Annotated in this window: 72 protein-coding genes, 1 tRNA gene, 1 other RNA gene and 1 pseudogene; 65 read left to right on the top strand and 10 right to left on the bottom strand. The window is 45.2% G+C overall.

Going from position 1 to position 80,843, the window contains the following annotated elements:
• Window positions 1–341 precede the first annotated feature (341 nt).
• The 3 genes from OKX56_RS07630 (at window position 342) to OKX56_RS07620 (ending at window position 1,476) form a co-directional block, all read left to right on the top strand.
• A complete protein-coding gene (locus OKX56_RS07630) occupies window positions 342–617 on the top strand; it encodes an AbrB/MazE/SpoVT family DNA-binding domain-containing protein (RefSeq protein WP_019225914.1) in 276 nt (91 codons plus the stop codon).
• Window positions 601–999, top strand: a complete 399-nt coding sequence (locus OKX56_RS07625; RefSeq protein WP_019225915.1) for a putative toxin-antitoxin system toxin component, PIN family — start codon at window positions 601–603, stop codon at window positions 997–999. Before OKX56_RS07630 ends, OKX56_RS07625 begins: the two co-directional genes overlap by 17 nt.
• A 213-nt stretch (window positions 1,000–1,212) precedes the next feature.
• Complete coding sequence (locus OKX56_RS07620; RefSeq protein WP_019225916.1) at window positions 1,213–1,476, top strand: hypothetical protein; 264 nt, start codon at window positions 1,213–1,215, stop codon at window positions 1,474–1,476.
• A 162-nt stretch (window positions 1,477–1,638) separates the two neighbouring features.
• Here OKX56_RS07620 and OKX56_RS07615 read toward each other — a convergent pair whose 3' ends face one another.
• On the bottom strand, window positions 1,639–2,202 hold the full coding sequence (locus OKX56_RS07615) for a DUF4352 domain-containing protein (protein ID WP_019225917.1): 564 nt from the start codon (window positions 2,200–2,202) through the stop codon (window positions 1,639–1,641).
• 486 nt (window positions 2,203–2,688) lie between these two features.
• Here OKX56_RS07615 and arr point away from each other — a divergent pair, with 486 nt between their 5' ends.
• The 16 genes from arr to OKX56_RS07535 all read left to right on the top strand — a co-directional run bounded on the left by arr (window position 2,689) and on the right by OKX56_RS07535 (window position 25,588).
• Window positions 2,689–3,123, top strand: coding sequence for an NAD(+)--rifampin ADP-ribosyltransferase (arr, locus tag OKX56_RS07610; protein ID WP_019225919.1), 435 nt, complete (start codon window positions 2,689–2,691; stop codon window positions 3,121–3,123).
• A 783-nt stretch (window positions 3,124–3,906) separates the two neighbouring features.
• Window positions 3,907–4,758 (top strand): undecaprenyl-diphosphate phosphatase, encoded by an 852-nt coding sequence (locus tag OKX56_RS07605; RefSeq protein ID WP_019225921.1) that lies wholly within the window; start codon window positions 3,907–3,909, stop codon window positions 4,756–4,758.
• Window positions 4,759–5,246: 488 nt separating this feature from the next.
• Window positions 5,247–6,062 (top strand): pyrroline-5-carboxylate reductase, encoded by an 816-nt coding sequence (gene proC, locus OKX56_RS07600; protein WP_336570669.1) that lies wholly within the window; start codon window positions 5,247–5,249, stop codon window positions 6,060–6,062.
• Window positions 6,063–7,178, top strand: coding sequence for a glutamate 5-kinase (gene proB, locus OKX56_RS07595; protein WP_019225924.1), 1,116 nt, complete (start codon window positions 6,063–6,065; stop codon window positions 7,176–7,178).
• Window positions 7,179–7,313: 135 nt separating this feature from the next.
• Window positions 7,314–8,567, top strand: a complete 1,254-nt coding sequence (locus OKX56_RS07590; RefSeq protein WP_019225925.1) for a glutamate-5-semialdehyde dehydrogenase — start codon at window positions 7,314–7,316, stop codon at window positions 8,565–8,567.
• Between the two features lie 547 nt (window positions 8,568–9,114).
• Window positions 9,115–9,624 (top strand): NADH-quinone oxidoreductase subunit NuoE, encoded by a 510-nt coding sequence (nuoE, locus tag OKX56_RS07585; protein WP_287896084.1) that lies wholly within the window; start codon window positions 9,115–9,117, stop codon window positions 9,622–9,624.
• A gap of 27 nt (window positions 9,625–9,651) precedes the next feature.
• Window positions 9,652–12,738 carry an NADH-quinone oxidoreductase subunit NuoF gene (gene nuoF / locus OKX56_RS07580; RefSeq protein WP_287896083.1) on the top strand — a complete coding sequence of 1,029 codons (3,087 nt, stop codon included), beginning with the start codon at window positions 9,652–9,654 and terminating at the stop codon, window positions 12,736–12,738.
• A 9-nt stretch (window positions 12,739–12,747) separates the two neighbouring features.
• Complete coding sequence (locus tag OKX56_RS07575; RefSeq protein ID WP_019225928.1) at window positions 12,748–14,535, top strand: NADH-dependent [FeFe] hydrogenase, group A6; 1,788 nt, start codon at window positions 12,748–12,750, stop codon at window positions 14,533–14,535.
• A gap of 234 nt (window positions 14,536–14,769) precedes the next feature.
• Window positions 14,770–15,606 carry an ABC transporter permease gene (locus OKX56_RS07570; protein WP_019225929.1) on the top strand — a complete coding sequence of 279 codons (837 nt, stop codon included), beginning with the start codon at window positions 14,770–14,772 and terminating at the stop codon, window positions 15,604–15,606.
• The gene (locus OKX56_RS07565) at window positions 15,603–16,346 is read left to right on the top strand and encodes an ABC transporter ATP-binding protein (RefSeq protein WP_019225930.1); all 744 of its coding nucleotides are present in this window, start codon (window positions 15,603–15,605) and stop codon (window positions 16,344–16,346) included. Before OKX56_RS07570 ends, OKX56_RS07565 begins: the two co-directional genes overlap by 4 nt.
• Window positions 16,347–16,388: 42 nt before the next feature.
• Window positions 16,389–17,381, top strand: coding sequence for an ABC transporter substrate-binding protein (locus OKX56_RS07560; RefSeq protein WP_019225931.1), 993 nt, complete (start codon window positions 16,389–16,391; stop codon window positions 17,379–17,381).
• A 62-nt stretch (window positions 17,382–17,443) separates the two neighbouring features.
• Window positions 17,444–19,936: a carbamoyltransferase HypF gene (hypF, locus tag OKX56_RS07555; RefSeq protein ID WP_019225932.1), complete on the top strand. Its 2,493-nt coding sequence runs from the start codon at window positions 17,444–17,446 to the stop codon at window positions 19,934–19,936.
• A gap of 303 nt (window positions 19,937–20,239) precedes the next feature.
• A complete protein-coding gene (gene fdnG, locus OKX56_RS07550; RefSeq protein ID WP_287896082.1) occupies window positions 20,240–23,287 on the top strand; it encodes a formate dehydrogenase-N subunit alpha in 3,048 nt (1,015 codons plus the stop codon).
• Window positions 23,288–23,289: 2 nt separating this feature from the next.
• Window positions 23,290–24,105 (top strand): 4Fe-4S dicluster domain-containing protein, encoded by an 816-nt coding sequence (locus tag OKX56_RS07545; protein WP_019225933.1) that lies wholly within the window; start codon window positions 23,290–23,292, stop codon window positions 24,103–24,105.
• Window positions 24,105–24,785, top strand: a complete 681-nt coding sequence (locus tag OKX56_RS07540) for a formate dehydrogenase subunit gamma (protein WP_019225934.1) — start codon at window positions 24,105–24,107, stop codon at window positions 24,783–24,785. The genes OKX56_RS07545 and OKX56_RS07540 overlap by 1 nt, the downstream gene beginning before the upstream one ends.
• Before the next feature lie 59 nt (window positions 24,786–24,844).
• The gene (locus tag OKX56_RS07535; RefSeq protein ID WP_051008276.1) at window positions 24,845–25,588 is read left to right on the top strand and encodes a formate dehydrogenase accessory protein FdhE domain-containing protein; all 744 of its coding nucleotides are present in this window, start codon (window positions 24,845–24,847) and stop codon (window positions 25,586–25,588) included.
• 104 nt (window positions 25,589–25,692) lie between these two features.
• On the opposite strand, the gene OKX56_RS07530 is transcribed toward OKX56_RS07535, so the two are convergent.
• Window positions 25,693–25,791, bottom strand: a complete 99-nt coding sequence (locus OKX56_RS07530; protein WP_287896081.1) for a hypothetical protein — start codon at window positions 25,789–25,791, stop codon at window positions 25,693–25,695.
• A gap of 299 nt (window positions 25,792–26,090) precedes the next feature.
• Between OKX56_RS07530 and OKX56_RS07525 the strand changes: the two genes are divergently transcribed.
• The 27 genes and pseudogenes from OKX56_RS07525 to trxA all read left to right on the top strand — a co-directional run bounded on the left by OKX56_RS07525 (window position 26,091) and on the right by trxA (window position 55,854).
• Window positions 26,091–26,855, top strand: a complete 765-nt coding sequence (locus OKX56_RS07525) for a SurA N-terminal domain-containing protein (protein WP_287896079.1) — start codon at window positions 26,091–26,093, stop codon at window positions 26,853–26,855.
• A gap of 12 nt (window positions 26,856–26,867) precedes the next feature.
• Window positions 26,868–27,380 (top strand): hypothetical protein, encoded by a 513-nt coding sequence (locus tag OKX56_RS07520; RefSeq protein WP_287896078.1) that lies wholly within the window; start codon window positions 26,868–26,870, stop codon window positions 27,378–27,380.
• A gap of 569 nt (window positions 27,381–27,949) precedes the next feature.
• Complete coding sequence (locus OKX56_RS07515; RefSeq protein ID WP_019225936.1) at window positions 27,950–28,705, top strand: YebC/PmpR family DNA-binding transcriptional regulator; 756 nt, start codon at window positions 27,950–27,952, stop codon at window positions 28,703–28,705.
• A 125-nt stretch (window positions 28,706–28,830) separates the two neighbouring features.
• Entirely contained in the window at window positions 28,831–29,328 is a 498-nt protein-coding gene (gene ruvC, locus OKX56_RS07510; protein WP_019225937.1) for a crossover junction endodeoxyribonuclease RuvC, read from the top strand.
• Window positions 29,325–29,924 (top strand): Holliday junction branch migration protein RuvA, encoded by a 600-nt coding sequence (ruvA, locus tag OKX56_RS07505; protein ID WP_019225938.1) that lies wholly within the window; start codon window positions 29,325–29,327, stop codon window positions 29,922–29,924. Before ruvC ends, ruvA begins: the two co-directional genes overlap by 4 nt.
• 581 nt (window positions 29,925–30,505) lie before the next feature.
• Window positions 30,506–31,537: a Holliday junction branch migration DNA helicase RuvB gene (ruvB, locus tag OKX56_RS07500; protein WP_019225939.1), complete on the top strand. Its 1,032-nt coding sequence runs from the start codon at window positions 30,506–30,508 to the stop codon at window positions 31,535–31,537.
• Between the two features lie 150 nt (window positions 31,538–31,687).
• Window positions 31,688–33,046, top strand: coding sequence for a SpoIID/LytB domain-containing protein (locus tag OKX56_RS07495; protein ID WP_019225940.1), 1,359 nt, complete (start codon window positions 31,688–31,690; stop codon window positions 33,044–33,046).
• A 6-nt stretch (window positions 33,047–33,052) separates the two neighbouring features.
• Window positions 33,053–34,093 (top strand): tRNA preQ1(34) S-adenosylmethionine ribosyltransferase-isomerase QueA, encoded by a 1,041-nt coding sequence (queA, locus tag OKX56_RS07490; protein ID WP_019225941.1) that lies wholly within the window; start codon window positions 33,053–33,055, stop codon window positions 34,091–34,093.
• Between the two features lie 92 nt (window positions 34,094–34,185).
• A complete protein-coding gene (gene tgt / locus OKX56_RS07485) occupies window positions 34,186–35,307 on the top strand; it encodes a tRNA guanosine(34) transglycosylase Tgt (RefSeq protein ID WP_019225942.1) in 1,122 nt (373 codons plus the stop codon).
• Between the two features lie 185 nt (window positions 35,308–35,492).
• Window positions 35,493–35,858, top strand: coding sequence for a preprotein translocase subunit YajC (gene yajC / locus OKX56_RS07480; RefSeq protein WP_019225943.1), 366 nt, complete (start codon window positions 35,493–35,495; stop codon window positions 35,856–35,858).
• 193 nt (window positions 35,859–36,051) lie between these two features.
• Window positions 36,052–37,293: a protein translocase subunit SecD gene (secD, locus tag OKX56_RS07475; protein WP_019225944.1), complete on the top strand. Its 1,242-nt coding sequence runs from the start codon at window positions 36,052–36,054 to the stop codon at window positions 37,291–37,293.
• Window positions 37,294–38,292, top strand: coding sequence for a protein translocase subunit SecF (gene secF / locus OKX56_RS07470; RefSeq protein ID WP_287896075.1), 999 nt, complete (start codon window positions 37,294–37,296; stop codon window positions 38,290–38,292).
• A gap of 293 nt (window positions 38,293–38,585) precedes the next feature.
• A complete protein-coding gene (locus tag OKX56_RS07465; RefSeq protein ID WP_019225946.1) occupies window positions 38,586–39,317 on the top strand; it encodes an MBL fold metallo-hydrolase in 732 nt (243 codons plus the stop codon).
• Between the two features lie 150 nt (window positions 39,318–39,467).
• Entirely contained in the window at window positions 39,468–41,159 is a 1,692-nt protein-coding gene (gene ilvB, locus OKX56_RS07460; protein ID WP_019225947.1) for a biosynthetic-type acetolactate synthase large subunit, read from the top strand.
• Between the two features lie 2 nt (window positions 41,160–41,161).
• The gene (gene ilvN / locus OKX56_RS07455; protein ID WP_019225948.1) at window positions 41,162–41,659 is read left to right on the top strand and encodes an acetolactate synthase small subunit; all 498 of its coding nucleotides are present in this window, start codon (window positions 41,162–41,164) and stop codon (window positions 41,657–41,659) included.
• 177 nt (window positions 41,660–41,836) lie between these two features.
• Window positions 41,837–43,708, top strand: a complete 1,872-nt coding sequence (locus OKX56_RS07450) for a DUF4153 domain-containing protein (RefSeq protein ID WP_019225949.1) — start codon at window positions 41,837–41,839, stop codon at window positions 43,706–43,708.
• Between the two features lie 180 nt (window positions 43,709–43,888).
• Window positions 43,889–44,329: a hypothetical protein gene (locus OKX56_RS07445; protein ID WP_019225950.1), complete on the top strand. Its 441-nt coding sequence runs from the start codon at window positions 43,889–43,891 to the stop codon at window positions 44,327–44,329.
• 34 nt (window positions 44,330–44,363) lie between these two features.
• Window positions 44,364–44,711, top strand: coding sequence for a LapA family protein (locus OKX56_RS07440; RefSeq protein ID WP_287896073.1), 348 nt, complete (start codon window positions 44,364–44,366; stop codon window positions 44,709–44,711).
• A 9-nt stretch (window positions 44,712–44,720) separates the two neighbouring features.
• Window positions 44,721–46,778: a single-stranded-DNA-specific exonuclease RecJ gene (gene recJ, locus OKX56_RS07435; RefSeq protein WP_287896071.1), complete on the top strand. Its 2,058-nt coding sequence runs from the start codon at window positions 44,721–44,723 to the stop codon at window positions 46,776–46,778.
• A gap of 18 nt (window positions 46,779–46,796) precedes the next feature.
• A complete protein-coding gene (locus OKX56_RS07430; protein ID WP_019225953.1) occupies window positions 46,797–48,965 on the top strand; it encodes a RelA/SpoT family protein in 2,169 nt (722 codons plus the stop codon).
• Window positions 48,965–49,395: pseudogene (gene dtd / locus OKX56_RS07425) on the top strand (D-aminoacyl-tRNA deacylase). The gene OKX56_RS07430 and the pseudogene dtd overlap by 1 nt, the downstream one beginning before the upstream one ends.
• Before the next feature lie 97 nt (window positions 49,396–49,492).
• Window positions 49,493–50,122, top strand: coding sequence for an MBL fold metallo-hydrolase (locus OKX56_RS07420; protein WP_287896069.1), 630 nt, complete (start codon window positions 49,493–49,495; stop codon window positions 50,120–50,122).
• Complete coding sequence (gene hemZ, locus OKX56_RS07415; RefSeq protein WP_287896068.1) at window positions 50,122–51,750, top strand: coproporphyrinogen dehydrogenase HemZ; 1,629 nt, start codon at window positions 50,122–50,124, stop codon at window positions 51,748–51,750. Before OKX56_RS07420 ends, hemZ begins: the two co-directional genes overlap by 1 nt.
• Window positions 51,751–51,868: 118 nt before the next feature.
• Window positions 51,869–53,140, top strand: coding sequence for a histidine--tRNA ligase (hisS, locus tag OKX56_RS07410; protein WP_287896067.1), 1,272 nt, complete (start codon window positions 51,869–51,871; stop codon window positions 53,138–53,140).
• Window positions 53,141–53,144: 4 nt separating this feature from the next.
• The gene (gene aspS, locus OKX56_RS07405; protein ID WP_287896065.1) at window positions 53,145–54,932 is read left to right on the top strand and encodes an aspartate--tRNA ligase; all 1,788 of its coding nucleotides are present in this window, start codon (window positions 53,145–53,147) and stop codon (window positions 54,930–54,932) included.
• A 257-nt stretch (window positions 54,933–55,189) separates the two neighbouring features.
• Window positions 55,190–55,465: a metal-sensitive transcriptional regulator gene (locus tag OKX56_RS07400; RefSeq protein ID WP_019225960.1), complete on the top strand. Its 276-nt coding sequence runs from the start codon at window positions 55,190–55,192 to the stop codon at window positions 55,463–55,465.
• Window positions 55,466–55,524: 59 nt separating this feature from the next.
• On the top strand, window positions 55,525–55,854 hold the full coding sequence (gene trxA / locus OKX56_RS07395) for a thioredoxin (RefSeq protein ID WP_287896064.1): 330 nt from the start codon (window positions 55,525–55,527) through the stop codon (window positions 55,852–55,854).
• A 116-nt stretch (window positions 55,855–55,970) separates the two neighbouring features.
• Here the strand turns inward: trxA and OKX56_RS07390 are convergent, their stop codons facing one another.
• Window positions 55,971–56,480: a flavin reductase family protein gene (locus tag OKX56_RS07390; RefSeq protein WP_287896063.1), complete on the bottom strand. Its 510-nt coding sequence runs from the start codon at window positions 56,478–56,480 to the stop codon at window positions 55,971–55,973.
• 249 nt (window positions 56,481–56,729) lie between these two features.
• Window positions 56,730–57,011, bottom strand: coding sequence for a hypothetical protein (locus OKX56_RS07385; protein ID WP_083221878.1), 282 nt, complete (start codon window positions 57,009–57,011; stop codon window positions 56,730–56,732).
• Between the two features lie 74 nt (window positions 57,012–57,085).
• Between OKX56_RS07385 and OKX56_RS07380 the strand changes: the two genes are divergently transcribed.
• Both OKX56_RS07380 and OKX56_RS07375 read left to right on the top strand, forming a co-directional pair.
• Window positions 57,086–58,516, top strand: a complete 1,431-nt coding sequence (locus tag OKX56_RS07380) for a TP0910 N-terminal domain-containing protein (RefSeq protein WP_287896062.1) — start codon at window positions 57,086–57,088, stop codon at window positions 58,514–58,516.
• Window positions 58,513–58,815, top strand: coding sequence for an EscU/YscU/HrcU family type III secretion system export apparatus switch protein (locus OKX56_RS07375; RefSeq protein WP_019225965.1), 303 nt, complete (start codon window positions 58,513–58,515; stop codon window positions 58,813–58,815). Before OKX56_RS07380 ends, OKX56_RS07375 begins: the two co-directional genes overlap by 4 nt.
• Here the strand turns inward: OKX56_RS07375 and OKX56_RS07370 are convergent.
• Window positions 58,812–59,126, bottom strand: coding sequence for a hypothetical protein (locus tag OKX56_RS07370; RefSeq protein ID WP_019225966.1), 315 nt, complete (start codon window positions 59,124–59,126; stop codon window positions 58,812–58,814). The genes OKX56_RS07375 and OKX56_RS07370 overlap by 4 nt on opposite strands.
• A gap of 143 nt (window positions 59,127–59,269) precedes the next feature.
• Here OKX56_RS07370 and OKX56_RS07365 point away from each other — a divergent pair, with 143 nt between their 5' ends.
• The 6 genes from OKX56_RS07365 (at window position 59,270) to tmk (ending at window position 65,145) form a co-directional block, all read left to right on the top strand.
• Window positions 59,270–61,987 (top strand): ATP-dependent DNA helicase, encoded by a 2,718-nt coding sequence (locus tag OKX56_RS07365; protein WP_287896060.1) that lies wholly within the window; start codon window positions 59,270–59,272, stop codon window positions 61,985–61,987.
• Between the two features lie 88 nt (window positions 61,988–62,075).
• Window positions 62,076–62,423 carry a hypothetical protein gene (locus OKX56_RS07360; protein WP_019225968.1) on the top strand — a complete coding sequence of 116 codons (348 nt, stop codon included), beginning with the start codon at window positions 62,076–62,078 and terminating at the stop codon, window positions 62,421–62,423.
• Window positions 62,424–62,616: 193 nt separating this feature from the next.
• Window positions 62,617–63,036 (top strand): hypothetical protein, encoded by a 420-nt coding sequence (locus OKX56_RS07355; protein WP_019225969.1) that lies wholly within the window; start codon window positions 62,617–62,619, stop codon window positions 63,034–63,036.
• A gap of 82 nt (window positions 63,037–63,118) precedes the next feature.
• Window positions 63,119–63,307, top strand: coding sequence for a ferredoxin (locus tag OKX56_RS07350; protein WP_019225970.1), 189 nt, complete (start codon window positions 63,119–63,121; stop codon window positions 63,305–63,307).
• A 290-nt stretch (window positions 63,308–63,597) separates the two neighbouring features.
• Entirely contained in the window at window positions 63,598–64,392 is a 795-nt protein-coding gene (gene spo0A / locus OKX56_RS07345; RefSeq protein ID WP_025205791.1) for a sporulation transcription factor Spo0A, read from the top strand.
• Window positions 64,393–64,524: 132 nt separating this feature from the next.
• Window positions 64,525–65,145, top strand: coding sequence for a dTMP kinase (gene tmk / locus OKX56_RS07340; RefSeq protein WP_025205789.1), 621 nt, complete (start codon window positions 64,525–64,527; stop codon window positions 65,143–65,145).
• A 107-nt stretch (window positions 65,146–65,252) separates the two neighbouring features.
• On the opposite strand, the gene OKX56_RS07335 is transcribed toward tmk, so the two are convergent.
• Complete coding sequence (locus OKX56_RS07335; RefSeq protein WP_019225973.1) at window positions 65,253–65,789, bottom strand: spore coat protein; 537 nt, start codon at window positions 65,787–65,789, stop codon at window positions 65,253–65,255.
• Window positions 65,790–65,921: 132 nt separating this feature from the next.
• Window positions 65,922–65,997, bottom strand: a tRNA-Arg gene (locus tag OKX56_RS07330).
• Window positions 65,998–66,133: 136 nt separating this feature from the next.
• Between OKX56_RS07330 and OKX56_RS07325 the strand changes: the two genes are divergently transcribed.
• The gene (locus tag OKX56_RS07325) at window positions 66,134–66,991 is read left to right on the top strand and encodes a YitT family protein (protein ID WP_019225974.1); all 858 of its coding nucleotides are present in this window, start codon (window positions 66,134–66,136) and stop codon (window positions 66,989–66,991) included.
• A gap of 245 nt (window positions 66,992–67,236) precedes the next feature.
• On the opposite strand, the gene pdaB is transcribed toward OKX56_RS07325, so the two are convergent.
• Window positions 67,237–68,001, bottom strand: a complete 765-nt coding sequence (pdaB, locus tag OKX56_RS07320) for a polysaccharide deacetylase family sporulation protein PdaB (RefSeq protein ID WP_019225975.1) — start codon at window positions 67,999–68,001, stop codon at window positions 67,237–67,239.
• 140 nt (window positions 68,002–68,141) lie between these two features.
• On the bottom strand, window positions 68,142–68,393 hold the full coding sequence (locus tag OKX56_RS07315) for a hypothetical protein (protein WP_019225976.1): 252 nt from the start codon (window positions 68,391–68,393) through the stop codon (window positions 68,142–68,144).
• 193 nt (window positions 68,394–68,586) lie between these two features.
• On the opposite strand from OKX56_RS07315, the gene OKX56_RS07310 reads away from it, so the two are divergent.
• The 6 genes from OKX56_RS07310 (at window position 68,587) to OKX56_RS07285 (ending at window position 76,233) form a co-directional block, all read left to right on the top strand.
• Entirely contained in the window at window positions 68,587–69,867 is a 1,281-nt protein-coding gene (locus tag OKX56_RS07310; RefSeq protein WP_019225977.1) for a tetratricopeptide repeat protein, read from the top strand.
• Window positions 69,868–69,985: 118 nt separating this feature from the next.
• The gene (locus OKX56_RS07305; protein ID WP_019225978.1) at window positions 69,986–70,519 is read left to right on the top strand and encodes a hypothetical protein; all 534 of its coding nucleotides are present in this window, start codon (window positions 69,986–69,988) and stop codon (window positions 70,517–70,519) included.
• A 78-nt stretch (window positions 70,520–70,597) separates the two neighbouring features.
• Window positions 70,598–71,926 (top strand): type I glutamate--ammonia ligase, encoded by a 1,329-nt coding sequence (gene glnA / locus OKX56_RS07300; RefSeq protein ID WP_019225979.1) that lies wholly within the window; start codon window positions 70,598–70,600, stop codon window positions 71,924–71,926.
• Window positions 71,927–72,130: 204 nt separating this feature from the next.
• On the top strand, window positions 72,131–73,105 hold the full coding sequence (locus OKX56_RS07295) for a DnaA ATPase domain-containing protein (RefSeq protein ID WP_019225980.1): 975 nt from the start codon (window positions 72,131–72,133) through the stop codon (window positions 73,103–73,105).
• Window positions 73,092–74,060, top strand: coding sequence for a 6-phosphofructokinase (gene pfkA, locus OKX56_RS07290; RefSeq protein WP_019225981.1), 969 nt, complete (start codon window positions 73,092–73,094; stop codon window positions 74,058–74,060). Before OKX56_RS07295 ends, pfkA begins: the two co-directional genes overlap by 14 nt.
• Before the next feature lie 31 nt (window positions 74,061–74,091).
• Window positions 74,092–76,233, top strand: coding sequence for a cell division protein FtsA (locus OKX56_RS07285; RefSeq protein WP_019225982.1), 2,142 nt, complete (start codon window positions 74,092–74,094; stop codon window positions 76,231–76,233).
• Window positions 76,234–76,411: 178 nt separating this feature from the next.
• On the opposite strand, the gene OKX56_RS07280 is transcribed toward OKX56_RS07285, so the two are convergent.
• Window positions 76,412–76,780 (bottom strand): TIGR04086 family membrane protein, encoded by a 369-nt coding sequence (locus tag OKX56_RS07280; protein WP_019225983.1) that lies wholly within the window; start codon window positions 76,778–76,780, stop codon window positions 76,412–76,414.
• Window positions 76,781–76,897: 117 nt separating this feature from the next.
• On the opposite strand from OKX56_RS07280, the gene panB reads away from it, so the two are divergent.
• The 4 genes from panB (at window position 76,898) to OKX56_RS07260 (ending at window position 80,691) form a co-directional block, all read left to right on the top strand.
• Window positions 76,898–77,722, top strand: a complete 825-nt coding sequence (gene panB / locus OKX56_RS07275; RefSeq protein ID WP_019225984.1) for a 3-methyl-2-oxobutanoate hydroxymethyltransferase — start codon at window positions 76,898–76,900, stop codon at window positions 77,720–77,722.
• 163 nt (window positions 77,723–77,885) lie between these two features.
• The gene (locus OKX56_RS07270; RefSeq protein ID WP_019225985.1) at window positions 77,886–78,320 is read left to right on the top strand and encodes a hypothetical protein; all 435 of its coding nucleotides are present in this window, start codon (window positions 77,886–77,888) and stop codon (window positions 78,318–78,320) included.
• Between the two features lie 61 nt (window positions 78,321–78,381).
• A non-coding RNA gene (gene ssrS / locus OKX56_RS07265) (6S RNA) lies at window positions 78,382–78,562 on the top strand.
• Window positions 78,563–78,615: 53 nt separating this feature from the next.
• Complete coding sequence (locus OKX56_RS07260) at window positions 78,616–80,691, top strand: LTA synthase family protein (protein ID WP_242871505.1); 2,076 nt, start codon at window positions 78,616–78,618, stop codon at window positions 80,689–80,691.
• The last annotated feature ends 152 nt before the right edge of the window (window positions 80,692–80,843 follow it).

Genomic DNA, 80,843 nt, shown 5'->3' with positions numbered 1-80,843 from the left:
AATTGATTGAAGTACTGGGGTAAAAGACCTTTGTATTTTTATATTTGTAGTACAACAAGAGCAATTATTGGTAAATCAATTTTATAACTGTAAATTAAGGATGAGTTTTTACACGGTCTGTCCATGGTCGTCTCTGAATATGGGGGCAGGTCCGTCGCCTAACAACGAATTTGCAAAATCTGAGAGAATATGAATGTAATAACCAGACTTCGGCAATTCGCAGAACGTTACTGTGAAATACCATGCAAAAGTGTTTTGGAAGAAGATGTAAACAACTGGTTGATAACGCATAATATGTGGTATAATAAGAAGTAAGGAAAGTAAGGAATGGAGTGATTGTAATGGAACTTGCTAGGATAACCTCAAAAGGACAAATTACAATACCAATAGGAATAAGGAAGAAACTCAACTTAAAAGAAGGGGATAAAGTTATCTTCATTGAAGAAGGCGATAAGATAGTCTTTGCTAATTCCTCCATGATAGCATTGAAAGAAATACAAGAAGGAATGCAAGGGGTAGCTGAAAAGCAGGGTATTTATTCTGAAGATGATGTTAATAACTTAGTTAAAGATATAAGAAAAGAGATTTGGGAGAAGAAATATGAGAATCATGATTGATACCAATGTGCTTATTTCGGCTATTCTTTTCCCAAAATCTCAGCTCACTATAGTAATTCAAAGTGTAACGGAAGCTCACACCCTTGTACTCTGTTCACATATTATTGAAGAACTTAATGAGATTTTTAAAAAGAAATTTAGAGAGAAAAGTCATTTGCTTGATAAGTTTTTGAGTAAGGTTGCATTTGAGCTAGTTTACACACCTGCTGATATTAATTCCGCAAACTATCCTGATATAAGGGATAAGGGGGATTTGCCGATTTTAGTATCAGCTTTATTGTCGGATGTAGATATTCTAATTACCGGGGATAAAGACTTTTTTGAAGTGGAAATTGATAAACCGGAAATTGTTTCACCTAGAGAATATTTAGAAAGATATTAATTTAGTCAGTCTTTGGGGCGCATGGTACTTCATACGAACAGCGAATTGCCAACACTTAGGAAAGATGCATCAAGTCGAGAAGCGTCGGCAATTCACGGAACGTTAAGCGACAGACCATGCGGAACCGGGCATCCTTGCACGGATCTGAAAAGTTTTGTGTGTGCTTGAATTAATGCGCATCTGTAGGATATCAAGGACAAGGAGGATATATTGATGTTCCAAAAACAAACAAAAGCACTCATTTCTATAGTTACCTTGTTTTTGGGTGGCGTTCTATTTGTATATGTAGGATTTTTTAGAGGTCGTGATATAGCAATAAGTGTATCAAGACCAGAGGGTGCAAATGGATGGACAACATCCCAAGAATTAATTTCAAGTTGTATATATTTTCCGATAATAATAGGAGTGTCCTTAATTTTACTATCAATAATCTTTTCTTCTGTATTATTTATCCACTGGATTAATAAATCTAATTAATTCGATTCTTTGTTTGTATACCATGTTGTACAAAGGGTACATTAGGCAAAAGGAGCGATAGCCATTAAAGCTATTGCTCCCATAAAATATTTAGCCTTGTTTTACATCAATTTTGGAGTTTACACAGAATTTGGGATACACCCAATCTATACTTTTCCAAGCCTATTGACCAAGGTTTATTATCTGGTACTGTCCACCAGACCATCCTAAACCACTTGAAACTTGTAATTTTAAACCTTTTAGGTTTTTAGGAATTTCAAATACAATATATCCACTTTTGCTTGTTCCCGGGTTTACCTGGGCTAGAAAGAAACTATTATCGGCGTTTACATACATGTCTGCTTCAGCCATAGCAGAATATTCTTTGCCTTCAGCATCTTTTAACTTAAATAAACTAGTATCAATGGTACGAGTCTCTTTATCATTGTTTGATACCTTTACTTTTATTAGTAAATATTCATTTTCGGTTGTTTTTTGCAAATATTCATTTTGCCCGATTTTAGTGCTCCTTTTTACCTCGCTTGCAGAATACCCAATATTTCCTGCCTTAACCTCATCATTTAGCTTATATTCCTGGGGAGTGGAAGTTTGAGGGGTAGACGAATTTGGAGCGGGAGTTGGAGCAGGGGTAGACTGACCGCCACTACATGCTTGGACAAGTATGATAATTACTATGATACATAATAGCCAAAACCACCATCGCCTATATATGGATTTATTTACCATTATATTGCCCCCTAACATTAATTTGTAATATTTATTATTTCTCAAAACATTCTTTTTGATTCAGAAACAATATATCTTGGTTCCAGCCTAAATTATGCAAAGCATTTTGTAATTATTCTAAATAAGCTGGTTATAGAAAAATATATGAATATTATTAGCTAAGCAGTTTATCTTTGAAAATAATGTTGAGGTGCAATACTATGGACAAATATACAAGTGAAGAATTAGAAGAAGCTCTACAAATTGTTTCTTCAGCTATCAGTAGATGTGAAAAAATACAGCCAAAATTTGTTGAGGGTACCTCTCAGTACACACTTCTTAAGAACAGGATAAATGCATTGTGTATTTCAAAATCATTGATAACAGATGAAATTAGTAAAAGAGGTTGCAATAACAATCGTATAAAGTTATTTACCAATGAATTATGATATTCGAGGAGTGGGTAATGGAAACAACCTGTTTCCCACGGGGAGGTAAGGATAGGAAATGAATATGAAGAACGAGCGGACGCCGTCTAAAACATTGGATCACGGACCTTTCTACCACGGCACAAAAGCCGACCTGAAGGCGAGAGACATGCTGGAACCTGGCAATAGCTCTAATTATGGCGAGAGAAAGAAGGCCAACTACGTCTATCTGACTGCCACATTGGATGCGGCAACGTGGGGAGCGGAACTGGCAGTGGGCGACGGACCCGGTCGAATCTATCGTGTAGAGCCCACAGGTCCCATCGAGGATGATCCTAATCTGACGGACAAGAAGTTTCCGGGGAATCCAACGAGGTCCTACCGAACCCAACACCCACTACGAGTAATGGGCGAGGTTTTGGACTGGAAGGGGCACTCTCCGGAGGAGCTCAAAAACATGCGAGATCACCTCGACAAGCTTAAACGGCTCGGAATCGAGGCAATCAACGATTGACTGCGTGATACTAACCTTTCTTTTTCCTTTCAGAGTAACATAATAAAAAAAACGAGCTCCTTAATTTTTAATCAGGAACTCGTTTTCACTCACTTAAGGTTTGGCTATATGAAATTAGCATCATTTTTCATCACGCCCCTTTTTAGGAGATTTTTTTGAGGACATTCTTTGACTCAGAAGCTTTTAAAGATTCAAGCCCAACTGAAGCGAGAATTTCTTCAATTATATTAATTTGTTTCTTGCTCAAATGCACACCCCCTTTCATAAAACCTAATGATACCATAGAATATATAATTTGACAAGATAAATTTATTCGCTAGACAAGTTAAATGAGCGTTAAATGAAATTGATTGCAAGGGCCGCGCCGTTCTGGCGCAAAAAAAGTGACCTCCAGCTCCCCAATTTTGGAAGGCGATTTTGATAGGTTTATACTCAAGCCTTCACCATCCGAAGCCCGTCTACGTATGCTGTAATTAAAGCTACCAAAAAGGCGGGAATCAAAATGGCAGCTCAAATTCGTCAGCGCTGACGAATTTAACCTACTACCAGGCTCTCCTCCTTCTGTGGATTATATAACCGTCAAAAAACCGGCAAACCAAAAAGTGTGGCCAGACTTGATCCGGCGGTGAAGGAAAAATGCAATAAAGACGCGAGCCGGCTTGCAAAGGTGAGTGTAAAGGAGTTTTATAACCTAAGGTTGACAGACAGCCTGTATAAGTGCCAAAATAGACCAGGTAAGAAAAAAGGGAATACATAGATCAAGATCACAGATAAGGAGACCATATGGCAACCATTCAATTTATTCTTCAATCCATTATTTTAGGCATCGTGGAAGGGATCACGGAGTTCCTGCCGGTCTCATCGACAGGCCATTTGATTATTTTTCAAAATTTAATCAACTTTCAGGGTACCAATCCGCATTATGTGGAAATGTATACGTATGTGATTCAGCTTGGAGCGATTTTGGCGGTCATTGTACTCTATTGGAAGAAGATCAAACAGACGTTGGTGGATTTCTTCCCGTCAAGGGTCGGCTACCAGGAATCCGGACTGAAATTCTGGCTGATGATTGTGCTGGCGTGCATTCCTGGCGCTACGATCGGGATTCTGTTTGACAATACCGCGGAAAAATACCTGTTTTTCCCGATTCCCGTGGCGATAACGCTTTTCCTCGGCGCAATCTTAATGATCTACGCCGAGAATAAGCTTAGAACAAAGGCACCGGTTGGACGGGACCGGGACTTGAATGTTTCCCCAAGACAGGCGGTTATGATCGGCTTATTTCAATGTTTGGCCGTTATTCCGGGGATGTCCCGTTCGGCATCGACGATTATTGGCGGATGGGTAGCCGGGCTGCCGACGGTAGCCGCCACGGAATTTTCGTTCTTTCTGGCGATTCCGGTGATGATTGGGATGAGCCTGCTGAAGGTTGTAAAAATTGGCGGTCTGGCTATACTTACTTCGCAGGAAATTTTGTCTTTGGCTGTCGGCTTCATTGTATCCTTCCTGGTTGCAGTCATCGTCATCCAGAAATTTATTTCGTATTTACAAAGAAAACCGATGCGGATTTTTGCAATCTACAGAATGATATTTGCCGTGTTCGTGCTGGCAGCTGGATTAGCCGGTTTATTCTAAATCAGCTTGTTTTATCCGAATATCATCCTGAAATCTATCAGACAACCAAATATCCGGCCAGTATTTTGGGGATATCCATCATCGAACATTCAAGTTGTTTCCGGGTATTTTTTGTGCTAGAATAAATAGGAATTGGAAAATTAAAGCTGATGATCAACCCAGTATGTTAATGGGTCATACAGAGAGGGGAACTGCGTACACGTGTGTACAAAGCTGGAAGTTCTCTTGATAGTTAACAGAAACCCAGTTGTGAAGTGAGATGAATAATCCTACGGCTGTCTCACCGTTATCTGAGCTTGAAGCGGCGTATTCGCAATTAAGGTGGTACCGCGGAAGATATACTTCTTTCGTCCTTAGATGGACAGAGAAGTATTTATTTTTTTCTGCAGAAAGTATTCTTTAATGAATCAAAATGATTTGAAAGATATCAAGGGAAAAACTTACAGGAAAAAATGGTCAAAATATTAAAATAAGAAATTAAGGATAGAATGGAGCGTGTAAATGTGCAGACAATCGGATTTATTGGAACAGGCAATCTGGCTTCGTCCGTGATTAAGGGGTTATCTCAGCAGGACACGGATTTCCGGATCATGGCCTATGATGTATTTCAGGAGAAAGCGGAACTCCTGGCCCAAACGTATGGTGTTGCGAGCGCTTCTTTTGCAGAAACTATTCAGGGATCAGATGTTATATTTCTGGCGGTAAAGCCTAAAGATATCAAAGGTCTTCTTGACCAGCTCGCTCAGTTCAATCTTACAGGAAAGCTTATTATTACGGTAGTAGCAGGAATAGGGCTGTCTGTTTACGAGCAGGCGCTTCCGGGCATTGCCGTGATCAGGGTCATGCCCAACACGTCCAGTGCGGTTCTGCAGGCTGTATCCGGATTGGCCAGAGGACGCTGTGTCACGGACGGACAGGCAAAAACGGCTGAGGCTATCTTTGCTGTTTTAGGAAAATTCCTGTGGATTAGCGACAGCAAAATGAATGCGCTGACTGCCGTCAGCGGCAGTGGCCCGGCCTATTTCTATTTCTTAACGGAACTGATGGCTCTGGCCGGTGAGAAGCTTGGCCTGACGAGGGACGAAGCTGAATTTCTGGCCGCAGAGACCATGGTCGGTGCAGGGAAAATGCTTGCGGAGAGCGGCAAAACCTCGCTGGAATTAAGAGAAGCTGTTACATCGCCGAACGGAACGACCTACGCGGCGCTGGAGAGCTTCCGGCAAGCCGGGTTGGCAGATATCGTCTATCAGGCTATGGAGGCGTGTGCCAAACGGGCTGAAGAGATGGAAGGAGAGTATGTTTGAATGAATACCCTGAAAAGGGCGGTTTTAAAAATAGGCAGCAACAGCTTAAGCCTCGCGGAAGGCGGCATTGATGAAACGGTCATCGATCAACTGGCCGGGGTCATTGCTGAACTGAAAAAGCAGGGAACAGACTGCATCCTGGTTACCTCCGGCGCTGTTGCTGCCGGGATGGCCAAGATGAAGCTGAAGGAACGTCCGAAGGATATTGTCGGCAAGCAGGCCACGGCGGCTGTTGGGCAGGGAATATTGATTGAAAGGTATTCGTACTATTTTGAGAAATATGGCATGAGCTGTGCCCAGGTCCTTCTTTCCCGGATCGACTTGGTTGAAGCCGAACATTACCGGAATGCCAAGAATACCTTGGAAAAACTGCTGAACTTCGGAGTTGTTCCGATCATCAATGAAAATGATACCGTGGTCTTCGAAGAATTATGCTTCGGGGATAATGACAGGTTATCCGCGCTGGTGGCGGGAATGATCAACGCAGATCTATTGGTCCTTCTTACGGACGTCGACGGTTTGTTTACAGCCAATCCAGTGAATAACCGGGAGGCTGTACTGATTCCGAAAGTAGAGAATGTGGCAGAGGTAAAAAATCTGGCCGACGGCACAGGGTCTGCGGTTGGGACCGGAGGCATGGTCACCAAATTAAAGGCTGCTGAAATGGCAACACGGTTCGGGACGCCGACCTTTCTGATGAATGCGTCAAGAATTGCCCAGATCAAAGACATTGTCGAAGGAAACTATCCCTTAGGGACCTATTTTCCGCCGTTGAAGCATAAGCTTAATGGAAAAAAACGCTGGATGGCTTATGCAGCATTATCGATGGGCACGGTTATCATTGACGCTGGTGCCGAAAAGGCCCTGCTTCATGACGGCAAGAGCCTGCTCGCTTCCGGAGTAACCGGGATCGAAGGATTTTGGGAGCGCAAAGATCTGATTAAAATTGTGAATAACCGCGGAGAAGAAATTGCCCGTGGTATTACCGAATTCAGCAGTGAAGAAACTGAAAAAGTCAAAGGATTCCACTCCGAGGAGATACGCAGGCTGATTCCGGAAATTAAAGCAGAGGAACTGGTTCACAGGGATAACCTGACGATTACGCAGGAATACTGATCAAGAAAGTCAAATAATTCATTGGGCGTCGGCAAAAGAATAATCTTGGATAGCAATGTAATTAAATATATGAGATATTGAATAAAAGAGATATTGAATAGGATGTACGGGAGATTGACAGGAGGTTGTTGAATCATGGATTTTGCTGAAGATCTTATCATGATTGGCCAACGGGCCAAAAATGCGGCACGCAAATTAGCTTTTACGGGTACGGAGACAAAAAATAAAGCACTGTTGGCAATGGCCCAGGCACTTCTTGATAATCAGGACGCAATTCTGGAAGCCAATGTGCTGGATATTACGGCAGCGGAGGAAAAGGGCCTCAAGAAAAGCTTAATCAACCGTCTCCGCCTTACCAGCGCCGGAATTGCGGATATCAGCAATGCGATCAAGGAAGTGGTCGGGCTGCCCGACCCTGTCGGCGGCGGAGAACTGTGGAAAAGGCCAAACGGTCTGGTTATTCAGAAGACGATGGTTCCGCTCGGTGTTGTGGCGATGATTTATGAAGCCCGGCCGAATGTGACGGTAGACGCAGCGGCACTGTGTTTAAAATCCGGCAATGCCTGCATCTTACGCGGAGGCTCGGAAGCGATTGAAAGCAATAAAGTACTGGCCAGGGTGATCTCTGAAGCCGCTGAACAGAATGGAATTCCGGAAGGTGCGATTCAGCTTATACCGAAGACGGATAGAGCGTATGCCCTACAGCTGATGCGCATGAATAAATATATCGATGTGATCATTCCGCGGGGCGGGGCGGGACTGATCCGGACAGTGGTTGAAAATTCCACCGTTCCGGTGATTGAGACCGGTACAGGGGTCTGTCATGCCTATGTTGATCTCGATGCTGATTATGAAAAGGCAGTATCGGTAGTCTTTAACGCCAAAACCCAAAAACCCGGCGTCTGCAATGCGCTGGAAACCTTGCTCGTTCATGAGGCGGTGGCGGAAGAGTACCTGCCGATGATTGGAAAAAAATTTAAAGCGTACGGTGTTGAGATCCGCGGCTGTGATAGAGTCAGAAAGATTTTGGATTATGCTGTTCCGGCAACGGAAGAAGATTGGTCGACGGAGTACCTTGATTTGATTATCAGCGTTAAGGTTGTCAACAGTATTGACGAAGCGCTGGATCATATTTATACGTATAGCACGAAGCATTCTGAGACGATCATTACCGAAAACTACACGGCCTCTCAGCGTTTTTTAAATGAAATCGATGCGGCTGCGGTTTATGTCAATGCTTCAACGCGTTTTACCGATGGCGGAAGGTTCGGTTTTGGCGCTGAAATTGGCATTAGCACGCAAAAGCTGCATGCCCGCGGTCCGATGGCTTTGCCGGAACTGACGACCATCAAATATATTGTTTATGGAAACGGCCATATTGTGGAATAGCATCCATGACGCAGACCAAATTTAGGGGAATATATATAGATACTCCAAGTTCTGGTATGAATGCTTATAGGTTTCTTTGTGTATCTTTGTGTTGCGGTCAAATCTAGCGGGTGCTATAATTTTTCAAGGGATATCTTATATTTATTCTGATGGATATTTAGGATTATGAAATAAATATTGACGGTTGTTTTTTACATATTTGTGTTATCGCTGCATACTTTTTACTGTACCGGGACGGCTTTGGGAGATTTCTTTTCCCCGTTTTGATGATCTGTACGTAAAAGGTATGAGACCTTGAACGATTCCATTGGAGGGTGTCAGCACAGTTTGTGTTATACCATAGATAAGTTTCAATGACAGGGGGGCGATATTTTTTGTTTTTTGGGTTTGTGATTGTTGGGACAAAGGCCAATAAGTAACGAAGTTTTTTGGTATATCAAAAAAGTTTAGTGTTTTTTGATATATTAAGAAATGTAGGGAGGAATTCTTTTTTTTTGGACACTGATTGCGAATTTGAACACGAATAGGTACCCTAAGGAGGTAAACAATGAGCAACAAAGTTGAGAATTGTCAATGTTGCTGTAGCGAAGAAACTGACCAACAAAAATTGGACATGATTGCTGAAGTAATAGAAAAATACAAGAATAGAGAAGGAAGCCTGATTCAAGTTCTTCATATGGCTCAGAATATTTATGGATATTTGCCTCTGAAAATCCAGAGATTTATTGCAGAAAGCATGAACATGCCTTTGTCGGAGGTATCGGGCGTTGTTACTTTTTACTCTTTCTTTTCGACTCAGCCCAGAGGAAAGCACATTATCCGTGTTTGCCTTGGTACGGCTTGCTACGTAAGGGGTGGCAAGAAAATTATCGACCGTCTGGAACAGATCCTGAACATAGAAGTTGGCGGAACAACGAAAGACAGGCTCTTCACTTTTGAGGTAGCCCGTTGTATCGGTGCCTGTGGACTGGCTCCGGCGATGATGATCGACGATGTCGTGTATAAGCAGGTTAACCCGGATAAGCTTGATAGTATCCTGAATAAATATAGAAATTAGGGTAGGGCTGGAGGTGAAATAAAGCGCATGAAAATCAATCGTGTTGCTGATTTGGATCAAATTAAAAAGGAATACAGTGAAAAACTGTCCAAGTATAATTATCAAATCCTTGTATGCGGAGGCGCAGGTTGTGTATCCTCCAACTGCGGTGAAGTATCCGCTGCGCTTGTGAAATATCTGGAAGAATACGAGCTTCAGGACAAGGTTGCAGTTAGTGAGACAGGCTGTATGGGAACTTGTGCTGTCGGTCCTGTCCTTCTTATTCTGCCTGATGAGACTTTTTATACGGATGTTAATCCCGAAAAAATGGCCGAGATCGTAAAATCCCACATTATCAACGGTACGGTGCTGGAAAAGTATACATTCTACGATCAGACGCTTGGCAAACACGTTCCAAATATTAAGGATATTGATTTTTTCAAAGACCAGGTCAAAATTGCGCTCAGAAATTGCGGACAGATCGAATACGCTTCGATTGACGCTTATATAGCCAAAGACGGTTATTATGCGATTGCCAAAGCTGTGGGTGGCATGAAGCAGCAGGATGTTGTCGATGAAGTTAAAAAGTCCGGCATCAGAGGCCGTGGCGGTGCCGGGTTCCCTACAGGCATCAAATGGGAAGCTGGAATGAAATCAACGAGCGATCAGAAATTCATGGTCTGCAATGCTGACGAAGGAGACCCTGGTGCGTTCATGGACAGAAGCGTCATCGAAGGTGACCCGCACAGTGTCATTGAAGGGATGATGCTCGGTGGTTATGCGATTGGTGCAAGCATGGGCTATGTCTATATCCGGGCGGAGTATCCGATTGCCGTTGAACGTCTGGGTGCCGCGATTGAAGAAGCCCGCGAGTGCGGCCTGCTCGGAGCGAAACTGTTTGGTTCGGATTTTGAGTTTAACCTGGAAATCCGGATTGGCGCAGGCGCTTTTGTCTGCGGTGAAGAAACATCCTTGATGGCTTCGATCGAGGGCAAACGCGGAGAACCCAAGCAAAAACCACCGTTCCCGTTCGAACGCGGTTTGTTTGGCAAACCGACCATTATCAACAACGTAGAAACCCTTGCCTGCATTCCTCCGATTATTCTGAAGGGTTCGCACTGGTATTCGCAGTTTGGCACTGAAAAGAGCAAAGGCACCAAGGTCTTCGCACTGGCCGGAGATATCGTCAATACAGGTATCGTCGAAGTCCCGATGGGCATGAGCCTTGGCAATATTTTGTTCAATATTGGCGGGGGCATTCCCGGAGGTAAAAACTTCAAGGCTGCCCAGGCCGGCGGCCCTTCCGGCGGCTGTATCACGAAGGAATATCTGAATACGCCGATGGATTATGAAAATATTAGCAAGATCGGTGCCATTATGGGATCCGGCGGACTGGTCGTCATGAATGAGGATACCTGTATGGTCGATACCGCCAGGTACTTCATGGATTTCATCCAGGATGAGTCCTGCGGAAAATGCGTTCCTTGCCGTGTGGGAACCAAGAGAATGCTCGAGATCCTGGAACGCATTACCAAGGGAGAAGGCCAGGAAGGTGATATCGAACTTCTCGAAGAGCTCGGCGCTCAGATCAAAGAAACCGCCATGTGCGGCTTGGGCCAGACGGCTCCGAATCCAGTTTTGAGCACCATCCGGTATTTCCGTGACGAATACGAAGAGCATATTAAGAACAAATACTGCCGCGCCGGCGTATGTTCGGATTTGTTCCTTTCGCCGTGTGAGAATGCCTGCCCGGCAAGCGTCAATGTACCCGGATATATGGGCTTGATCTCGGCAGGAAGATATATCGATGCTTACAACCTTATCAGACAGGAAAATCCGTTTCCGGCTATTTGCGGAAGAATTTGCACGCACCCGTGCGAAAGCAAATGCCGCAGGGCGCAGCTGGACGAAGCGATCTCGATTTCCGATCTGAAACGGTTCGTGGCGGATTATGCGTTCAAGCATGAAGAAGAATTCACGAAAGACATTGTCTTCCCGAAAAACGGCAAGAGCGTCGGCATTATCGGCGCAGGTCCTTCAGGCTTGACTTGCGGCTATTACCTGGCAAGACTCGGCTATGAGGTCGATGTTTATGAAGCAGCGCCTGTGGCAGGAGGCCTACTTGCATTTGGTATTCCGGAATACAGGCTGCCCAAAGACGTGCTCAAGCATGAAATCAAACTGATTGAGCAAGTGGGGGTCAAGATCCATCTGAATACCGAAGTAGGCAATGACGTCAGCTTCGCCGGGCTGCGCAAAAAACATCATTCCATTTATATTGCAACAGGAACCCAGCTGTCCAACAAGATCAATATCCCAGGCGAAGACCTCGAGGGGGTTGTTCACGGCTTGAATTTCCTGCGCAATGTGAACCTCGGACAGGATGTGAAGATCGGTGAAACCGTAGCGATTATCGGCGGCGGCAATACTGCGATTGATGCAGCCAGAACGGCTCTAAGGTTAGGCGCTAAGAAAGTCAATGTTTTGTATAGAAGGACTATTCAAGATATGCCTGCTGATGCCAGAGAAATCTGCGATATGATTGAAGAAGGCATTGAAATTATTCCGCTGGTTGCCCCGACCCGTTTTATTGGCAAAGACAAAATCGAAGCAATTGAATGCGTCAGAATGAAGGTGAGCGGCTTTGATTCTGCCGGCAGAAGAAAACCAAAAATTGAAGAAGGGTCCAATTTCACCCTGAAGGTCGATATGGTCATCCCGGCGGTCAGCCAGTCTTCGGATCTGCCGTTTGTCGGAATGGATGATGTTGAATTAACAGACTGGGGAACTTTTATTACGGATAAAGACACCTTGATGACCACGATGGATGGCGTATTTGCCGGCGGTGACGTTGCCAGAGGTTCCGATGTCGCGATCACGGCAATTGCGGACGGTAAGAAGGCGGCATCTTCCATTGACCTCTACCTGGGCGGCAAAGGCGTGCTGAATAAAGGCGAAAAGATCGAAATTCCTGCGCCGGCAGATCAGGACGAACTCGTTGAGCATGCCAGATTCCCAATGGAAGTTCTTGACCCTGAAAAGAGAAAAGACTGCTTCTGCGAGGTGGCTCAAGGGTACCACAAGCTCAATGCAATTGCAGAATCTATGCGCTGTTTACGCTGTGACAGGAGGTAGGGTAAAGGCATGGTAAATTTAAGAATTAATAACAAAAGTGTTTCCGCTTTGGAGGGCGCGACTATCCTGGAAGCCGCGAAACAGAACAATATTCATATTCCTAACTTGTGCTATTTGGAAGGCGTTCATAAGTTTGGTTCCTGCAGACTGTGCGTTGTTGAAGTCGAAGGGGCCAAGAGCCTTCAGCCTTCCTGCATGGTTACGGTCAGAGAAGGAATGGTTGTTAAAACCAACACCGAAAAAGTCCGGAAGGCCCGAAAAGTCCTTTATGAACTGATTCTGTCCGACCATCCGAAAGACTGCCTAAACTGCGAACGCAATCAAAGCTGCGAGCTGCAGGAAATGGGTAATATGCTCGGCGTCAGTGAAGCCCGTTTTGAAGGAAAACGTTCAGCCGGCTGCATCGACAAATCCCCTTCCATTACCCGGGATATGTCCAAATGCATTCTTTGTCGCAGATGTATCACTGTCTGCAACGAAATTCAGCAGGTTGGTATTCTGAATGCACAAAACCGCGGATTTAAGACGGTTGTCGGTCCGGCTATGGATCTGCCGATCAATTCCGTAAACTGTGCTTACTGCGGACAGTGTACGGTGGTCTGCCCGGTAGGCGCGCTGAAGGAAACCGATGCGATCCAGGATGTCTGGCAGGCGATCAATGATCCCAATAAACGCGTTGTTGTTCAGGTTGCCCCTGCGATTAGGGCTGCAATCGGTGAAGAGTTCGGGCTGGAACCTGGGACACTCGTTACCGGTAAACTCGCTTCTGCTTTGAGAGAACTTGGCTTCGACGATGTGTTCGACACCAACTTTACGGCTGACCTGACCATTATGGAAGAAGGCACTGAATTCTTGACCAGGGTGAAAAATGTGCTGACCGGCGGCCAGGCTGCCCTGCCGATGATTACAAGCTGCAGCCCGGGCTGGATCAAATATGTTGAGCATGCCTATCCGGAAGAACTTGACCATCTCTCGACCTGTAAATCCCCGCATACCATGCTTGGGGCGCTGGCGAAGTCCTATTATGCCGACAAGATCGAAGTGGATCCGAAGGACATGTATGTTGTATCGATCATGCCCTGTACGGCCAAGAAGTTCGAAATTTCCAGACCGGAAATGCAGAACAATGGCGTACCGAATGTCGATGCCGTACTGACGACCAGAGAACTTGCCAAGATGATTAAGGAAGCCGGCATTGATTTTGTAAACCTCGAAGACAGCAAATTTGACAATCCGCTGGGTCTTTCCTCCGGTGCTGCCGATATCTTCGGTGTTACCGGCGGTGTTATGGAAGCTGCCCTGCGTACGGTTTACGAAGTGGTTACGGGACGGGAACTGCCGTTTGATAAGCTCCATGTTACTCCGATCGTTGGCCTGGAACAGATTAAGACAGCGGATGTGATCATCGAGAATCCTGTTGAGGCTTATAAGTTCCTCGATGGAGTTACGGTAAAAGTTGCTGTAACCAGTGGTCTGGCAGGAGCGAAGATCCTTCTGGACCAAATTGCCAAAGGTGAATCCCCCTATCACTTTATCGAAGTGATGGGATGCCCCGGCGGCTGCATCAGCGGCGGTGGACAGCCCAGACCGACCACACCGGAGATTCGTCAGAAACGTCTCCAGGCTATTTATAAGGAAGATGAAGGCAAACAGCTCAGGAAATCTCATGAGAATGAGGATGTCATGAAACTGTATGCCGAGTTCCTGAAAGAACCCAATGGCCATAAGTCGCATGAACTGCTGCACACGTATTATACGCAGCGCGGCAAGTTTAACGAATATCTCTGCAAGTCGTAATCTTGCTATCACAACCAGATTTCTCAATATTTTTGCTGATTTCTTCAAATTATTGCATTCTTGCACAAAATTATTTCGTGCGAGGGATGCAACTTCCCTAGAAAACACCTCGTCAAGAAAGAGCCTAATGCGTAGAATGCTTAGGCTCTTTCTTTTTCTTTCCGAATGTTGTAGTATTAATTCCCAAGGAAACAGTGCAGCTTTAATTCGAGCTAAGGGTAGGTACACCACTTGATGCAAATCAATCAGGAAAAAACGGAAAAAAGGTTTGACCGGCATGGAAATCCACATAACCGGACAAAGCTTCTGAATATACTCAGAGGGGCGGTTTTCCCATCAGCTGTGATTGTAGTTTGGGAATTAGCGGCACGCAGCAGTCTGGTTAATACCTACATCTTGCCTCCGCCAAGTGAGATTTTAAAAACATTTCTGCATATGCTTGCAACCGGGATTTGGGAAGAACATCTGCTGGCAAGTTTGCGGAGATTGGTGTACGGGTTCTTTTTGACGGTTGTTTTTGCAGTTCCGATGGGTATTCTGGTAGGCAAAGTCAGAGGGTTCAGGCATTGGGTGAATCCTACGCTGCATTTTTTGCAGCAGATCCCGCCAATCGCTTGGATCCCGATTTTTATGCTTCTGCTCGGGATTGATGAAGCCTCAAAAGTTGCAGTGATTGTGTATGCCTCATTTTTTCCGGTTTTCCTGAATACGGTGCAGGGCGTCACCAGTGTAGATCCGAAGCTGATTGAAGTTGGCCATGCCTATATGCTTACTCCGTGGGAAATGGTCAAAAAGGTGTATATTCCTTCGGCGGCTATGTCGATTTTTGTGGGTCTGAGGCTGGGGTTAAGTAATTGCTGGCGGGCATTGGTCGGAGCTGAACTGCTGGGTGCATCCTCAGGGATAGGCTATCTGATTATTGAAGGCAGGCAATTAGCTCAGTCCGATAAGATATTTGTCGCGATGTTTACCATCGGAGCTGCCGGGATGCTGATCGACTTTTTCCTCAGAAAGATTGAAAATAAACTGATGCCGTGGAAAAAGATGTATCAGGCAGGTGAGCGCAAATGAATAAGGTTTTAGTCGAAGTCCGTGATGTCGGTAAGGTTTTCCACAGCGACTGGGGAAGTATTGAAGCCCTGAAAGAGGTCAATTTCCGGTGCAACCAATCAGAATTTGTCAGTATTGTCGGAGCCAGCGGGTGCGGCAAAACTACGTTACTCCGGATTATTGCAGGCTTGGAACCCCCGAGCAGCGGAGAAGTGCTGATTGATGGAGAAAACATTGACGGGCCCGGTTATGGGCGTGCCGTCGTATTTCAGGAACCGCGGCTCTTTCCGTGGCTGACCGTTGAAAAAAATACCGCGCTGGGTATCCAAGGAGTAGAGAAACAAGACGAAGTTGAGAAAATTGTCGCCAGCTCGCTTCAGTTAGTAGGGTTAACACAGTTCAGCAAAGCGTATCCTTACGAACTGTCCGGCGGAATGGCCCAAAGGGTGTCTTTGGCGCGAGCGCTTACTTTTAAACCGAAAGTATTCTTGATGGATGAGCCGTTTTCGGCCCTTGATGCCCAGACCAGGGCCAGAATGCAGGAAGAAATCATTGATCTTTGGCAGAAAACCGGAAAAACGGTTATCCTTGTCACCCATGATATCGAAGAAGCACTGACTGTCAGTCAAAAAATCATGATTATGTCGCCGTCTCCCGGTACGATCAAAGAGGTACTGGAAGTACCTTTTGCTTATCCAAGAAATCCTGATAGGTTAGAATTTATCAACATGAGGAAAACTATACTAGAGGCCATTCGCTAAGTGAATCAAATGTTTTCGATAAGTATTAGTAGGAGGATTATCATGAAGAAGTATCTTAAAATTTGTATTACTGTATTATTATCATTATTGCTGCTGATTTCGGTGACAGGCTGTCAGCCGAATACGGCCAAACAGCAGGAAAAACCAAAAATTATTAATATATCGTATTCGACGAAGCCTTTGAACGCCCCGGCAATTGTAGCACTGGAGAAAAAGATGTTTGAAGACGAATTTGCGAAGGATGAAATTCAGGTGAAGTGGTACGAATTGGAAGGTCCGGCAACAACGGAAGCCCTTGCTGGCAAATCAATTGATTTTGCCACATCACTGAATTATGTTTCGGCCATCATTTCGAATGCGAACGGCAACGATATTAAGATTCTTTCAAGCTATTCCAAGTTTCCGAAGGGGATCGGCCTGGTTGCAGCTAAAGGTGGCGAAATTGCATCCGTAGCGGATCTGAAGGGAAAAAAGGTCGCCCTGCAGAAGGGAACGATGCTGCATGAAATGCTGATCAAAGCGCTTGCCGAGGCAGGCATGTCTGCCAATGACGTAGAAATAATCAGCATGGCCTCAGCTGACGCGCTAAACGCGTTGCTGCAAAAACAAGTGGATGCTGCGGTCATCCCCGATCCGCTGCTGACCAAAGGGATTGCTTCCCAAAAAATCACCCTGATCCGGAATGCTGAAGGCCTTATCCTGGGTCAGGCTGTAATCGCCGCGCGAACAGAGTTTATTCAGAAGTACCCTGAAACAACAAAGCGTTTTCTGGAAATTCATCAGCAAATATTGGACTGGATCCAGGAAAATCAGGATGAGGCTTTGCGAATGACGACTGACGCCAATGGAATGGAGCTTAAAGCAGTAACTGCTTTATATCCGAAATTTGATTTTACAATGCCGATTGACAGTCAGGACATTGAAAAACTTAAAGAATCTGCTGAATTTCTCAAAGCGAATGGTTTTATCAAGTCCGATGTTGATCCCGACGAGCTGATCAATCATCTGGTTGATACCGGATATCTTCCCAAATAACCTTAGAGAAAAGACCCAATGTAAAAATAAGGATGATATTTCAAACAGAAGAGTGGTAAAACGTGATAAGAGCTGTAAAAATTCTGATCAACGGCATTGTTCAGGGTGTCGGCTTCAGGCCGTTTATTTTTAAACTTGCCCGGGAGCTGGACATTAAAGGCTGGGTAAACAATTTCAGCGGCGGAGTCGAGATTCAGGCTGAAGGGGAACGGGTGGAAGACTTTATTCGCAGAATCAGAGCAGACCAGCCGGCTTTGGCTGTGATCGTTTCGCTGGAGATAACAGAGATCCCGGTTCAGCATTACCGGGAGTTCACGATCACAGAAAGCAGGGAGTCCGAAGACAAGGATGTTTTGATCTCCCCGGATGTTGCAGTATGCAGGGACTGCCTGCAGGAGATGTTTCACAGTAAGGACCGGCGCTACCTCTATCCGTTTATTAATTGTACCAATTGCGGTCCGCGCTACACAATTATTAAGGATCGGCCTTATGACCGCGAGAAAACGACCATGGCGGGTTTTCAGATGTGCCCGGAATGCCATCAGGAATATCAGGATCCGCTGGACAGGCGGTTTCATGCTCAGCCGACTGCTTGTGCGGTCTGCGGGCCAGCACTTAAACTACTGGATTGTACAGGCAATGAAATTAGCGGCAACGGGATCGGCATTAACTTGCTGCAGGAAGGCGCGATTCTGGCCGTCAAAGGTCTTGGCGGCTTTCATCTTGTCTGTGATGCCTGCAATGATGAGGCGGTCAGCAGATTGCGCCGGGTCAAAGAGCGCGGAGCAAAACCATTTGCTGTCATGGCCAGGAATATTGAAACCGCCCTCAAAGAGGTGACCATAACGGAGCTCGAAAGATCGACGCTTGCCGGTCCCTCTGCACCAATTGTCCTGCTGCCGCGAAAGAAGAATAGGAATAGCCGGATTTCTCCGCAAACGGCACCCGGCCTTCAATCACTTGGCATCATGCTGCCGTATACACCGGTTCATCATCTGCTCTTTCAGGGGACCTATGATTATCTCGTGATGACCAGCGCAAACCTGAGTGGACAGCCTTTAATCTATGACAATCAGGAAGCGTTGGCAGGACTAAGCGGAATTGCAGATTATTTTCTTCTAAACAACAGAGATATTTATCATCCGTGTGATGACTCAGTCATGCAGATGATCGGGGATCGAATGATCTTTATCCGTAGGGCCAGGGGCTATGTGCCGCTGCCGCTATTTTTAAAACAGGAGATCAAAACAACGATTGTCGGTCTGGGCGGAGAAATGAAAAATGCTTTCTGCCTTGCTTCCGGAAAGATGGCTTTCATGAGCCAGTATATTGGAGATATGCATGGATATGAAAATTTGGAACGATTTGAACAGGAGTTATACTCCTTTCAGAAAGTAACGAGCATCGTTCCGCGAAAAGCTGCTTATGATATGCATCCGGAATATTCGACGACCCGGATTGCCCGGTCGATGGATTGCCCGAAATTTCGCGTTCAGCACCATCATGCCCATCTCGTCAGCGTGATGGCTGAACATGGGATGGATGATCCGATGCTCGGCCTGATTTGCGACGGGACAGGTTATGGCGAGGACGGCAGGATCTGGGGCTTTGAGTATCTTTTCGGAAATCAGGAAGGCTATGAGCGCAAAGCACACCTTGAATACTTGCCCTTGCCCGGCGGCGATGCCGGAGCCAAATATCCGCTCAGGATTGCCTATGCTTACCTGAAGAAACTTATGACGCAAGAAGAATGGCAGCAGACGGAACCGCTTTGGACAAAATTATCTTCTCAGGAAAAGAATATCCTGGATGGCCAGCTTCGAAGCGGATTCCAGCTGTTTGAAACTTCCAGCGCAGGACGCCTCTTTGACGCGGTCAGCGGTATGCTCGGAATTTGTACAGAAGTGACATACGAGGGACAGGCAGCGATTGAACTGGAGAGTGTGGCCGAGAAATGGCTGGAAGACGGAAATACGGGTACACAAAAAAACCGGAACGAATTCCTAGAAATAACGCTGCAAGCTTCAATGAGGGTCAAGGCGTTGGCCGCTCTCTTGGACCAATACGAGAAAACCGGTCAGACAAATGCAGAGGGACGCTTGCGTCTTATTGAGCAATATAACGAAATGGCCGGCAGGACAGATGGAAGTTTCTGTCCGGACTTATATCCGGCTTTATATCCAGCCTGTCTGGAGATTTCAGGTGAACCGCAGCCCGGTGTTCTTCACGTAAAAGTGGGGAGCCTCTTAAAAGAGATCTCCAACGATGTGCTGCTTCAGAAAGACCCTGGGGAAGCTGCGCTTAGATTTCACTATTCTTTAGCGTGTCAGATGCTAGAAACGGCGTTGTTTATTGGTCTTGAAAACAAAAAACTGCCGATTGCAGGGGGTGTTTTTCAAAATAAGCTGTTGACCGAGATTCTACTGTTCTTGGCGGGAGAGATCGGGGTAGAGATCCTTTACCCGCAGAAACTCCCGTCTGGGGACGGCGGTCTTGCCTTCGGTCAGGTGCTGATTGCAAATGAGGCACTTAAGAAGGAACCAGTCAGCAATTGACCCTTATTTTACATCTTAGTCGATATTAGTCGCAAGAAAACGCTTCAAATAGAAATTTGAGGCGTTTTTTTTTGCGAACCAAGGAGACTAAAAAGCGGTGACGGCCACAGAGGAACCAAAAATGTTAAGACGTTTGACAAGTATTCGCAAAAAAAGCCCAATTCTGTTAAGTAATTAACAATACTTGATTAATTTCCTATGTCAGTTTAATATTAATGACATTGCAGGTTAGAATATTCAGAAAATTTAAAAACTTGCAAAAAGTAAAAATTGTTGTGTTAAAAAAAGTAAAGGAGGAGAAAAATGGATTTATCAAGACGTAATTTCCTGAAACTATCAGGAGCTTCCTTGGCTTCGCTGGCGCTTGGCCTTGGTTTTGATCCCGACCTCGCTCAGGCTCAGGGATATGCACTTAAGATTGAAGGTACAAAAAAAATTCCGAGCATTTGCCATTTTTGTTCCGGAGGGTGCGGCTTGCTTCTCTATATCAAAGATGAAAAGCTGGTGTATTTAGCCGGGGATCCCGATCATCCGACCAATAACGGGGCACTTTGTTCTAAGGCAGCCAGCTTGAGAGAAGTTGCCTATTCTGAGGCTCGGATTACGAAACCGATGTATCGTGCTCCGGGGGCAAATGAATGGCAGGAAATATCCTGGGACGAGGCTATCGACAAAGTAGCCAAAAAAGTCAAAGATGTCAGGGAGAAAACCTGGAAGGCTGATGCCGATGTCATTAACGCAGCTACAGGGAAGACCGAGAAACTCGCTGTCAACAGGGCTGAGGGGATTGCTGTTCTAGGATCGGCTGAAATCGATAATGAAGAATCCTACTTAGTTAAAAAACTATCAATGCTTTTAGGGACGCCCTATAACGAACATCAGGCCCGGATATGACACGCGCCCACGGTGGCAAGTTTGTCACCTTCATTTGGCCGTGGTGCCATGACCAATTCCTGGCCGGATCTGATGAATGCTGAACTATTCTTAATTGCAGGCTCAAATTGTGCCGAAAACCATCCCATTGCTATGAGGTGGATCAATAAGGCCAAGGAGCGCGGAGCAAAAGTGATTGTGGTTGATCCCCGTTTTACACGGACAGCCTCGCAGGCAGATATATTTGCTCAGATTCGCCCGGGTACAGATATTGCCTATCTGGGGGCTATCATCAATTATATATTGGAAAATGAGCTCTATGATCACGATTATGTCCTTAACTACACAAATGCTCTGTACAAAATAAGCAAGGATTTTCAATTCAAGGATGGACTATTTTCCGGATTTGACCCCGAAAAGAAAAAATACAAAACCGATAGTTGGGGTTATCAGCTAGACGAATCTAACAAACCGGTTAAAGCTCTGGTCCTTACTGATCCTGACAGCGTCTTCAGCAAATTGAAAGAGCATTATTCCCGTTATGATATGAAAACTGCTGAGAATATTACAGGGATACCTGCATCAAAAATTAAGGAAATTGCTGATGCTTTCTGCAGTGCCAAACCCGCGTCCATCCTTTATGCATTGGGGATGACCCATCACACAACGGGCGTGCAAGGTATCCGGTGTTACGGCATTATCCAGCTGTTGACGGGCAATATCGGCAAAGCGGGAGGCGGTATCAACGCTTTGCGCGGCGAGCCGAATGTCCAGGGTTCCACGGATATGGCCAATCTCTATAATAATCTGCCAGGTTATCTTCCGGCCCCCTCCCATTCCGACAAGACACTCAAAGATTATTTGGTACGAAACGGCTCCAACCGGGAAAAACATCTCGTATCGTTATTGAAGGCCTGGTTCGGAGATAAAGCGACCAAGGAAAACGACTATTGTTTCAATTATCTGCCAAAGTATGATTCCAATGTTAATTCAAGTTTGGTTCGAATTTGGGATGCGGTGAATAAAGGCCAATTCCAGATGATGTTGAATATTGGCTCCAATTCATTGGTATCCGTACCAAACCTCGAAGTGGTCCGCCAGGCTTTGCCCAAACTAGAGATGTTGGTTGTCTCTGATCTATTTGAAATTGAGACTGCCCAGTTCTGGCGGGAGCCCGGTGTTGATCCATCTAAAATTATGACGGAAGTAATCTTTTTACCGGCTGCCTTTGTCTATGAAAAAGACGGGACGCTGACGAACTCAGGCCGCTGGGTTCAGTGGAAGGATGCAGCACTCAAGCCCCTTGGCGAATGCAAACCGGATTTGGATATGCTCGATCTGTTGTATAAGCGGGTGAAAAGCTTATATGAAGGCAGTACTGATCCCAAAGACAGACCGATTCTCGATGCGCGCTGGGATTACGGCCATGAGCCGAAAGCGCTTAAGGTTTTGCAGGAATTAAACGGCTATGATGAAACAAGCGGAGAATTATTGCCGACATTAGCCGATTATCTCAAAGCACCGGTCGGGTCAGTATCTACCGGATGCTGGATTTATGCCGGTGTTACCGGGAAAGGCAATTTGGCTGCACGCCGGGGAGATGCAGATCCCTCTGGGCTTGGATTGTTCCGCGAATGGAGCTTTGCTTGGCCGGGAAATATCCGTATTTTATACAATCGTGCATCCTGTGATGCCCAGGGACAGCCTGTGGATCCCAAACGCAAATTAATTTGGTGGGATGCGGCCAAAAATGTTTGGGCCGGCAATGACGGTGCTGACGTAGTCGACAAGACCAAAGGGCCTGACACTCCGGAAGGAAAGCTGGCTTTCCGTATGAATCCGGAAGGAGTAGGGCGTTTGTTTGCAGGCAAATATACAAGCGGGATACCAACAACGCCTTCAGCAGACGGCAAACCGGTTGGCGGCGTGAATGTAGGAGGGATCTGCAACGATGGTCCGCTACCAGAGTTTTACGAGCCGGTGGAAAGCCCTGCGGAAAATATCTTCCATCCGAATGTATCAAGCAATCCGATTGTGGCAATGCCCAAAACATTGCCCGATGTTCAGAAGGTTGGTAACCGTAAAGATTATCCCTATGTGCTGACGACGTATGGCGTAAGCGAACACTTCTGTGCCGGCGGTATCACCCGCAACATTCCGATGCTGAACGAACTGATGCCGGAACCTTTTGCAGAAATCAGCAAAAACCTTGCAGCAAAAATTGGCGTACAAGATGGAGATCGCGTTGAAATATCCTCGGCACGCGGCAAGGTTGAGATTCGTTGTCTTGTCACAGACCGCATTCAGTCGTATGAGGTACATGGACAGCCGACCGAAACGATCGGTGTACCTTGGAGTTGGGGTTTTGCATCTTTAAATCCTGGATCAAGCATCAATGAAGTAACCATCGGCGTAATTGACCCGACAGCAGGAACACCCGAATATAAATGTTGTCTGGTCAATATAAGGAGGGCTTAGAGATGGCAAAAAAAATGATTTTGGTGGACGGATCCAAATGTACCGGCTGCAAAGCCTGTTCAGCAGCCTGCAAGGAATGGAATGATCTTCCGACTGAAAAAACCTCTCTCGTCAAAAGTTATCAGAGTATGGCCGGTTTTACACCAAACACCTATACGTATGTAACATTTGAGGAAAAGTATGAAAATAATAACATGCACTGGCTGATGCGCAAGGCGCAGTGTTTCCACTGCGAGGATCCCTCCTGCCTGAAAGCGTGTTCTTCAAGTGCCATATCTAAAACAGATTCCGGGTTTGTGGTCATTGATCAAGATAAATGTATTGGATGCGGGTACTGTGCGCAGTATTGTCCATTTCACGTGCCGAAGGTTGACGAAAGCACCAAAAAGGCGAACAAATGCACCGGCTGTGTTGCGAGAGTAGAAAACAATCTTTCGCCGTCTTGTGTAGCAATTTGCCAACCAGGGGCCCTGTCCTACGGTGATTATGATGCAATGATGGCTACAGCCCAGGCCCGGTTGGCTGAAGTTAAAAAGAAGTTCCCCAACGCTAATCTTTATGGTCAGAATGGGCAGGCAGGTACAACCTACCGCTATATTTTGCTCGATGCACCTGCTGCCTATGGACTGCCTGAAAATCCATCGACCGATTTATCGCTTTATCTATGGAAAGATATTATCCGGCCGATTGGCAAAATTGTGATGGGAGGCGCTGCTGCGGCAGTTGTAGCTGGAGTAGTGATTAATGCGGTCAAGGGGAATTATCAAAAAGAACCTTTTGAAGACCACCATCAAATGAAGAAGGAGGAGAAAATGTAATGGCTGTTCAAAAACCAAATTCACCTCGAGTTCCCGGCAAAATTCTACGGTTTACCAAAGGGGAAAGATTGAGCCATTGGGTTCATGTCGTAAGCTTTTTTGTTCTCCTCCTTACAGGGTGGGGAATATTGTCCGAATTTTTCCGGCCGACCTTAATGATATTTGGTGGCGTCGATGTTTCCCGGATCCTCCACAGGGTTTTTGCCGTGATCTTTGTGGTGGTCATTGTGGCTATGTTTTTTGTCAAAGACCCGAAATATCACTGGGAATGGCTACGTTCTGCTTTCCGGTTTACGAAAGCGGATATCCAACATATCATGGCTTTTCCTAAGGAGTTTTTTGGAGGACACGCCAACTATCCGGCCCAAGGTAAGTTCAGCGGCGGAGAAAAGATTAACTCTCTGATTACGATCCTGGGTTCCGCATTCATCATCTTGAGCGGATTTATCATGTGGTTCCCTCAGGTTTTTCCTGATCAGTTGGTCCGGATAGCTTATCCCGTTCACGATCTGGCGATGTTTATGATGGTTACAGCATTGATGGGACATCTCTATTTGGCTTTGCTCCACCCAGTATCAAGGGTTGCTCTGGAGGGTATGGTAAAGGGATACGTTCCGGAAAAATTTGCGCAGGCGCATCACGCCGCCTGGTATGAAGAGGTCAAGGAGCAAGAGAAATAGTCGAAAGCCGGAACCGGTACGGTGAAATCATTTGGACACTGTCTTAACCTTTGGGAGGGATGTACTTGGGTACTGAAAAGACCGATGGAGGACAAGCAACAAGTTTGTCTGCTGTCAAAGAGAATTATTTAAAAATGAGAGCAGAGATCACTGCCTGGCAAAAAGAAAACAACCTGAAGGATTTGAAATTACCGTCGAGATCCGGGCAGTATCCATTATTCACCATCAATGATTTGCCGGAAAACGCCATCATTGATTTATGGGACAGGTTGAACATTGTTGCGGAAGAAAAGATAGACCACTCCAAACTTGCCGTTCTCCAAGATGAGTTCAGCGCAGGTCGTATTCAAGGAAACGAACCTCTTTTCAGCCGTCTGAGCTTAGCAATAGCTGGGGTAGCTCAAGCGGTATATCAGCAACTGCCTATCTCTGCAAGTGTGGATGATCAGCCAATGTGCCCATGTCCGGTTTGTGGTGAAGATAATCTTATGACAACATTGGATGCGTTGAATGGAAAACGCTTTCTACATTGTCTTGTCTGCGGAAACGAGAGGCCAATAAAAATATCGGGCTGCATACACTGCGGCAGTGAAAATTCTTCTCAACAAACGTATCTCAATTCTGCCGAGTTTCCTGGAGTGGAGGTTGTTGTCTGTTTAGATTGCGGCCAATATTTTAAAGAAATCGATTTGCGCGAACGGAGAGTCGAGGATTTAGATTGGGAGAATATACGTACACTGCCCCTTCATTACGCAGCCGAACAATGGATTTTAAAGAACAGACCGACAATGAGCTTAAACTGAATAAGCGAGACAGATAAGAGGAAAGGGAGCGTAACGAAAACTTTAATGTTTCGGTTGCGCTCCCTCATTCGTTCAATAAAAAATTCATACAGGTAGATCCTTTATCACAAGACTACCGCCATCTTTCTCATATTATGAGCGACACAGTGCAATCCACACTCAATCTTAACCTTTTCTAGCTCTTTTAATAGAAATCTTTGCATACCATGATTTCTCACCAAAGACAATTTCAAACCTTGACAGGTTTCAAGCTTCTCATATCTAATATGTTATACATCAATTAGCGTGAATTAAAAAACCAATTCCAACAAAGGCCAGTCAACATAGAAGTTGTATAATTTAGACTAACATGGAATAAAAAAAGTGAATATTGTAATTTATTGAAATTCAAAATTATTAATTTGAAATAATAAGAAAATAAAATAAGATATTACAAAATTTTCGATATTTTTAAAATTAAGTTTGATATGCTTTGATTATTAAAAAAGGAGGTATTCTATAAGTGAACAAAAAATTAATAATCATTGGTGTTTTATTAGCTGGTATCGTAGGTTCGTTTGGTTTATACAACCAACAATCTTATGCTGATGAAACAAAAAGCGCACAAAAGCTAAGTCAACTAGCCGGTGAGTATGTCAAGAATAACCCAGAGTTAATTTCAAAATCCGTAGTATCAATAGATTCATCAAATCCATCAAAAAAAGTTATCTTTGACCCCGAAGAGATAATTGCAACAATTGATTCGCTTAAAATAACAAAAGGAGAAATTGAGTTTAGGAAAGGATTAAGGATTGCTAGTGGAACAGAAAACGCAGATGATAAATCAGTTTTCAATACGCTTGTTGAAGAAAAGCTAATCATTAACTACGCAATTAAAAATGGTGTTTTTCCATCAGAAGAGAAAGTAAATAACTTTATACAATCGGAGAAAGCAATATATGAACAAGATGTTGAAAATAAACAAATGATTGATTCTTTTTGTTCAGCAGCAAATATGACGATTGATCAATACTGGGATGTTTATGAATATTACAACGCTTTTCGTATAGTGACTTTCAAAAATGCTTATGATAAAGCAATTGAATTAGCAGTAAATAATGGGGACTTACCAGCCTTAGGTAATGACAATCAAGCCAATTCTGAGATTATAAAAAAATACAAAGAATATTGGGATAACCTTAAAAAAGAACTAAAGAGTATTACTACTATAAAAGTTCAACAACAAGATTATAATCTTGTTGTTGATAAGTCGAAATTATATTTTTAAGGTGGTGTAAAAATGAAAAAACGTTTATTTTTAATTTTTATGACGTTAGTATTAAATTTACTCTTAGTAGATAATGTGTTTGCAACTATGATAAGTGCAGATGGTTATAAAATATATACTGGATGGAATGCTGACTATGGACTAAAGAGTTTTAAAATAGAAACAAGTTACGATGGAAACCAGTATACTCAATCTAATATTCAATATGTAGATGGACATCAATATATTGCCTACATGATAAATAATTATAATCCTGAAATTTTCACTGGACAAGCTTCTATGCAGAATCTACAATTAATTAACTCAAGTGGTAGTACTGTATCGACTTTAACAACGGGTAATTTTTACCCTGGATGGCTTTACTCCTATTTATTTCCAAGTAATGCCGTGATCTTTAAATCAATGTATAGCTATTCTTGGTTGCAAGGCCCAGCCGGGAACTATACGGCAAAAGTGACAACCATATATACTAATCCAGACTATGGTATAGCTGGAACATATTCATGCTCTTCCTCGACTTTTTAAACTCTTAATATTTTTTTCATAGTCTGTAAAAACAGGAAGTATTTAGCGTATAAGCCTTTGCGATATACGCTATTTTTTCTGCAGTTTCAAGATGGATTCTAAAAATCCGCTGATACATTTAAATCAAGTAATTATAGGGGGTTAAGGTGGAATCCATAGTTGAAAATCTGCAACTCTGGGAGCAACTAATAAAAGAACGCATTAAAACAGGTATGACGATCGGGAGAATGGTGTAAAAAATTGTATGGGCAAGTATCGGTCTCAACTACTGATTTCCAGATATTCTTTAAAAACAGCGTTATTGCAGGGACACGTATCATTTTGATCAGATGAGAGCTTGCTATGCTGAAGATTCCCTAATTAAAACAGCATGGTTCCGCGGTACCAGTAAAGAGTTTAATTCGATGACCGAAGAATTTGAAAGCGCTTTCAAATTCTTCAAATTCAGAAATTTTGCCGCATGGAAGATTTATAACGAAAGACTTGAGATTAATCATTGATTTTTTTTGCCTGAGTTCCCGCTACATGGTAAAATATATAGGCTATAATGTATCAGGGAGGAATTCGGAGTGTCAGGTCATTCCAAATGGGCGAATATAAAACATAAAAAAGCTAAAACCGATGCCATTAAAGGCCGGATTTTCACAAAATTAGCCAGAGAGATCATGGTGGCCGCACGTGCGGGTGGTGCAGACCCGAACGGGAACTTTAGGTTAAAAATTGCGATTGATAATGCCAAGGCAGCCAACCTGCCGAATGACAATATTCAGCGCGCGATCCAAAAAGGTGCCGGAGCAGGGGAAGGCGCTAATTATGAAGAACTGCGTTACGAAGGCTATGGTCCCGGCGGAGTAGCGATCATGGTGGAGCTGATGACGGACAACAGGAACCGGACAGCATCAGAGATGCGTCATCTTTTCTCAAAAAACGGCGGCAACCTTGGAGAAACCGGCAGTGTCAGCTGGATGTTCACAGAAAAAGGACAGCTTGATGTACCGAAAGAAGATTTAAAGATGGATGAAGATGAAATCATGCTTCTGGCGCTTGAAGCAGGTGCAGAGGATGTCGCGTCTGAAGATGAGAGCTACGAAATCTTCACCGAGCCGGACAGCATGCAGGAAGTCAGACAGGTGCTGCTGGATAGTAAGATACCGATTGAAAATGTGGCCATCAATCTGATTCCGGTCAACCGCGTCGAGATTGCCGATATTGAACAAGCGAAAAAGATCATTAAGTTGATTGATTCGTTGGAAAGCCATGATGATGTTCAGAAGGTCTATACAAACTTTGATCTTGCCGAATCACTGGAAGATGCTGATCTCTAAACCGTATCTTCCGCCTCGATAGAACGAATTTAAAATTGAACATGGTACAGGTATAGGACGATAGGTACGATAAGCTTGACAAGATACTGGAATAATGGAATGCGGATCACAGAAGGAGCAAGAAGATGTTAATTCTTGGCATTGACCCGGGAACCGCCATTATGGGGTATGGATTAATCGAAAAAAATGGCCAAAAGCTTTCCCCGGTCACTTATTCCTGCTGGCGGACTCCGTCTGACTTGCCGATGCCGGATAGGCTCAGAATGCTTTATGAATCTCTGGAGGATTTCTTGGGAGAATATTCACCTGATGTGATGGCTGTCGAAGAATTGTTTTTTAACCGCAACACTACGACGGCAATTACGGTTGGACAGGCCAGGGGAGTCATTCTGCTAAGCGCTGCCCGCCGAAATATTGAAGTATCCGAATATACACCCTTGCAGGTCAAGCAGGCTGTGGTCGGATACGGTAAAGCAGATAAAAAGCAGATACAGTATATGGTCAAGGCAATCCTGTCGCTGCAGGAAACGCCTAAGCCTGATGACACGGCTGATGCACTGGCCATCGCCATATGTCATGCGCACAGTATGGGACGTCGGATAAATGGAGGAATGTTTAAATGATCGGAATGCTGCGGGGGACTGTGTGGACGGCCGAAGCGGACCGCCTGGTACTAGATGTCGGCGGCGTAGGCTATTTACTCCATGTTCCGGTAAGTTCAATGGTAAAGATCAGGCAGGGGGAAGAGACTGTCCTGCATACCCATTTAATCATGCGGGAAGATGATTTGTCTTTGTACGGCTTTTTGACCCGGGATGAAAAAGAGCTGTTTCTGCAGCTGCTCAGCGTAACCGGGATTGGTCCAAAGGCAGCACTGAGTATTTTGTCGGCTTTTTCTGTCAGTAAGATCAAGACGGCGATCGTCTGTGAGGATGTTTCTCAATTGACCGAAGTCCCCGGAATCGGCGGCAAAACTGCGAAGAGAATCATTCTGGAACTGAAAGAAAAGATCAAGGATGTTGATATTAAAGCCGGAACGGAAGATCTAGGCTCCTTTATTCCGGCCAACGATACCCTGGAGACACTGCTGGCTTTGGGCTTTTCCCGCTATGAAGCGCGTGACGCCCTGACTAGGGCGGAAAAGAGAGGACTGTCTTCCATGGAGGATCAGCTCAAAGAAGCACTTCGCTTATTGGCAGGACCATCAGAACATATGTGATACCCTTTGATATACTCGTACATGATTCCCAAATTACTTACACAAATTGTTGCTTATCTCTATATCTAAAACCATAATCAGGGCAAGTCTGTGGGCCACAATACCGCTTTTCGGCCGTTGTGCCATCCGTGGCACGCCGCTCCTTGCCGTCCATGGCACCGCGGCATTAGGCCATCCGTGGCCGTCAAAAGGCCGCGCTCCGCATCGTGCTCCGCTCACAGCGGAACTGTGGCCCCCAGACTAATCTTAGGTTTCCAAGCAGGTTGGCATGTTGGAAAGTCAGAATGAAGCTCATTCCTGTTGTAAAATAACATTTGACTACTACAACGATTCAGAAGCATAAACTTTGAAATTAAGCTTTTACTAGCTCCAGACTAAGTCTCCGTAATGGAAGACCGGCGTCAAGCGGAGCATGGATGCGCAGCGCGGCTTTTTGACGGCCACGGATGGCCTAATGTCGCGATGCCATGGATGGCAAGGAGCGACTCGTCATGGATGGCGCAATAGCCGAAAGCGGTCTTCCATTACGGAGACTTTACCCGAGCAATTTAAAAAAACATTGATTTGAAGGAGGAGAAAATTTGGAAAGAGTCATCACTTCCCTGGAGCGTCCTGAAGACCGGGAATTCGAAGCCTTAAGACCGGGCAGGCTGATGGAATATATCGGACAGGCAAGTATCAAAGAAAACTTAAGTGTCTTTATCCAGGCGGCCCAAAACAGGGGAGAGGCTCTCGACCATGTCCTTCTCTATGGTCCGCCCGGACTCGGCAAGACCACGCTGGCCAATATCATTGCGGCCGAGATGGGGGTCAATATCCGGACGACTTCCGGACCGGCGATTGAAAGGCCGGGAGATTTGGCGGCACTTTTGACATCACTCGAACCGCGCGATGTGCTGTTTATAGATGAGATCCACCGTCTAAGCAGGACAGCGGAAGAAGTCCTGTATTCCGCGATGGAAGATAACTGTCTGGATATCGTGATCGGTAAAGGGCCAAGCGCCCGTTCTATCAGGCTGTCCCTATCTCCGTTTACGCTGATCGGTGCGACGACCAGAGCCGGGCAGCTGACGTCTCCTTTGAGGGACAGGTTCGGGGTTATCAGTCGGCTGGAATTTTATACGACGGAGGAACTGCTGCAGATCGTCGTCAGGGCTTCCCGGATTCTGAAAGTGGATTTGTCATCGGACGGAGCGGAGGAGATTGCCAAGCGTTCCAGAGGGACACCGCGGGTCGCCAACAGGTTACTTAAAAGGGTAAGGGACTATGCGCAGTTCTGGGGAAGCAGGATTGTTGATTCTCAGACGGCAGCCAAAGCAATGGATAAGCTCGAAGTTGATCCGATGGGCCTGGACAGTCTGGATCAGAAAATTCTGCTGGCCATTATCCGGAATTTTGACGGAGGACCGGTCGGTCTGGAAACGCTGGCTGCTACTGTAGGTGAAGAGGCCGAGACCCTGGAAGATGTTGTGGAACCATTTTTGCTGCAGAGAGGTTTCCTGCAGCGGACACCAAGAGGAAGAATGGTAACGAACCAGGTCTACAGCTATTTTGGATTGGATCTTCCAGCGAATGTACAGACGGGACTTTTTTGTGAATCAGAAAGTAAATAGCTTTCTTGATTCATTTAAGGGCAAAATTTAGGCTTTCGCCAGCGTCAAAAGCTTGGCGTAAGCCAAGCTTTCTATAGGAAAATTATTGAATATACTGAACGATAGTTGGGCAATCTGTTTAACAGCCGGATAGTGAAGGAGTCGATTCGAATGTTTTTCCATGGCTGCGGTGTTAAACAGAGCGCTTTTTTGTCTAAAGCTTTTTGCCTATTATTTACTGTAATGCTTTTTTTGATTACCCTGACACCGAATGCAGCGCTTGCAAGGGAGGTAACTGTGAAGCTTGTCTGGCAGTTTCCTGAAACCGGCTGGTTGGAAATTGAAGTCAGAAAGGGCAGTTATACCCTCGACTATAATGATGTTAGCGTCAGTTTAACAGCCGGGGATCGCTGCCAGATCGGACAGAGCAGTATGGCAGATTTCCTGGCTGTCGGCGACCAGTTCGTGATTCTGGAGAAAAATAAAGTTAAGTTTACTTCTCAAGATCAGGGCGTTTTCCGGGTCAGAGAACCCGAAAAGGATTGGATCAGCTACCGCGGAAATCTTTCCATTGTGAAAGAAAACGGTTGCTGGAAGCTGTATAATTCACTTGAGCAGGAAGACTACTTGAAAGGCGTCGTTCCGATAGAGATGAGCAATGCCTGGGCCGCAAAAGGTTTCGAAGCCCTGAAAGCGCAGGCGGTCGCCGCAAGGACATATTTGCTGAAAAATATAAACGGTGGTGTTATCACGGATTCACCCGATATCCATCAGGCTTACCTCGGCAGATCAGTGGAAGGGGAAGCCAGCCAGGCGGTGACAGCAACGACGGGAGAGGTCCTGACTGATCAGGATACCGGCAGACCCATTTCAATTTTCTACTCTTCACATAACGGTGGTTATATGGAGGCCCCCCAGAATGTCTGGCAGAATCAGGACGCTCATTATACGTCCACTCCAGATCCGTTTTCCAACGGCATTGGAGGCTATACCGATCACTGGAGGTTTGTAATTGCCGCGGATGTTCTTGGAGAAGCTTTTGATCTCGCCCCGGTAAGACAGGTGAAGCTGGCGAAATATGTATCGGGCCGCGTATACCGTGTCGTGCTTCAAGACTGGTTAGGCAACGAAAAATTGGTATCCGGCGGAGATTTCGTTCGCAAGTTTTATCCTGAAGGACCTCTTTCAAATGATTCTTTCCTTGGAAGACTATTTCAGGTAGAATATATCATGCCTGTACTTCAGAAAAATACCCCGGAGACTCCGGAGATTTCTTTGACTGGGAATTCTTTGGCAGGGACCTCTGCGGAAGAAGGCACTGGTCCGCTGCTCTCCAGGATCAAAAGCTCCAATGACGGTATAGCAGAAAAACCTGGGATATACGGTGTATTTGTTTTCAACGGCAGGGGCTGGGGACACGGCGTAGGGATGTCCCAATGGGGTGCCTATGATATGGCAATGCAAGGTTATTCTTATCAGGATATCCTAAACTATTACTACAAAAATATTGATTTGGTGAAAATGGAGTAGCAGAGAATGAGGTTGGAGGATTTTGATTACGACTTGCCGGAAAGGCTGATTGCCCAAACGCCGGCAGAACCGCGGGATTCATCAAGGCTGATGCTGGTGGATAAAGCCAAAGGTGAAATATTTCATTACTTATTCCAGGATATTGTACAATTCTTCAATGCGGGAGACGTACTTGTCCTGAACAAGACCAGGGTGATTCCGGCCAGATTAATTGGGCAAAAAGAAGGTACCGGAGCAAAAATTGAGGTGCTCCTGCTGAAGAGAATAGACAGGGACCGCTGGGAAGTCCTGGTTAAGCCCGGCAAAAGGTTAAAACAGGGTCAAACCGTTGTTTTCGGGGGAGGACTTTTGCGCGGAGAACTGATCGGAATTCTTGACGACGGAAACAGGATCATTCATTTTACGTATTCCGGCTTGTTTGAGGAAGTCCTGGACAGTCTCGGCGAGATGCCTCTGCCTCCATATATCACAGCAAAATTAAACGATAAAGAGCGGTATCAGACTGTTTATGCCAAAGAAAACGGTTCGGCCGCGGCACCTACTGCAGGCCTGCATTTTACGGAAGAGCTGCTGCAGAGGATTAGGGACAACGGAGTCGAGGTTCTTGAAGTCCTGCTGCATGTCGGGCTGGGAACGTTTCGGCCGGTGAAGACGGAAGAAATCACCGAACACCAAATGCACACGGAGTATTTCAGCATAGATTCTGAGACTGCCGCCAAAATCTCTCTGGCCAAAAAAGAAGGCCGCAGGGTGATTGCGGTTGGGACAACCGTAGTCCGGACGTTGGAATCCGCAGCGGGACTTTGTCAGGATGCTTCCGGGAATGTGCTGTCCGAAACTGAAGGATGGACGGATATTTTTATCTACCCCGGATATCAATTCAAAATTGTCGATGCCTTAATCACGAATTTCCACTTTCCGCGCTCGACACTGCTGATGCTGGTTAGTGCATTTGCAGGCCGGGAAATGATTTTGGAAGCGTATCAGACCGCAGTCCGTGAGAAATATCGTTTCTTCAGTTTTGGGGACGCCATGTTTTTAGTTTAACATGGGAAAAATGCACGTATTCTAGTTCCGGTTGACACATGGGGAAGACCATGTTTCCGGGTTAATTTCACAAAAAGAGAGGAAGAAATGTTTTGGCGGCCGTTAAACTGGAAATACTAAAGAAAGACACCCGTACCAAGGCCCGTCTGGGAAGACTTCATACGCCTCATGGCATGATAGAGACGCCTGTGTTTATGCCGGTGGGAACTCAGGCTACCGTAAAATCTGTCAGCCCGGAAGAACTGAAGGCGCTCGGAGCCAACATGATCTTAAGCAATACCTATCATCTGTTTTTGCGTCCGGGTCATGAACTGATTAAACGCGCAGGCGGCCTGCACAAATTTATGAACTGGGATGGCGCGATTTTGACCGACAGCGGGGGGTTTCAGGTTTTCAGTCTCGGGGATTTACGGAAAATCACCGAAGAGGGAGTGGAATTCCGATCCCATCTTGATGGCTCCAAACAATTCTTAAGTCCGGAAAAAGCGACGGAAATTCAAATCGCTCTTGGTTCGGATATTGTGATGGCTTTTGATGAGTGCACGCCGTACCCGGCAAACCGGGAGTACACGAAAAAATCCGCTGAACGGACCTTCCGCTGGTTGAAGCGCTGCAAAAATACGCTGCCGACTACAGAAAAGCAGGCACTTTTCGGCATTGTTCAGGGCGGAATGTATGAGGATCTCCGCAAACAAAGCGCTCAGGAAATTACCGAACTCGATCTGCCAGGGTACGCGCTGGGAGGCTTGAGCGTCGGCGAACCTAAAGAAATGATGTACGAAGTGCTGGATTATACCGTTCCGCTGCTGCCCGAAGCTAAACCAAGATATCTGATGGGTGTGGGTTCACCTGATGATTTAATCGAGGGTGTCATGCGCGGCATTGATATGTTTGATTGTGTGCTGCCGACGCGTATTGCCCGAAATGGGACAGCAATGACGAGGTTTGGCAAGGTTGTGGTCCGTAATGCCACATATGCCGATGATTTTACGCCGATTGATCCTACCTGCAGCTGTTATACCTGTCAGAATTATTCCCGGGCGTATATCCGGCACCTGATCAAAGCGGATGAGATTTTCGGACACCGGCTGATGACGATCCATAACTTGCACTTTCTAACCCATTTAATGAAAGAGGTCCGCCAGGCGATTGCCGAAGACCAGCTTCCGGAATACCGGAAACAATTCTTTGCGGACTATGGTTATAAAAAATAAGACAATCATATGAAATGTATGTACAGATAATAAAGTTCTGAAAACTAGCTTAGAAATTAAGTTAAAATAGAAAAATTTAAATAGAAAATAATCTGAATACATGCTGAATTTGCGGAATAAAGATGATATAATGAAATGAAGTATGCATATTTAGGTAATTTACAATTAAGGGGGATTCTTTACTTATGGATCAAACCACGACAACGATGATGTATTTTGTACTATTTGTAGTTATGATTATCTTTATGTTTGTTTTGCCGAGCAGAAAGCAGAAACAAGAGCGGCAGAAACTGATGGAGTCCATTAAAATGAAGGCTAAAGTCACAACGATTGGCGGGATATTGGGCACCATTACCAAAATAAAAGAAGATACGCTTGTCATCAAGATCGCCAATAACGTTGAAATTGAAATACTGAAGTCCGCGATCAAAAGTGCTGAAGGCGGCAAAGATACACCTGTCAAGAGTAATAAGAAGAATAAGCCTGAACCTGAAGAAGAGGTTGAAGAGACTGAAGTAATCGATGAAGACAACGATGCTGAGGTTAAATAATAAACTGCGTTAAACAACAGTTCTGATTACGGAAATTTGTTATTGGCGAAGTTTGAAATCTATTGCATAGTATCCAAATATAAGCAAGTGCTGTAACACTTGCTTATAGCTTTGAAATTGACACCTCAAATGCAAAAGGGATATAATGATGCTTGTATGGGCAAGTCCCTTTATTCTATTAGGAGGAAAAAGAATGAAACGGGGAAATACTTTAAAACTTGCAGTAACTGTCATTCTCGTTGCTGTTGTCGTTTTCTTTTCGATTCAGCCGCTGACGAATTCTGAAACCGGGATTCCGTTAGGACTTGATTTACGCGGTGGCGTTCATCTGGTTTTACAGGCTGAACCGGGTAAAGATGGCGCAGCGATTACCAACGACGATATGGATAAAGCAAGGGCTGTCATTGAAGAACGTGTTAACGGGCTCGGAGTATCCGAACCCTATATTCAGACGAACTATGATAAAAAAAGAATTATTATTGAATTGGCCGGAGTCGCTGATCCCGATGAGGCTGTTAAAGTTCTGCAAACAACCGCTAAGCTGACTTTCCGGGATCCGGATGGAAATATCCTGATGGACGGCTCCATGCTGAAGAATGCCCAGGCAGCGGTCGATACTTCCAGAGGTCGCACGGATTATGTCGTGCAAATATCGTTTACTTCTGAGGGTACCTCAAAGTTTGCGGATATCACAACGAAATATCTCGGTCAAAAGATTGGTATCTATATGGATGAGAGGAAGATCCAAGATCCGGAAGTTTCTGTGCCGATTGTGGACGGGCAAGGTCAGATCCAGGGCTATTCGTCGTTGGAAGAAGCAGCCCAGTATGCTGTTATGTTCCGTTCCGGTGCATTGCCGGTCAGCATGAGCATTGTTGAAAAAAACCAGGTGGGTGCGCTTCTAGGTGCGGATTCTTTGAATAAGAGTTTAAATGCGTGCGTCATTGCGCTTATCTTTATTTTCTTATTCATGCTGGTGCTCTATCGTTTACCAGGGTTGGTCGCTGACTTTTCGCTTATCGTTTTTTCGGTGATTGTACTCTGGGTCTTATACGGAATCGGGACGGTTCTTACTTTGCCAGGCATAGCAGGATTTGTCCTTTCTATTGGAATGGCCGTCGATTTGAATATTATTGTCTACGAAAGAATCAAGGAAGAACTAAAGCTTGGCAAATCGCTGCGGGCTGCCGTGGATGCCGGATTCAGCCGGGCCTTCATTACGGTGTTTGACTCCAATATTACGACCATTTTTGCTGCCCTGGCATTATTCCTGCTCGGGTCTGCTTCGATCAAAGGTTTTGCAATTACGTTGATCGTCGGTATTGTTGCGAGCCTGTTTACGGCCATCACGTTTACCCGCTGGGTTATGCGCTGGATTGTCGGAATCAACCCGCGAATGAGCAAATGGCTGTTTGGCGTAAAGGAGGTAAAATAAGTGGCTGACAAGTATAAAGACAAAAAAACACCTAAAAATGCGGCCCCGGTCGTTACCCCTGCCGCCAGCGAGGCCAGTTACGATGATGTCAAACAGGAACATAGATTATATTTTAATATAGTAAAAAAACGCTATATCTGGTTTGCGCTTTCTTTGCTTCTCTTGATTCCTGGTATTATTTCGCTTTGTACGCAAGGACTGAATCTCAGCATCGACTATAAAGGCGGTTCGATGTTCAATATTCAGTTTAACGAAAAAGTAACCCAGGCGGATATCAACCAGGCCATGGATTCTGTTGGGCTGACCGGTAGCGTACAGCTGACAAATGGTGACATTTCGGCTATCGTCAGAACGGAAGCTTTGGATCAGACCAAGAGGGACGAGCTTCTGGCGGCAATTCAGAAACAGGCTGGAACGTTCGATATAAAAAATGTTGAAGAACAGCTTGTTCAGCCTGCTATCGGCAACGAACTGAAATCGGGAGCGATGAAGTCGCTGGCTGTTGCGTCTGTTTTGATCCTGATTTATGTTTCGTTCCGTTTCCGTTTTGTTTATGCTGTCTCGAGCGTCATTGCGCTTCTGCATGATATACTTATTACTTTGGGCTTGTTCTCAATATTCCAGTGGGAAATTGATGCAGCGTTCATCGCGGCAATTCTCACCATCTTTGGTTATTCGATTAATGATACCGTCGTCATCTATGACCGTATCAGAGAGAATGAAAGACGCATGAAAAAGAAAGACAGCTTCGAGGATATGGTGGACAAATCTGTCTGGCAGACGATGGGCCGTTCCGTAAAGACTGTCTGCACCGTGCTGATTGCTCTGCTCGCGATCTTCCTCCTGGGCGGAGAATCGACCAGAACCTTCTCCCTGGCAATGATTATCGGCGTATTCTTCGGTGCCTATTCTTCCATTTGCATTGCCAGCCAGCTTGTCGTTGAGATCAAAAAGAGAACAAGCGAAGACAATAAGAAAGATAATCCGGTCGAAAGCTAAATTTACGCTATCATTTGAGGACCCCGGATTTTCCGGGGTCTTTTTGACATTCATGGAGAAGTTAATGCTGCCGGAGCAGTACCAAGGACAGCAAAGAGAAGCGTTATTGCTGATATAATTCATACATAATTACATAATACTAGTCTCCGTAATGTATAGACAGCGTAAGCGGAGCATGGATTGCGCAGCGCGGCTATTTGCGTCATGGAGGACGCAATTTGCCGAAAGCGGCTATACATTATGGAGACCAGCCCAACTAAGATACCACATACGCTTAGAAAGGACGTGGAATAATGAAGCTAACAGTTCTGGGCTGCTGGGGAGCATATCCCGAAGCAGGAGAGGCGACATCAGGGTATCTTCTGCAGACAGGCAGGCATAAGGTCCTGTTGGACTGCGGCAGCGGGGTATTGGCAAATTTATGGAAGCATGTTTCCCACGAGCAGATCGACGCGGTTTTTATCTCCCATTTTCACCATGACCATACGGCAGACCTCGGATGCCTTTTGTATGCGAGTAAATTTGCGTTTGCGTTCAAGAAAAGAACAAAGCCGCTTCCTGTTTATGCAAGTAATCAGCCGGGACGTTTTAAGGAATTAACCTTTGGTGAATATAGCAACGGTATCGAAATAAAGCCGGATGCGGTTCTCAATCTTGACGGCTTGAAAATATCCTTTGCGCCAACCGTTCATGATGCCTACAACCTGGCAATGAAGTTCGAATATGCCGGCAAAGTCCTGGTCTATACCGGTGATCTTGGGCCTGCATCTGATTTAAGCCGGTTTGAGGGCGGAGCAGATTTGTTGATTACTGAATCAAGCCTGTATGCCCATGAAACCGGCTTATTCCAGGGGCATTTGACTTCTGTCGAAGCTGCATCCCTGGCAAAACAACTCGGGGCGAAAGCACTTCTGCTGAGTCATTTTCCGCATATTGGTGAGACGGCCAACCTGGCTGCGGAGGCTTCCCGGTGTTATGCCGGCAAAATCTATCTGGCAAAAACCAATCTTACAGTAGAATTTTAATTGGAGACAGTGTGCGTCCTTCATTTAAGTTAATAAACAACAAGTAAGTTAATAAACAACATGAGCAATGAATAGACTGAACTGATATAGTTCGTGCATTTATTTGTGTTCTGTACTATAATACATACAAGAGAGAGGAGAGATAGCAGAATGAAAATGACCGGAGCACAAGCAATCATCGAATGTCTTAAAAAGGAAGATGTACAAGTCGTTTTTGGCTATCCCGGCGGATCGGTCTTAACTTTGTATGATGCGCTGTATATGTCTGAATTTCCTCATGTTCTGCCAAGGCATGAACAGGGCGCAATCCATGCTGCCGACGGCTACGCCAGGGTAACCGGCAAGGTCGGCGTGTGTATGGCGACTTCCGGCCCCGGGGCCACGAATCTTATCACTGGAATTGCTACAGCTTATATGGATTCTGTCCCGCTGGTGCTGATTACCGGTCAGGTTGCCGTACCTTTTTTAGGGCGGGATTCCTTTCAAGAAGCGGATATACGCGGGATTACAACCCCGATTACCAAACATAATTACCTGGTTAGGGATGTCAGGGATTTGCCGAAGACCGTGAAAGAAGCTTTTTATATTGCACGTACGGGCCGTCCGGGTCCTGTTTTAATTGATATTCCGAAAAATATCTTTGCTGAAGAAATAGATTTTGAGTATCCCGCAGAGGTTAATTTAAGAGGTTATACCCCGATCTGTGAGGGAGATAGCCAGACGATGAATGCCGTATTTGACGAGCTTAAATTCGCCCAAAAGCCTTTGTTTTTTGTCGGGGGCGGCCTAAATCTGTCGGACACTTCTGAGATCATGCGAAAAATAGTAGCCTATACCGGGGTGCCAACGGTCTCGAGCCTGATGGGGCTGGGCTGCGTCTCGAGCGATGATCCGCATTTTTTTGGCATGATCGGGATGCACGGCACGTATGCCGGGAATATGTCCACCACCGAGACGGACCTGCTGATTGGGATCGGCGTGCGTTTCGATGACCGGGTCACAGGACGGTTGGATCAGTTTGCTTCTAACGCTAAAATCGTGCATTTTGATATTGATCCGGCTGAAATCAATAAAAATGTCCGGGCAAATATCCGGGTGATTGGCGATTTGCGTTGGACACTCGAGAAGTTCTATCAAAAACTGCAGGAGAAACCTGCCCAAGAATGGAAGGATCAGTTTAAACCGTGGCTGGAAAAGCTGTCTGGCTGGAAAAAAGAAAAACCGCTCACGTATAAAAAGGATACAGATGAAATACTGCCACAGCCTGTGATTGAAAAGATTTGTGAAATCACAGAAGGAAATGCAGTTATGGTTACGGATGTAGGGCAAAATCAAATGTGGACCGCCCAGTTCTACGGTTTTAAACACCCAAGATCCCTGCTGACTTCCGGAGGACTTGGAACGATGGGTTACGGCCTTCCGGCTTCCATGGGAGCCAAGGTCGGGGAACCAAATAAGAAGGTCATTTGCATATGCGGCGATGGAGGCTTTATGATGAATTGCCAGGAGCTGATGACGATTGCCGACTTAAATTTGCCTGTCAAAGTCATGATCTTAAATAACCAATCCTTGGGGATGGTTGCCCAATGGCAGCGGGAATTTTACAACAGCCATTATGCACATTCCTGTATGAGAACGAAAGCAGATTTCGTCGAGATCGCCAAAGCGATGGGCGTTCCTGCCGTCCGTCTTGATAAGAAAGAAGAAATTGAAGCTGTACTGAAAAAAGCAATCTTCTCGGAAGGCCCATTCCTGGTAGATATCCGTATTCCTGAAGAAGAGGATGTTTTGCCGATGGTTCCGACCGGGGCCGGTTTAAACCAAATGATATTGGGGGGCTGAAAATGAAACATACCTTAGTCGTATTGGTGGAAAATAAACCGGGTGTTTTGACCCATGTTTCCGGGTTGATCAGCCGCAGGAATTTTAATATTGAAAGCATTAACGCCGGCTATACCGAGGAAGCCGACATGTCCAGAATCACTATTGAGGTTGATGCCGATGATGAATATGAATTGGAACAGGTTGTTAATCAGCTCTCCAAGCTAATTGATGTGATTAAAATCATTGATCTTACCGGAAAGGACAGGGTACACAGAGACCTGGCCTTAATCAAGGTGAAGGCTTCGCCGGAGAACAGGGCGGAAATTGTAAACCTTGCCGAAATCTTCCGGGCCCATATTGTCGATGTTAATAAAGAGACTATGATCATCGAGTTGACCGGTGAAGATGTCAAAATTGATGCGATTTGCGAACTGCTTGATGACTACGGAATCATCGAAATCGTCAGGACCGGCAAGATAGCCATCTGCCGGGGACCAAAAGCCGCCAAAGACGTCTAACCAAATATTGAATTGCAACTGCGGATCCCAGATGGTCTGTAGTTGCTGTCATATTCGTAATAAACGAGGCCCCGGCGATGAAGAAGGGATAAGCGTATGTATGTAGAAAATTTGTTAAGACTAACTCAAAATTGATTTGTTACTTTGAATGGAATTTTTCAGCAAGGAGGTATACGGATGAATGCTTTTACCCGGTCAATTGTCCAGGTTTTGCGTGGGTCAGCGAAGGCCTTTCAAACTTTTCCAGCTGCAATTGCCTGTGCTTTCGGTTTTGCCGTCGTAACGTTGATCAGGATTCAGCTTGACTGGCCGCAACAAGAACCTTATAACTTTCTGTTTAACTGTCTGCATTGGGCCTTTGCAATGGGTGCGGTATTCAGTCTGACCGTAATTACGGCTGCCCAAAGCCGGATCAACCAGAAAAAAGCGTTTTTGGCTGCCAACCTGCTCGGTGTCATGGCCGCAGCTGTAACCTTCCTGGCGCTTTACCAGTTTGGAGGAACGACCCCGGAGGGATCCCGCTATGCTATAGTTACAACTCTGGCTGCTACCCGTGTGAGTATGGCAATGCTGGTCAGTTTTCTGGTTTTTATCATCCTGGCCGGATATCCCAAAGACCAGTCTGATTTCTCCAGGTCCTTATTCATGACGCAAAAAGCCTTCTTTATCGCTATCATTTACGGAGCAGTGATTATGGGCGGGGCTTCCGGGGTTGCAGGTGCTGTCCAGGCCTTGCTGTATCACGGCATGAGCAGCAAGGTTTATATGGTTATCGGGACCCTGACCGGCTTTTTGGTTTTTACGATTTTTGTGGGCTATTTTCCGGATTTTCGCAAAGGAAAAGTCGACGAACATCGTGAAGTGGCCCAGAAACAGCCGCGGTTTGTTGAAATTCTGTTTGGCAGCATCATGATTCCGATTATCCTGGCGTTGACCGCAGTTCTGCTTCTATGGGCGGGCAAAACGACGATGAGCGGCATAGGTGCATCGTCTTTCGTCCAGCTTTCAGGCATTGCCTCAGCTTATACTATCGGCGGGATTTGGCTCCATATGATGGTCACCAATTACGAATCCGCACTGGCAAAATTCTATCGCCGAATTTATCCGATTGCCGCCCTGGTGATTCTTGCCTTCGAAGCCTGGGCAGTCGTGATCCAGCTGGGTAAGTCAGGACTTAAAACGATTGAATATTCCTTCATACTGATCTGGATTGTGGCCTTAGCAGCGGCTGTCCTGCTGATGATACGAAAGGCCAGATCACATGCTGTAATTGCTGTCCTGACTTGTGTGCTTGCGGTATTCTCCGTATTACCAGTCGTTGGCTATCAGGCACTGCCGGTCACTGCGCAGGTAAACCGACTGGAAAAGATCTTGGTCAGCCAGGGAATACTGCAGGATAACCAGCTGACTCCTTCAGCTGTCCAACCGGAACGCGCAGTACGTGAATCGATTACCGATGGAGTTGACTATTTGGCCAGTGCCAGTGAGGCAAAGCTGCCGTCCTGGTTTGATCGACGTCTTGCCCAGAGCGATGTCTTCAAAGACAAACTAGGTTTTGATAAAACCTGGCCGGAACCTGAGGATATGCCGGGAAAAGACAATTATATCGCAACATCCCTGATGTTACCGGCCGAACCCGTAGATATCAGCGGTTACCGCTGGGCTATTAATATGCAGATGGAATCTGTAAAGCAGATGGGAACTGTAAATGGGAAGGAATATATCACAATTGACGGCGACAAAGGCACCTATAGCATCTATTGGACGTACCCTGCCAATAACAATATCCCGTCTTTGAAAATTATGAAGGATGACCGTGTGATTCTCGAACAGGATATGAACGGTTATCTCGACCAGATTGCTGCAAAGTTCCCGCCGGGTAAGGCGGAAACCTATCAGGCAGCTTTGGATGATATGTGCCTGAAGCTGGAGACACCGGAAGTGAGCGTACTGCTGGTCTTCAGCAACATTGATATTAGCATGGACCCCCGTGAAGATCGGATCAATTATTGGCTTAACCTTGATGAGTTGTACCTGAAAGAGAAGTAAGACATCTAAAATCTAAAGTTTTAAATTGATCTCTAATTGAATGTAGTTCTTGCTCGAATAGTAGCAGGGACTATTTTTTCATCAAGAGTTTATAAGATTTGGCCGCAAAGTATAATTATTCCAGCGCGAACGGGGCAATACTATACAAGATTAGACATTGACAAAAAGCAGGGTGACGGATTGTTGTTTTGGAATCTGCTGGGTTTGGAATCAATCCTGATTTGTGCGGCGGGTATAACGCTTCTTGGTAACTACTCCGGTCTCGTGATTGCGGGCCTAATTGTATCTGCAGTCAATTTTGTGGTGAATGAACCAGGAAGTATTCTGTTCTGGGAAATCATCATTCTTGCCTATATATGTTTTGGATTAATTACGGCGTATCTGTTGAATAGGAAAACACACAATTTTCGTGTCCTCAAGGTAGCTGGCGGAAGTGTTACTTCGCTGTTCCTGTTTGGAATGCTACTGCCGTTTATACCGGCGATCCTGATTTGGACTGCTATTATAGGCATCCCGCTCGTTTTCAACTATCGAAGTATTTCCAGAGCGATTGTGCTTCAAGCAATTTTTAAGTTTATTTTTTGCACAGGTTGGCTTATTATAGGAAATATACTATATTAATGATACGAATTAATGATATAAAGGAGGGAAAAGTATGGTCATTTTGTTAGTTTCAATCATTATTGCGCTCATTGTGGTGATTTTTGCGGTTCAAAATGCAGCAGTTGTTCCAATCCATTTCTTATTCTGGACAGCAGATTTGCCGCTGGTTCTCGTTATTTTCTGTTCGGTCTTTGCCGGTGCCTTACTGATGTTCTGCCTTGCACTCCGCCGGGAATTGAAGTGCAGGAAAGAAACCAAAGTCAATAAACGATTTACCAGCAAAAGGGCTCCAGCTTCGGATGCTGATCCGATTGATATACCGCAGAGGGATAGTCTGAATAAAGACAGTCAAACTGTTGCCAAAGAAAATACTAACGGCGCTTCTGAATATCAGAAATAGGAATGATTTATGGAAAACAACTTGTGGGTTTTATCACAAAAAACGTATTCGGGTGAAGCATTTTTAGAAAAAGCGGGACTCTCCCGCAGTACCCTGAGTATTCTTCATAACCGGGGTTATTCTTCGAGAGACAGTGTTTTGGAATTTTTGAAGCCGTCGCTGCTGGACCTGCATTCTCCGTTCTTGTTTAAAGATATGGAGGTCATCCTGCAAAGGCTTGCCAAGGCCAGGACAGATCAGGAAAAGATTTTGATCTACGGGGATTACGATGCCGATGGGGTAACCGGAACAGCCTTACTGTATAAGGGCCTGATCAGTCTTGGGTATCAGGTCGTTGTCTATATCCCGAGCCGGGAAGAAGGCTACGGCCTGCATTCGGAAGCGATCGAAAAAGCAAGCCAGAACAATATCTCGCTGATTATCACTGTTGACTGCGGAATCTCGGCTGTCCAGGAAATAACCTTTGCTAAAACCTGCGGCATCGACATCATAGTCACGGACCACCATGAACCGCCGGACGAACTGCCTTGCGCAGTTGGAATATTAAATCCCAAAATAGCAGATTCAGGTTATCCGTTTCCGCATTTGGCCGGTGTCGGGGTAGCCTTTAAACTCCTGCAGGCCTTATACGCACATTTAGGTTATTCTGAGGCGACATTTGGCTCGGAGAACGATTATCTTGATTTGGTCGCACTCGGAACGATTGCGGATATTGTCCCACTCGTCGGGGAAAACAGAATCCTTGTCAAAAACGGGCTGACCGTGATGGAAAATACCAGGCACTCCGGGATCAGGGCGATGCTGGAGGAATGCGGCCTTCTCGGCAAGAAGCTTAAGGCAGGTCAAATCTCGTTTATTGTTGCCCCGAGAATCAATGCCGCCGGGAGAATGGATACAGCGAGGCTGGCACTGAACCTACTGCTTGAAGAGAGCTATGATGATGCGTTGGAAATGGCCAGGGAACTTAGCAAGGAAAACAATCAGAGACAGCTTACCGAAAAGGAGCTCCTTTGTGATGCTGAACGCATACTGGCTGAAGGCCCGATACCCAATGTCATTGTCTTGTCCTCACCGAACTGGCATCACGGGGTGATCGGCATTGTCGCTTCACGGCTCGTGGAGCGCTACAAGCGGCCGGTCTTCCTTATTGCCGAGGAAGGAGATACTGGGAAAGGCTCAGCCAGGGGAATCGCGGACTATCATGTTCTCGACGAATTAAAAAAACAGGCGGATACTTTAAGCAAATTTGGCGGTCATAAGCAGGCAGCCGGATTTACGGTTCCTGTTGACCAGATCCCGCAGCTCAGGGAAGGACTTAACAATAGTTTTCTTGAACTTGGGATCATCTTTAAGGAACGTTTTCAGATCGATTCTATTATATCGTGGGATGAATTGAATGTTCAGTTATTGGAAGAGCTGGAACAAATGGCTCCGTTTGGGGCAGGAAATCCAGCACCTGTCTTAAGAACGGACGGCCTTGCCGTCCAAAGCGTTTCTGTTGTCGGTAAAGGCCGGGAACATTTGAAAATGACGCTCGCAGCAGCAAAGCTTAAACGGGAAGCTATGGCGTTTAAAAAGGGACAAGAATTTGATCTGGTCAAAAACATCGATATGATCGATATTATTTATAATCTTGAGCTGAACAGCTACGGTAATGTCGAAACCATCCAGGCCGTTGTCAAGGATTTCCGTCCTTCCGGTGTCGAAGCCGAGCAGGAAATCGCCTGTACGGCTGAGGGATATTCCGAATCGGAGCCAGCCATTAGTGGGAGCCTTCCGGATTTCGAGACTGCCGCTTTCAAAGAAAAGATTTCGGCACCGCGTCTTTCCAGAAAGATGCTAGCGGATTTCTATCGAAACCTTAAGCACATAACGGATGAACGCGGTTTTATTTGGTGGGGACCGTCTGCGGAAAAACCTGGAATGCAGCTGAACATCATGAAAATATTCGAGGAACTTGGCATCATCAGCTGGTATGGCGGAACAGGCCCGTATTTATTTAAATTAAACAATATCGAGAAAACCTACTTGCAGACTTCTTTGCGTTTCAGAGTCTGGAGCGAATAGGAACCCAGAGGTGGCTTAATGAATTTTCAACAACTGAAGGAAACATTGATTTCCAATAATGCGCAATACAACCTGGAAAAAATTGAAGAGGCCTATGAATATGCGGAACTTGCCCATCGCGGCCAACTCCGCAATTCCGGCGAAAAGTATATCTATCATCCGCTGGAAGTCGCCTCGATTCTTGCCGAATTGGAGATGGACGATTCGACGATCATTGCTGCGCTGCTGCATGATGTCGCTGAAGATACGAACAGGACGCTTGAAGATATCCGTAAGAATTTTGGCGATGAAGTTGCGGGACTCGTCGATGGGGTAACCAAACTCGGCAAAATTTCGTACAAGAGCAAGGTTGAAGTTCAGGTTGAGAACTTAAGGAAAATGTTTCTGGCAATGGCCAAGGATATTCGGGTTATTTTAATCAAGCTGGCCGACCGCCTGCACAATATGCGGACCCTGAAATATCAGTCTGAATCTAAACAAAAGGAAATTGCGCAGGAGACGATCGAGATCTATGCGCCCTTAGCCAATAGGCTCGGGATATTCAGGATCAAGTGGGAGCTGGAAGATCTCGCTTTTCGCTATTTGCATTCGCAGGAATACTACGATTTAGTTGAAGGTATTTCTTTAAAGAGAAAAGAAAGACAGGAACAGATCGATGAGGTGATCGAACAGCTTAAAATCAGGCTCGATGAAGTCGGAATTGAAGCCGATATTGCCGGCCGTCCGAAGCATTTCTTTAGTATCTATAAAAAGATGCTCGATCAGAACAAAGATCTGAGTGAAATATTCGATTTGACGGCAGTCCGGGTCATTGTCAAAACTGTGAATGACTGCTACGGAGCACTGGGGGTTATTCATACCCTATGGAAGCCTATTCCCGGAAGGTTTAAAGATTATATTGCGATGCCGAAACCGAATATGTACCAGTCCCTGCATACGACATTAATCGGAAACCACGGGGACCCGTTTGAAATCCAGATCCGGACCTGGGAAATGCACCGGACGGCTGAATACGGGATTGCTGCCCACTGGAAATACAAAGAAGGCAAAAAAATTGAGAGTAATTTCGAACAGAAACTATCCTGGATTCGCCAGCTCCTGGAGGTACAGCATGACTCCAAGGACGATGCCGGCGAATTTATGGAATCGCTGAAAATAGACTTGTTTGCGGATACTGTGTTTGTATTTACACCCAAAGGCGATGTCGTTGAATTGCCGGCCGATTCCTGTCCGATCGATTTTGCGTATCGGGTTCATACGGATGTCGGTCATAGCTGTATCGGTGCTAAAATCAACGGAAGAATTGTTCCACTTGACACCAAATTGAAAAACGGGGATATTGTTGAAATTCTGACAACCAAGACGCCCACCGGCCCAAGCAGGGACTGGGTCTGCCTCGTAAAGACCTCTCAGGCCAAAAATAGAATCCGCCAGTGGTTTAAGAAAGAAAAAAGAGAAGAGAATATTATCAGAGGACGTGAAGGCCTCGAGCGTGAAGCCAGGAAGCTTGGTCTTGAACCGTCAACAGCCTTAAAATCAGAAAACATGATCAAATTAGCCAAGAGCTTCAGTTTTAACAACATTGATGATCTATATGCGGCAATGGGTGATGGTGCGATTACTTTTAAAAAGGCCCTGGGCCGTTTGAAGGAAGAAATCCTGAAAGAAGAGCTGAAAACACCGCTTCTTCCGATTCAGGCAGAACACAAGCACCAGGTGAAGCATTCTCAGGGAGTATCGGTCAAGGGGGTAAACAATATCCTGATCCGGTTTTCCCGGTGCTGCAATCCGCTTCCCGGAGATTCAATCATCGGCTATATAACGAGAGGGCGCGGCGTATCAATCCACAGGGCGGACTGCTCGGAGCTCGTTGGCCTTACGGCAGAAGAGCAGGAGCGGATCGTTGAGGTTGAGTGGGAAGCCGCTGTCGAGTCAATCTATCCTGTAGACATCGAGATTATCGGTCTGGATCGCGTGGGTTTGGTCAGCGATATCATGAACGTAATTACCGAAACACGGACCCATATGCTCGGAATGAGTGCCCGGGTAGGCAAAGACCGCGTCTCCCATATCCGTCTGAGAATCGAAGTGAAAAACCTTGACCATTTAAACTTTGTTCTTAACAAGTTCCGTAAAGTCAAAGATGTTACCGTAGTCGAGAGAATTCAGGGTGGAGGAAACACTTGATGCGGGGTGTTGTACAAAGGGTCAAAAGCGCAGCCGTACGGGTTGAGAATCAGACTGTAGGCCAGATTGGGGTAGGACTCATGGTTCTGATCGGGATCGGACAGGAAGACAACAGGGACGATGTCAAGTGGCTTGCTGAGTATTTGAAGATGATCAGGCTAAAATGAATCTGTCGGTGGCCGATGTCGGCGGAGAACTACTGCTCGTGTCCCAGTTTACTTTGTTCGGTGACTGCCGGAAGGGTAGGAGGCCAAGCTTTTCTGAGGCAGCTCCCCCGGAAACGGCCAGAGCAATGTTTGAAAGCCTGACAGAGTACCTGCAAAAAACCGGGATTAAGGTTGAAACGGGCCTTTTTCAGGCCGACATGGACGTCGAACTGGTTAACCACGGACCGGTTACGCTGTTGCTGGACAGTAAGAAACAGTTTTAACTAGTAGATTGATTCGTAAATACGGTTATCAACTTAGCTTTGGCTCGGGTTAGCAGTATATTGATGAAAGTATATTATTTAGAGGTGGCGATATCGTGTGATTGAAAGAATAGTTACGCCTGTCTTGGGTGTGAACTGCTACGTGCTGGCTTGTGACAAGACTAAAAAGGCTGCAATCATCGATCCCGGATCGGGTAGTGCGATGATCAAGGATTTGCTGAGGAGGCATAACCTCGAGGTTGAACGGATCATCTTGACGCACGGACATTATGACCATATCGGGGCAGCTGAAGAATTGAGAAAAACCCTGCATGCTGAAGTCGCCGTCCACAGGGAGGATGCAGGGATGCTGACGGATCCTCAGAAAAACCTTTCCAGAATGTTCAGTAAGGACTATGTGATGTCCCCAGCTGAAATACTGCTGGAAGACGGTCAGGAATTCTTTATTGGTGAAGTTCAAATGAAAGTAATCCATACACCGGGACATACACCGGGCGGCATCTGCCTGCTGACGGACGGTGTGCTGTTCAGCGGGGACACGCTCTTTGACTGTTCCATCGGCAGAGCGGATTTTCCAGGGGGGGATTTTCATAAACTACTCAGCAGCATCCATGATAAGCTGATGGTTTTGGATGACCAAATCCTGGTCTATCCCGGACATGAATCCTTTACATCCATTGGCAGGGAAAGGGCCAGAAATCCATATATCAGTGGAGACCTGGCCTGATGGAGGAAAGCATTCTTCTTTGCAGTTCCACAATCGATCCTAAAATGCTGACCAGCTGCTCACAAATCATAGCAGCTTTTTTTCCGGGTAAAAAATTTAGAACATGCAGAGAATTTATGGCAGGAGAGTTATCTTCCGACGTACTACCGGATGACATGCCATCAGCCGCCGTTCGATCGGATGCTGGAATAATACGGTCTGCCGTTGATAATGGACGGTCTGATGCTGAAGGCTTCTGCATGGATATAGAGTCCGTGAATACTGCCTCAGGAAAGGTTTATGAAATCTGCCTAACCGACAGAACAACCGGAAAAAAATATGCTAAGACAGTGCAGACGGGATCAGCGGATGATTTCTACAGACTGAAGCTTCCCGGCAAAGAACCGCTGTCCCAGATCATTTTAAAGAGAGGATTATGTACATTTTTATCCGAATATACCGGGAAAAAGCTTCCGTGGGGAAGTCTGACCGGGATACGGCCCGGTAAAATCATCGGCAAAATGACCGATCTCGGATATGACGAAGGACAAAAGAATAAAGTCCTGCGAGAACTTTACCTCGTTGACCAGGAAAAGGTGAGCCTGCTTCACCAGATCGAACAGGTTCAGCAGCCTTTCCGTCAAACGATGAAAGAAGCCGAGCATTTTGCCGGCGTTTATCTTGCGATACCCTTTTGTCCGTCCCGCTGTTTCTACTGCTCGTTTCCGTCCAACTCCCTGGCTGGGAAGCAAAGCGAACAGCTTTGCCGTTATCTGAAAGCTCTGAAGAAGGAAGTCAAACTAACCGGGGAAATGATGCGGGGACTGGGTATGAAGGCCGATAGCCTTTATATCGGCGGTGGTACACCGACGGTGCTAAGCGCTGCCGACCTGCAGATGCTGCTGGAAACCATCCGTGACGAGATTCCACAGGCTGAGCGGTGTGAATATTCTGTTGAGGCCGGTAGACCAGATACGATTGATCATACCAAACTGACAGTCATGAAGAATTTTGGGGTGAACCGGATAAGCATTAACCCTCAGACTATGCAGGAGGCAACCCTGCCCGTGATTGGACGCAGGCATACGGCCGCCGATATCCGGGAGTGTTTTCTTCTAGCCAGAGATGTTTCCGACTGGGTGATCAATATGGATTTGATCCTTGGACTGCCGGGTGAAGGATCTGAGGAAGTCCTGGACAGTGTGGAAAAAGTACTGGCTCTGAAACCGGATAACATTACCGTCCATGCCCTGGCGCTGAAACGAGGCTCTGCGGCCTGGGAGAACCATTCGGCTTCAAACCGTGAAGATGTTATAGACTGGCAGGATATTCAGCGCGAAGTCCACCGCAGGATTCAACAGCGCGGATATATTCCGTATTATCTGTACCGACAAAAGTATATTGCCGGTAACCTTGAGAATATCGGCTATGCCCTGCAGGGCAAAGAATGCCGCTATAATATTGCGGTGATCGAAGAACAGCAAAATATCATTGGTCTTGGTGCAGGCAGCGTCAGCAAAATACGGAAGAGGGGTTCCGGCCATGAGAATATCTATCATCCGCTGGACCTGCAGTGTTATGAGGACCAACTGATGCAGGTCCACCAAAAAATAAAGCAATCATTAACAGATTTTTTGCCTGTTTTATGAAAAAATACAGAATCCTGATGAGACTGAAGGATAATTGTGTTATAATAGATAAGCTTATTTTTTAGATTGGACACGCCGGATGATCTGGTGATCTACCGTTGTGCAGGAGGAAATGATCATGTCGATTCAACGGCCGAAAGGTACACAGGATATCATTCCGGGTACCATAGAAAAGTGGCAGTTTCTCGAAGAACAAATCCGGAAGATTTGTTCCGAGTATGGATATAAAGAAATCAGAACACCGGTCTTTGAGGCGACCGAACTTTTTCAGCGCGGCGTCGGAGAGACAACGGATATTGTCAATAAAGAAATGTATACCTTTATGGACAAAGGGCAGAGATCCATCACACTGCGTCCTGAAGGGACGGCTTCCGTCTGCAGGGCGTATACCGAGAACAAGCTTTATGCGCTGCAGCAGCCGGTCAAAATGTATTACCTCGGCCCGATGTTCCGCTATGAGAAGTCCCAGGCCGGACGCTTCCGGCAGTTCCACCAGTTCGGAGCAGAGGTGCTCGGTGGAGAGGATCCACTTGTCGATGCTGAAATCATCTGTCTGATCTGGGATTTTTTTGGCAGGATCGGCCTTAAGGGACTCGTGGTTGAGATCAATTCCGTGGGCTGTCCGACGTGCCGGGCTGAGCACAGGATTAGGCTGCAAGAGTTCCTGCAGGAATGCAAGGATGATCTTTGTCCGGATTGCCAGAACCGCTTTACCAAAAATCCGATGCGGATTTTAGACTGTAAGAACAGTTCCTGTCAAAAGCTGACGGAAAATGCTCCGACGACCCTGGATACGCTCTGCGTAGACTGTGCGGAACATTTCGCGAAGACTCAGGAATATCTAAAGATCGCTGGGATTGCCTACCGGATTAATCCCAGAATGGTTCGCGGGCTGGATTATTATCAAAAAACAGCCTTTGAAGTCACGGCTGAAGGTATCGGTGCTCAGAATGCGATTTGTGGTGGCGGGCGTTATGATGGTCTTGTCCAGGAAATTGGCGGTCCGGCCACACCGGGAATTGGTTTTGCCATGGGACTGGAACGTATTCTGAGTGTCATGGAAAAGCAGAGTGTTGAAATGTTGCCTGAGGTTGAAGCGCCGGTCGTGATTGCAGCGCTGGGTGAGGCGGCCAGACAGGAAGGGTTCAGACTTTTAGGTGATCTGCGGCAGGCCGGGATGCCGGCAGTCATGGACCTTCTTGGAAAAGGGCTTAAAGGTCAGCTTAAATATGCAGACAGGGAACAAGCCCGCTATGTACTAATATTGGGTGACGATGAGCTTGCCCGGAAAATGGTGATCGTCCGCGATATGCGGTTGGGAGAACAGCAGGAAATCCCGCTGGATCAAATCAAAGCTTTTTTGTTGAATCATACGAAATGTGAAATGTAGGAGGATGTCCATGTTAGCAGAAAGAATCGGAGCAGGTATGCTGAACAGGAAAAATGCAGGCGAAAAAGTAAAGTTGTTGGGTTGGGTTCAGACCAGAAGAGACCATGGAGGCGTCATTTTCGTTGATTTGCGCGACAGGTCCGGTATCGTCCAGATTGTCTTCAATCCGGATATGCCTGCAAACGCTTTTAATCAGGCTGAAAAACTCCGCTCGGAGTATGTGATAAAGGCCGAAGGTCTCGTTCGGGTGAGACCTGAAGGTTCAGAAAATCCGAATATGGTTACCGGAGAAATTGAAGTTGTGATTGAAAACCTGGAAATACTCAATAAAGCGAAAACTCCGCCTTTCTATATCCAGGACAATGTGGATGTCGATGAAAGTGTCAGGCTGAAACACCGCTATCTTGATCTCCGCCGGACCGAAATGCAGAACATCTTTAAGATCAGACATCAGGTCACAAAAATCATGCGTGATTTTCTGGACAGTGAGGGGTTCCTGGAAATTGAAACGCCGATTCTGGCTAAGTCAACACCGGAAGGGGCCAGAGATTATCTCGTACCCAGCCGCGTGAATCAGGGAACATTTTATGGGCTTCCCCAATCACCGCAGATCTTTAAACAGTTGTTGATGGTCGCTGGCATGGAAAAATATTTTCAGATCGCCCGCTGTTTCCGCGATGAAGACTTGCGTGCGGATCGCCAGCCGGAATTTACCCAGCTCGATTTGGAGATGTCCTTTATTGAGATTGAAGACCTTCTGCCGATGATGGAGAACCTGATTGCTAAGATATTCAGGGAAGTCAAAGGTATTGAGATTCCACTTCCCATTCCGCGGCTGACCTATCAGGAGGCGATGGAACGCTATGGTTCGGACAAGCCGGATACCCGCTTTACCATGGAACTGATTGATGTGGCTCCGGTTGTCAAAGATTCCGGATTTAAAGTATTTGCCGACGTTGTCGCAAAGGGCGGCAGGGTTAAGGGGATCTGCGCCAAAGGCTGTGCCGGTATGCCGAGGCGGGAAATTGACGCGCTGACCAAATTTGTCAGCATTTACGGTGCAAAAGGGCTTGCCTACATTGTGATGGATCCCGAAGGAATGAAATCACCGATTCTGAAGTTCTTCACCGAACAGGAGATTAACGCACTGTTGGCTGCGATGGGAGCAGAAACCGGAGACATTCTATTTTTCGTTGCCGATAAGGAAGCCGTCGTTCATAATGCGCTTGGAAACTTAAGACTAGAGCTGGCTAAACGAATGGAGCTTATTCGGGAAGATATGATTAACTGTCTTTGGGTTACGGAATTCCCGCTCTTTGAATATGATGAAGAAGAAAAACGCTATGTAGCGATTCACCATATGTTTACCAGTCCGATGAATGAAGATATTGCCCTCCTGGATTCCAATCCGCTGAAGGTAAGAGCAAAGGCTTATGACATGGTCCTGAACGGAATGGAACTCGGCGGAGGAAGCATCCGGATTCACCAAAGGGATGTTCAGGAAAAAATCTTTGACCTGATTGGTTTGAGCAGTGAAGAGGCCAAAGAAAAATTTGGCTATCTGCTTGAAGCGTTCGAATATGGCACACCACCCCATGGGGGAATTGCGTTTGGGCTGGATAGACTTACGATGATTCTTTCCGGACGGGACAATATCCGCGATGTCATCGCATTTCCGAAGACCCAGAGTGCTTCATGTCTGCTGACCCAGGCGCCTTCACCGGTCGTGGACAGCCAACTCAAAGAGCTTCATATTAAACTGGACCTGAAAGCAAAACAGCCTTCTAATTAATCATTCATCAATAATTCCCCATCAATTCAATTTAATTCATCTTATCTCATTAATAGAACTTTCGATAAGGGCTTTGCCGGTTTATTATTCATAAAAAACAGGCATAATATATTTCATATCCGGCAAAGCCTATATAATATCTTTGAATATCCTGAAATGTCCAGAAATATCCTGCAAAGCCTCTTGACAGAATAACCAGACTGACCATATAATAATCTTAGAACATACCCCTATGGGGTATAGAGGCGAGGGGTAAGATGGAACCAAAGAAAAAAAGTGGGCCGGGAAACGATATCATGATCCGATTGAAACGGATTGAGGGACAGGTCAAAGGGTTGCAGCGTATGCTTGATGAAGAAAAATGCTGTTCTGATATTCTGGTTCAGGTTGCGGCAGTCAAAGCAGCAATTAATAAAGTTGGCATTATGATTTTTGAAGAGCACTCCAGAACCTGCTTGAAAGGTGCGCTTGAAGCGGAAAATGATAAAGCCCTGGATGATCTGATTGATATGATGAACCGGTTTGTCCATTAATCATACGGACAAACAAACGAATTTTTCTATGGGGATGTTAAGAAATGGAGGGATTTAAGATGGCAGGTGTTAATGTCAAAACATTTACTACTGAGAATTGGCAGAGTGATGTACTGAGTTCAAACCAGCTGGTACTGGTCGATTTTTGGGCTGCCTGGTGCGGACCTTGCAGAATGATAGCTCCTGTAGTGGAAGAACTGGCAGATGAATATGCCGGAAAAGTAATCATCGGCAAATTAAACGTTGATGAGCAGGGAGAAATCGCTCAGAAATACGGCGTAATGAGTATCCCGACACTGCTGCTGATTAAAAACGGTGAAATCGTTGATAAGATCGTTGGATTTAGAGGAAAACCGGATCTGGTTAAAGCCATTGAAGCGAAGATGTAAGCAAATAAAATAAGATCCGTATGATTAAAGGCGCCTCAAAAAATGAGGCGTCTTTCAATTTGGCTCACGTCGCTGCGTAAGTCAACAATATTTAAGTTTTTTATGCCAGCAGCTTGTTATTTAGCATAGCACTGAATGATTTCGCCGACATAAACACGGTGATAATCATTTTGCTTATAATTACTTTCAATCGCGGGATCAAGAAAATGACTTGGGTCTAAATCTTGATAATACAGCTTCTTGCATTCCAGAACGAGCCTTGCTTCTTCAAAATAGACGGATCCGGACATGCTTTCAACGGGTGTAATCCCTGTAGCGGCTGCTTTGTCCACGTCTCTTCCGGAATTTGCTCCGCAAAAAGATAAAGCCTTCCGATAGTCTTCTTCAAAAAACGAAAGCGTAAAAGTATCGTTTTCTTCCATAAACTGATAGGTATAACGCGAAGGACGGACAAAACAGAAGCATACTTTTTTATTCCACAGTACCCCGAATCCGCCCCAGCTAGCCGTCATCATATTATACTTTTCTATATTTCCCGCTGTGATCAGCATCCAGTCCTTTCCGACCAGTTTAAAGGAGTTATCCGTTAACTGCTCAGGTTCCACTAACTTAAATTCATTATTCATCACAATATCTCCTATAAATATTTATTTTAGTCTCATTATACAAATAAGACATTTTTAACCTATAATTAAGACATTCAATATTCTACTACATAAATGAACGGGATATTACATAACAAACGTGCTTTAAGCATGAGATCAGTCTGTGTGCCACAGTTCCGCTGCGAGCGGAGCACGATGCGAAGCGCGGACTTTTTAAGGATTGAGCCATCCATGGCACGCGGGTATTGTGGCATGCAGACTTCCCCCGGATTATTCAAAATTCCTTAATGCATCCAACCGTTTATTCCGGAAATAAAGCCCCGTATCAACTGCGATCAGGCAAAAATTCAGGATATATAGTATAATGACATAATCGAACGAATAAATCATCTTATGCAGGATGCCGGATAAATAGCCGATAAGTAATACAACCAGGAAAAACAGGCTTTTTCCTTTTGCTGTTCCGGCTTTGTAGGACGAGTAGATCGAAAAAGGCCAGGCCGAACCAAAACATAGCAGCATAATCGTTTCAAAAATACTCAACACAATCATTCCTTTAATTCTAGACTACGATAATTTTTGTTTATCATTTTATTATGGCAGATTTTTTTGCGAGGGAGTCTCTAATGATCATAAACAATATCCAGAGCATTGGCAAGATTTCTCCTTTGATAGATTTTACACAATTGAAAACCGGACAGCTTCTTCCGGTGGAAATTATCAGCAGAAATGGGAACCAGGAAGGACTGATCTCCATTGCCGGGCAAAAAATTAAAGCCCAGCTGGAACCGCAGTTTCTGGAAGGTGAAAGATTTCTGGCGGTTGTCAAAGAGGTCAATACGGAAGGCGTTGTTTTGAGCCGGGTTAGTCAGAGCACCGGTCAGTTGAGCAGCTTGTCTGCGGAACAACTGTCTTCAATGATAACCAAAGGATTTGGCCTTTCAGCCGATGAAGCGGACTTTCTGGTCAACAGCATGGTCAATCAGAACACGGCAGCAGGCAGCAAGAGTGCTCCGCCTGAAATACTATACCAGGCCGCTGATAAGCTGTGGACGATTTTGCGGGAAGGAAAAAACCAGGGTAATTTATTAAGCAAGACAGCTTTCGGAACAGCGCCGCAGGAGACAAATGCCGGCGCAGGACAGGTATCCAGCCAGGCAGCCAGGAAAGCTCTTCGGTTGACCCCGGAGCAGATCACAACGATTCTAAACAGGGGAATTAACCTAACTCCTGAGATCTCTGTCATCTTGGCAAAATATCTGAATCAGCAAAACAGCAGTGTTCTTAAAACGATGCTATCGGATCAAAATTCTGCAAATCAGAGCTCAATAAATCAAAGTTCAACGAGTCAAAGTCCAGTAGATCAGAAATCCCCGCTCAGCACGCTTGCAGACCTGCTTTGGAAGATTATCCCAAAGTGGGAGGATACCAGCGGTGAGCAGTTTGAAAATATCCTGCATTATTTCAAAAGCCTGGGTCTCGAGCACGAGAATCAGCTGCTGTTTAAATTAAAAAATAATGCCGGTCAGGAAGCAGAACAAACGGAAAATGTAAAAACAATGCTCTTAAACGCGCTGGCTGAAGATTCTGCCTCTCCTGAAAAAAGCGCGCTGAAGGGCTTTCTGGATGAGATTACCGGACAGCAGATCTGGATCCAGACCGGGAATAAAGAAAATGCCGCATATTTTCTTATGCATATCCCGCTGCAAAATAACAATGAGATATATAATTGTTTGCTTGCCGTGGAGAGTTCCCGCAAAGGCCATAAGATGGATATTGAACACTGCCATCTGGCGCTGCAGGTCGAGACGGAACACCTTGACCAGCTCGGAGCCGACCTTACGCTTTACGACAATAAACTGCATATCTGCCTCTTAAATGATCATCGCGAGGAGCTGAATCCACTCATTGAAGATATCTATGATCAAATCAAGCAGGGCTTCGCGGATATTGGCTTATCTTTAGAAAAAATATCGCTGAAGACCTACGATGAATTTCCCCAGTTTGCGCATTTCCTGGCCGGAAAAAACTTTTCGGGGGTGGATATCAAAGGATGAAAAGGGAAAGTCCAAGTAGTAAAAAACAAAATATGAAAAAAGCTGCTGCTCTGGCCTATGATCATGTTGGTGCTCCGAGGATTGTCGCCAAAGGCGAAGGGTATATGGCCAAAAAAATAATCGAATTGGCTGAAGAGCAGGGCATTCCGGTCCAAAATGACGACACCCTTGTAGAAGCCTTGATGCAGGTAGAGATGTCCAAAGAAATACCGCCTGAGCTTTATCAGGCGGTTGCTGAAGTACTGGCTTTTATTTATCGCTTGGACAAAATGAAGGGGACGAAAAAGGATACGCCTTAAACTGATTTTGGCTTAGTCCTTTTATTTAAATGCCTTTGGGCAAATATTTCGGCCACGCGTTCATTGCTGCCCAGCACAAGTCCATGCAGACGCCATTCCCGGAAAGTATGCCAGAATTTTTCTTCGGAGATACTGACCGTATACTTTTCGGATTCCTCGTCATGCGGCCAAAAAACATCGATCCAGAGCTTCCCCTTGTTGGTCAAAAATAGAATAAAGTGATGCAGTTCTGTATTCACTGAGGCAAGATCTCGGATCAGGATGTGAGAGCGGCCGTCGGGGAAATCCGTTCGCAAATAGATTGGCTTCATTCTTTTCCTCCTAAAATTTGTATGATTTGATTGATTTGGCACCAGTCAAGTTTTCTTTATGAATCTTCTCTGTATTTAGTTTATTAGGAATGTTATGATTTATTGTTAAGTGCGTATATTTTTTTTGAAGGGAGCTTGGCTGATTGAATCAGACTTGTGTCATCCTATCTCTAATACGTCCGGGAACTCCCTCAGAACGTGGATACTTGGCAGCTCTGCGCTTGGGAAAAGGGGTATTTCCAAAATATCTGTTGTTTTCGTTCCAGAGCGAAGGCGAAGCCCCAGGTAGGATGGAACAGCATAAAAAAAGTCTTGAAGATTTTACCCATGATGCCCTTATATTTGTTTATGAGCAGAAGAAAGTCCTGCCAGATTTAAAAAAATATTTTGAAATTAATCTGAACCAGAACGTGATTGAGGTTCAGGAACTTGCCGCAGTGTTTTTCCCGACAGTCAGCCAGCAAAGCTTAGAGGAAATAACCGATAAACTTAAGATAAAGAAACATCACAGGTTTATATCTGCGGCCCAAAAAAAGGTCCGGCTGACCCATGACCTGCTTCTGCAGTGCTGGAAAAAGGGGTTGAAGGCTGATTTGGGCTTCTTGAGCAAGTTGGAAGAATATACAAAGGGCCTTTCCTGTCAGCCTGTGCTAATCGAATTGAAAAAGGAAATCGTGCGAACGTATCCGGACAGGCCCATCCGTATTGCACCTTACCGGGGAGAGACGGTACAAAATCTTTTTAGCCCCGGTTCGGATGATTTGGCTGAAATTCCTGATTCGCCGGCTTGGGCTGTGCAGTGTTTTGGCCAGGACGGCTTACTCGCCAGCAATATTCCAGGGTTTGAAAACAGAGAGATTCAAACCGTCATGGCCGCTGAGATCCTGAAAGGGTTTACCGAAGCGACAGATGTTGTGATTGAAGCCGGTACAGGAACAGGGAAAACGCTTGCATATCTGATTCCGGCACTCTGGTGGTCCAAAAGGCATCAGCAGAAGGTGATTGTTGCGACCCACACCATCACTTTGCAGGAGCAGCTCTTCAGCAAAGACCTTCCGCTGCTGCAGAAAATCCTGCCTTTTCCATTTGAAACAGCACTGCTTAAGGGTAAGAGCAATTATTTATGTCTGAAATGCCTTTATCAGGAATCGCTGTTTACGGATTATACAACCCATGATGAACAACTCCGGCAGGCCGCATTCTTTTCCTGGGCTTCTGAAACGAAAACCGGGGATTTTGGAGAACTGCCGAATAATCAAAGCTTCGTTCCGACTTATCGAAAATTTGGCGCGGATAATCCGGCCTGTCAACCCGGAGAGTGTTCTTTTACTTCACGTTGTTACCTTTATAATGCCAGGAAGAGAGCCGAGGCTGCTGATGTTCTTGTGATTAATCACTCCTTGCTCCTTGCCGATATCAAAACGAATTATAAGATTCTGCCGGAATACAGCAATCTTATCATTGATGAAGCGCATAATATTTACCAGACTGCGCTCAAGCAACTTGGATTTGAAATTTGCCTCGAACAGATGCTGCGGCTGACGGACAATATCTATGGTGGGAAAGGCAATCTATTCGCTTATCTGAAAAGAAATCATGCTGTTTGGGCAGAGGTCTTCCCTGCCTTTAACTGGACCTATTTTAAAAGCAATCTTGAAGAGATTCCGGATCGCTGCAGGGCGGCTGCGGATCAGGCCCAAGAACTTTTCAGCATGCTGCAAAGCGTGCTTGGCCGACAGTTGAGTTTTCGCTTAGACCCTGAAAAGGTTGGCGAAGATATCCTGCAGATGATCCTGCTGGCCTCGGAAAATCTGATCATCAGGTTTAAAGGTATTGTGGAGGTGCTGGATAGAATTAATACCTTTCTGGCCCTTGAAAGTGAGCAGTTGGAAGAAACCAGATATGAGATTAGCAGAATAAAAAGTGATATTGCCCAAATCGTTGACGGATTTGGCAAGATCGTTAGTAAAAGTGAGGAAGAACGTGTAACCTATCTCGAAAAAAGCAACACAGTCTATTTAAAAAACACGCTGATCAATGTTGCTCCGTTATTAAATAAAAAAATATTCAGTAAAAATAATTGCACGGTTTTAACTTCTGCCACCTTAAGTGTCGGTGAGGATTTTACGTATTTGACCAGGGATATCGGAGTAGAACGCTATATCAGCCTGAAGCTGGATTCACCGTTTGATTATGAAAAACAAATGGTTTTCTGTGTCGTCAATGATTTACCTGTAAATCTACCGGAGGATAGGCTCGCAGAAAAGACTGCTTCATTTATTGGGAGAATTGCCGAAGAGATGAATGGAGGTACACTGGTATTATTTACTTCCCACCGGTATTTGCAGCGGGTATACCACTTGTTGGGGAATGAAGAATGCTGCCAGCACCTGAATGTGCTGGCCCAGGGGATTGACGGCACCAGGGAAGACCTTCTGCAGGAGTTTATGCAGAACAACAGCAGTGTCCTGCTTGGAACGAACAGCTTTTGGGAAGGCATCGATCTTCCCGGGGACATGCTGCGCTGTGTTATCATGGTCAGACTGCCGTTTTGGCCGCCGGATACGCCCATTCTGGAAGCGAAGGCCCGCCTGTTGGAAAGTCAGGGACTTGATCCGTTTTATGCGTTAAATTTGCCTGAAGCAATTATCCGCTTCAAGCAGGGCTTTGGACGTTTGATTCGAACGAGAGAGGATAAAGGCGTCGTGATTGTTCTGGATGACCGGATTATTAAAAAAAGGTATGGCCGATATTTTCTGCAGGCCCTGCCGATTACTTCTTTCTATCAGGGAAGTTCGGAGCGCGTCCTCCAAAAGGTTTCATCGGTTCAGGTACCCGTAATCGGCAATTCAAGAGCGTAAAGACGCAGAATATTCAGGAACTGATTTCACCCCTCATCTAACCAGTGCATATAGTAAGGCACAGGTTATTTTTTGAGGAGGAATGGAAATGGCTCAGCCGGTAGATTGGTCCAATGTTGGCGTCAGGATCGTCCAGGGATTTTATACCACCATTGATGCCGTACGGCAGCTCGATACGCAGGAAGCTGCACTTGTCATGAAACTGTTGGGAAAATCCTGTACGAAGATGATGAAAGACGGTGTCGGACATCAATTTGGAATTGCCATGATTGAAACAAGTGAAAAATTGGCGCTCACAGATAAACTGACATTTGAAGATGTTTTGAAAATGCTGACGTCAATCGTAGGAAAACTTTATTTCACGGCAAAAACTGCGGAGGAAATCGAACTAGTCAAACAGCTTGAAGATGCTGTTAAAAATTACCACGTCGTATAAAATCAGGCTGCCGCATAAATTATTCTCAAGACAGCAGTGCTGGAAGGAGGAAAAATCCTATGAAAATGTACTATATCAAGCTGCCTCAGTCCGTACTTAATCTTCTGAAAAAAATCTTCAACAAATAATTACCGGGTGTCATGAATTTCCAATTTCCCTCCTATATTATAGTAAAAGGTCTAGGAGGGAAATTATGTTATTGAACCGTTATTTTTTTATACTTGTCTGCAGTATTTTTTTTATTGGCGTCATTGTCTGGTGGCAGAATCCGAATACTGCAGTTTCAGCAATAGCCAATGGGCAAAGTTATGCAAATCCGAAGGCAGTGATTGAAGATTATTGGGAAAAGCTTGATTACAGGCAATTTGATCTTGCTTCGGCTCTGGCATCAGGACAGGCTGAAGCTACGAATAGCATACTGCAGCAGATGTTTCAGGATAATCCATTTTTAAGTGTTCAAAACGTGGAGATTCAAAACACTTCTGCGCAAAATAGTTATTTGGTTGAAATTACGACGGGGTCATCCATTGATCAAAGAAAAGTACTTACTTACCACATTATAGTAGAACAACAAAACGATGGTCTGAAAATCGTAGAGATGAGTCACGAATAGAAAATCTGAAAATCTGCATATCTTTAGTCACCTCGGGAACAATACAATCGACGATTGACAAAAAAAGTTTGGGGTGAACAACATGATTGCCTATGTAGAAAAAGAAGCCTGTATTGGATGCGGAGCATGTCCTGCAATCTGCCCGGACATTTTTGAAATGGATGATGACGGATTGGCTGTGACGCTTCAGGAACAGGTCCCGGAGGTTCTTGAAGAATCAGCGCAGGAAGCAGCCGACGGTTGTCCGACGGAAGCAATTATCATCAGCTGAAACATCATGCAGATACGGTAACTCGTCAGAACAAGACAAAACTTTAATATTTACACTGAAATTCTCTTGAAGTTCGGGACAATATGTAGGACGAAAAATAATTTGGCTTATTTTAACGAAAAAAAATAATTCTCAAATATCGCTTTTTGCAGATGGGACAGGCCTTTGCAATAAATGCCAAAATTAGAAAGTGTTCCTTATTTTTTAAGAATTCGACATCTCCGCTGATTTATAATGATACTACCGGAAAACGAACCGGGAAAAATATGATAAAGCGGGGAAATGTAGAGATGTCAAAAAAGGTAAAGATTATTGTAGCAGAGGATAATCGAAATCTATGTCAGATCCTTCAGGATTACATTTCAAAGGATGATAGCTTTGAGCTTGCTGGCGTAGCCTACAATGGACTTGAAGCTTGGGATTTGATTCAAAAACATGACCCGGATCTCGTTATTATGGATCTTGTTATGCCGAATCTTGATGGTTTGGAAGTCCTGGAAAGAATCAATGCCAGAACATCAGTCAGGAAACCCAAAGTCATATTATTAACGGCTTTCGGGCATGAAACACTGACGCATCAGGCCATGGTCATGGGGGTTGATTATTTTATCCTGAAACCATTTGACCTGGAAATTCTGGGAAAACGCATCAGGACGCTGACGCAGGATCTGGAAATCACAAATCCACCGCTGCTGCAGACTTGTTCCTCTGTTACGTCGGTCGGAAGAGGGGTCAATATCAACGTAGAAGTAACGACAATGATGCACCAACTCGGTATTCCAGCTCATGTCAAAGGATATCAATACATCAGGGATGCAATACTCATGGTAATCGAAGATGTTTCTTTACTCGGGGCGGTAACCAAAGAACTGTACCCGGCAATTGCTAAGAAATACAATACGGCTCCCAGCAGGGTGGAAAGAGGCATCAGACATGCCATTGAGCTGGCCTGGGAACGCGGACATATGGAAACGCTGAAGCGGATCTTCGGATATTCGATGAACATAGAACGTCAAAAACCTACTAATTCTGAATTCATTGCACTGCTCGCTGATAAGCTTCGGGTGATGAGTAAGGTTGGATAAATGAACGAACGAACGATCAAAAGAACAAACGAACAAACGAACACTCAGTGTATAAAGATGTCTCAGAGAGGAGGCATCTTTTTATTTGCGCTGAAATAGATTACAATGAATCCTGAAGGAGTTGAAAAGATCGTGCAGGTGAAAGGAAAGTTCATTGTGCTCGAAGGCATCGATGGATCAGGCAAAGGAACGCAGATTGAGCGTCTGAAGGTATATCTTGAAACAGTACGCGGAGTAAAAACCATTCTAACCAGAGAACCAAGCCAGGGTCCGCTCGGGACAACGATCCGCCAGGTACTTTCAGGCCGGATCAACGGCGTGAATGACAACTGTCTGGCGTTGCTGTTTGCTGCCGACCGGCTTGATCACAACAACAATCTGGTCATTCCTGCTCTGGAGCAGGGAAACTATGTGATCTGTGACAGATATATATGGTCTTCGTTTGCGTATCAGGGAATGAAAAATGATGAGTCCTGGATTGGAGAAATCAACCAATATGCGGTAAAACCGGACCTTACACTTTTCATTAAGGTAAGCCCGGAAACATCGCTCAAGAGAATAGCGGCAGGCAGATTCCAGACTGAAATATTTGAAAACAGTGAGACGCTGCGGCACGTTGCAGATAATTACCAGAAGCTGTACAAACAGTGGCAAAAAAATGGGGAACCGGTTGTTGAAATCAATGGGGAAAAGGAGCCGGAGTTGGTTCAGCAAGACATCATTGCGGCTTTCCAATTATATTTTCCGGAGTAAGTGTTATTAAATTCTGAAAAGGACACAAAATATAAGGAATGCCAGTCTCTTTGAGGCTGGCATATTAAATGTATATGGAATACTAAAAAATGAATTTTACGTTGTTGTTAATGAACGATTTTTGCAATTTTGGGAAGCCAGTTTCTTTGGAGCATCAGCTGCTCCAGCCGGTAAGCCCAATCAAATCCCATGTTCAGCTCCTTGCGGAGACGATTCCCAATTTCCAGGTGATAGCTTTGATTAATGGCTGTCAATAAGGCCATTTGGCTGGAAGCGCTCATTTCCAGCAGCAGCAGCGCAATTTCCATATCACTGAAGTGCAAGTGGTCTGGGATGTCCTGGTATTCTTCCAGGGACCGTTCGGGAAACTGTATGGTTGGCAGCTTGACATCCTCGGATCGTAAAAAATCTTCACTCATTTTGACAGTTCTTTCTACCAGTGAATCGCGTGCATCTTTAAGCAGTACTCTGAGCTCCGGATCTTCAGCATGATTATACAGGGTGGTAATAATTGAGGCTTGAAAACGACCCATCAAGACAATCTGATACTGCAAACCCGCCTCAATATAATTAACAGGTTCGTGATCAATTATATTTTGAACAATGGAATTGCTTTTGGCGGTCGCTTTTTCTAGAATATTCATCGTTAAATCCTCCTTTTTATATAGTAGGTTTAACGATTTATCTGTTTTTATGCTTGAGAACAATAAAATGCCGTGAAAAATATATGATACTAAAAAAACACTGCAAGAACTTGCAATGTCTATTTTTTCTAATGGTGCGCCCGGTTGGATTCGAACCAACGACCTGCGGCCTCGGAAACCGTCACTCTATCCCCTGAGCTACGAGCGCAATAAAACTGCTTCATTACTTTACTAAATAGAATTCTTTTTGTCAAGAATAATGTTAAAGAGAGCTAAGAGCAAATTGTCGGAGAAAGCTTGGATGACCAGATTAATTGGATGACCAGATTAATTTGAGGTAAAACATGAATCTGAAAAAAATACCATGGCATTTTCTCAAAAGATTTTTTGGAATCATTATAGGCGCAGTGATTGTAGCTGTCAGCATTAATACATTGATCCTGCCCAACCAGATTGCTGACGGCGGAGTCACAGGAATTGTGATTCTGCTGCATTATCTGTTTCAATGGAATATAAGCATTCTGGTGGCCCTTCTGAATATTCCGTTATTCATTCTCGGCTACAAGTCAGTCGGCAGACAGCTGTTATATTGGAGTATCCTGGGCGTAGGGACATTATCTGCTGCGCTGAAGTTTACAGATGTTTTGGCTCCGATAACAACAGATACGCTGCTGGCCTCTATTTTCGGGGGTGTTATATCCGGTATCGGAATGGGCATCATCTTTCGCTGTCGCGGCTCATTAGGCGGCACCGATATCCTGGCGATCGTGTTGAATAAAAGAATACAATTCAGTGTCGGGCAGATCATCCTAATCCTCGATGCGGTTGTCTTTATCGGAGCTGCACTGATCTTTAGCCCGGAAATGGCCATGTATGCAATGATTTATATGTTTATCGCTACCAAAGTGATAGATCTCGTCCAGGTCGGGTTGGATTATTCCAAGAGCGTCATGGTCGTCACAGAAAAGCCGGACGAGATTGCTGAGGATATCATCCATCTCGTCGGCAGAGGTGTAACGTATCTTCAAGCTGAAGGGGCTTATTCGCGCTTTCAAAAGAGAGTGGTCTACAGTATCGTAAATAGAGCACAACTGACCCAGGTCAAAGAAATAGTCCACAAATATGACCCGGATGCTTTTGTGGCCATCGGCGATGTTTCAGAGGTCGTCGGCGAAGGGTTCCAAAGTTGGAAAGGGCATTAGTAAAGCGATTTGTAAATCCCGTCAACACAGAAACGTTTGTTTTGTTCGGGTTAGTCTCCCTAATGGATGGCCGCTTTCGGCTATTGTGCCATCCGTGGCACAAAAAGCCGCGCTGCGCAATCCATGCTCCGCTTGGTGCCGGCCATCCATTAAGGAGACTAGCCCTAACATACTAGTCTTGTAATATAAAGAGGATTATGTCGGCAGATTTAGCGAGTAAATTGAGAACGCGATACAAGTGCTCATTACAGGCTTGAACCGGGTGGACAGCTCTCCTGGGCATTGCTGAGCATCTTGCCGACTGTCACAATTTCATAGTTCTTCTCTTTGAGCATTTTCAAAACAGTGGGGAGCGCCTCGGGCGTATCCGGCGCGGAATCAGAAGCGTGGAAAAGGATAATGTCGCCGGGGGAGGCTCCTTTATTTTTGGAGCGCCCGTTCATCACATAATTGATGATTGCGTCGGCTCCGGGTCTTTTCCAATCCAGGGAATCAACGCTCCATTGGATGACTTTGTAGCCTCTCTCGTTTGCGATCGAGATGACCTGGTTGTCATAGGCCCCGTTCGGAGCGCGCAGCAGGTTGATTTTCTGGCCGCTTAAACGTTCCAGGACTTCTTTGGAAGTATCGAGTTCTTTCATGAGGGCATCAGCTGTCAAGGTGTTCAAATCAACATGACGCCGCCCGTGGGAGCCAATTTCGTGGCCGTCCGCGGCAATGCGCTTGACTAGCTCCGGTTTTGTTTCGGCCCACGGAGATGAAAGAAAGAAAGTGGCCTTGATATTTTCTTTTTTTAGGATATCCAAAATCGGCTGCACATTTTCTTCGCCCCAGCTGATATCAAAAGTAAGCGCAACCTGCTTTGTTTCGGTCTTGACGGAGTAAATCGGCTTTGAATTTCCGGTAACAACGGATACAACCTGTTCTTTGTTTACGGCCAAAACCGCAATCAGCATCAGGATCACGGTCCCCACCGCCAGCTTTTTTCTGTTCACCACAAAGACGCTCATTGTTTATCCCCCCTTAGAACCATGATTATTCCGGGGAGCCGTAAATCATGTTAAATATAAAAGAAGGTGTCGATAAAGACGCCTCCTTTTATATTTAAAGTTTAAATGTCCGATATTATCCACCGTGTATCGCGGTGGCATTATTTTGGCCAGCGAACCCCAAAAATGATTTCCAGCAGATCGACCTTGAAAATGATTCTGAGGAGCAGGTGTAATACCAATAAAGAAATGAAAATGGCCACGGCAACCTTGATAATCCAAAAGCCGATACTCAGGATGATGCCGAGCAGCGGTTTTAATACCAGGTAGGCCAGATAAATGCAGAGTATGAAAATCAGGACTTTGGCGATGATCCAGAGAATATTTTTTGAAGATGGGCTTTTTGTGCTCATTACAATCCCTCCTGCAGGATGATTTACTTCATTTTTTCAAGAGCAAAAACATTCATAGCACCGATTTGCTCCCTTAGATTCAGTATAGCATATTATAGACCAAATGAAGTTGCCCCAACTCATATATTGTAAAGAAAATTCAGGTATTGTGAAGAAAATTCATATATTTTGATGAAAATTCAGGAGGGATACCATGGAGACCACACTGGAAGTATGGAGGAAGTATCTGGAAAATGGAATCAAATGCTTGGGTGAAGGAAACACTGAAGAAGCTGAAAAAAGTCTGCAGATAAGCCTTCTCGAGGCTGAAGCGCTGGAAATGCCGGTGATTATCGCTTTTTCCCAGCGCTTGCTAGCAACGGTCCAGGTGAAAAATAACAAATTTAATGATGCCGAAGCTGGATTCCGAAGGGCACTGGTCTACTGCAAACAGCTGCATAACAATAAGGGGATTGCTGAAGCCAGGGCCGGACTGGCGAGTGTTTATTTCAGCCAGGGGAAGAATGCCAAAGCCATTTATTTATATAAGCAGGCTATCAGGGACTATCCGGGAGAAGCATCATCCCTGCGTTTAGCGGCCTTGTACTCCGATCTGGGCCAGGTTTATATAAAAATTAAAGAGTGGCAGGCTGCAGAAGAGAATTTTCTGCATGCCGAGAATCTCTGCCGGAAACATGGTTATCTGAGTGGGGAGGCAGAGATCAACCTCTGTTTGGGAGAAATCTATTACAGTCAGGCGCAGAGAATTGCGGCGCAGAAAAGATTTTATCATGCCGCGAAGATCTATGCCAGGTTAGGCGAACAAGTTTCTCTGGCTAATGCGCTGCAATATATCGCCTTCTTGTACTTTGAAAAAGACAGGTTGCCGGAAGCCCTGCTTTTGCAGCAGAGAGTTGTCGCGCTGTATTTGAAAAACGGCCGTGATCCTGAAGTCAGTGAAAGTTATTTCATGTTAAGTAATCTTCTTCAATGTTTGAAATTGCTGGATGAAGCAATCAGCAGCCTTGAGTTGTCCATTCAATACCATCAAGGAAGCGAATTCGGCTTTGCTGTGCGCTATTACAGTCTGGCCATCCTGTTGATTATGAAACAGGACTACTCGGAGGCGAAAAAACAGTATCTGGAAGCTCTGAAGTATTTTCAGTTCTTTGGTGACAGCTCCAAGATCGGCGAAATCAGCGAGGAATTAACATATCTTATCCGCTATGAGGATACTTTATTTCAGGAGAATCTGTACAAACTGCTCGGCAAAAGGTTTTATGACGAGCCGGAATTGCCGAAAGGAGAAGCGATGTTAAAGCTTGCCAATCTTTTGATGAAGAAAGGCAAAAATATGGAAGCGCTACGCTGCGGCTGGATCGCGCTGGTGTACGCCAGGTCGCTGCAGGATGAAACAAAAGAAATTGAGCTGCTGATTCAGGATTTGTCCCAGACTATCAGATATCACAAAAAGACCTCCCGATTTTATCGGTAAAATCGCTTAGAACTTTCAGAATGTAATTATACTTTCTGATATACCGAAAAAGGACTGTGAAAAAAATTGGGAATAGGTTAGAATAGATTATAAGCCAAAATAAGGTGGAGATGTTCACTTGAATCATCATGATCAGGTTCTGCTTGAAAGCTTTGAACGGATTTATTGTCTTTTAGAAAAAGAAACCCAAAATTTAACGGAGATCAAGTCGGCCTATGCCGAAAAAATTCGCCAGTGGGAGGATGAAATCAAAGCGTATGCGATGATGATAGAGGAAATCTCCTTGCCGGCCAGGTTTATTCTTGAGCATATCCTGTCCCTGAAATTTAAGTCCGGTCAGATGGCGGTGGAAGCTGAGAATATCACCCAGGGTTTCTCCGGAATAGGGGACATCCTCGTGGAAAAATTTGGTATTATCAAGATCTCCACAGGAAATTTACAGCTTAGCTGGCGCGATGAACTGTATAATTACTTATTTTATCCTGATAAGGTGGAATTGCGGACAAACGACGAAAGGACGACGATTAAACTGTTTTTTTCGCAGCAATTTGACGGGAAAGATATTCAAAGATTTTCTGCGGTTACGGAAAGCCGTCAGTTGTTATATATTCACCCAGCATTGAAAAAGTATTTAGAACCATGTCAACCATAAAATTTAAAATATAAGATTTATGGTTGACATGGTATTGTAGGAGTAAAAATTTTAAACAATTGAAGGGAGCGCTGAGAATTGAATTATACGAAAGAAGATGTCTTGCGAGAGGCGTATGAAAAGGGCGTAAAATTCATGAGACTTCAGTTTACCGATATTTTCGGAGTATTAAAGAATGTCTCTATTCCGGTAGAACAACTTGAGAAAGCCCTGGACGGAGAAATGATGTTTGACGGTTCTTCCATTGAAGGCTTTGTGCGTATTGAGGAGTCGGACATGTACCTGAGACCCGACCCTGACACATTTGTCGTCTTCCCGTGGAGGCCTGCTGAAGGTGGGGTAGCGAGACTCATCTGTGATGTCTATAATCCTGACGGGACGCCATTCAACGGTTGCCCCCGCAATACACTAAAAAAAGTACTGGCAGAAGCCTCAGAAATGGGTTTCAAATGTTACATAGGACCGGAGCTGGAGTTTTTCCTGTTCCATGTCGATACTGAGGGCAGACCGACCCTGATTACCCATGATAAAGCCGGTTATTTTGACATGACACCGGTTGATTTAGGGGAGAGTGCCAGAAGAGATATGGTTCTGGCGCTGGAACAGATGAATTTTGAAATTGAAGCCTCCCATCATGAAGTTGCTCCCGGACAGCATGAGATTGACTTCAAATATGCCGATGCCTTGGAAATGGCTGATAAAATGGTCACCTTCAGATTTGTCGTCCGGACGATTGCCCAGCGGCACGGACTGCATGCGACATTTATGCCGAAACCGATCTTTGGGATCAATGGTTCTGGAATGCATGTCAACCAGTCCTTATTCAAAAATGGCAAAAACGTTTTCTATGATCCGGAAGGACCGATGAACCTTTCGAGCGAAGCGTATCATTATATTGCCGGCATTATGGAGCATGCCAAGGCTTTCACAGCGATTACCAATCCTACGGTCAATTCGTATAAAAGGCTCGTTCCGGGCTATGAAGCACCCTGCTATATTGCCTGGTCGGGCCGCAACCGGAGTCCGTTGATACGTATTCCGGCCAAGAGGGGTTCTTCAACCCGTATTGAATTAAGAAGCCCGGATCCTTCCTGCAATCCTTATCTGGCTTTAGCGGTCCAGATTAAGGCCGGACTGGATGGGGTCAAACGGAAACTTAACCCGCCCGAAGCCGTTGATTTGAATATTTTTGCCATGGATGACAGGCAAAGAAAAGAGATGGGGATTGACTCGCTTCCCGGAGATCTCAAAGAGGCTTTAACGCTATTAAGCAATGATGAAGTCATCAAAGATGCCCTTGGCGAGCACATCTATTCCCGATTTGTTGCAGCAAAGACCGAAGAATATGACAGCTTCCGCATCGCCGTGCATAAATGGGAAATCGACAGATATCTCGAAATATATTAGCCAGAGCACGTGTAATGATAGATGGCTAAAATTGTCAACCTAGGCAAGGGTTAGGGATATATTCCTTAACCCTTATTCTTCCCTGGTACCGCGTTGCTGAATTATGGTAGCTATCCTGCTCCGCCTAAAGCGGAACTGTGGCCCTCCATGACACTAACATAAAAAATTGGTGAGTAAGTTTTCTCGCAGGGGGTATTCTAAACAGTGTTTATCAGCCAGTTCAACCAATTAGCTTTTCAATACATAGAGAATTATGAAGTACAAAAGGCGCCCCCGGTTACGATAATTGCCGGCCAGGAAGGACTGGGCAAGACTCAGCTACTGAATTGTATCCTGCAAAAGATGAAACCGCAAAAGGTGAAGATTGTCCTGATCGATGCGGATAAATTCTCTAAGAAATTTGCGTTTGCGGCCCAAAATGGCAGCCTTAACAGCTTTCGCCGTTCTGTGCGTTCCAATGACCTTTTCCTGCTTGATAATATTAATGTGCTGCAAGGAAAGAAGAAAACGCTTGAAGAACTGTTCCATACAGTAGATACCATTCTGGCTCAAGGCGGAAAGACGGTCATTACATATCAGGGCAGTACACCCAACTTTGACTTTTTGAACCAGCGGTTTGCATCAAGGCTTAAAAGCGGATTTTTCCTCTATTTAAAGGACCCGGCAGCCGAGGAGCTCGAGCATTTCATCGCATATCGTCTTACCGGAGATTTGTTTCAGGAGATCCGGCCCTGCCAGCCGGCGCTTCTTTCCGGTATTAAAAATATGAAGCAGGCTGTAAAGATCGCTGAACAGCTAAAAAAAGACATTCAGCCGACAAACTTTGCGGAGGAGAAAATCCATGTACCTCAGTCCGAAAAATTATTTCACCTTCCCGGCATCGGAGAACAGGCCAATCTCGTCGTTTCTATCGTTTGTGAATACTGCGGTTTGGAAAAAGACAAAGTCCTGGGAAGTACGAAAAAAGGGGAGATTGTGGAAGCAAGGCAGATGGTGTATCTCCTGCTGCATGAGATATTTCAGTACCCCTATCGCGATATTGCATCCTATTTTCGAAAAAACACCGGCAGTCTGACAAATCAGTCTGAAAAGATACGGGAGAGAAAACAGGTGTTGTTTGAAACTTTATGTAAAAAACTGTATAATGCTGAAAAGGAGAGATCTTATGGGCGCGGATAGCAAGGTTGCAGTTTTAACCAGCGGAGGGGATGCTCCCGGAATGAACACCGCGATACGGGCGATTGTTCGCAAGGGCATTTACCATGATCTCCGGGTATATGGGGTTTTCCATGGTTATGATGGGCTTCTGCGCGGTGAAATAAAAGAAATGGAGCTGGGCTCAGTTGCAGATATTGTGCATCGCGGCGGAACGATTCTGAAAACTGCCAGATGTGAAGAAATGTTTACGGCTGAAGGCCAACGTCTGGCCGCGGACCAGCTAAAGGCCAAAGGAATCGAAGCACTCGTGGTCATCGGCGGAGACGGTTCTTACCGCGGAGCAAAAAAACTTGCTGAATTGGGTATCAAAGTCATTGGCGTGCCCGGTACGATTGACAATGACATTGCCGGAACAGATTCAACAATTGGCTTTGATACGGCGGTGAACACCGTTGTCGAGGCTGTAAGCAAATTAAGAGACACCGCTTCGTCCCATGAACGGACTTTTCTTGTCGAAGTCATGGGCAGAAACTGCGGGGATATTGCCCTCCACTCAGGACTCGCGATTGGCGCCGAATCGATCCTGACGCCCGAAATCCCTTTTGATCTTCAAGAAATTAGTGAGAAACTGCTGCGGGGATATCGGAGAGGAAAAAATCACAGTATTATTATTTGTGCTGAAGGAGCAGGGGATATCCGTGAAATTGCTTCAGGCTTAAAGAATTATTCCGGATTGGAAAACCGAGTGACGATTCTCGGCCACATTCAACGCGGAGGAGCACCCTCGGCAGCCGATTCTTTGCTCGGAGCAATGATGGGCGGCAAGGCCATTGAGGCACTGATGGAGGGAAAATCTGAGGTGATGATCTCACATTTTCAAAATGAGATTGTGGACAGGCCACTGGAACTTGCTTTTAAGGAAAAGAAAATGTTTAACCGTAAACTCTATGAGCTGGCTAACGAGCTGGCTATTTAACGATATATAACTTTGCGAGGTGGGAAGAGAAGTGGAGACTGTTTTTGCCCTTGATATCGGCACCAGGGTCGTTATTGGACTTGTGGTGCAAAAGAGTGTATCGGGATATGAAGTCATAGCCAGTGCGCGAACCGAACATACGCAAAGAGCCATGTATGACGGACAGGTTCACGATGTGAACGAAGTCGCTAAAGCCGTGTCATTTGTAAAGCATGAACTTGAGCATAAACTAAACTGCAAATTGACAAAAGTGGCTGTGGCTGCAGCAGGCAGGGCGCTTTGTACCGAAACAGCGACGGTCACGAGAGAGGAAGTTCTGCCGACACACTGGGAACAGGAAGAAGTCCTGGCCATGGAAATGGAAGCTGTCCAAAAGGCCATGAAGAAAATCTCAGCTGAAGAGACAGATAATATCCTATTCTACTGTGTCGGATACAGTACGGTGAAGCAGCTGCTCGAAGACCAGCAGATTACAACGCTGGTCGGGCAGAGAGGGAAAAAAGCAGAAATTACGGTTATTTCTTCGTTTTTACCGAGAACGGTTGTCGATGGCCTTATTGCAGTTTTAGCAAGGGCGGGACTTGAGATGGCCAGTTTGACGCTGGAACCGATTGCCGCCGGACTGGCCGCAATTCCCGGAGATATGAGAAGACTTAATCTGGCCCTCGTGGATATCGGGGCAGGGACTGCAGATATTGCGTTTACCAAGGAAGGCACTTTCTTTGCTTATGGAATGGTGCCCATGGCCGGCGATGAGGTCACAGAAGCAATCTGTTCCAATTATCTGGTCGATTTTCAGGAAGGCGAAAGGATTAAAAAACAGCTGAACGGGAACGATCCAAATCCAAACAGCCTGATTGACATCGTCAATTTCTTCGGTGCCAGGTCCTCCGTCACACGTCAGGAAATACTGGATGTCATTAAACCGACCGTTCAGGTGATTGCCGAAAGGATCGGCGGAGAAATCCTGCTGCTGAATAACAGCTGTTCGCCCCAGGCTGTGATCATGGTCGGGGGAGGTAGCCTTACTCCTTTAATGGGAGATATTTTGTCAAAGGTGATTAATCTTTCCCGGGGTAGAATCGGCATTCAAGTCAGGGAAAGGTTGTCCGCGGTCTCCGGCCAGGAAGAAGATTTGTTTGGTTCGGATGTCATTACGCCGATAGGAATTGCAATTTCCGCGCTGGATAATAAAGGTCTCCATTATTATGCAGTCAATGTGAATAACACGAATATTCCGTTGTTTGAACTGCAGCTTGCTACAGTGGCGGAAGGGCTTCTCGCAGCAGGCATCCAGCCGAAAACGTTTTTTGGACGTCCGGGATCGGCGCTGATCTATAAGCTAAACGGTGAGATTCAGGTTATTAAAGGAGAGTTGGGAAGTCCAGCGGTGATTACAGTCAATGGCCAGTCGGCCAAGCTGGATCAGAGGCTTAGTCAGGGTGACATGGTCACCTTTAGGCCGGGTCATTCCGGAGAAGATGCCAAAGCGCAGGTCAAAGATGTCATTTCCCGGCCCACAGCGAAGAAGATTATCTGGGATGGCAAGGAAGAGGAATTCAATCCGTTCATCTATCTGAACAATAAACCGGCAAATGAAGAAGACTGGCTTGAGGATGGCTGCAGCCTGCTTGTAAAAATGAATGAAACGCTCTATGATTTACTGGCCATGAAAGGCATTAATATCAATAAAATCAACAAAAAGAAAATCAAAGTCAACAACCAGCCCCGGGAACTGGTATCGGATCTGGAGATTATCGTCAATGGTCACGCTGTAACCATTGATTGTGTTATTAATAACAACGACCGTATCGATATTCTTGAAAAAAAAATATTGATCAGGGATTTGGCGCTGGAAGCCGAACCGATGATTTTTACGGTTAACGGAGAAGCGTTCAGTTTACCGCCGTTTGAAGCAAAGATCTACTGCAAAGGAAGGGTCATTCAGGAAGATGAGCCTATTGAAGACGGTATGGAAATCAGAGTGGAAGGTTTTTCGCGCAAGCCCATTTTGTCGGAACTATTTCCGTATATCAATCTTGCTGAAAACTCAATTTCGGGCGGAAAACTGGAAATGCAGGTCAATGGCAGTGAAGCTCATTTTACGACCGAGCTGAATCAGGGAGACCGTATTATCGTCAACTGGATCAACAAATTTGCGCTCGCCAGATAAAAAAAAGAAAACCCCCAGCTGGGGGCGATAGGCCAAGGGCCTAGGTGGAAAGAGTCAAGGAGTATACACCCAGCAGTATAGTGGGAAACAGCCGTACTTGTCCCGTTTTTTCACCCAACAGCATGTTCTGGAGGGTGAATAGTTCAGGAGAGTGGTTTAACGCACTACATGGACCGCGTTATTTCTTCATCACGGCTCCGATACTCCCACCGATCGCACCCGCTATGGGACTAATCAGGACTTTCTCGAGCAGTATTTTCCAAGAAGGATCACCCGCATAGAAAATGTAATAAATCAATATAGTGACCACAAAAAAACCGATTCCGACAGCCAGTCCGTACAGAAGTCCTCTTGCTCCGGATTGATACGCAATGTAAAAACTGGCGATGAGTACTCCAATTCCGGCAGCGAGCAGTGAGTAAAGGAAAGATTCCTGCACCGAAGTAAAAAAGTAGACCAGACTCAGAACAACGGTCAGCAGAAATGAAATGACGATGGCCAGCGCTATACCTTTGGTAACTAACGACAGCTGAAACGATTTTGACATACGGCAGCCTCCCTTTTCTCCAATTTCTGTACACCATATGCTTGGCCCATATAACTTATGACTTAAAAGCTTAGACAAAGTTTGAAATAAAGAAGGTTTAGGGAGAAGGCGATCACGATGAAAAAAATGATTCCAGATTTTAAAAAGATGAGCGAACAGGAAAATAAGATCACGATGCTGACAGCCTATGATTTTCCAACGGCACGAATCATGGAAAAAGCCGGCGTCGATGTAATCCTTGTGGGTGATTCGCTTGGGATGGTCGTCTTAGGATATGACTCAACCGTTCCAGTGACAATGGAGGATATGCTGCATCATGCCAAAGCTGTCCGCCGGGGTGCTCCAAATACTTTCATGATTGTGGATATGCCTTATCTGACCTATGCGAGGCCTGAAGATGCGTTGCGCAATGCCGGAAGGCTGATGCAGGAGGGCGGAGCTGACGCTGTTAAACTCGAGGGCGGGGAGGAATACCGCGAGATTGTCAGCTTTCTGACCAAAGCCGGGATTCCTGTTGTCGGGCACATTGGTTTAACGCCTCAAACGGCCGGCCTGCTGGGCGGATATAAAGTCCAGGGAACAGAAATACACAGCGCTTCCAAACTTTTGCGTGATGCCGGGATGCTGGCTCAAGCCGGTGTTTTTATGCTGGTCCTGGAAGCAATACCGGCGCTACTCGCGGCAAAGATCACACAGTCGATATCCGTGCCGACCATTGGCATCGGTGCTGGGAATCAATGCGACGGCCAGGTCCTGGTTATTCATGACATGATTGGCGCTTCAGACAAGACTGTACCGACTTTCGTCAAACAATACGCAATGATTGAACCCCTGATCGTTGATGCTGTTCAAAAATATTGCGAGGAAGTCAAAGACAGAGCGTTTCCTTCCGACAAACATTCTTTTTCCATGAAGCAAGAGGTCTTAAGCAAGCTGACCTAACAGACAAATAATTTATTGATTTTTCGAAATAGTTTAGCAGGCTTAATATTATTCTTAAAAAATTAATATATTTTTACAATTTAAGTGAAAATAATCATTAATTTATGATATAATACAATAAACTATTTGGTTGTTTTATTTTTGCTTGGAAGGATGAATAACATTGAAGCTGAAAGATAAGACGTACAATAAGTTCTTGGAATTTTTCGAGAAGGTGTCCAAGAAACATGAAGAAGATCAGTTTGAGATTGCCTATTCCGAAATACAACGTGAAACAGGAGTAGCAAGTATTACCCTGAAAAAAGCGCTGAAAGTGCTGGAAGACGACAAGGTTATTGAAATTAACCAGGGCAGAAATACCCGATACGGCAAGATCAGGTACTTAAATAAATTGAATTCCAATTCAAAAGATCCCGCTAATAGAACAAGAACGCTTGCTTTAGTGGATGATGGAACGGTGAATCCAGGGACACTGCATCAAATCAAGAATATGTCCAGTCTCGTCGAACAGCTGCGGCAGAGGGTGCGTACCCAGGAGATGACGATCTCTGTGATTTTGGACAGACTTGCTGATTTAGAAGATAGAGTGCATCGCTAAAACATATTGGTTTTCCAGTTGTTTCTAGAGGATTTTTCTTCACCCCGGTGTTATAATAGCTATGATGCTGCTCTGTTTGTATGGACTATCATGGTTTTGATCCTATTTTTTTCTCGGGAACTGAGTAGTGGCAGCTTGTGTACATCATGCTTTGTAAAAAGAAGATGGAAAGATCTGTCCAGGTTCCCACCTGCATGTGCAGGGTCAGAAAACCAGATGTCTAACGGCAAAGCGGGAAGAGGATGTCCAACGGACATCCTCTTTAAAATTTATGAGGAATTCTATGGAGGAGAAAGTGTCTAATTCTAAATTTCTGGCTATAATTCCGTTAATGGTTTTAATATTGTTTGAGACGGTCTCACGCGGAAGTCTCGCCGATACGCTGGTCTGGTCCGTACACTATCCGAATCAATTCATTGCCACGTATGCCATGCTGTTTGGACTGATTAATGCTTTTTATCTTTTGCCCCGGCGTTTGTACCTGTCCATTGCAGTAGTCATTCTAACCGGCCTTTCCTTTATTGCACTGGTCAGCAGGGAAAAACTACTCCTAAGAGGAGAGCCTTTGCTGCCCTGGGATTTAAACCTTGGGAAGGAAGCCGCGAATATTTCCCAGAGCTTTCAGGATATGCCGATCGCTTTTATGTTGGGACTCGTGATTTTGCTCATCGCTGCGATCATCATGATCATTCGTTACATACCAAGAGAAGAGTACCTTTCGGCTCAAAAAGTCCCCATTGCGGTACTGTCTTTTCTCTTGCTGTTTAATCTGGTTGCCCATACTTCTATGCAAAAGACCTTCAACTGTCGGCTTGTAAACTGGAGCCAGCAGTCCAATTATGAAGAAAATGGCTTGATTATCGGCTTTATGATGAATTATAAAGCCTATTCGGATGATGCTCCGGCTTCTTACCAAAAAGAAAAAATTGAAAAGATTATTACTCAGACCAAAACTGATTACACGGTTGATCCGGATTTCACCCCAAATGTCATCTATGTGCAAAGTGAAGCTTTCTGGGATCCGACGCTGATGAAAGAAGTAAGCTTCAGCGAAGATCCAATTCCGTATTTTCATTATCTGCAAAAAAATTATTCAGGCGGAAAGATGGTTGTTCCTGTCTTTGCCGGAGGAACGGTGAATACAGAGTTTGAGGTTCTAACAGGATATTCCTGCCAGTTTCTCCCGGCAGGGATCATTCCGTATGTCCAGTACGCAACCAGGGATATGGATGCCCTGCCCGCGATTTACAAAAAGCAGGGCTATGAGGCTACGGCAATTCATACTTACCATAACTGGTTTTACCGCCGCAATATTGTTTTCGAAGAGATGGGATTTGACAAATTTATCAGCAAGGAATTTTTTACAGATCCTGAGAAGAAAGGAACTTATATCCGCGATACGGAGCTTACGAAGAAGATTCTGCAGCAGCTTGGACAGAATGATAAACCCGATTTCATCTATGCGATTTCGATGCAGGCTCATGGACCCTATGCGGAGAAACCTAATGCCGGAAATACGATTCAGGTCCAGGGTAACTTTTCGGCTAAAAGTAAAACCTTGCTGGAGAACTACGTGAATACAATTTCCGATGTCGATCAGTCCCTGAAAGCTTTGATTGAAGGTCTGAAGAAGATTGACGAACCAACGATTGTCGTTTTTTACGGAGATCATTTGCCCTTGCTTGGCAATAGCTCGGAAGTATACAAAGAGGCTGACTTTTTTCAGGACCGGAATAATTACAGTGATTATTTAAACAAATATACGGTGCCCTTTATCATCTGGGATAATTTCTCGAGCCCGAAAGATAAAGAAAATATCCGTATTTCCTCGAGCTTTTTGGGGCCTTACATTCTGGAAAAAAGCAAAAAAGAAGGAAATACCCTGACGGATTTTCTTTATTCCTTATATGAAAAAGGGTCGGACGTTATGACCGCTGCGCTTTATCAGCAGAATGAAAAAATCACCGAAACAGAATCTGCAGACTATGAAATGCTGCAATATGATTCGCTGATTGGCAATGCGTATGCCTATGAGCTGGAACCACGGGATAAACCAGTTCAGAATGCTTTGTACCTGCTTGGAGAACGTTTTCCCAAGATCGAAAAGGTCCTTCGCCTGAGTGAAGATGTGATTCAGGTTCAAGGAGAAAACTTCCTACCGGATTATCAGATTTATATTGATGATACCCCGGTTAAAACGAAGTATGTAAGTAATACTGTCTTAACAGCCACTTTGCCCAAATCAATCCAGAATGAGACTGAGCCGGTCAAGCTTCTTTTAAAGATGATCGACAGCCTCAATAATGTTATTTCAGAATCAAATACGTATTCATTCTCGCGTGCGGATGGTGCCTCCATCAATAATAAATAAGTATAAGTAGAGCGTATTTTAAATAAATGACTCAACTTTCCCACCATTAAATAATGGTTAAAGCCATGATTTTTCTGACACATCAGGTTGCAAACAACAATCGTTCTTTGAAAGACCGTGGAATAGTGCTAAGAAAAGTATCCATAATCATA

The sequence above is a fragment of the Dehalobacter sp. genome, from assembly GCF_030063005.1.
GTDB classification, from domain to species: domain Bacteria; phylum Bacillota; class Desulfitobacteriia; order Desulfitobacteriales; family Syntrophobotulaceae; genus Dehalobacter; species Dehalobacter restrictus.
This window is presented reverse-complemented; position numbering and strand designations above follow the sequence as displayed.

Coding starts and splice junctions, on each gene's coding strand:
- OKX56_RS07630 (WP_019225914.1), top strand. CDS start 342: ATGGAACTTGCTAGGATAACCTCAAAAGGACAAATTACAATACCAATA.
- OKX56_RS07625 (WP_019225915.1), top strand. CDS start 601: ATGAGAATCATGATTGATACCAATGTGCTTATTTCGGCTATTCTTTTC.
- OKX56_RS07620 (WP_019225916.1), top strand. CDS start 1,213: ATGTTCCAAAAACAAACAAAAGCACTCATTTCTATAGTTACCTTGTTT.
- OKX56_RS07615 (WP_019225917.1), bottom strand. CDS start 2,202: ATGGTAAATAAATCCATATATAGGCGATGGTGGTTTTGGCTATTATGT.
- arr (WP_019225919.1), top strand. CDS start 2,689: ATGAATATGAAGAACGAGCGGACGCCGTCTAAAACATTGGATCACGGA.
- OKX56_RS07605 (WP_019225921.1), top strand. CDS start 3,907: ATGGCAACCATTCAATTTATTCTTCAATCCATTATTTTAGGCATCGTG.
- proC (WP_336570669.1), top strand. CDS start 5,247: ATGGAGCGTGTAAATGTGCAGACAATCGGATTTATTGGAACAGGCAAT.
- proB (WP_019225924.1), top strand. CDS start 6,063: ATGAATACCCTGAAAAGGGCGGTTTTAAAAATAGGCAGCAACAGCTTA.
- OKX56_RS07590 (WP_019225925.1), top strand. CDS start 7,314: ATGGATTTTGCTGAAGATCTTATCATGATTGGCCAACGGGCCAAAAAT.
- nuoE (WP_287896084.1), top strand. CDS start 9,115: ATGAGCAACAAAGTTGAGAATTGTCAATGTTGCTGTAGCGAAGAAACT.
- nuoF (WP_287896083.1), top strand. CDS start 9,652: ATGAAAATCAATCGTGTTGCTGATTTGGATCAAATTAAAAAGGAATAC.
- OKX56_RS07575 (WP_019225928.1), top strand. CDS start 12,748: ATGGTAAATTTAAGAATTAATAACAAAAGTGTTTCCGCTTTGGAGGGC.
- OKX56_RS07570 (WP_019225929.1), top strand. CDS start 14,770: ATGCAAATCAATCAGGAAAAAACGGAAAAAAGGTTTGACCGGCATGGA.
- OKX56_RS07565 (WP_019225930.1), top strand. CDS start 15,603: ATGAATAAGGTTTTAGTCGAAGTCCGTGATGTCGGTAAGGTTTTCCAC.
- OKX56_RS07560 (WP_019225931.1), top strand. CDS start 16,389: ATGAAGAAGTATCTTAAAATTTGTATTACTGTATTATTATCATTATTG.
- OKX56_RS07545 (WP_019225933.1), top strand. CDS start 23,290: ATGGCAAAAAAAATGATTTTGGTGGACGGATCCAAATGTACCGGCTGC.
- OKX56_RS07540 (WP_019225934.1), top strand. CDS start 24,105: ATGGCTGTTCAAAAACCAAATTCACCTCGAGTTCCCGGCAAAATTCTA.
- OKX56_RS07535 (WP_051008276.1), top strand. CDS start 24,845: ATGTACTTGGGTACTGAAAAGACCGATGGAGGACAAGCAACAAGTTTG.
- OKX56_RS07530 (WP_287896081.1), bottom strand. CDS start 25,791: ATGCAAAGATTTCTATTAAAAGAGCTAGAAAAGGTTAAGATTGAGTGT.
- OKX56_RS07520 (WP_287896078.1), top strand. CDS start 26,868: ATGAAAAAACGTTTATTTTTAATTTTTATGACGTTAGTATTAAATTTA.
- ruvC (WP_019225937.1), top strand. CDS start 28,831: ATGTTAATTCTTGGCATTGACCCGGGAACCGCCATTATGGGGTATGGA.
- ruvA (WP_019225938.1), top strand. CDS start 29,325: ATGATCGGAATGCTGCGGGGGACTGTGTGGACGGCCGAAGCGGACCGC.
- OKX56_RS07495 (WP_019225940.1), top strand. CDS start 31,688: ATGTTTTTCCATGGCTGCGGTGTTAAACAGAGCGCTTTTTTGTCTAAA.
- queA (WP_019225941.1), top strand. CDS start 33,053: ATGAGGTTGGAGGATTTTGATTACGACTTGCCGGAAAGGCTGATTGCC.
- yajC (WP_019225943.1), top strand. CDS start 35,493: ATGGATCAAACCACGACAACGATGATGTATTTTGTACTATTTGTAGTT.
- secD (WP_019225944.1), top strand. CDS start 36,052: ATGAAACGGGGAAATACTTTAAAACTTGCAGTAACTGTCATTCTCGTT.
- OKX56_RS07465 (WP_019225946.1), top strand. CDS start 38,586: ATGAAGCTAACAGTTCTGGGCTGCTGGGGAGCATATCCCGAAGCAGGA.
- ilvB (WP_019225947.1), top strand. CDS start 39,468: ATGAAAATGACCGGAGCACAAGCAATCATCGAATGTCTTAAAAAGGAA.
- ilvN (WP_019225948.1), top strand. CDS start 41,162: ATGAAACATACCTTAGTCGTATTGGTGGAAAATAAACCGGGTGTTTTG.
- OKX56_RS07450 (WP_019225949.1), top strand. CDS start 41,837: ATGAATGCTTTTACCCGGTCAATTGTCCAGGTTTTGCGTGGGTCAGCG.
- OKX56_RS07440 (WP_287896073.1), top strand. CDS start 44,364: ATGGTCATTTTGTTAGTTTCAATCATTATTGCGCTCATTGTGGTGATT.
- recJ (WP_287896071.1), top strand. CDS start 44,721: ATGGAAAACAACTTGTGGGTTTTATCACAAAAAACGTATTCGGGTGAA.
- OKX56_RS07430 (WP_019225953.1), top strand. CDS start 46,797: ATGAATTTTCAACAACTGAAGGAAACATTGATTTCCAATAATGCGCAA.
- hemZ (WP_287896068.1), top strand. CDS start 50,122: ATGGAGGAAAGCATTCTTCTTTGCAGTTCCACAATCGATCCTAAAATG.
- hisS (WP_287896067.1), top strand. CDS start 51,869: ATGTCGATTCAACGGCCGAAAGGTACACAGGATATCATTCCGGGTACC.
- aspS (WP_287896065.1), top strand. CDS start 53,145: ATGTCCATGTTAGCAGAAAGAATCGGAGCAGGTATGCTGAACAGGAAA.
- OKX56_RS07400 (WP_019225960.1), top strand. CDS start 55,190: ATGGAACCAAAGAAAAAAAGTGGGCCGGGAAACGATATCATGATCCGA.
- trxA (WP_287896064.1), top strand. CDS start 55,525: ATGGCAGGTGTTAATGTCAAAACATTTACTACTGAGAATTGGCAGAGT.
- OKX56_RS07390 (WP_287896063.1), bottom strand. CDS start 56,480: ATGAATAATGAATTTAAGTTAGTGGAACCTGAGCAGTTAACGGATAAC.
- OKX56_RS07385 (WP_083221878.1), bottom strand. CDS start 57,011: ATGATTGTGTTGAGTATTTTTGAAACGATTATGCTGCTATGTTTTGGT.
- OKX56_RS07380 (WP_287896062.1), top strand. CDS start 57,086: ATGATCATAAACAATATCCAGAGCATTGGCAAGATTTCTCCTTTGATA.
- OKX56_RS07375 (WP_019225965.1), top strand. CDS start 58,513: ATGAAAAGGGAAAGTCCAAGTAGTAAAAAACAAAATATGAAAAAAGCT.
- OKX56_RS07370 (WP_019225966.1), bottom strand. CDS start 59,126: ATGAAGCCAATCTATTTGCGAACGGATTTCCCCGACGGCCGCTCTCAC.
- OKX56_RS07360 (WP_019225968.1), top strand. CDS start 62,076: ATGGCTCAGCCGGTAGATTGGTCCAATGTTGGCGTCAGGATCGTCCAG.
- OKX56_RS07355 (WP_019225969.1), top strand. CDS start 62,617: ATGTTATTGAACCGTTATTTTTTTATACTTGTCTGCAGTATTTTTTTT.
- OKX56_RS07350 (WP_019225970.1), top strand. CDS start 63,119: ATGATTGCCTATGTAGAAAAAGAAGCCTGTATTGGATGCGGAGCATGT.
- spo0A (WP_025205791.1), top strand. CDS start 63,598: ATGTCAAAAAAGGTAAAGATTATTGTAGCAGAGGATAATCGAAATCTA.
- OKX56_RS07335 (WP_019225973.1), bottom strand. CDS start 65,789: ATGAATATTCTAGAAAAAGCGACCGCCAAAAGCAATTCCATTGTTCAA.
- OKX56_RS07325 (WP_019225974.1), top strand. CDS start 66,134: ATGAATCTGAAAAAAATACCATGGCATTTTCTCAAAAGATTTTTTGGA.
- pdaB (WP_019225975.1), bottom strand. CDS start 68,001: ATGAGCGTCTTTGTGGTGAACAGAAAAAAGCTGGCGGTGGGGACCGTG.
- OKX56_RS07315 (WP_019225976.1), bottom strand. CDS start 68,393: ATGAGCACAAAAAGCCCATCTTCAAAAAATATTCTCTGGATCATCGCC.
- OKX56_RS07310 (WP_019225977.1), top strand. CDS start 68,587: ATGGAGACCACACTGGAAGTATGGAGGAAGTATCTGGAAAATGGAATC.
- pfkA (WP_019225981.1), top strand. CDS start 73,092: ATGGGCGCGGATAGCAAGGTTGCAGTTTTAACCAGCGGAGGGGATGCT.
- OKX56_RS07280 (WP_019225983.1), bottom strand. CDS start 76,780: ATGTCAAAATCGTTTCAGCTGTCGTTAGTTACCAAAGGTATAGCGCTG.
- panB (WP_019225984.1), top strand. CDS start 76,898: ATGAAAAAAATGATTCCAGATTTTAAAAAGATGAGCGAACAGGAAAAT.